Source organism: Rhizobium sp. R635 (assembly GCF_002211285.1).
In the GTDB taxonomy this organism is placed as follows: Bacteria; Pseudomonadota; Alphaproteobacteria; order Rhizobiales; family Rhizobiaceae; genus Rhizobium.
On the sequence record NZ_LOKX01000001.1, the window covers coordinates 455,725 to 565,218 of the forward strand.

Annotated in this window: 110 protein-coding genes, 2 tRNA genes and 2 pseudogenes (2 of these 114 cut by a window edge); 59 read left to right on the forward strand and 55 right to left on the reverse strand. The window is 61.9% G+C overall.

Annotated elements, in window-relative coordinates; genetic code table 11:
* Positions 1 to 606: the 5' portion of an ABC transporter ATP-binding protein gene (locus ATY78_RS02125; RefSeq protein ID WP_088680838.1), read on the reverse strand. It extends 69 nt beyond the left edge of the window; only the first 606 of its 675 coding nucleotides appear in the window; it begins with the start codon at positions 604 to 606; its stop codon lies beyond the left edge, outside the window.
* A gap of 296 nt (positions 607 to 902) precedes the next feature.
* Between ATY78_RS02125 and ATY78_RS02130 the strand changes: the two genes are divergently transcribed.
* Positions 903 to 2,093 carry a winged helix-turn-helix domain-containing protein gene (locus ATY78_RS02130; RefSeq protein ID WP_088680678.1) on the forward strand — a complete coding sequence of 397 codons (1,191 nt, stop codon included), beginning with the start codon at positions 903 to 905 and terminating at the stop codon, positions 2,091 to 2,093.
* Between the two features lie 187 nt (positions 2,094 to 2,280).
* Here ATY78_RS02130 and ribB read toward each other — a convergent pair whose 3' ends face one another.
* The 3 genes from ribB to ATY78_RS02145 form a co-directional block, all read right to left on the reverse strand.
* Positions 2,281 to 3,384, reverse strand: a complete 1,104-nt coding sequence (gene ribB, locus ATY78_RS02135) for a 3,4-dihydroxy-2-butanone-4-phosphate synthase (protein ID WP_088680679.1) — start codon at positions 3,382 to 3,384, stop codon at positions 2,281 to 2,283.
* 9 nt (positions 3,385 to 3,393) lie between these two features.
* Positions 3,394 to 4,491: a chorismate synthase gene (gene aroC, locus ATY78_RS02140; protein ID WP_088680680.1), complete on the reverse strand. Its 1,098-nt coding sequence runs from the start codon at positions 4,489 to 4,491 to the stop codon at positions 3,394 to 3,396.
* Between the two features lie 186 nt (positions 4,492 to 4,677).
* Positions 4,678 to 7,848 carry an EAL domain-containing protein gene (locus tag ATY78_RS02145; protein ID WP_088680681.1) on the reverse strand — a complete coding sequence of 1,057 codons (3,171 nt, stop codon included), beginning with the start codon at positions 7,846 to 7,848 and terminating at the stop codon, positions 4,678 to 4,680.
* Between the two features lie 244 nt (positions 7,849 to 8,092).
* Here ATY78_RS02145 and ATY78_RS02150 point away from each other — a divergent pair, with 244 nt between their 5' ends.
* Positions 8,093 to 8,353: a DUF1344 domain-containing protein gene (locus ATY78_RS02150; RefSeq protein ID WP_003569889.1), complete on the forward strand. Its 261-nt coding sequence runs from the start codon at positions 8,093 to 8,095 to the stop codon at positions 8,351 to 8,353.
* 95 nt (positions 8,354 to 8,448) lie between these two features.
* Here the strand turns inward: ATY78_RS02150 and ATY78_RS02155 are convergent, their stop codons facing one another.
* The 4 genes from ATY78_RS02155 to ATY78_RS02170 form a co-directional block, all read right to left on the reverse strand.
* The gene (locus ATY78_RS02155; protein ID WP_088680682.1) at positions 8,449 to 9,039 is read right to left on the reverse strand and encodes a histidine phosphatase family protein; all 591 of its coding nucleotides are present in this window, start codon (positions 9,037 to 9,039) and stop codon (positions 8,449 to 8,451) included.
* Positions 9,040 to 9,064: 25 nt separating this feature from the next.
* Positions 9,065 to 9,883 (reverse strand): enoyl-ACP reductase FabI, encoded by an 819-nt coding sequence (gene fabI / locus ATY78_RS02160; protein ID WP_088680683.1) that lies wholly within the window; start codon positions 9,881 to 9,883, stop codon positions 9,065 to 9,067.
* Between the two features lie 121 nt (positions 9,884 to 10,004).
* Positions 10,005 to 11,174, reverse strand: a complete 1,170-nt coding sequence (locus ATY78_RS02165; protein ID WP_088680839.1) for a DnaJ C-terminal domain-containing protein — start codon at positions 11,172 to 11,174, stop codon at positions 10,005 to 10,007.
* 330 nt (positions 11,175 to 11,504) lie between these two features.
* A complete protein-coding gene (locus ATY78_RS02170) occupies positions 11,505 to 11,951 on the reverse strand; it encodes an RT0821/Lpp0805 family surface protein (protein ID WP_088680684.1) in 447 nt (148 codons plus the stop codon).
* Between the two features lie 66 nt (positions 11,952 to 12,017).
* Here ATY78_RS02170 and pdxH point away from each other — a divergent pair, with 66 nt between their 5' ends.
* A complete protein-coding gene (pdxH, locus tag ATY78_RS02175; RefSeq protein WP_088680685.1) occupies positions 12,018 to 12,638 on the forward strand; it encodes a pyridoxamine 5'-phosphate oxidase in 621 nt (206 codons plus the stop codon).
* A gap of 5 nt (positions 12,639 to 12,643) precedes the next feature.
* Here pdxH and ATY78_RS02180 read toward each other — a convergent pair whose 3' ends face one another.
* Positions 12,644 to 13,681, reverse strand: coding sequence for a polysaccharide deacetylase family protein (locus ATY78_RS02180; protein WP_088680840.1), 1,038 nt, complete (start codon positions 13,679 to 13,681; stop codon positions 12,644 to 12,646).
* Positions 13,682 to 13,985: 304 nt separating this feature from the next.
* On the opposite strand from ATY78_RS02180, the gene ATY78_RS02185 reads away from it, so the two are divergent.
* Both ATY78_RS02185 and ATY78_RS02190 read left to right on the forward strand, forming a co-directional pair.
* Positions 13,986 to 15,284 carry a D-alanyl-D-alanine carboxypeptidase family protein gene (locus tag ATY78_RS02185; protein ID WP_088680686.1) on the forward strand — a complete coding sequence of 433 codons (1,299 nt, stop codon included), beginning with the start codon at positions 13,986 to 13,988 and terminating at the stop codon, positions 15,282 to 15,284.
* Positions 15,285 to 15,345: 61 nt separating this feature from the next.
* On the forward strand, positions 15,346 to 15,663 hold the full coding sequence (locus tag ATY78_RS02190; protein ID WP_088680687.1) for a MazG nucleotide pyrophosphohydrolase domain-containing protein: 318 nt from the start codon (positions 15,346 to 15,348) through the stop codon (positions 15,661 to 15,663).
* A 33-nt stretch (positions 15,664 to 15,696) separates the two neighbouring features.
* On the opposite strand, the gene ATY78_RS02195 is transcribed toward ATY78_RS02190, so the two are convergent.
* The 5 genes from ATY78_RS02195 to ATY78_RS02215 all read right to left on the reverse strand — a co-directional run bounded on the left by ATY78_RS02195 (position 15,697) and on the right by ATY78_RS02215 (position 20,150).
* On the reverse strand, positions 15,697 to 16,710 hold the full coding sequence (locus tag ATY78_RS02195) for an inorganic phosphate transporter (protein ID WP_088680688.1): 1,014 nt from the start codon (positions 16,708 to 16,710) through the stop codon (positions 15,697 to 15,699).
* Positions 16,710 to 17,351, reverse strand: a complete 642-nt coding sequence (locus ATY78_RS02200) for a DUF47 domain-containing protein (protein WP_088680689.1) — start codon at positions 17,349 to 17,351, stop codon at positions 16,710 to 16,712. The genes ATY78_RS02195 and ATY78_RS02200 overlap by 1 nt, the downstream gene beginning before the upstream one ends.
* A 141-nt stretch (positions 17,352 to 17,492) precedes the next feature.
* A complete protein-coding gene (locus ATY78_RS02205) occupies positions 17,493 to 17,984 on the reverse strand; it encodes a GNAT family N-acetyltransferase (protein ID WP_088680690.1) in 492 nt (163 codons plus the stop codon).
* 16 nt (positions 17,985 to 18,000) lie between these two features.
* Positions 18,001 to 19,416 carry a metalloprotease TldD gene (gene tldD / locus ATY78_RS02210; RefSeq protein WP_088680691.1) on the reverse strand — a complete coding sequence of 472 codons (1,416 nt, stop codon included), beginning with the start codon at positions 19,414 to 19,416 and terminating at the stop codon, positions 18,001 to 18,003.
* Positions 19,417 to 19,493: 77 nt separating this feature from the next.
* Positions 19,494 to 20,150 (reverse strand): invasion associated locus B family protein, encoded by a 657-nt coding sequence (locus ATY78_RS02215; protein ID WP_190237367.1) that lies wholly within the window; start codon positions 20,148 to 20,150, stop codon positions 19,494 to 19,496.
* A gap of 316 nt (positions 20,151 to 20,466) precedes the next feature.
* Between ATY78_RS02215 and coxB the strand changes: the two genes are divergently transcribed.
* The 6 genes from coxB to ATY78_RS02245 all read left to right on the forward strand — a co-directional run bounded on the left by coxB (position 20,467) and on the right by ATY78_RS02245 (position 25,770).
* Entirely contained in the window at positions 20,467 to 21,351 is an 885-nt protein-coding gene (gene coxB / locus ATY78_RS02220) for a cytochrome c oxidase subunit II (protein ID WP_088680693.1), read from the forward strand.
* 18 nt (positions 21,352 to 21,369) lie between these two features.
* A complete protein-coding gene (ctaD, locus tag ATY78_RS02225) occupies positions 21,370 to 23,067 on the forward strand; it encodes a cytochrome c oxidase subunit I (RefSeq protein ID WP_088680694.1) in 1,698 nt (565 codons plus the stop codon).
* 67 nt (positions 23,068 to 23,134) lie between these two features.
* Complete coding sequence (locus tag ATY78_RS02230) at positions 23,135 to 24,085, forward strand: heme o synthase (RefSeq protein WP_088680841.1); 951 nt, start codon at positions 23,135 to 23,137, stop codon at positions 24,083 to 24,085.
* Complete coding sequence (locus ATY78_RS28400) at positions 24,085 to 24,225, forward strand: hypothetical protein (RefSeq protein ID WP_088680695.1); 141 nt, start codon at positions 24,085 to 24,087, stop codon at positions 24,223 to 24,225. Before ATY78_RS02230 ends, ATY78_RS28400 begins: the two co-directional genes overlap by 1 nt.
* Positions 24,222 to 24,830 carry a cytochrome c oxidase assembly protein gene (locus ATY78_RS02240; RefSeq protein WP_088680696.1) on the forward strand — a complete coding sequence of 203 codons (609 nt, stop codon included), beginning with the start codon at positions 24,222 to 24,224 and terminating at the stop codon, positions 24,828 to 24,830. Before ATY78_RS28400 ends, ATY78_RS02240 begins: the two co-directional genes overlap by 4 nt.
* 61 nt (positions 24,831 to 24,891) lie before the next feature.
* Complete coding sequence (locus tag ATY78_RS02245; RefSeq protein ID WP_088680697.1) at positions 24,892 to 25,770, forward strand: cytochrome c oxidase subunit 3; 879 nt, start codon at positions 24,892 to 24,894, stop codon at positions 25,768 to 25,770.
* 194 nt (positions 25,771 to 25,964) lie between these two features.
* Here the strand turns inward: ATY78_RS02245 and ATY78_RS02250 are convergent, their stop codons facing one another.
* Complete coding sequence (locus tag ATY78_RS02250) at positions 25,965 to 26,606, reverse strand: chloramphenicol phosphotransferase (protein ID WP_088680698.1); 642 nt, start codon at positions 26,604 to 26,606, stop codon at positions 25,965 to 25,967.
* A 130-nt stretch (positions 26,607 to 26,736) separates the two neighbouring features.
* On the opposite strand from ATY78_RS02250, the gene ATY78_RS02255 reads away from it, so the two are divergent.
* The 5 genes from ATY78_RS02255 (at position 26,737) to rnhA (ending at position 30,614) form a co-directional block, all read left to right on the forward strand.
* Complete coding sequence (locus tag ATY78_RS02255; protein WP_088680699.1) at positions 26,737 to 27,117, forward strand: DUF983 domain-containing protein; 381 nt, start codon at positions 26,737 to 26,739, stop codon at positions 27,115 to 27,117.
* Entirely contained in the window at positions 27,110 to 27,865 is a 756-nt protein-coding gene (locus ATY78_RS02260; RefSeq protein ID WP_088680700.1) for an SURF1 family protein, read from the forward strand. The genes ATY78_RS02255 and ATY78_RS02260 overlap by 8 nt, the downstream gene beginning before the upstream one ends.
* A gap of 257 nt (positions 27,866 to 28,122) precedes the next feature.
* Positions 28,123 to 29,124: a 4-hydroxy-3-methylbut-2-enyl diphosphate reductase gene (gene ispH, locus ATY78_RS02265; protein WP_088680701.1), complete on the forward strand. Its 1,002-nt coding sequence runs from the start codon at positions 28,123 to 28,125 to the stop codon at positions 29,122 to 29,124.
* Between the two features lie 72 nt (positions 29,125 to 29,196).
* Positions 29,197 to 30,162: a homoserine kinase gene (locus tag ATY78_RS02270; protein ID WP_088680702.1), complete on the forward strand. Its 966-nt coding sequence runs from the start codon at positions 29,197 to 29,199 to the stop codon at positions 30,160 to 30,162.
* Positions 30,159 to 30,614: a ribonuclease HI gene (gene rnhA / locus ATY78_RS02275; protein ID WP_088680703.1), complete on the forward strand. Its 456-nt coding sequence runs from the start codon at positions 30,159 to 30,161 to the stop codon at positions 30,612 to 30,614. The genes ATY78_RS02270 and rnhA overlap by 4 nt, the downstream gene beginning before the upstream one ends.
* Here rnhA and ATY78_RS02280 read toward each other — a convergent pair.
* The 3 genes from ATY78_RS02280 to ATY78_RS02290 form a co-directional block, all read right to left on the reverse strand.
* Positions 30,611 to 31,693 (reverse strand): putative zinc-binding metallopeptidase, encoded by a 1,083-nt coding sequence (locus ATY78_RS02280; protein ID WP_088680704.1) that lies wholly within the window; start codon positions 31,691 to 31,693, stop codon positions 30,611 to 30,613. The genes rnhA and ATY78_RS02280 overlap by 4 nt on opposite strands.
* A gap of 93 nt (positions 31,694 to 31,786) precedes the next feature.
* Positions 31,787 to 31,978 carry a CsbD family protein gene (locus tag ATY78_RS02285; protein ID WP_088680705.1) on the reverse strand — a complete coding sequence of 64 codons (192 nt, stop codon included), beginning with the start codon at positions 31,976 to 31,978 and terminating at the stop codon, positions 31,787 to 31,789.
* 86 nt (positions 31,979 to 32,064) lie between these two features.
* Positions 32,065 to 32,670 carry a YqgE/AlgH family protein gene (locus ATY78_RS02290; protein WP_088680706.1) on the reverse strand — a complete coding sequence of 202 codons (606 nt, stop codon included), beginning with the start codon at positions 32,668 to 32,670 and terminating at the stop codon, positions 32,065 to 32,067.
* 140 nt (positions 32,671 to 32,810) lie between these two features.
* Here ATY78_RS02290 and ATY78_RS02295 point away from each other — a divergent pair, with 140 nt between their 5' ends.
* The 5 genes from ATY78_RS02295 (at position 32,811) to ATY78_RS02315 (ending at position 37,069) form a co-directional block, all read left to right on the forward strand.
* Positions 32,811 to 33,650 (forward strand): protein-disulfide reductase DsbD domain-containing protein, encoded by an 840-nt coding sequence (locus ATY78_RS02295; RefSeq protein ID WP_088680707.1) that lies wholly within the window; start codon positions 32,811 to 32,813, stop codon positions 33,648 to 33,650.
* Between the two features lie 119 nt (positions 33,651 to 33,769).
* The gene (locus ATY78_RS02300) at positions 33,770 to 34,255 is read left to right on the forward strand and encodes a peroxiredoxin (protein ID WP_088680708.1); all 486 of its coding nucleotides are present in this window, start codon (positions 33,770 to 33,772) and stop codon (positions 34,253 to 34,255) included.
* Positions 34,256 to 34,532: 277 nt separating this feature from the next.
* The gene (locus tag ATY78_RS02305) at positions 34,533 to 35,282 is read left to right on the forward strand and encodes a metal ABC transporter ATP-binding protein (RefSeq protein WP_088680709.1); all 750 of its coding nucleotides are present in this window, start codon (positions 34,533 to 34,535) and stop codon (positions 35,280 to 35,282) included.
* Complete coding sequence (locus ATY78_RS02310) at positions 35,279 to 36,151, forward strand: metal ABC transporter permease (protein WP_088680710.1); 873 nt, start codon at positions 35,279 to 35,281, stop codon at positions 36,149 to 36,151. Before ATY78_RS02305 ends, ATY78_RS02310 begins: the two co-directional genes overlap by 4 nt.
* Before the next feature lie 15 nt (positions 36,152 to 36,166).
* Positions 36,167 to 37,069 carry a zinc ABC transporter substrate-binding protein gene (locus ATY78_RS02315; RefSeq protein WP_088680711.1) on the forward strand — a complete coding sequence of 301 codons (903 nt, stop codon included), beginning with the start codon at positions 36,167 to 36,169 and terminating at the stop codon, positions 37,067 to 37,069.
* Between the two features lie 38 nt (positions 37,070 to 37,107).
* On the opposite strand, the gene ATY78_RS02320 is transcribed toward ATY78_RS02315, so the two are convergent.
* The 7 genes from ATY78_RS02320 to thrC all read right to left on the reverse strand — a co-directional run bounded on the left by ATY78_RS02320 (position 37,108) and on the right by thrC (position 45,093).
* Positions 37,108 to 37,800 (reverse strand): substrate-binding domain-containing protein, encoded by a 693-nt coding sequence (locus ATY78_RS02320; protein WP_088680712.1) that lies wholly within the window; start codon positions 37,798 to 37,800, stop codon positions 37,108 to 37,110.
* Between the two features lie 77 nt (positions 37,801 to 37,877).
* The gene (locus ATY78_RS02325; protein ID WP_088680713.1) at positions 37,878 to 38,186 is read right to left on the reverse strand and encodes a Dabb family protein; all 309 of its coding nucleotides are present in this window, start codon (positions 38,184 to 38,186) and stop codon (positions 37,878 to 37,880) included.
* An 84-nt stretch (positions 38,187 to 38,270) separates the two neighbouring features.
* Complete coding sequence (locus ATY78_RS02330; protein ID WP_088680714.1) at positions 38,271 to 38,696, reverse strand: hypothetical protein; 426 nt, start codon at positions 38,694 to 38,696, stop codon at positions 38,271 to 38,273.
* A gap of 117 nt (positions 38,697 to 38,813) precedes the next feature.
* On the reverse strand, positions 38,814 to 41,726 hold the full coding sequence (locus tag ATY78_RS02335; protein WP_088680715.1) for a sensor domain-containing phosphodiesterase: 2,913 nt from the start codon (positions 41,724 to 41,726) through the stop codon (positions 38,814 to 38,816).
* Positions 41,726 to 42,337 (reverse strand): GNAT family protein, encoded by a 612-nt coding sequence (locus ATY78_RS02340; RefSeq protein ID WP_088680716.1) that lies wholly within the window; start codon positions 42,335 to 42,337, stop codon positions 41,726 to 41,728. Before ATY78_RS02340 ends, ATY78_RS02335 begins: the two co-directional genes overlap by 1 nt.
* A 29-nt stretch (positions 42,338 to 42,366) precedes the next feature.
* Positions 42,367 to 43,665, reverse strand: coding sequence for a pitrilysin family protein (locus tag ATY78_RS02345; RefSeq protein ID WP_088680717.1), 1,299 nt, complete (start codon positions 43,663 to 43,665; stop codon positions 42,367 to 42,369).
* A gap of 3 nt (positions 43,666 to 43,668) precedes the next feature.
* The gene (gene thrC / locus ATY78_RS02350) at positions 43,669 to 45,093 is read right to left on the reverse strand and encodes a threonine synthase (protein ID WP_190237371.1); all 1,425 of its coding nucleotides are present in this window, start codon (positions 45,091 to 45,093) and stop codon (positions 43,669 to 43,671) included.
* A 261-nt stretch (positions 45,094 to 45,354) separates the two neighbouring features.
* Here thrC and ATY78_RS02355 point away from each other — a divergent pair, with 261 nt between their 5' ends.
* A complete protein-coding gene (locus ATY78_RS02355; RefSeq protein ID WP_190237372.1) occupies positions 45,355 to 46,002 on the forward strand; it encodes a hypothetical protein in 648 nt (215 codons plus the stop codon).
* Positions 46,003 to 46,061: 59 nt separating this feature from the next.
* Here the strand turns inward: ATY78_RS02355 and ATY78_RS02360 are convergent, their stop codons facing one another.
* From ATY78_RS02360 to ATY78_RS02370, 3 genes are all read right to left on the reverse strand, one after another.
* Positions 46,062 to 47,330 carry a type II toxin-antitoxin system HipA family toxin gene (locus ATY78_RS02360; protein WP_088680720.1) on the reverse strand — a complete coding sequence of 423 codons (1,269 nt, stop codon included), beginning with the start codon at positions 47,328 to 47,330 and terminating at the stop codon, positions 46,062 to 46,064.
* Complete coding sequence (locus ATY78_RS02365; protein ID WP_245313471.1) at positions 47,327 to 47,626, reverse strand: helix-turn-helix transcriptional regulator; 300 nt, start codon at positions 47,624 to 47,626, stop codon at positions 47,327 to 47,329. Before ATY78_RS02365 ends, ATY78_RS02360 begins: the two co-directional genes overlap by 4 nt.
* A gap of 234 nt (positions 47,627 to 47,860) precedes the next feature.
* Complete coding sequence (locus ATY78_RS02370; RefSeq protein WP_088680721.1) at positions 47,861 to 48,550, reverse strand: HAD family hydrolase; 690 nt, start codon at positions 48,548 to 48,550, stop codon at positions 47,861 to 47,863.
* A 188-nt stretch (positions 48,551 to 48,738) separates the two neighbouring features.
* Here ATY78_RS02370 and ATY78_RS02375 point away from each other — a divergent pair, with 188 nt between their 5' ends.
* The 3 genes from ATY78_RS02375 to ATY78_RS02385 all read left to right on the forward strand — a co-directional run bounded on the left by ATY78_RS02375 (position 48,739) and on the right by ATY78_RS02385 (position 50,631).
* Complete coding sequence (locus ATY78_RS02375; protein ID WP_088680722.1) at positions 48,739 to 49,407, forward strand: GntR family transcriptional regulator; 669 nt, start codon at positions 48,739 to 48,741, stop codon at positions 49,405 to 49,407.
* Between the two features lie 217 nt (positions 49,408 to 49,624).
* On the forward strand, positions 49,625 to 50,209 hold the full coding sequence (locus tag ATY78_RS02380) for a biotin transporter BioY (protein WP_088680843.1): 585 nt from the start codon (positions 49,625 to 49,627) through the stop codon (positions 50,207 to 50,209).
* Positions 50,206 to 50,631: a DUF1284 domain-containing protein gene (locus tag ATY78_RS02385; RefSeq protein ID WP_088680723.1), complete on the forward strand. Its 426-nt coding sequence runs from the start codon at positions 50,206 to 50,208 to the stop codon at positions 50,629 to 50,631. The genes ATY78_RS02380 and ATY78_RS02385 overlap by 4 nt, the downstream gene beginning before the upstream one ends.
* On the opposite strand, the gene ATY78_RS02390 is transcribed toward ATY78_RS02385, so the two are convergent.
* Positions 50,628 to 51,314 (reverse strand): metalloregulator ArsR/SmtB family transcription factor, encoded by a 687-nt coding sequence (locus tag ATY78_RS02390; RefSeq protein ID WP_088680724.1) that lies wholly within the window; start codon positions 51,312 to 51,314, stop codon positions 50,628 to 50,630. The genes ATY78_RS02385 and ATY78_RS02390 overlap by 4 nt on opposite strands.
* Positions 51,315 to 51,384: 70 nt before the next feature.
* Here ATY78_RS02390 and ATY78_RS02395 point away from each other — a divergent pair, with 70 nt between their 5' ends.
* The 3 genes from ATY78_RS02395 to ATY78_RS02405 all read left to right on the forward strand — a co-directional run bounded on the left by ATY78_RS02395 (position 51,385) and on the right by ATY78_RS02405 (position 53,311).
* Positions 51,385 to 51,714, forward strand: a complete 330-nt coding sequence (locus ATY78_RS02395) for an NIPSNAP family protein (protein WP_088680725.1) — start codon at positions 51,385 to 51,387, stop codon at positions 51,712 to 51,714.
* Positions 51,711 to 52,061, forward strand: coding sequence for an antibiotic biosynthesis monooxygenase (locus tag ATY78_RS02400; RefSeq protein ID WP_088680726.1), 351 nt, complete (start codon positions 51,711 to 51,713; stop codon positions 52,059 to 52,061). Before ATY78_RS02395 ends, ATY78_RS02400 begins: the two co-directional genes overlap by 4 nt.
* A gap of 119 nt (positions 52,062 to 52,180) precedes the next feature.
* The gene (locus tag ATY78_RS02405; RefSeq protein ID WP_088680727.1) at positions 52,181 to 53,311 is read left to right on the forward strand and encodes a site-specific DNA-methyltransferase; all 1,131 of its coding nucleotides are present in this window, start codon (positions 52,181 to 52,183) and stop codon (positions 53,309 to 53,311) included.
* 112 nt (positions 53,312 to 53,423) lie between these two features.
* Here ATY78_RS02405 and ATY78_RS02410 read toward each other — a convergent pair whose 3' ends face one another.
* The 3 genes from ATY78_RS02410 to mutY are packed head-to-tail and all read right to left on the reverse strand — an operon-like array spanning position 53,424 to position 55,503.
* The gene (locus ATY78_RS02410) at positions 53,424 to 53,789 is read right to left on the reverse strand and encodes a nuclear transport factor 2 family protein (RefSeq protein WP_088680728.1); all 366 of its coding nucleotides are present in this window, start codon (positions 53,787 to 53,789) and stop codon (positions 53,424 to 53,426) included.
* 5 nt (positions 53,790 to 53,794) lie between these two features.
* A complete protein-coding gene (locus tag ATY78_RS02415) occupies positions 53,795 to 54,409 on the reverse strand; it encodes an HAD family phosphatase (RefSeq protein WP_088680729.1) in 615 nt (204 codons plus the stop codon).
* A 2-nt stretch (positions 54,410 to 54,411) separates the two neighbouring features.
* Positions 54,412 to 55,503 (reverse strand): A/G-specific adenine glycosylase, encoded by a 1,092-nt coding sequence (gene mutY, locus ATY78_RS02420; protein WP_088680730.1) that lies wholly within the window; start codon positions 55,501 to 55,503, stop codon positions 54,412 to 54,414.
* Positions 55,504 to 55,599: 96 nt separating this feature from the next.
* On the opposite strand from mutY, the gene ATY78_RS02425 reads away from it, so the two are divergent.
* From ATY78_RS02425 to ppdK, 6 genes are all read left to right on the forward strand, one after another.
* Positions 55,600 to 56,094 (forward strand): DUF721 domain-containing protein, encoded by a 495-nt coding sequence (locus tag ATY78_RS02425; protein WP_088680731.1) that lies wholly within the window; start codon positions 55,600 to 55,602, stop codon positions 56,092 to 56,094.
* Positions 56,095 to 56,172: 78 nt separating this feature from the next.
* The gene (locus ATY78_RS02430; protein WP_088680732.1) at positions 56,173 to 56,397 is read left to right on the forward strand and encodes a DUF6290 family protein; all 225 of its coding nucleotides are present in this window, start codon (positions 56,173 to 56,175) and stop codon (positions 56,395 to 56,397) included.
* Positions 56,381 to 56,650 (forward strand): type II toxin-antitoxin system RelE/ParE family toxin, encoded by a 270-nt coding sequence (locus ATY78_RS02435; protein ID WP_088680733.1) that lies wholly within the window; start codon positions 56,381 to 56,383, stop codon positions 56,648 to 56,650. Before ATY78_RS02430 ends, ATY78_RS02435 begins: the two co-directional genes overlap by 17 nt.
* A gap of 150 nt (positions 56,651 to 56,800) precedes the next feature.
* Complete coding sequence (locus tag ATY78_RS02440; RefSeq protein WP_088680734.1) at positions 56,801 to 57,577, forward strand: DsbA family protein; 777 nt, start codon at positions 56,801 to 56,803, stop codon at positions 57,575 to 57,577.
* Between the two features lie 255 nt (positions 57,578 to 57,832).
* The gene (gene smc / locus ATY78_RS02445) at positions 57,833 to 61,294 is read left to right on the forward strand and encodes a chromosome segregation protein SMC (protein WP_088680735.1); all 3,462 of its coding nucleotides are present in this window, start codon (positions 57,833 to 57,835) and stop codon (positions 61,292 to 61,294) included.
* Between the two features lie 563 nt (positions 61,295 to 61,857).
* The gene (gene ppdK, locus ATY78_RS02450; protein WP_088680736.1) at positions 61,858 to 64,524 is read left to right on the forward strand and encodes a pyruvate, phosphate dikinase; all 2,667 of its coding nucleotides are present in this window, start codon (positions 61,858 to 61,860) and stop codon (positions 64,522 to 64,524) included.
* A 22-nt stretch (positions 64,525 to 64,546) separates the two neighbouring features.
* Here the strand turns inward: ppdK and ATY78_RS02455 are convergent, their stop codons facing one another.
* Complete coding sequence (locus tag ATY78_RS02455) at positions 64,547 to 64,822, reverse strand: hypothetical protein (RefSeq protein ID WP_088680737.1); 276 nt, start codon at positions 64,820 to 64,822, stop codon at positions 64,547 to 64,549.
* Between the two features lie 314 nt (positions 64,823 to 65,136).
* Between ATY78_RS02455 and ATY78_RS02460 the strand changes: the two genes are divergently transcribed.
* Positions 65,137 to 66,066 (forward strand): IS110 family transposase, encoded by a 930-nt coding sequence (locus ATY78_RS02460; RefSeq protein WP_088680616.1) that lies wholly within the window; start codon positions 65,137 to 65,139, stop codon positions 66,064 to 66,066.
* 155 nt (positions 66,067 to 66,221) lie between these two features.
* Here the strand turns inward: ATY78_RS02460 and ATY78_RS02465 are convergent, their stop codons facing one another.
* The gene (locus ATY78_RS02465) at positions 66,222 to 66,413 is read right to left on the reverse strand and encodes a hypothetical protein (protein ID WP_088680738.1); all 192 of its coding nucleotides are present in this window, start codon (positions 66,411 to 66,413) and stop codon (positions 66,222 to 66,224) included.
* A 122-nt stretch (positions 66,414 to 66,535) separates the two neighbouring features.
* Here ATY78_RS02465 and ATY78_RS02470 point away from each other — a divergent pair, with 122 nt between their 5' ends.
* Positions 66,536 to 66,781 (forward strand): hypothetical protein, encoded by a 246-nt coding sequence (locus ATY78_RS02470; RefSeq protein ID WP_088680739.1) that lies wholly within the window; start codon positions 66,536 to 66,538, stop codon positions 66,779 to 66,781.
* 15 nt (positions 66,782 to 66,796) lie between these two features.
* On the opposite strand, the gene ATY78_RS02475 is transcribed toward ATY78_RS02470, so the two are convergent.
* A complete protein-coding gene (locus ATY78_RS02475) occupies positions 66,797 to 67,186 on the reverse strand; it encodes a hypothetical protein (RefSeq protein WP_088680740.1) in 390 nt (129 codons plus the stop codon).
* A gap of 334 nt (positions 67,187 to 67,520) precedes the next feature.
* Between ATY78_RS02475 and ATY78_RS02480 the strand changes: the two genes are divergently transcribed.
* Entirely contained in the window at positions 67,521 to 68,435 is a 915-nt protein-coding gene (locus ATY78_RS02480) for a DUF1499 domain-containing protein (protein ID WP_088680741.1), read from the forward strand.
* A gap of 148 nt (positions 68,436 to 68,583) precedes the next feature.
* On the opposite strand, the pseudogene ATY78_RS28765 reads toward ATY78_RS02480, so the two are convergent.
* From ATY78_RS28765 to ATY78_RS02495, 4 genes and pseudogenes are all read right to left on the reverse strand, one after another.
* Positions 68,584 to 68,729 (reverse strand): annotated as a pseudogene (locus ATY78_RS28765) (tRNA lysidine(34) synthetase TilS); the annotation flags it as partial.
* Between the two features lie 69 nt (positions 68,730 to 68,798).
* The gene (locus ATY78_RS02485) at positions 68,799 to 70,520 is read right to left on the reverse strand and encodes a DUF4166 domain-containing protein (protein ID WP_088680742.1); all 1,722 of its coding nucleotides are present in this window, start codon (positions 70,518 to 70,520) and stop codon (positions 68,799 to 68,801) included.
* Entirely contained in the window at positions 70,517 to 70,966 is a 450-nt protein-coding gene (locus tag ATY78_RS02490) for a DCC1-like thiol-disulfide oxidoreductase family protein (RefSeq protein WP_088680844.1), read from the reverse strand. Before ATY78_RS02490 ends, ATY78_RS02485 begins: the two co-directional genes overlap by 4 nt.
* Before the next feature lie 13 nt (positions 70,967 to 70,979).
* Positions 70,980 to 71,897 carry an MBL fold metallo-hydrolase gene (locus ATY78_RS02495; protein WP_088680743.1) on the reverse strand — a complete coding sequence of 306 codons (918 nt, stop codon included), beginning with the start codon at positions 71,895 to 71,897 and terminating at the stop codon, positions 70,980 to 70,982.
* A gap of 166 nt (positions 71,898 to 72,063) precedes the next feature.
* Between ATY78_RS02495 and ATY78_RS02500 the strand changes: the two genes are divergently transcribed.
* The 3 genes from ATY78_RS02500 to ATY78_RS02515 all read left to right on the forward strand — a co-directional run bounded on the left by ATY78_RS02500 (position 72,064) and on the right by ATY78_RS02515 (position 75,307).
* Positions 72,064 to 72,137: transfer RNA gene (locus ATY78_RS02500), tRNA-Gln, on the forward strand.
* Between the two features lie 483 nt (positions 72,138 to 72,620).
* Entirely contained in the window at positions 72,621 to 74,489 is a 1,869-nt protein-coding gene (locus tag ATY78_RS02510) for an N-6 DNA methylase (RefSeq protein WP_088680745.1), read from the forward strand.
* Positions 74,486 to 75,307: a restriction endonuclease subunit S gene (locus tag ATY78_RS02515; RefSeq protein ID WP_190237368.1), complete on the forward strand. Its 822-nt coding sequence runs from the start codon at positions 74,486 to 74,488 to the stop codon at positions 75,305 to 75,307. Before ATY78_RS02510 ends, ATY78_RS02515 begins: the two co-directional genes overlap by 4 nt.
* Positions 75,308 to 75,586: 279 nt before the next feature.
* Here the strand turns inward: ATY78_RS02515 and ATY78_RS02520 are convergent, their stop codons facing one another.
* Positions 75,587 to 76,372 carry an SDR family NAD(P)-dependent oxidoreductase gene (locus ATY78_RS02520; protein ID WP_088680747.1) on the reverse strand — a complete coding sequence of 262 codons (786 nt, stop codon included), beginning with the start codon at positions 76,370 to 76,372 and terminating at the stop codon, positions 75,587 to 75,589.
* Positions 76,373 to 76,502: 130 nt separating this feature from the next.
* Positions 76,503 to 77,117 carry a TetR-like C-terminal domain-containing protein gene (locus ATY78_RS02525; RefSeq protein ID WP_088680748.1) on the reverse strand — a complete coding sequence of 205 codons (615 nt, stop codon included), beginning with the start codon at positions 77,115 to 77,117 and terminating at the stop codon, positions 76,503 to 76,505.
* A 111-nt stretch (positions 77,118 to 77,228) separates the two neighbouring features.
* Between ATY78_RS02525 and ATY78_RS02530 the strand changes: the two genes are divergently transcribed.
* The 4 genes from ATY78_RS02530 to ATY78_RS02545 all read left to right on the forward strand — a co-directional run bounded on the left by ATY78_RS02530 (position 77,229) and on the right by ATY78_RS02545 (position 82,204).
* A complete protein-coding gene (locus ATY78_RS02530) occupies positions 77,229 to 77,915 on the forward strand; it encodes a PspA/IM30 family protein (protein ID WP_088680749.1) in 687 nt (228 codons plus the stop codon).
* Between the two features lie 47 nt (positions 77,916 to 77,962).
* Positions 77,963 to 78,244, forward strand: a complete 282-nt coding sequence (locus ATY78_RS02535) for a YiaA/YiaB family inner membrane protein (protein WP_003569708.1) — start codon at positions 77,963 to 77,965, stop codon at positions 78,242 to 78,244.
* 92 nt (positions 78,245 to 78,336) lie between these two features.
* A complete protein-coding gene (locus ATY78_RS02540) occupies positions 78,337 to 81,732 on the forward strand; it encodes an acyl-[ACP]--phospholipid O-acyltransferase (RefSeq protein ID WP_088680750.1) in 3,396 nt (1,131 codons plus the stop codon).
* A gap of 127 nt (positions 81,733 to 81,859) precedes the next feature.
* Positions 81,860 to 82,204, forward strand: coding sequence for a hypothetical protein (locus ATY78_RS02545; protein ID WP_088680751.1), 345 nt, complete (start codon positions 81,860 to 81,862; stop codon positions 82,202 to 82,204).
* Positions 82,205 to 82,373: 169 nt separating this feature from the next.
* Here ATY78_RS02545 and ATY78_RS02550 read toward each other — a convergent pair whose 3' ends face one another.
* On the reverse strand, positions 82,374 to 83,375 hold the full coding sequence (locus ATY78_RS02550; RefSeq protein ID WP_088680752.1) for a glycine betaine ABC transporter substrate-binding protein: 1,002 nt from the start codon (positions 83,373 to 83,375) through the stop codon (positions 82,374 to 82,376).
* Between the two features lie 205 nt (positions 83,376 to 83,580).
* On the opposite strand from ATY78_RS02550, the gene ATY78_RS02555 reads away from it, so the two are divergent.
* The gene (locus tag ATY78_RS02555) at positions 83,581 to 84,519 is read left to right on the forward strand and encodes a LysR substrate-binding domain-containing protein (RefSeq protein WP_088680753.1); all 939 of its coding nucleotides are present in this window, start codon (positions 83,581 to 83,583) and stop codon (positions 84,517 to 84,519) included.
* 146 nt (positions 84,520 to 84,665) lie between these two features.
* Here the strand turns inward: ATY78_RS02555 and ATY78_RS02560 are convergent, their stop codons facing one another.
* Positions 84,666 to 85,073, reverse strand: coding sequence for a hypothetical protein (locus ATY78_RS02560; protein ID WP_088680754.1), 408 nt, complete (start codon positions 85,071 to 85,073; stop codon positions 84,666 to 84,668).
* Between the two features lie 263 nt (positions 85,074 to 85,336).
* On the opposite strand from ATY78_RS02560, the gene ATY78_RS02565 reads away from it, so the two are divergent.
* Positions 85,337 to 85,413: transfer RNA gene (locus ATY78_RS02565), tRNA-Pro, on the forward strand.
* 123 nt (positions 85,414 to 85,536) lie between these two features.
* Here ATY78_RS02565 and ATY78_RS02570 read toward each other — a convergent pair.
* Positions 85,537 to 86,673 carry a hypothetical protein gene (locus ATY78_RS02570; RefSeq protein WP_088680755.1) on the reverse strand — a complete coding sequence of 379 codons (1,137 nt, stop codon included), beginning with the start codon at positions 86,671 to 86,673 and terminating at the stop codon, positions 85,537 to 85,539.
* A 459-nt stretch (positions 86,674 to 87,132) separates the two neighbouring features.
* Here ATY78_RS02570 and ATY78_RS02575 point away from each other — a divergent pair, with 459 nt between their 5' ends.
* A complete protein-coding gene (locus tag ATY78_RS02575) occupies positions 87,133 to 87,318 on the forward strand; it encodes a hypothetical protein (protein ID WP_088680756.1) in 186 nt (61 codons plus the stop codon).
* Between the two features lie 25 nt (positions 87,319 to 87,343).
* Here ATY78_RS02575 and ATY78_RS02580 read toward each other — a convergent pair whose 3' ends face one another.
* Positions 87,344 to 87,544, reverse strand: coding sequence for a hypothetical protein (locus ATY78_RS02580; protein WP_088680757.1), 201 nt, complete (start codon positions 87,542 to 87,544; stop codon positions 87,344 to 87,346).
* A gap of 420 nt (positions 87,545 to 87,964) precedes the next feature.
* Positions 87,965 to 88,624, reverse strand: coding sequence for a GNAT family protein (locus ATY78_RS02585; RefSeq protein ID WP_088680845.1), 660 nt, complete (start codon positions 88,622 to 88,624; stop codon positions 87,965 to 87,967).
* A 101-nt stretch (positions 88,625 to 88,725) separates the two neighbouring features.
* On the opposite strand from ATY78_RS02585, the gene ATY78_RS02590 reads away from it, so the two are divergent.
* Positions 88,726 to 90,132: a PLP-dependent aminotransferase family protein gene (locus tag ATY78_RS02590; protein WP_088680758.1), complete on the forward strand. Its 1,407-nt coding sequence runs from the start codon at positions 88,726 to 88,728 to the stop codon at positions 90,130 to 90,132.
* A gap of 51 nt (positions 90,133 to 90,183) precedes the next feature.
* On the opposite strand, the gene ATY78_RS02595 is transcribed toward ATY78_RS02590, so the two are convergent.
* A complete protein-coding gene (locus ATY78_RS02595; protein WP_088680759.1) occupies positions 90,184 to 91,686 on the reverse strand; it encodes a DegQ family serine endoprotease in 1,503 nt (500 codons plus the stop codon).
* A gap of 511 nt (positions 91,687 to 92,197) precedes the next feature.
* On the opposite strand from ATY78_RS02595, the gene ATY78_RS02600 reads away from it, so the two are divergent.
* Positions 92,198 to 93,235, forward strand: a complete 1,038-nt coding sequence (locus ATY78_RS02600) for a LacI family DNA-binding transcriptional regulator (protein ID WP_088680760.1) — start codon at positions 92,198 to 92,200, stop codon at positions 93,233 to 93,235.
* A 40-nt stretch (positions 93,236 to 93,275) separates the two neighbouring features.
* Here the strand turns inward: ATY78_RS02600 and cysN are convergent, their stop codons facing one another.
* The 3 genes from cysN to ATY78_RS02615 are packed head-to-tail and all read right to left on the reverse strand — an operon-like array spanning position 93,276 to position 96,476.
* Positions 93,276 to 94,760, reverse strand: a complete 1,485-nt coding sequence (cysN, locus tag ATY78_RS02605; protein ID WP_088680761.1) for a sulfate adenylyltransferase subunit CysN — start codon at positions 94,758 to 94,760, stop codon at positions 93,276 to 93,278.
* Between the two features lies 1 nt (position 94,761).
* Positions 94,762 to 95,715 (reverse strand): sulfate adenylyltransferase subunit CysD, encoded by a 954-nt coding sequence (gene cysD / locus ATY78_RS02610; RefSeq protein WP_088680762.1) that lies wholly within the window; start codon positions 95,713 to 95,715, stop codon positions 94,762 to 94,764.
* Between the two features lie 17 nt (positions 95,716 to 95,732).
* On the reverse strand, positions 95,733 to 96,476 hold the full coding sequence (locus tag ATY78_RS02615; RefSeq protein WP_088680763.1) for a phosphoadenylyl-sulfate reductase: 744 nt from the start codon (positions 96,474 to 96,476) through the stop codon (positions 95,733 to 95,735).
* Between the two features lie 420 nt (positions 96,477 to 96,896).
* Here ATY78_RS02615 and ATY78_RS02620 point away from each other — a divergent pair, with 420 nt between their 5' ends.
* From ATY78_RS02620 to ATY78_RS02640, 5 genes are all read left to right on the forward strand, one after another.
* On the forward strand, positions 96,897 to 97,343 hold the full coding sequence (locus ATY78_RS02620; protein WP_088680764.1) for an Rrf2 family transcriptional regulator: 447 nt from the start codon (positions 96,897 to 96,899) through the stop codon (positions 97,341 to 97,343).
* A gap of 119 nt (positions 97,344 to 97,462) precedes the next feature.
* Positions 97,463 to 97,849 carry a DUF6152 family protein gene (locus ATY78_RS02625; RefSeq protein ID WP_088680765.1) on the forward strand — a complete coding sequence of 129 codons (387 nt, stop codon included), beginning with the start codon at positions 97,463 to 97,465 and terminating at the stop codon, positions 97,847 to 97,849.
* Positions 97,850 to 97,858: 9 nt separating this feature from the next.
* A complete protein-coding gene (locus ATY78_RS02630; protein ID WP_088680766.1) occupies positions 97,859 to 98,329 on the forward strand; it encodes a DUF6644 family protein in 471 nt (156 codons plus the stop codon).
* 95 nt (positions 98,330 to 98,424) lie between these two features.
* Positions 98,425 to 98,712 (forward strand): type II toxin-antitoxin system HigB family toxin, encoded by a 288-nt coding sequence (locus ATY78_RS02635; protein ID WP_088680767.1) that lies wholly within the window; start codon positions 98,425 to 98,427, stop codon positions 98,710 to 98,712.
* Between the two features lie 4 nt (positions 98,713 to 98,716).
* Positions 98,717 to 99,124, forward strand: coding sequence for a transcriptional regulator (locus ATY78_RS02640; protein WP_088680768.1), 408 nt, complete (start codon positions 98,717 to 98,719; stop codon positions 99,122 to 99,124).
* 71 nt (positions 99,125 to 99,195) lie between these two features.
* Here ATY78_RS02640 and betA read toward each other — a convergent pair whose 3' ends face one another.
* The 3 genes and pseudogenes from betA to betI form a co-directional block, all read right to left on the reverse strand.
* Positions 99,196 to 100,848: a choline dehydrogenase gene (gene betA, locus ATY78_RS02645; RefSeq protein ID WP_088680769.1), complete on the reverse strand. Its 1,653-nt coding sequence runs from the start codon at positions 100,846 to 100,848 to the stop codon at positions 99,196 to 99,198.
* Positions 100,849 to 101,018: 170 nt separating this feature from the next.
* Positions 101,019 to 102,482, reverse strand: coding sequence for a betaine-aldehyde dehydrogenase (gene betB / locus ATY78_RS02650; RefSeq protein WP_088680770.1), 1,464 nt, complete (start codon positions 102,480 to 102,482; stop codon positions 101,019 to 101,021).
* A gap of 151 nt (positions 102,483 to 102,633) precedes the next feature.
* Positions 102,634 to 103,218 (reverse strand): annotated as a pseudogene (gene betI / locus ATY78_RS02655) (transcriptional regulator BetI); the annotation flags it as partial.
* A gap of 157 nt (positions 103,219 to 103,375) precedes the next feature.
* Between betI and ATY78_RS02660 the strand changes: the two are divergent.
* The 3 genes from ATY78_RS02660 (at position 103,376) to ATY78_RS02670 (ending at position 105,560) form a co-directional block, all read left to right on the forward strand.
* A complete protein-coding gene (locus tag ATY78_RS02660; protein ID WP_088680772.1) occupies positions 103,376 to 103,924 on the forward strand; it encodes an HdeD family acid-resistance protein in 549 nt (182 codons plus the stop codon).
* 197 nt (positions 103,925 to 104,121) lie between these two features.
* Positions 104,122 to 104,364, forward strand: coding sequence for a type II toxin-antitoxin system ParD family antitoxin (locus ATY78_RS02665; protein ID WP_088680773.1), 243 nt, complete (start codon positions 104,122 to 104,124; stop codon positions 104,362 to 104,364).
* A gap of 197 nt (positions 104,365 to 104,561) precedes the next feature.
* Positions 104,562 to 105,560 carry an NAD(P)H-quinone oxidoreductase gene (locus ATY78_RS02670; protein WP_088680774.1) on the forward strand — a complete coding sequence of 333 codons (999 nt, stop codon included), beginning with the start codon at positions 104,562 to 104,564 and terminating at the stop codon, positions 105,558 to 105,560.
* On the opposite strand, the gene ATY78_RS28080 is transcribed toward ATY78_RS02670, so the two are convergent.
* Together ATY78_RS28080 and ATY78_RS02675 are read right to left on the reverse strand one after the other, a co-directional pair.
* Entirely contained in the window at positions 105,541 to 105,705 is a 165-nt protein-coding gene (locus ATY78_RS28080; protein ID WP_190237373.1) for a hypothetical protein, read from the reverse strand. The genes ATY78_RS02670 and ATY78_RS28080 overlap by 20 nt on opposite strands.
* Before the next feature lie 74 nt (positions 105,706 to 105,779).
* Positions 105,780 to 106,991, reverse strand: coding sequence for an MFS transporter (locus ATY78_RS02675; protein WP_088680775.1), 1,212 nt, complete (start codon positions 106,989 to 106,991; stop codon positions 105,780 to 105,782).
* Positions 106,992 to 107,535: 544 nt separating this feature from the next.
* Here ATY78_RS02675 and ATY78_RS02685 point away from each other — a divergent pair.
* Together ATY78_RS02685 and ATY78_RS02690 are read left to right on the forward strand one after the other, a co-directional pair.
* Complete coding sequence (locus ATY78_RS02685) at positions 107,536 to 108,543, forward strand: asparaginase (protein WP_088680777.1); 1,008 nt, start codon at positions 107,536 to 107,538, stop codon at positions 108,541 to 108,543.
* A 28-nt stretch (positions 108,544 to 108,571) separates the two neighbouring features.
* A protein-coding gene (locus ATY78_RS02690) for a hypothetical protein (RefSeq protein WP_088680778.1) crosses the window boundary here: on the forward strand, positions 108,572 to 109,494 show its 5' portion. It continues 67 nt past the right edge of the window; the window shows 923 of its 990 coding nt (coding positions 1–923); its start codon is at positions 108,572 to 108,574; the stop codon falls past the right edge of the window.

Below are 109,494 nucleotides of genomic sequence, written 5' to 3' on the forward strand. Positions count from 1 at the left end.
ATGAAACAGCAGCACCCGCTCGAAACCGGCGATCAATTCCAGATCATGGGTGATGACGATGGCGCTTTCCGGGAGCCCGGCGATGATCTTCTCGACCAGTGCTCGGTTCTTCAGGTCGAGCTGGTTGGTCGGCTCGTCGAGGATGAGAATGCTCGGCCCCGTCGCCAGCACGGAGCAGAGGGCTGCCATCTGCAGCTCTCCGCCGGAAAGCTCGTGCGCCCGGCGATCGGCCAGAGCCTCGGCGCCGAAGCGGGCGAGCACGCCCTCGACCTTCGCCTCGATTTCCGCCTTGGTGAAGCCGCGCCGCTTCAGCCCGAAGGCGATGTCGTCTCTGACGATCGGCAGGATGATCTGGTTCTGCGGCGACTGGAAGATGAAGCCGACATCGCTTGCGGCGGTCTTCTCGCCGCTCATGTCGCGGCCGTTAACGATCACCCGCCCGACCGAAGGCTTCGTCAATCCGTTGATCAACCGTGCGAAAGTCGTCTTGCCCGAGCCGTTGAGCCCGATGACGCCGATACGTTTGCCGCTGATTCCGAGCGTCAGCGGCTGCAGCGCCACCCGTGTCCCGAAACTGACCCCGGCGCCTTCGAAGCGAATATCCAAATCGTTCCTCGCATTTTTCATGGGAGGGGTGCCGAAGCCCCTCATCCGGCTGCCGCCACCTTCTCCCCGTAAACGGGGCGAAGGGGAGATGCCGCTACCTCTCCGTCCCCATCCATGTCTCACATGGCACGTCCCCTCTCCCCGCGTGCGGGGAGAGGGTTAGGGTGAGGGGCAGCCGCAGACGCAGCCATTGGCGCCAACCCGACAGCACTGCTTCTACAAAGCACAAATCTCGCTGTCGATATCCGATGGCGATATCGGGTGGCTAGGAAGATTTTCCGGATTATGATGCGCTGATGACGAATCTGCTTTCCAACTCCGATGCCCGCCGTGTCTTCCTCGCCAAGCAGGGCCTCAGCGCTCCACCGAACCGCGCCTTGAGCAAGGCGGGGCTGTTGCAGCTCATCCATGATCTCGGCTTCGTCCAGGTGGACAGCATCCAGACGGTGGAGCGCGCGCATCATCAGATCCTGTTTTCCCGCAACCAGACCTATAGGCGCGAGCATCTGACGGCGCTGCTCGAAAAGGACGGCACGCTGTTCGAGCACTGGACGCACGACGCCTCCATCCTGCCGAGTTCCTTCTTCGTCTACTGGAAACACAAGTTCCGCCATCAGGAGAAGGTCCTCGTCGAACGCTGGCGCAAATGGCGCGGCGAGGGCTTCGAAGCGGTTTTCGATGAGACCTATGAGCGCGTCCAGCGCGACGGCGCGATGCTGGCGCGCGACGTCAAGGCCGATGGCCATGTCTCCGGCGGCTGGTGGAACTGGCATCCGAACAAGACGGCGCTTGAATATTTCTGGCACACCGGAAAGTTCGCCATCGCCGGCCGCTCTAATTTCCAGAAGATCTATGATCTGACGGAGCGCGTCATCCCCGCCGAATTCCGCGAGCCGGAGGTGGGGCGCGAGGAATTCGTCGACTGGGCCTGCCGGAGTGCTCTTGCCCGTCTCGGTTTCGCCACCCACGGCGAAATCGCCGCCTTTTGGGCTCTTGTCTCGCCCGATGAGGCCAAGGCCTGGGTCGCGACCCATCGCGATGAGCTGACCGAAGTGCTGATCGAACCGGCGCCCGGCGGCAAGCCGCGCCCGTCCTGGGCCTTTGCCGACTTTCTCTCGACGCTCGACACCTATCCGGACGCTCCGCCACGCATCCGCGTGCTCAGCCCCTTCGACCCGATGATCCGCGACCGCAACCGCACCGAACGCCTCTTCGGCTTCTTCTACCGCATCGAGGTTTTCGTGCCCGAGCCGAAGCGCGAATATGGCTACTATGTCTTTCCGCTGCTCGAAGGCGATAGGCTGATCGGCCGTATCGACATGAAGGCGGACCGCAAGAAATCGACGCTCGATGTCAGGCGGCTCTGGCTGGAACCGGGCGTGAAACCTTCGGCCGGGCGGCTGGAGAGGCTGGAGGCAGAGCTGGATCGGGTGGCACGGTTTGCGGGCGTGGAGAAGGTCGTGCTTTTGGACGGGTGGCGAGGGTAGTCGAATTAATCTCCGCGGGTTATCGTGAACTCCCTCATCCCTGTGCTCGTCACAGGGATCCAGCACCCCCAAGTCCTTGGGGGTGAGAAACTCTTCTTCAAGCTCGCATTGAGTCATTCACCGCGCGGACGCGCGGTGGCTGGATTCCTGTGACGAGCACAGGAATGAGGGAGGAGAGGATCTCCCCTCAGCAAATCTCCGTCTTGCTGATCTTGATGCCGAAACCTTCCAGGCCGACATAGTGCCGCTCGCGGCTGGCGAGCAGCTTGATCGAGCTGACGCCGAGATCCTTGAGGATCTGCGCGCCGAGGCCGATTTCCAGCCATTCGCTCTCGCGTGTCTGCGCTTCGACATGGGCCTCGCGGCCCTGGCTGCGGGCCTTGCGGCCATTGTCGTAATGGCCGACGCCGACGGAGCCCTCGCGCAGATAGACGATGACGCCGCGGCCTTCCTCGGCGATCTTCTGCATGTAGAAATCGACGGGGCTGTTCTTGCCGAAGAGATCGTCGGCGACATTCTCCGGATGCAGGCGCACCGGGATGTCGACGCCGTCGCGAATGTCGCCGAAGACGACGGCGAGATGCTGCATCGGGTCCCAGGGCAGGGAATAGGTATGGGCCTTCGCCTTGCCGAACGGCGTGTCGATGTCGAAGCTCGTGCCGTGTTCGACCAGGGTTTCCTTGCGCTGGCGATAGGCGATGAGATCGGCGACGGAGAGAAGCTTCAGGCCGTGCTGCGCGGCGAAATCGACCACCTGCTGGCCGCGTGTGACGGTGCCGTCGTCGTTGACGAGCTCGGAGATGACGCCGATCGGCGGCAGGCCGGCGAGCTTGCAGAGGTCGACGGCGGCTTCGGTATGGCCCGAGCGCATCAGCACGCCGCCTTCGCGGGAAACCAGCGGGAAGATATGGCCGGGACGGACGAAATCGGCCGCACCCACATTCGGGTTGGCGAGGTTGCGCACCGTCAGCGTGCGGTCGTCGGCGGAAATGCCCGTCGTCGTGCCATGCTTGAAGTCGACCGAGACGGTGAAGGCCGTGGTATGGGCTGAATCGTTTTCCGCCACCATGGCGTTGAGGTTGAGGCGCTTGGCCTCCTCCTTCGGCATCGGCGCGCAGACGATGCCCGATGTATGGCGCACGATGAAGGCCATCTTCTCCGGCGTGGTATGGACGGCCGCGACGATCAGGTCGCCCTCGTTCTCACGGTCGTCGTCGTCCATGACGACGACGATTTCGCCGGCTTCGAAGGCCCGGATGGCGTCGACGACGCGCTTCTGATCGTAAGACATGGGGCGCTCCTATTTCAGGCGGCCGGTCTGGCCGCGGTCGCGAAGATAATGGTCGGCGATGGCGCAGGCGACCATCGCCTCGCCGATCGGCACGGCGCGGATGCCGACGCATGGGTCGTGCCGGCCCTTGGTGCGGATATCGACATTCTTGCCATCGGCATCGATCGACTGGCGGTCGGTCAGGATCGAGGACGTCGGCTTGACGGCGAAACGCGCCACGATCGGCTGGCCGGTGGAAATACCGCCGAGAATACCGCCGGCATTGTTGGAAAGGAAGATCGGCGTGCCGTCATTGCCCATGCGCATCTCGTCGGCATTGTCTTCGCCGGAGGTTTCGGCGGCGGCAAAACCATTGCCGATCTCCACGCCCTTGACGGCGTTGATCGACATCAGCAGCGAGGCGATGTCCTGGTCGAGCTTGGCATAGATCGGCGCGCCAAGGCCGGCGGGCACGCCTTCGGCAACGACTTCTATGACCGCGCCGATCGAGGAACCATTCTTGCGGATGCCGTCGAGATATTCTTCCCAGACTGGGACGATTGCGGCATCTGGGGAAAAGAACGGGTTCTGGCCCACTTGGTCCCAATCCCAGTTGCGGCGGTCGATCTTGTGCTTGCCGATCTGCACCAGCGCGCCTCGCACGGTCACGCCTGGCACGACGAGGCGGGCGATGCCGCCGGCCGCAACCCTTGCCGCGGTCTCGCGCGCCGAGGAGCGGCCGCCGCCGCGATAGTCGCGAATGCCGTATTTGAGGTCATAGGTATAATCGGCATGGCCGGGGCGGTATTGCCGGGCGATCTCGCCGTAATCCTTGGAACGCTGGTCGGTGTTTTCGATCAGCATGGAGATCGGCGTGCCGGTCGTCGTCATCGTCTCGCCATCGGCATCGAGCATGACGCCGGACAGCACCTTTACCAAATCGTCCTCGCGCCGCTGGGTGACGAAGCGGGACTGTCCCGGCTTGCGTTTGTCGAGCCAGACCTGCAGGTCCTCGAGCTTGAAGCGCAGCCCCGGAGGGCAGCCGTCGACGACACAGCCGAGCGCCGGGCCATGGCTTTCGCCCCAGGTGGTTACGCGGAAAAGGTGACCGAATGTATTGTGCGACATGTGTTCCCACGGTGGCGCCTCAGGGCCGGTCGCCGCCGGCCGCGCCATTGCTGAAAAAGGCGCGACACTCATAGGCCAAAAAACCGCTGCGGCAAAAGCCTTTCTTTGCGCGAAACCGGCCTGCGGGGGAAATGCTGTTTCCGTCTTTTGCGAACAACGGAAGCGAACTCGCCCGGCGGGCAGCGGTCATGACGCCAGACGCCAGCCGGTTCCGGCCGCTTCGGCGGCGAAGTCGTCGAAGGAGAGGGGCTGCGAGAAGGCATAGCCCTGCAGGATATCGCAGCCGAGATCGCGCAGCAGTTCGGCATGGGCTGCGGTTTCCACACCTTCGGCCACCGTCTCGACGCCGAGCGACCGGGCGATCTCGATGATCGAGCTGACCAGCGTGCGCTCCTGCGAGGAGCCGATGATCGGCTGCACCAACTGGCGATCGATCTTCAAGCGCTTGGGCTTCAGCTTCAACAGGCTGACGATCGAAGTATGGCCGGTGCCGAAATCGTCGATCTCGATATCGATGCCGAGCGCCTTGATGCGCTCGAGATTGTGCGAGACGACGTCCTCGCTCTCGTCGAGGAAGATCGATTCCACCAATTCGAAGGAAAGCTCGCCGGGGCGGATATTGAGGTCGGCCAGCGATTCCAGCAGGCTGCCGTCATGCAGCCGCCGCGCCGAGACGTTGACGGAGACCTGGGGAACGGTAATGCCGCGCGCCGCCCAGCGCATCCTGTCGCGCAGCGCCGTCTCCAGGACGATCCGGTCGAGCGTCTGCACGACGTTGATCTCGCCGGCGATGCGCAGGAACTTGTCGGGCGTCAGCAGCCCCTTGGACGGATGATTCCAGCGCACCAGCGCCTCGACCCCGGTCAGTTCCATCGTGCGGGCGCAGAATTGCGGCTGATACCAGGCGGTGAATTCGCCATCGTCGATGCCGGCGAGAATTTCGTCGGCAGTGCGCTTGGTGTTGACGATATCGGTCTGGAGATTGTGATTGAAGAATTCGAAGCGGTTCCGGCCCATGCTCTTTGCGCGGTAGAGCGCGATATCGGCATTGATCAGCATCTTTCGCGCGTCGACATGGATGCCGTTGGCGAGCGCCACGCCGATCGACACGCCGCAGCGGCAGGAAAATCCCTGGAAATCGATCGGCTGGCGCATCTCCTCGATGATCCGCGTCGATAGCTCGGCCATCTCCTCGTCGCCGACATTCAAGGCGAGGATGACGAATTCGTCGCCGCCGATACGCGCGACGATATCGCGGCCGCGGACGTTCTTGGCGAGCACCTTCGAGGCGTGCACCAGCATCGCGTCGCCGGCGGCATGGCCGAGCGTGTCGTTGATTTCCTTGAAGCGGTCGAGGTCGATGTGGAGGATCGCGAATTTCTGCCGCTGCCGGGCGCCGTCATTGGTCAGGTTTTCCAGCGCGATATCGAGTTTGCGGCGATTGGCGAGTGCGGTCAGCGGGTCGTGCAGCGAATTGTGCTCGATCCTGTTCTTGGCAAGCTCGAGCTCCATGTTCTTGGCGACCGCCTCGTCCTTGGCTGCCTTCAGCCGGATCGTCATCAGCACGTCTTCGGTGGCATCGAAGGCGATGCCCATGATTTTCATTTCGCCGCCTGCCGTCTGGTGGACCTTGCCGACCGAGCGTACATACCGCACCGAGCCGTCGCCTGATATCACGCGGCAGACGAGGGTGTGGGTATCGCCGGCCTGCTTGAAATGGCGCGCGCTTTCGAGCGCCAGCACCCGGTCTTCCGGGTGGATGCAATTGAGCCAGATGTCCTCGGTCATGAAGCCGTTGCGGGGTGCAAGCCCGTAGAGCTCGTGCATCCGCTCGTTCCAGATCGAGCCTCCCCGGCCGGGTCGAGCCTCCCATATGCCGCATTGATAGGAATTGAGCGCCAGGTCGAGCCGGCTCGAAAGCTCGGCGAGTTGCCCCTCGCGGGCTGAGAGCTCCTCGAGGGCCAGCTCCAGTTCCGCGTTCTTGACCTCGCTCGTATCCTTGGCCCTGCGCAGCGTGTCGGTGGTCTCCGCATCGGCTGTCACGTCCCAGACGATGCCGATCGTCTTTCCGGCGCCGCCGGCATCCGTATAGAAGGCGCCGACCGAGCGCAGGTGGCGGATGCCGCCATCGGCAAGCCTGACGCGGTATTGCCCCGTGCAGGCGGCGCCGGCGATGCTGCAGCTGAAGAAATGCACCTCGGCAATTTCATGGTCCTCGGGCAGGATCGCCGCCAGCCATTCGTCGAGCGGCCGGCTTCCTTCTTTCGCCGCCTTGCCGTGCAGGGCGGCGGCGCGAGCATCCCAGAGCAGGCTGCTCGAATGATCCTGCAATTCCCAGATGCCGATATTGGAGGATTCAAGCGCTAGATTGAGCCGCTGCGACAGTTCCAGCAGTTTTGCTTCGCGCGTCTCCAGCTCGGTGATGTTGCGGTTGCGTTCGCCGAGCAGGAGTGTGGCGAAGAAAATCGGAATGATGATGATGCAGCCGGCGGCAACGACGATCAGGCGCACCTCCGTCCGGTTCTCGGGGATCGCCTCCCAGCCGCCGGCCGGAATCGCCGAAAGCTCCCACTTGCCTCCGGCAAAAGCGATTTTCCGGCGCACCGGCTCCTGGCCGTCGATATCGGACGGGCCGAAGAACGGCGCTGCCGCCGTGCCTGCCGCGCCGATATCCCGGATGGCGACCGAGAGATGGTCGAGATGGGGATAACGTTCCTGGTTCTCGCGGTCGCGCGCCGGCATCAGGCCGGCCGCCTCGTAAAACATCTTCTGGTCGATGGTGACCTCGACCGCGCCCCAGATCCGCCGCTCGCCATTCTCCTTGACGAAGACCGGAAAGAAGATGGCGAAGGCCTCCCGGCCGGCGGCCCTGATCGGGCCATAAAAGCGCGCCGTCTGGTCGACGGCCGCCGGCGTCATCGCCCGGCGCGAGAAGAGGGCCTCTCTCACATCGCGGCCTACCCGCTCGGCGCCGGATTGCGGCGGGTGGACCGCGTTGACAATGAAATCAGGCGCGACGGCGATATGCATGAAAGACGGGTTCTGGATCAGCAGCCAGTTGATCTGGCGTTCCATCTCCTCGCCGTTCGTAGCGCTGCTGACGGAGATCAGATTGGAAAGGTCACGAACGATGCTGAGGTCCATGCTGATCTGCGCCATGACGCGGGCGCGGATGAGATTCGTCTCGTTTTCGGTGCGGATATGAAGTTCGCGCACATGGGATGCAGTATTGGCCCGGTCGAGGGCGAAGCCCACCATGATGACGACGAGGGCGACAAGCGACGAAACCAGAAACGAGACACGGGTATTCTTCAATATGTGCCGCAGCTGCTTGCTGTCGCCGAGCCTGGATAGCAAAATGAGACCCCCGTGTTTGCGAGCAACTGTAGGGCGCGAGGGTTAATTTACGCTTGCCCGTATGCAATGCCGAAAAGTTGCGGAGGAGGAGAAAGGCACGGTTAACGCGGCATCTTGATTATACTTAAAATCCTATTCATCAATTGGGCGGGAAAAGCCATTGTTACGGGCAATTTTCGCCATATTCAGGAGCTTATCTGTGGCCGGTCATGTTCTCGTGCAGCGTTTCAAAAGGATTGTCGCCATGCGTTTCGTCGTCGCCACGCTTTTGGCTACAGCAAGCTTCCTGTCGCCGATGAGCGGTTTTGCCGAGAGCGCCGATGTGGAGGCGACGATCAAGAAGGTCGATACGGCAAATCTCGTGCTGACGCTCGATGACGGCAAGACCTATCAGGCGCCCGAAGAATTCAATTTCGATGGCCTCGAAGCCGGTGTGAAGGTCATCGTCTTCTATACCGAGGTCGATGGGAAGCGCGTCATCAACGATCTCGACATCGTCAAGTAGGCAGGCCTGATGGAAGCGTGTTGCGTTGACAGGGGTCAGCGACGCGCTTTTCACTGTCTACACGTCCCAAAACAGCTGCAGATTTTCGGCTCTTCTTACAGCCAGACGATCGTCCGTTCGCTGGTGTCGATCCTGACGATTCGGTCCTGCGGGATACCGCCTTCGGCGGCGCTGCTTTTCGGCAGATCGGCGATCGTCTGGAACAGTGTGCGGATGACGCCGCCATGGGTCACGCAGACGGTCGGGCGATCGACGGAGCTCAACCACGAGCCAGTGCGCCAGGAGAGGATTTCGTAGCTTTCGGCATCGTCGCCGGGCGGGATGAAATCCCATTTCGAGGCGTTGCGTTCCGCCACCCGCTCGCGCTGCGTCGTCTTCAATTCCTTGAGGGTCGAGCCTTCCCAATCGCCGAAGGAAATCTCCACCAGCCTTGGATCGGTGCGGTAGGCAAGCGGCGGCAGGCCCATTGCCGTGCGGACGATTTCCATCGTCGCGCGCGTGCGTCCGAGCGGGCTTGCGACGAAATCGAATTCATCCACCGTGTCGCCGAGAATGCCGCGAAGCGCGAGGCCGTTCTGCCGGGCCTGTTCAAGCCCGACGGCATTCATCGGGACATCCTTCTGGCCCTGCAGGCGGCGCTCGGCATTCCAGTCGGTCTGGCCGTGTCTGATCACGTAGATAAGCACGGTCTCGGCTCCGCCTATGGAGAAATCAGTCCTTGACGACCGAAATGTCGGGAGCGTCGACCGCCTTCATGCCGATGACGTGATAACCGCTGTCGGCATGATGCACTTCGCCGGTGACGGAGCGCGACAGGTCCGACAGGAGATAGAGGCCGACATCGCCGACTTCCTCGATGGTGACGGTGCGGCGCAGCGGCGCGTTGTATTCGTTCCACTTCAGAATGTAGCGGAAATCGCCGATGCCCGAAGCGGCGAGCGTCTTGATCGGTCCGGCCGACACGGCGTTGACGCGGATGTTCTGCGGTCCGAGGTCGACGGCGAGATATTTGACGCTCGCTTCGAGCGCGGCCTTGGCGACACCCATGACGTTATAGTTCGGCATCACCTTTTCCGCACCGTAATAGGTGAGGGTGAGCATCGAACCGCCTTCCGTCATCAGCTTCTCGGCGCGGCGTGCGACGGAGGTGAAGGAATAGACCGAGATCTGCATCGTCTTGGCGAAGTTGTCGGGCGAGGTGTCGACGTAGCGGCCGGTCAGTTCGTCCTTGTCGGAGAAACCGATCGCATGCACGAGGAAGTCGATCTTGCCCCATAGCTTTTCGACATTCTCAAAAACTTCGTCGATGGTGGATTCGTCGGCGACGTCACAGTGGCCGACCAGCGTCGCGCCGATTTCGGCCGCGAGCGGTTCGACGCGCTTCTTCAGCGCATCGCCCTGGTAGGTGAGCGCGACTTCTCCGCCCTGTGCATGAATGGCCTTGGCAATACCCCACGCAATCGAACGATTGTTGGCGACACCCATGATGACGCCGCGTTTGCCTGCCATGAGGCCGGATGCTTGAGCCATATTTCGCTCCCTAGGAATCTGATCGATCCTGCCTATGGCATAGGCCGTTAATCGGTTCAAGCTTGGCCTGGATCATCAACTGTTAGGGATCGTAACAAAGGGTGCGATTGTCATAAAAATTTCACAGGAACAGGCCTTCGCGCATGCTTCTCATGAGATCGGTGACTTTGTCGTCGGGTTTTTCCCACAGCATGATGCGCAATTCGACGACGAGATCGCCCCTGCCACCCTCTTCGCGAGGCAATCCCTGGTCGGGAATCCGGATCGTCTTGTCAGAGCCGGACCATGCGGGAACAGTCACGGTGAGCGGCCCGCTCGGCCCATCGATGCGAGCCTCGGTGCCGAGCACGGCATTTTCGATGCTGAGCGGCAGGACGGCGCGCAGATCGAAACCGTCGACCGTGAAGCGCGGATCGGGCGCGATGCGGATGGCGATGACGGCATCGCCGCGCTGCATGCCGGGCAGCTTGAATCCCTGTCCCTTGAGCCGCACCTCATGACGATCCGTCGTGCCGGCCGGCAGGGCGAAGCCGATTTCGCGGCCTTCCGGCAGCGAGGCCGTAACCCAGCTGCCCTTCAGGACGTCGTCGATCGTGACAGTGGCAGTCGTCACCTCGTCGGGCGCTTTTTCCAGCCCCGTATCCTTGGCGCCGGTGAAGCGACGCACCAGCGACGTCAGGATGCTGAGCGGCAGTGACAGGTTGGCGGCGCCATTGGCCGCAGCCTCGCCGGTCTCGCCGTCGCCTTTGATGTCGCCCTCGGCGTCGTCGCCATCCATGCGCTTGCCGGCTTCGGCCTGTGTCTGGTTCTGTGGCTGCTGGTTGGGGGCCTGATGGGCGCGGCTCTGTGCCTGGCCGCCGGCCGCCGCCCGCGCACCGAAGATCCGCTCCACCATCTCCTCGGCCGCTTCGCCAGTGCCGGCCTGTTGCCTGGAACTGTCGGCCGCCGCCTTCTGGGCGGCTCGCGCCAGCTCTTCCATCACACGCTCGGCATTGGCCTGCGCCGCCTTGGCGCGGACGGCCGCTTCGCGTGCGGCCTGGCGCTGCTGCATGATTGTCTGTTCCTGCTTCTTGGCTTCCGCCATGCGCACGGCATTGTCGAACAGGCTGCGCTTGCGCGGATCCTTCAGCGTTTCGTAAGCGCGGCCGATCTCGGCGAACCGGGCGGCGGCGGTCGGATCGTCCCGATTGTGATCGGGATGGACGGCCTTGGCCATGTTGCGCCAGGCCGCCTTGATCTCGTCTGCCGCAGCGTCACGCTTGACGCCGAGAATCTTGTAAGGATCGCGCATGTAAACCGCCGGTGTTGCGATGCGGCGGGCGCTGTCCTTGCCCGGCATCCCGCCCAATATCAAAAGTCCAATATCAACTCGCCGGCCGCCACCCGCCGCAAAGGCAGGGAAAGCCACTCTCGACATCGATCGTGCGGCCGAGTTGCTAATCACTTCTTATTTCTGTCGGGAGATGGGAGGTGTTTTGCTGTAAATGGTTAGCTCTTTGCTAAGCATTTGGCAGAAAGTGCCTGGCCGTTAACTTCATAGCGCGTCAAGCGCACAATAGACGCGGGCAGGCTTTGGATTGTGCAGGGGCCGGCGTTCCCGGGAATCGATTGTTCGGCCGGATCAGCTTTCCGGCTGGAAGCTCAGGAGCTGCCAGTTGCCGCCGCCGACGAGGCACGTCTTGCCGTAGAATTTGGCGATGCCGACATAGGAATGGCGCGTCGTGCGGAACTGGCGGCAGACCTGGCCCGATTCATTGTTCTCGACGATCGTATCGATGACACCGGCGCTGCCTGTGGATGCATTCGCCCAGGGAAGCGGCTGGCCTTCGAGCCTATGCACGTCGGCGGACGTTACGGCGTTGCGCACGGTCATTTCGTCGGACAGCGTATCGGTGCTCGGCGGCGTCTGCGGTACGGTGCCGGTAGCCACCGACCGGTCGACCTTTGCTTCGCTCAGAAAGTCCATGCCGCTGCCGACGCAGCCCGAAAGCGACAGCATCGCAACGCCGGTGACGAAGAGTCGTCGCAGGCTCTTTGTATGGCGATATGACTTTGCTATGACTTCCACCCTGCGTCCTGTCCAGTCATTGAAAAGCTGGGCGCCTGTTGAATAATCCGGGGCATTTGAACCAATATGTCGGCAAACGAGTTAACAAGCGGTGACTTTACCGAAAGTGGCGAGCCCTTCAAGCTCTTTGCCGAATGGCTGAAGGAAGCCGAGGCCTCCGAACCCAATGACCCCAATGCCGTGGCTCTGGCGACGGTCGATGAGGATGGTCTTCCCAATGTCCGCATGGTTCTCCTGAAGGGATTCGACGAAGACGGATTCGTCTTCTACACCAATTTCGAGAGCCAGAAAGGTCGCGAAATCTTGGGGCAGAAAAAAGCCGCCATGTGTTTCCACTGGAAAAGCCTGCGGCGCCAGGTGCGGTTGCGCGGCCCGGTCGAGATCGTGCCCGATGCCGAAGCGGATGCCTATTTTAAAACGCGCGCGCGCGGCAGCCGCATCGGCGCCTGGGCTTCCAAACAATCCCGCCCGCTCGAAAGCCGATTCGCGCTGGAGAAAGCGGTGGCCGAATATACCGCGCGCTATGCCATCGGCGAGATTCCGCGTCCCGCCCACTGGTCCGGCTTCCGCATCCGGCCGACGTCGATCGAATTCTGGAAGGACCAGAAATTCCGCCTGCATGACCGTATCGAATTTCGCCGGCCGTCACCGGAAGGCGAATGGGAAAAGGTGCGGATGTATCCCTGAGGGATCTACCTGCCCATGAGCTTCAGCGGGATGCCGGAGGCGAGTGCGGAGACGTAGCGTCGCTTCTGGTAGAAGCCGTTGAGCGAAATGCGCGGCAGATAGGCGGTCCGGCCGGCTGCCGGCAGGCCCGGTTGGGTGGTGACGGCGACCGCAAAGCCGAGATTGGCTGATATTTGCGCCTCGCGGGCCGTCGCGGCCTCAGGCGTGCCGTAGGGATAGGCGATCGTCCTCGGGCGAATGCCGGTCACCGCCTCGACGTAATCCGCCGAAGCCTGCATCTCGATTCGCGCTTCGGCCTCGGGCAGGCGGGCAAGCGCGCGATGGCTGATCGTATGGGCGCCGAGCGCTGCGAGCGGACGCTTGGCGAGCCATTGCAATTCGCCAGGCCCCATCACCAGGTCGCGCGTGATGTCCGTCGGCTCTAAGCCGTTTTCCCGCGCCAGCAGGTCGATGGCGGCGACGGCGAAGGCCTCGTCGGAGCGGTGGATGTAAGCGGCGAAGCGATCGAAAGCGTTCCATTGCTGCTGCGGACTGTCGAGCGCAAGCCGCTCCCTGCCGCGGCCGAAGTCAAAACGCAGTTCCGGCGCCTGGCGCAGCAGAATGGCGAGCGTTTCCCACCAGATGCTGTGCGAGCCCTCGGCGAAGCCTTGGGCGACGAACACCGTGAACGGCGCCTGATGCCGCTCGAAGACGGGTAGCGCATGCTCCAGATTATTGCGGTATCCGTCGTCGAGCGTGAAGGCGGCGAACGGCCGCGCGCCCTCGGGCTCGGCCAGCAATGCCGGCACGGCATCGAGCGGTACGAAGCGGTAGCCCTCCCGTTTCAATTGCCGCAACGCCGCGTCGAGAAAGCCGGGGGTGATTTCGAGATGCGCGTTCGGCTCGAAAGCCTGAGGCGCGTGCGGGCGGACATGATGCAGCGTGAAGACGACGCCGCGCCCGCGCGCCGCGCGCATCCGGCCGGCCGAGGCGAGAAGCCAGGATGCCTCGAGCCCGGCGCCGATCGCCGCGCGTTTTGCCAGTCGCTTCAATTGTCCCGTCATGCGGCGCCCGCCCATTTGAGCAATTCCCGCAAGGCCTTGCGTCCGGAATGCGTGAAACGAAAAGAGAGCATTTTTGGCTTGGAGAAATCGGGAAATGCTCTAGCTTTGCCGAAACTAGCAGGTGCAACTTAAGCCTTGCTGAATCCCGAGACTGCACAGCTTTTTTCATTCTTGTTAACCAAGACGATGAAAAGACTAGAAAAACGGTAGGCGTTGCCGCAAAGTCGCGCCAAACTTGCGGCTTCTGTCACATTACGGCACAGGTGCCGGTCTTATCGAGACCCAGCGCATTGAGGGGAAGTGCATGAGAAAGCTTTTGGCGGCTGTTTTGACCGTAACGCTTGCCGTTTCGGCGCCTCTTGCTGCCCTGGCCGGCAGCGCTTCGCTCATCCTCGATGCCCGCACCGGCAAGGTTCTCGCTTCCGAGAACGCCGATACGCTGAACCATCCCGCCTCGCTGACGAAGATGATGACGCTCTACCTTACCTTCGAGGCTCTGAAACGCGGGAAGATCAGCTGGGACACGCCGATCAAGATGTCGAAATATGCCGCAGCAAGGCCGCCGACCAAGCTCGGCGTCAAGGCGGGCGGCACGATCACCGTGCGCGAGGCGGTCTATGGCATGATCGTCAAATCCGCCAACGATGCCGCCGCCGCCATGGCCGAGAAGCTCGGCGGCTCGGAAAGCGGCTTTGCCCGGATGATGACCGCGAAGGCGCGCCAGCTCGGCATGAGCCGCACCGTCTTCGTCAACGCGTCAGGCCTGCCGAACAGCAGCCAGGTCACGACGGCGCGCGACATGTCGACGCTCGCGGTGGCGCTGATGAAGAACTATCCGAACGAGTACCGGCTGTTTTCGGCGGCAAGCTTCAATTTCCGCGGCCGGACAGTCCGCGGCCACAACAATCTCATGTATCGCTACCAGGGCATGGACGGCATCAAGACGGGTTACACCAATGCCTCCGGCTTCAACCTCGTCAGCGCCGTGAAGGACGGTAACCGCCGTGTCGTCGGTGTCGTGCTCGGCGGCCGCACCGCCCGCAGCCGCGATGCCAAGATGGCTGGTTTGCTCGACCGTTATCTCGGCCGCGCCTCGTCTTCCGGCGGTGCCAGGCTGGTTGCAAGCGTCGGCGCCAAGGAATCCGTCGAAGTCGCTTCGGCCGCAGATGCTTCCGATGTTCCGGTGCCGCTGAGCGCGCCGCGCCCGGACGGCGAAGCCGCGCCGAAGAACCTGGCCGAGAACAGCCTGGCCTATGCCGACGATGCCGTCGTACCGCTCGAACGCCCGACCGCGATGGACGAAATCCTGAATGCCGGCAAGGCGCCGAAGACCGCGACGGAAAAGACCGGCGGAAACTGGCAGATCCAGATCTCGGCCGCGCCCAGCGCCGATGCCGCCCGTGCTCTTCTCGCCCAGGCGCAGTCGGAAGGCGGCGCCCCGCTCGTTTCCGCTTCACCCTATACCGAGGCCGTCGGGCAGGGGGCAAACAGGATCTACCGCGCCCGCTTCGTCGGCTTCGCCAGCAAGGACGCCGCCGTTTCTGCCTGCGATGCGCTGAAGCAGCGTTCCTATGACTGCATGCTGCTGCCGGAACACGGCTGACCGCCGCTCTGGACTTTCATCGGGAATCAGCGTCTCCTCCATAAACAAAAGGAGAACGTCTATGCTGCGCCGTCTCGCCGACCAGTTCGAAGCCTCTTCCGCTGCCTATGCCTCAGCCAATGGCATCGAGCGTGACGCCGATTGGTTTCTGTTGAAGCTGCAGGAGGAAGTGGGCGAACTCACCCAGGCGTGGAACCGGCTGACCGGCCGGGGCCGCCGCAGGGAACGGACGCAGGAAGAGCTCGACCGCGACCTTGCCGACGAAACCGCCGACCTGCTCGGCCATATCCTGCTCTTTGCCCGCCGCAACGACATCGACCTTGCCGCGGCGATCGAACGGAAGTGGCGGTTCCATCCGGTGCAGGCGTCAGACGCCTAAGCGCTTCGCCATCTCTCCCCGGCGGCATCGACGTTAAAAGATTTTGCTCAATCCGGTTACGAACCAAAACGAGAGCGCGGAAATGATCGCCGCCGCCGGCAGGGTGACGACCCATGCGACCACGATGTTACCCGCCAGCCCCCACCGGACGGCAGACACGCGCCTTGCCGCGCCGACGCCGATGATGGCGCCGGTGATGGTGTGCGTTGTCGAAACGGGTATGCCGAGCCATGTGGCGCCGAAGAGCGTCAAGGCGCCGCCCGTTTCGGCGCAGAAGCCTTGCATCGGGTTCAGCTTGGTGATCTTCGATCCCATCGTATGAACGATGCGCCAGCCGCCGAACAGCGTGCCGAGCGCCATCGCGGCCTGGCATGAAAGCACGACCCAGAAGGGCACGTGAAAGCTGCCGCCGAGGTAACCCTGTGAATAGAGAAGGACGGCGATAATGCCCATGGTCTTCTGGGCGTCGTTGCCGCCATGGCCGAGCGAATAAAGTGACGCCGATACGAATTGCAGGAAGCGAAACGACCGGTCGACTGCGAACGGGGTCTGCCGGATGAAGATCCAGGACACCGCCAGGATGAGGAACAAGGCGAGAAGAAAGCCGATCATCGGTGACATGACGATTGCCGCACCCGTCTTGAAAAGACCGCTCCAGACAATCGAGCTCATTCCCGTTTTGGCCAGGCCCGCTCCGACCAGGCCGCCGACCAGCGCATGGGAGGAGCTGGAGGGGATGCCGAATATCCAGGTCACGACATTCCAGACGATGGCGCCGATGAGCGCTGCGAAAATCACCTGCGGCGTGACGATTCCCGGATCGATGATTCCGGTGCCGAGGGTCTCGGCGACATGGAGCCCAAAGAACAGGAAGGCGATGAAATTGAAGAAGGCCGCCCAGAAGACGGCATACTGCGGCCTTAGAACCCGCGTCGATACGATTGTTGCAATCGAGTTGGCGGCATCATGCAAACCGTTGAGGAAATCGAACAGCAAGGCAATGCCGATGAGGCCGACGAGAAGGGGAAGAGCGAGGGCGGCATCCATCAGACATTCTCGATCACGATGCCGCTGATCTCATTGGCGACATCCTCGAAACGGTCGACCACCTTTTCCAGCTCACCATAGATCTGACTGCCGATCATATAGGCCATCGCATTGCCGGCACCGTGCCGGCGAAACAGATCCTTGAGCCCCTGGTCATGCAGTTCGTCGGATCGCCCTTCTACACTCGTAACCTGCTCGACGATCGCCAAAAGCCGCGGTGCATTGGCGCTGATGCGATCAAGCAACGGGATCGCTTCGGCAATAAGAACGGCCGCTTCGACGACGGTCTTGCCCATCTCCCGCATGCCGGGATCGAAGCTGCTCTGCTCGAAGAGGCGAATGGTCTTGACGGTCTTGTGCATCATATCGATCGCATCATCCATGGATTGGATGAGATCCTTGATGTCTCCGCGATCGAACGGCGTGATGAAGCTTCGCCGGACGGCCTGCATGACTTCGCGTGTGATATTGTCGGCCTGGTCTTCCAACCGTACGATCGTCTCGCATTGACGCTCGATCTCGACCCCTGACAGCAGCCTGTCGAGAGCCTGTGAGGCTTCTACGATCGTCCTGGAGTGTTGTTCGAAGAGTTCGAAGAAACGGTCTTCACGTGGCATCAACTTTCGAAACCAGCCAAGCATGATCACCTCGCGATTAGGTCTGCGCTATGGACGGCGAAAACAGGCCGTCCTTATGACAGCCCGTGTCCTAAACTCTATGTTGTTGATGCGATAGGGGCGAATTGTGATTTATGACAGATTTATGACAGTGCCGCCGCGAAGTCAGCCGAGCTTATATCGGTAGAATTTGCTGTCCACCGCCATCAGCGGAAACGATCGGGGCAGGTCCGCCTTCGCAAGCTCGCTAAAGCCGTTCTTCTCGTAGAAGCGGTGCGCGGCGACGAATTTGTCGGTCGTGCCGAGGAAGATATCGGTGAGGCCGGTCTCCCTGGCATGGGCGAACAACCGGTCGAGAAGCCGCGCCGCCACGCCATGCTCACGGCCGCGAACCTCCGCTGAGACGAACATCTTGCGCAGCGCCGCCTGGTTGTTGCCGATATCCTTGAGCCCGAGCGTTCCGACGATGGCGCCGTTCCAGACGGCGACCCAGAACTGCCCTTTGCCGGACTGGTAGTAATCCGGGATGACCCTGAGATCGGGCTGCGCATCCGCAGTGATATTGATGCCGAACTCCTCGCGCTGGATCGGCAGGATCACCGAAAGCACGTCGTCGGCGTCATCGACGGTGAAAGCTCTGATTTCCACGTCCGCCATCGATGAGCCTCCCGCCTCAGGCCTGCGTGCCGCCGACAGTGACCTGATCCATGCGCAGATGCGGCTGGCCGACGCCGACGGGAACCCATTGGCCGGCCTTGCCGCAATTGCCGATGCCGGTGTCGAGCTTCATGTCGTTGCCGATCATCGACACCCGCTTCATCGCATCCGGCCCGTTGCCGATCAGCATGGCGCCCTTGATCGGCGCGCCGATCTTGCCGTTCTCGATCAGATAGGCTTCGGTGCAGCCGAAGACGAACTTGCCGGAGGTGATGTCCACTTGGCCGCCGCCGAATGAGACGGCGTAGACGCCCTTCTTCACCGAGGCGATGATCTCCTCGGGCGTCTTGTCGCCGCCGAGCATGTAGGTGTTGGTCATGCGCGGCATCGGCACATGCGCATAACCCTGGCGGCGGCCGTTGCCGGTGGGCTGCATGCCCATCAACCGGGCGTTCTGCCGGTCCTGCATGTAGCCGACGAGCTTGCCGTTCTCGATCAGCACATTATAGGCGGACGGCGTGCCTTCGTCGTCGATGGTGATCGAGCCGCGGCGGCTGTCGATCGTGCCGTCGTCGACGACGGTGACTCCGGGGGCCGCGACCATCTGGCCGAGAAGCCCGGCAAAGGCCGACGTCTTCTTGCGGTTGAAATCACCTTCCAGCCCGTGGCCGACGGCCTCGTGCAGCATGACACCAGGCCATCCCGAGCCGAGAACGACGTCCATCGTTCCCGCCGGCGCATCGATCGCTTCGAGGTTCACGAGCGCCTGGCGCAATGCCTCGTCGGCACCGTATTGCCAGCTTCCGGTCGCGATGAAATCACCGAAGCCGATGCGGCCGCCCTGGCCGTAGGAGCCGCTTTCCTGCCGCTCGCCTTCGCCGACCACGACCGAGATGTTGATGCGCGTCATCGGTCTTATGTCGTGGACGCGGTGCCCATCGGCGCGCAGGATGTCGACCACCTGCCAGCTTGCCGCCACCGAAGCCGTGACTTGCCTCACCTTGTCGTTCTTGTTCCTGAGATAGGCGTCGATATCGGTCAGCACCTTCACCTTCTCCTCGAAGGTCGGCGAGCCGATCGGATTTTCGTCGGTATAGAGCTTGCGGTTCGTGCCCTGGGGCGCTGCCGCGTAAGAGCCGGAATAACCGCGCGTCACGGCGCCGACCGCATCGGCCGCCCGCTTCAGCGCCGAGACGGAAAGATCGCCGGCATGGGCGTAACCCACTGCTTCGCCGGCAACCGCACGCAGGCCGAACCCTTGCTCGGTATTGAAGCTGCCACCCTTCAGCCGGCCATTGTCGAAGGTCAGCGCTTCCGCCTGCGCGTGTTCGATGAAGAGCTCGCCGTCATCGGCGCCGGACAAGGCTTCGGCGACGAGACCGCGCATGGCGGCTTCGTCGGCATCGAAAAGCGTCAGGAGATCGGTGGTCATGTCTTATGCTCCGCTGAAGAGCAGGAGTGCTCATAGCCGATGTAGGTCTGATGGATTGTCCGAGCAAGCCCTGCGCCTCAGGGAAGGGCGTCGAAGCCTTCGGCGAAGCCCTTGAGATCGACGGGGATGCCGATGCCTTCTTCCGGCGTCTGGAAGACGATGAAGGTTGCCTGCGCGCCGCTGCGGAAGGTCTTGAGCAACTCGTCTTCGAGCACGACCTCGGCATAGCAGCCGTCGGCGAAGCAGCGCACGAAATAGGCGCGGCCGATATCCTTGCCGTCGACATTGAGCCCGAGGCCGTTCGGCAGGAGAACGCCGAGAGGTGCCAGCACCCGCAGAATCTTCGACTTGCGGTCGGCCGTCTTCAAGACGACGACGGAAAGCCCGACCTCCGGCCGGTCCTCGGCGATGACGTTCTGCATCAGCGCGCATTGTTCGGTCGCAGCACCCGCCGGCTTGTCGCAGACGACCGACCATGCGCCATGATTGGATTTCACCGTGCCGGGCGCCTGCGGTTGGGTTTGGCCGGGCGTCACCTGGATATTCGGATTGGCGGCTGAGGGCTGCTGCGCCGGAGCAGGGGCCGGCGCAGCAGCGGGCGGCTTTGCCTGCGACGGAGCGGCGGGCTGCTGTGCGAAAACGGGCGTCGTCGCCGCGGCCGCGATGCTGGCGGTCAGGAGAAGCGACCGCGCGAGGGAACGGAAACCCATGAAAACCTCTGGATATCGAATCATTGCCGCTATTGTTGAAGCTGCCCACTGAAAATGAAAAGCCCTACCCCGTGAAAACCGGGGGACTGCGGCAGAAATTGGACCTTTCAGCAAGAATGTTCGGGTATCGGATTGGCCGGAAAGGCGATTTTTCGTATGCTGATGAAAAACTTGGAATGTTTTGCCGTTCCGGCCTGCCTGCGCTTTAAGCAAAAATGCCGCATAGACAATTGCTCTGGCCTGTTGCGGCAAATGCCAAACTGTGGTTTGAAGCGCTGAAGATGGCAAGGATTCTGCGTTCGATTTTGCAGGTCAAGCGCTCGAGGGAGATAATAAGGTGATGAAGAAGGCTTATGCAGCTCTGACCGCGCTGGTCTGTCTGCTTTTTGCTTCCGGCACATATGCCGACCAGCCGATGCCGTGGCAGGCGACGCTGCAGCCGGCGGCGACGCCGATCATGCGGGAAATTCATTGGTTCGAACAATATACCCTGTGGTTTATCGTTCCGATCACGCTCTTCGTTCTGATCCTGCTCATTCTCGTCTGCTTCAAGTTCCGCGCCAGCGCGAACCCGGTGCCGTCGAAGACGAGCCACAACACGCTGATCGAAGTGGTCTGGACCGTGGGGCCGGTCTTGGTGCTGCTCTTTCTCGCCATTCCTTCGTTCAATCTTCTGACAGCGCAGCTGACGCTGCCCGAAAACCCGGACGTCACGATCAAGGCGACCGCCACCCAATGGCAGTGGAATTATGAATATGAAGGTGCCGGCGAAAGCCCGCTCGCCTTCGATTCCTATCTCCTGAAGGATCAGGACCGCGCGGCCGCCGGCAAGGAAGACAAGTCGGTCTATCCAAGGCTTCTCGCCGTGGACAACGAGCTGGTCCTGCCGGTCAACAAGACTGTTCGCGTTCTCGTGACAGCGGCGCCCACCGACGTCATTCACGCCTTCGCCATGCCGTCCTTCGGCGTCAAGATCGATGCCGTGCCGGGCCGCCTGAACGAAACCTGGTTCAGGGCCGAGCGCGAAGGCCTGTTCTACGGCCAGTGTTCCGAGCTCTGCGGCAAGGACCATGCGTTCATGCCGATCGCCATCCGCGTCGTCTCCGAGGACAAGTACAAGCAGTGGCTGACCACGGCCGCCAGCGACCTGCCCGGCGCCTACAAGACACTCATGGCTGCAACCGATGGTCCCGCAAAGACCGTCGACGTTGCCGAAGCACAGTAATTAAAGGGGATCGGGACAATGGCTGGACCTTCCGCTCACGATCATTCTCATGATCACGCCCATCACGACCATGCGCATGACGATCATCACGATCACTCGCATAAGCCGAGCTTCGCCAATCGCTGGCTGTTCTCGACGAACCATAAAGACATCGGCACGCTCTACCTGATCTTCGCGATCATTGCCGGCATCATCGGCGGCGCGCTTTCCGTCGCCATGCGCATGGAGCTGCAGGAGCCGGGCATCCAGATCTTCCACGGCCTCGCCTCGATGGTCTACGGCTATGAGGGCGATGCCGCGATCGACGGCGCCAAGCAGATGTTCAACATGTTCACGACGGCGCACGCGCTGATCATGATCTTCTTCATGGTCATGCCGGCGATGATCGGCGGCTTCGCCAACTGGATGGTGCCGATCATGATCGGTGCTCCCGACATGGCCTTCCCGCGCCTGAACAACATCTCCTTCTGGCTGATCGTTCCCGCCTTTGCTCTCCTGCTGCTGTCGATGTTCGTCGAAGGCCCTGCAGGCGCCTACGGCACGGGCGGCGGCTGGACGATGTATCCGCCGCTGGCGACGAGCGGCACGCCCGGACCGGCGGTCGACCTTGCGATCTTCGCGCTCCACATTGCCGGCGCCTCGTCCATCCTCGGTGCGATCAACTTCATCACCACGATCCTGAACATGCGCGCCCCCGGCATGACGCTGCACAAGATGCCGCTGTTTGCCTGGTCCGTGCTGATCACCGCCTTCCTGCTGCTGCTGTCGCTGCCGGTCCTGGCAGGCGGCATCACCATGCTGCTGACCGACCGTAACTTCGGCACCTCCTTCTTCTCTCCGGAAGGCGGCGGCGACCCGATCCTCTACCAGCACCTGTTCTGGTTCTTCGGTCATCCCGAGGTCTACATCCTCATCCTGCCGGGCTTCGGCATGATCAGCCACATCATCTCGACCTTCTCGAAGAAGCCGGTCTTCGGTTATCTCGGCATGGCCTACGCCATGGTCGCGATCGGCGCTGTCGGCTTCGTCGTCTGGGCTCACCACATGTACACGGTCGGCCTGTCGCTCGACGCGCAGCGCTACTTCGTCTTCGCCACGATGGTCATCGCCGTGCCGACGGGCGTGAAGATCTTCTCCTGGATTGCGACGATGTGGGGCGGTTCCATCTCGTTCCGCACGCCGATGATCTGGGCGATCGGCTTCATCTTCCTGTTCACGGTCGGCGGCGTCACGGGCGTCCAGCTCGCCAATGCCGGTCTCGACCGCTCGCTGCATGACACCTATTACGTCGTGGCTCACTTCCACTACGTTCTGTCGCTCGGCGCCGTCTTCGCGATCTTCGCGGGCTGGTACTACTGGTTCCCGAAGATGACCGGCTACCTGTACAGCGAGTTCCTCGGCAAGCTGCATTTCTGGATCATGTTCATCGGCGTCAACCTGGTGTTCTTCCCGCAGCACTTCCTCGGGCTCGCCGGCATGCCGCGCCGCTACATCGATTATCCGGATGCCTTCGCAGGCTGGAACTACGTATCGTCCATCGGCTCTTATATCTCGGCCTTCGGCGTATTGGTCTTCCTCTTCTGCGTCTTCGAAGCCTTCGCCAAGAAGCGCGTCGCCGGCGACAATCCGTGGGGCGAGGGTGCGACGACGCTCGAATGGCAGCTGCCTTCGCCGCCGCCCTATCACCAGTGGGAACAGCTTCCGCGCATCAAGTAATCTGCGCGGATATCAGGACGCCGTATCCGATATGGCGTCCTGATTTTGAGAAATTCAGGACTGAATGATGACGGTTATCGACAATCACGAGGCGCTTGCAGAGGACGGCGAAATGTCGGAAGCAAGTGCGCGCGATTATTTCGAACTCCTGAAGCCGCGGGTCATGTCGCTCGTGGTCTTCACCGCCTTTGCCGGCTTGGTGCTGGCGCCGGGCCACATCAATCCCGTCCTCGGCCTGATCGCCATCCTCTGCATCGCGGTCGGCGCCGGTGCCTCCGGTGCGCTCAACATGTGGTACGATGCCGATATCGACGCCGTCATGAGCCGCACGGCCAACCGTCCGATCCCGGCCGGCCGCGTCGCGCCGTCCGAGGCGCTCGCCTTCGGCCTGGTGCTGTCAGGCTTTTCGGTTGTGATCCTCGGCCTGGCCGTCAACTGGCTCTCGGCCGGCATCCTCGCCTTCACCATCTTCTTCTACGCCGTCGTCTATACCATGTGGCTGAAGCGCTCGACGCCGCAGAACATCGTTATCGGCGGCGCCGCCGGCGCCTTCCCGCCGATGATCGGCTGGGCCTGCGTGACGAATTCGGTGACGATCGAGAGCACCGTTCTCTTCCTCATCATCTTCCTGTGGACGCCGGCGCATTTCTGGGCGCTCGCGCTCTTCAAGATGCGCGACTACGAAGCCGTCGGCGTGCCGATGCTGCCGAACGTCGCCGGCGAGCGCACGACCAAGCATCAGATCGTCGCCTATGCGGTGCTGACCGCCGTCTGTGCGGTCCTGCCGTCCTTCCTTGGTTTCGCGAGCTTCGGCTATGGTCTCGTCGCCGCCATCCTCGGCGCCATCTTTGTATACTGTTCCATCGCCGTCTGGCGCATGCCCGACGGCGATCTGAAGATGATCCCGGCGAAGAAGCTCTTCGCCTTCTCGATCTTCTATCTCTTCGCGGTGTTCTCCGCCTTGATGTTCGACCGGCTGGCTTCGTTCTTCGTCTCGCATGCCGGAGGATGGTTCTGATGGATCTCGTCAAGCTCACCGAAAAACAGATGAAATCGCGCCGCAACCGCAACATCGCTCTCGGACTGGTGCTTGCCGGTCTTGTCGTCCTTTTCTACGCGATCACGATCGTGAAGATGGGCGGGGGAATGGCCGGATGAGCGGAAACACGGGCGCGCCGAAGAAGCAGGGCCGGAACAACGGCGCCGTCGTCATGATGTGCCTGAGCTTCGTCTTCGGCATGGGCGCGATGAGCTACGCCGCCGTGCCGCTCTACCGCATCTTCTGCCAGGTGACCGGCTACAACGGCACGACGCAGCGCGTCGACCAGATGTCGAGCGTCGTCCTCGACCGCAAGATGCGCGTCACCTTCGATGCCAATGTCGCGCCCGGCCTGCAGTGGAATTTCAAGCCGGTCGAGCGCGAGGTCAATCCGAAGATCGGCGAGACCATCCAGGTCAATTTCGTCGCGGAGAACCGTTCGAACGAGACCCAGCGCGGCCAGGCGGTGTTCAATGTCACGCCGGGCGAAGCGGGTGCCTATTTCAACAAGGTGCAATGTTTCTGCTTTACGGAAACGGACCTGAAACCGGGCGAGAAGCTCGAAATGCCGGTGGTGTTCTACATCGATCCGGAAATCGTCAAGGCCGTGGAATCGAAGGATATCCATACGGTCACGCTGTCATATACGTTCTACCCGAAAGAGGGACCGAAGCCGCTGGCTTCGAATGAGGGCGGAACGCAGAAGATTGAAAAGAAACTTTGATCAAGGCTTGTTTCCGGCTATGCCGGGAGCGGAGTGAAGGAAGACATCCGGGGATAGCTACATGGCCGATGCTCACCAGAAACATCACGACTACCACATCATCGATCCGAGCCCGTGGCCGATTCTCGCCTCGCTCGGCGCCTTCATCATGGCGCTCGGCGGCGTCTGCTACATGCGCTATCTGAGCGCAGGCTCTTTCAAATTTGCCGGAGTGGAGCTCGCCAATCCCTGGCTCTTCTACATCGGCCTCGTGCTGGTTCTCTACGTCATGTACGGCTGGTGGGCCGATACGGTGAAGGAAGCCCACGAAGGGTCCCACACTCGCGTCGTGTCGCTGCACCTGCGTTACGGCATGATCATGTTCATCGCTTCGGAAGTGATGTTCTTCGTCGCCTGGTTCTGGGCCTATTTCGACGCCAGCCTCTATCCGAACGAGGCCATCCAGGCTTCGCGGCTTGCCTATACCGGCGGCGTCTGGCCGCCGAAGGGCATCGAAGTGCTCGACCCCTGGCACCTGCCGATCTACAACACCGTCATCCTGCTGCTCTCGGGCACGACGGTCACCTGGGCGCACCATGCCCTGCTGCACAACGATCGCAAGGGCCTGGTCCAGGGCCTGACGCTGACGGTGCTGCTTGGTATTTTCTTCTCCTGCGTCCAGGCCTACGAATATGCCCACGCGCCCTTCGCCTTCAAGAGCTCGATCTACGGCGCGACCTTCTTCATGGCGACCGGCTTCCATGGCTTCCACGTCCTGGTCGGCACGATCTTCCTGCTGGTCTGCCTGCTTCGCGCGCTGCGCGGCGACTTCACCCCGAAGCAGCATTTCGGCTTCGAGGCGGCTGCCTGGTACTGGCACTTCGTCGACGTCGTCTGGCTGTTCCTGTTCTTCTGCATCTACGTCTGGGGCGGCTGGGGCGCTCCGGTAGCCGCGGGCTGATTGGGTTGATATGCAAGCAAAAAGGCGGGCCTTGTGCCCGCCTTTTTTGTGTGTGGCTCTCCACGCTCTGTTCTCGTCATGGGGGAATGGAGCGGTTGCCGCAAATCTCTTCTCCTCCGCGGGGGCGAAGGCCGATATGCTGCGGCCTGTCTTCGTCCATTTGCAGGGAACTGGGTCAAGACTCGTGCCCCTTCTCACCGCCCCTTGGCGATCCGTTCGAACGCCGATGGCTCGGGAATGCCGAGATCGAGCCGCTGCCGGATCGCCTCGGCACATTCGAGAGCGGTCAGCACTGACGTATCGACTTCCAGGTCATAGATGCCGGGCCGGTGCACTTCATCCTGCCAGCGCTGCACCGGTTCGGGGATCGGTGCATCCTCCGTGGCTCTGAGGTAGAGGGTCTCGCGCCCTTCCTGTGCGACCTCTCGCCGCTTCATGATCGTCTCGATCGGACAGCGAACGCCTGTGAATAGCACGGAGAAGCCTTCCAAACGCCGGGCGCAGTCGCCGAGAATGCCGAGCGGCTGCGAATAACTGTCATGATGGCCGAGATCGGCCACCACGTTGAGCCCCAATCCGGCGTGAATGGCGATCGATTCATAGAGCGCCGCGTAGAGGAACGGTACCAGCTCCTCCAGATCAGGCCGCTCGCCGCCCGGCCTCAGGCCGATGCCGGGCAGGTAACGCTTCGGCGTCATGGCATTGCAGATGTCGACGCCGAGGTTGATCCACGGCCCCTCGAATTCTTCCTGGATTGCGCGTGCAATGCTGGATTTGCCGCTTCGCGGCGCCCCGTTCAGGATAATGATCTGTCCGGCATGGCTGTCATTGGTCATCAGTCTTCTTCTTCTGTTTGGCGCGAATCATTACCGCGCAGGCATTTCCATTCGGGATGCGAATACTTTATGGGAGAGTTAAGGCAGCATCGAAATGCAGCGGCCGTCAGACGCCGCTCGAAGGAACAGCATGAGCGAGGACAACGCGCATTTTCCCCCCGTCGATCCGGTGAAAACAGGCATCAAGGGCTGCTGCCCGCGCTGCGGTCACGGCAAGCTCTTCGATGGCCTGCTCGGCCTGAAGCCGCGCTGCGCTGCCTGCGGCCTCGATTATTCCTTCGCCGATTCCGGTGACGGACCCGCCGTCTTTGTCATTCTCATCGTCGGCTTCATCATCATCGGCATGGTGCTGTGGCTGCAGGTAAATTACGGCCCGCCGATCTGGGTGCACATCCTGCTCTTCGGCCCGCTGACGATCATCCTGTCACTGCTGACGCTGCGCTGGTTCAAGGGCATCCTGATCGCCATGCAGTACCGCCATAACGCCCGCGAAGGACGCCTGAGTGACTGACATCGAACATGCCGCGCCGCGCCGGCGTTTGCCTGTCGTCACGGGCATCCTGGTGCTGATCGCGCTCGCCATCCTGATTTCGCTCGGCACCTGGCAAGTGCAGCGCCTCTACTGGAAGGAAGGCCTGCTCGCCGATATCGCGACGCGCCAGGCCGCAGCCCCGGTGCCGCTTGCCGATATCGAGGCAATGACGGCTTCGGGCGGCGATATCGAATACCGCAAGGTCACGGCCACCGGCCGCTACATCAACAACAAGGAGCGGCACTTCTTCGCCACATGGCGCGGCCAGACGGGTTTCTACATCTATACCCCGCTGGAACTTGCCGACGGGCGCTATCTCTTCGTCAACCGTGGCTTCGTTCCCTATGAGAACAAGGAGCCGGAAATGCGCATGCAGGGCCAGTTGACGGACCAGCAGACCGTCACCGGCCTGGCGCGCGCGCGGCTCCCCGGCAAGCCTTCCTCACTGGTGCCCGACAACGATGTCGCCAAGAACATCTTCTACTGGAAGGACCTCGACGTCATGGCCGCAAGCGTCGGGCTGGACGAGGCGCAGGTCATTCCGTTTTTCGTCGATGCCGATTCGACGCCCAATCCGGCGGGTTTGCCGATCGGCGGCGTGACGCAGGTGGACCTGCCGAACGACCATCTGCAATATGCTTTCACCTGGTACGGGCTTGCCGCCGTTCTGGTCGTCGTGGTGGCGATCTCCTGGTTCCGCAAACCTGGCAAGGCGCCTCCGCAATAGTATCGCTTCAATTCTCGCCTATATTGGGCTAGAGGTCCCTTATTCCCAACGCGGGGCGTTGCTGTTGAAGCTGGACGTTGCCAAGTTCTCCCTCATTCCTGTGCTCGTCACAGGAATCCGGTGCGCCCAAGTCCTTGGGTGCGGAAGATGGATTTGGATGTTGACGGTTATTCACGGCGCAGACGCGCCGTGGCTGGATTCCTGTGACGTCCTCGGGTTAAACCCGAGGGCAGGAATGAGGAAATGTTGGAAAAGACATGAATATTGCGGCGAAACCTCCCTTGACGATCAGGCTCTGCGGCCCGCGCGGCTTCTGCGCCGGCGTCGACCGCGCCATCCAGATCGTCGTGCTGGCGCTGAAATCCTACGGCGCGCCGGTCTATGTGCGCCATGAGATCGTCCACAATCGTTATGTCGTCGAAGGGCTGGAGGCCAAGGGCGCCGTCTTCGTCGAGGAACTCGACGAGATCCCGGCCGAACATCGCGCCCAGCCGGTCGTCTTCTCCGCCCACGGCGTACCGAAATCCGTGCCGGAGGATGCGGCGAGCCGCAACCTCTTCTATCTCGACGCGACCTGCCCTCTGGTTTCCAAGGTCCACAAACAGGCGATGCGCCACAATCGCCTCGGCCGCCATGTCGTCCTCATCGGCCATGCCGGTCATCCGGAAGTCATCGGCACGATGGGGCAACTGCCGGAGGGTTCCGTTTCGCTGATCGAGACGATCGAGGATGCCGAGGCCTATCAGCCCGTCGATCCCGACAATCTCGGCTATGTCACGCAAACGACGCTTTCGGTCGACGATACCGCCGGCGTCATCACCCGCCTGCATGAGCGCTTTCCGAATCTGACCGCGCCGGCGGCGGACTCGATCTGTTATGCGACGACCAATCGCCAGGAAGTGGTGAAGCAGGCGGCCCCGGGCTGTGATCTCTTCGTCATCGTCGGTGCTCCGAATTCGTCGAATTCCAAGCGCCTCGTCGAGGTGGCGCTGAGGGCAGGGGCGAAGAAATCCATCCTCGTGCAGCGCGCCGCCGAACTCGACTGGGACGATATCGGCGCGATTTCGACGCTGGGCCTTTCCGCCGGCGCCTCAGCGCCTGAGGTCATCGTCAACGAGATCATCGAGGCGTTCCGTGCCCGCTTCGACGCCCGCGTCGAACTGGCCGAAACGGTGCAGGAAACCGAGAACTTCCTGGTCAACCGCGAATTGCGCAACATCGAACTGACGGCGGCCGACATGGCCTTCGTCAACGGGTAGGTCGAGCCGCATCGCAGCCCGGCCGTTCGGTTCGGGCGCCCCAGTATCAACAATGCAGAGACGAGACCTCCCTTGGCAGTCTATACCGATATCGCCGAAGACGACCTGAAATGGTTCCTGACCGAATATGACGCGGGAAGCCTGCTTTCCTACAAGGGGATCGCCGAGGGCGTCGAAAATTCCAATTTCCTGCTTCATACCTCGAAGGCGCCGCTGATCCTGACGCTCTATGAGAAGCGTGTGGAGAAAAGCGACCTGCCGTTCTTCCTCGGCCTGATGCAGCATCTTTCCGCCCGCGGCCTGTCCTGCCCGCTGCCGCTGCCGCGCCGCGACGGCGCGCTGCTCGGCTCGCTCTCCGGCCGTCCGGCCGCCTTGATTTCCTTTCTCGAAGGCATGTGGCTCAGAAAGCCGGAGGCCAAGCATTGCCGTGAAGTCGGCAGGGCGCTCGCCGCGATGCACGTGGCCGGCGAAGGCTTCGCGCTGAAGCGCCCGAACGCGCTTTCGATCGACGGCTGGCGGGCACTCTGGGAAAAGTCCGAGGAGCGCGCCGGCGAGGTCGAAGCCGGTTTGCAGAGTGAGATCCAGAACGAACTGGATTTCCTCTCCGCCGCCTGGCCGGGCGAGTTGCCCGCCGGCGTCATCCACGCCGATCTCTTCCCCGACAATGTCTTCTTCCTCGGCGACGAACTCTCCGGCCTGATCGATTTTTATTTCGCCTGCAACGACCTGCTCGCCTATGACGTCTCGATCTGCCTGAATGCCTGGTGCTTCGAGAAGGACGGCGCCTACAATATCACCAAGGGCATGGCGATGCTCGAGGGTTACCAGAGTGTCAGGCCGTTGAGCGAGGCCGAAATAGCAGCCCTGCCGGTGCTGTCGCGCGGCTCGGCGCTGCGCTTCTTCCTCACGCGGCTCTATGATTGGCTGACGACGCCGGAAGGCGCGATGGTCACCAAGAAGGACCCGCTCGAATATCTCCGCAAGCTGCGGTTCCACCGCCAGATCAGCTCACCGGCCGAATACGGGTTGAGCCTATGAAGCACGTCGATATCTTTACCGACGGCGCATGCTCCGGCAATCCCGGCCCCGGCGGCTGGGGCGCGGTGCTGCGTTATGGCGATGTCGAAAAGGAGCTTTGCGGCGGCGAGGCGGACACGACCAACAACCGCATGGAGCTCATGGCGGCGATCTCCGCGCTATCGGCCTTGAAGAGCCCTTGCGAGGTCGATCTCTATACCGACAGCGCCTATGTCAAGGATGGCATCTCCAAGTGGATCTTCGGCTGGAAGAAAAACGGCTGGAAGACATCAGATAAGAAGCCGGTGAAGAATGCCGAGCTCTGGCAGGCGCTTGAGGAAGCCCGCAACCGCCACAAGGTAACGCTGCACTGGGTCAAGGGCCACGCCGGCCACCCGGAAAACGAACGCGCCGATGAGCTCGCCCGAAGGGGCATGGAGCCTTTCAAGAAGGGCAAGGCGGTTTCGTTTTAAGGCCTGCTCAGGCCATCTATTGCCGCTCCCTGTATCAGCCGGTGCAGATATTCGAGTTTTGCCACGACGGGCGAGGAGAGCACGAAAGGATAGGAATCCGGCTGGCCCATGCTGCGCTGGATGGCGTTGATCGCCAGGCTGAGCGGCACCCAGGCGCTGACCAGCTGTTCGGCGCTCTGCGCCCTGTAGGGAAGGAAATCCACCTCGCCCGATATCTCCTCATGGCCGCGCGGGTCGATGGCGATGCCGAAGGCGCGAGCCGTCTCAAGCGTATCGACGATGTGGAGGTAATGGGCGAAGCATTCGGCGAAATCCTCCCAGGGATGCGATGCCGCATAGGCGCTGATGAAACTGTCCTGCCATCCCACGGGCGCGCCGCCGGCATAATGTTTTTCCAGCGCCGCCGCGTAATCCTGTCGTTCGTCGCCGAACACGGCACGGAAATCCGCCAGGGCATTGCGATCGCGCACCAGCTTGTTCCAGATGAAATGCCCCGTCTCGTGACGGAAATGGCCGAGCAATGTGCGATAGGGTTCGTTCATCGATGCGCGCGCCTGTTCACGTGTCGCATCGTCAGCTTCTGCGGCGCGGATGGTAATCAGGCCTTCTTCGTGGCCGGTCATGGCCGGCACGACATAGCCGTTGCCCTCGATCGAATCCTCAAGGAAATCGAAGACGAGGCCGCCCCGTGGGTCTTCGGTCCGGTCGGGATGCGGCAGTCTCCAGCGCAGCAGCGAATAGAATAGATGACGCTGCGCTTGGCTGATCCGCCTCCAGCGGTCGACGCCGTTCTGGGTGCCGGTGTTCGGAACCAGCCGGTTATGGCGGCAGGCAAGGCAGAATTCGCTGTCGCTGTCGCCGTCCACCAGCCAGTTGCAGATGTCGAGGCCGGCATTGGCGCAGAAGCGCACCTTGCGGTCCGGATTGGAAACGAGTTGCCAGACAGTCTCCTCGCAAGGCTCCAGCGCATGCATGGCAAGGTCGCCCGGCAGGAAACCGAGGCGATGGTTGCAGCGCACGCAATGCCGGTTGTCGAAGTGGACGACCTGATCGCAATTGTCGCAGGCGAAAAGCTTCATCGTCTTATCTCTGCAGAAAGCATGGGTGGCGGATTAAAAATGCCCGCCGCGCGGGGCGCGCGCAGCAGGCATCGTGAAGAATGAGCATTTGGCTCACAGCCGGTCGATGGCGCCCTTGAGCTTGTCCTTGATCTTGCCGGTTGCGACTTGTCCCTTGCCCTTGGCTTCCTGAACGGCGCCCCTGGCCTGCATGTCTCGATCATCGGCGGCCTTGCCGACGGCCTGCTTGGTCTTGCCGGCAATTTCGTTTGCCTTGCCCGATATCTTGTCGCTGGTGCTACCCATGGCTGATGTCTCCTTCGTCGGCGGACGGACTCTTGTCCCCGTTCGCCGGATGAAAACGTCAGTCCCCGCTATTCGTTCCAGCTGCTTCAGGCATGGCCGGCTTCGGCCGAAAGCATGGCAGCCGTCACGCCCATGCCGGCGAGCGCCCGTTCGTATTTGTCCTCGAGGCTGCGGTCGAAGATCATTTCCTCGTTGGCGGGGCAGGTGAGCCAGCCATTGTTGGCGACCTCGTTTTCGAGCTGGCCGGCCGCCCAGGAGGAATAGCCGAGCAGCATCGTCGCCCGCTTCGGGCCGTCGCCCTTGGAGATGGCGCGCACGATGTCGAGCGTCGCCGTCAGGCAGATGTCGTCGCTGACCGGGATCGAGGAATCGCTGGCATAATCGTCCGAATGCAGCACGAAACCGCGGCCGCTTTCCACCGGGCCGCCGGTCTGGATCGGGAAATCGCGCGCCCGCTTCGGCAGCACGATCGAATCTTCCTGCTTGATCATGTCGAGATGCAAGAGCACGTCGGTGAAGGTGAGGCTCTGCGGCCGGTTGATGACGAAGCCCATGGCGCCGGCATCCGAATGAGCGCAGATGTAGATCACCGTGCGCGCGAAGTTGCGGTCTTCCATGCCTGGCATGGCGATGAGGAACTGGCCATCGAAGAAGCCACGTTCCCGTCTGTTCTTCAGCGTCGATAAGGACATCGTTCCTCCTGCTGCCAGACCGCATAAGGCCTCGACAGAAGAAACATGGGCCAATGTCACAAATCAATCAACCGAAAATGAAGATTTAAATCGCCGCGACTTCTGGCGGCCAAACGCCAGTTTCGGTAAACCATTGTTCCATGATGATTATTTTCGTGAACCCGCGAAGCCTTTTCATTGCGGTCGTTTCGGCGGCCTCAGCACTTCTTCCCTTTTGCTCCGCTCGGGCGGAAATGAGCTCCTGGGCGGAGAACGAGGGCGGCCGTATGCGCCTCGTGGCGCTGCCGGCCGATGCCGGCGGCAAGATCCGTGCCGCTCTGCAGATCGAGCCGAACCCAGGCTGGATCACCTATTGGCGCGAACCTGGCAATAGCGGCATTCCGCCTCAGGTGACGCTCGCGCCGGGCAGCGGCGTGACGCTCGATGCGATGGCCTATCCCGTTCCGAAGCATTTTTTCAACGGCGCAATCGAGGACATCGCCTATGACGCGCCGGTGACGCTGCCGCTTTCGCTGGCGGCGGCAGGCAAGGGTCCGGTCGAGATCGACGCCGCCGCCTTCATCGGCATCTGCAAGGATATCTGCATTCCCTTCCAGGCGAATTTCTCGCTGAAGCTTGGCGCCGCCATCCAGTCGCATCCGCAGGAGGAGGCGATCCTTCAGGCGGCGCATGCGGCCCTGCCGAAGCCGCCGTCGGCGGAATTCGGCGTGACGGCGCATTCAATGTCGCCTGACATGAAGACGCTGTCGCTGACCCTCGCTCTGCCGGGCGAGGGGACGAGTGCGCCCGATATCATCGTCACCGGCCCGAGCGGTCATGTCTTCACCAAGCAGGTCGCCGGCAAACGAGACGGCGCCGTCTTCAAGGTCGATATCGCTATCGGCAAGCTGCCGAAAAATTATGACATGTCAGGCAAGCGCTGGGGCGTGCTGGTCGTCGACGGCAAGACGGCGATGGAGACGACCCTTGCTTTCGAATGACCGGCCTTGCCTTTGATCGACCGGGTCTTATAGTCACCCCGATCCCCTGCGGCGTCCGCCGCCACCAGGTCAGGCGCCCGCACGGCGTCCGCTGTAAGCTACAAGCCAAGGAGAACATCATGACCATCGCGATCGGCGACAAGCTTCCTGCCGCCACCTTCAAGGAAAAGACGGCGGACGGCCCCGTCGAAATCACCACCGATCAGATCTTTGCCGGAAAGCGCGTCGTGCTCTTTGCCGTGCCGGGCGCATTCACGCCCACTTGCACGCTGAACCACCTGCCGGGCTATCTCGAAAACCGCGACACCATCCTCGGCAAGGGTGTGGACGACATCGCCGTTCTCGCCGTCAACGACTGGCACGTCATGGGCGCCTGGGCGCAATCCTCCGGCGGCCTCGGCAAGATCCATTTTCTCGCCGATTGGGACGCCGGTTTCACCAAGGCCATCGGCCTTGACGCCGACCTCTCCGCCGGCGGCCTCGGCCTGCGCTCCAAGCGCTATTCGATGCTGGTGGAAGACGGCGTCGTGAAATCCCTCAACGTCGAGGAAAACCCCGGACAGGCAACGGTGTCGGGCGCAGCGGCGATGCTGGAACAGCTCTGATCTTTTCGAAATAGACAATGAAGGGCGGCCCACTCGGCCGCCCTTTCTCATTGTGCGCCCTTTCTCATTTAGCGAACAACTCGATCCCCCGCCTCAATCTCGCCGCAATCGTTATAACATAACCGTAATGTTATTACATTATAGGATGAGCCATGCCCCCGAGCCCCGACCGCCCCTTCATCAGCCTTCTGGGGCAATCGGCTTTATCAAGGGGGCTCGGCATCGCACTCATCCTTGCTGTTCTCTGGCTTGCAATTCATTGGGCGGTTCTTCTGCCATGACGCCGCTGATCCGTCTCGACAACCTGACCGTCGCCTATGACCGCCACCCGGCCGTCCATCACGTTTCCGGCTCGTTTGCATCCGGCAGCCTGACGGCGATTGCCGGGCCGAACGGCGCCGGCAAGTCGACGCTGCTGAAGGCGATCATGGGCGAGCTTCGTCCCGCTGAAGGCAGGGTCGAGCACCGGCTGGGGCGGAGGGAGTTCGGTTATCTCCCACAGGCCGCCGAGATCGACCGCCGCTTTCCGATCTCGGTCATCGACACTGTCATGCTCGGCGCCTGGAAGACATCCGGCGCCTTCGGCCGTATTGTCCCGGCGGATGCGAGAAGGGCAGGCGAGGCACTTTCGACCGTCGGGCTCGAAGGTTTCGGCGGGCGCCATATCGGTTCGCTCTCGGCCGGCCAGTTTCAGCGTGTGCTCTTTGCCCGCCTGTTGCTGCAGGACGCCGGCATCATCCTGCTCGACGAGCCTTTTACGGCGATCGATGCCCGCACGACGAAAGACCTGCTCGATATCGTCGTCCGCTGGCATGGCGAAGGGCGCACGGTCATCGCCGTGCTGCACGATTTCGAACTCGTTCGCGCACATTTTCCGCAAACCCTGCTGCTCGCCCGCGAACTCGTCGGTTGGGGTCCGACAGCCGAGGTCATGTCGCCGGCCAATTTGCTGAAGGCCCGCGCGATGGCCGAGCGCTGGGAGGAGGATGCCGAGACTTGCGGGCCTGAAGAGGCGCCGGCGGCATGACGGTCTACGATATCTTCTTCGCGCCCTTCGCCGATTTCGGGTTCATGCGCCGCGCGTTTATCGCCTGCCTTTGCCTCGGGCTCGGTTCAGGTCCGATCGGCGTCTTCCTGATGCTGCGGCGCATGAGCCTGATGGGCGACGCCATGAGCCACGCCGTTCTGCCCGGTGCGGCGATCGGCTACCTCGTCGCCGGCTCCTTGTCGCTGACGGCCATGGGCCTCGGCGGCCTTGTCGCCGGCCTGTCGGTGGCGCTGCTTTCGGGCGCCGTCAGCCGGATGACCGTGCTGCAGGAGGATGCGAGCTTTGCGAGCTTCTATCTCGCTTCGCTGGCGCTCGGCGTGCTGATCGTCTCGCTGCGCGGCTCGAATATCGACCTGCTGCATGTGCTCTTCGGCACCATTCTGGCAATCGACGCCTCAGCGCTCTACCAGATCGGTGCGATCACCTCGCTGACGCTCGTCATCCTCGCCTTCATCTATCGGCCGCTGGTCGTGGAATGCTTCGATCCTGGCTTCTTGCGCGCCGTCGGCGGCCGCGGGCCGGTCTATCACGTGCTCTTCCTGCTGCTCGTGGTGCTGAACCTCGTCGCCAGCTTCCAGGCGCTCGGTACGCTGATGGCGGTCGGCCTGATGATGCTGCCGGCGGCGATCGCCCAGCTCTGGTCACGCAGCCTGCCGGCGATGATTGCCATCGCGACCGTGAGTGCGGCCGCCTCCGGTTATCTCGGCCTGATCGCCTCCTATCATCTCGAACTCGCTTCCGGCCCGACGATCATCATGACGGCGGCGCTGCTTTATGCCTTTTCGATATTTTTTGCGCCTTCCGGCCTGGCCCGGCGCTTCTTTCCCCGCCCGCATCTGAAGGGCTGACCCAAGGAGACTTCGATGATACCGCGCAGACTGCTTCTCTCCGCCGCCGCACTTCCCACGCTGATGGCGCTCTCCGCCGCGCCCGCCTCCGCCGAAACGCTGAAAGTGGTCGCGTCCTTCACCGTGCTTGCCGATGTCGTCAGAGAGGTCGGCGGCGACCATGTCAAGGTGACGAGCCTCGTCGGCCCCAACGGCGATCCCCATGAATTCGAGCCGTCGCCGGCCGATGCGAAGAACTTGAACGCGGCGCAGCTTACCTTCGTCAGCGGCGAAGGGTTGGAGGGCTGGATGGACCGGCTGATCACCGCCTCGGGCTACAAGGGAAAACCGGTCACGGTCTCCGAAGGTATCAACACCCGCACCATGGAGGAAGACGGCGAGACGATCACCGATCCGCATGTCTGGAACAGCCCTGTCAACGTCAAGGTCTGGGTCGCCAATATCGAAAAGGCGCTTTCAGCGGCCGACCCGGCAGATGCCGCCGCCTTCAAGGCCAACGCCGAGAAGTACACGAAGACGCTCGATGGATTGAATGCCTACGCCCATTCGAAATTCGACAAGATCGCCGAAGACCGCCGCAAGGTGCTGACGAGCCACGATGCCTTCGGCTATTTCGGCCGCGAATATAATGTCAGCTTCCTCGCGCCGCTCGGTCTCTCCACCGAAAGCGAGGCCTCGGCCGCCGACGTCGCCAAGCTGATCGAGCAGATCAAGGGCGAGCACGTAAAGGCCTATTTCTTCGAGAATTCCAACGATCCGCGCTTGGTCAAGCAGGTCGCCAAGGCAACCGGCGCCGAGCCCGGCGGCGAGCTCTACGTCGAATCCCTTTCCGACGCCAAGGGACCGGCGCCGACCTATGAGAAGATGTTCAAATACAATGTCGATCAGCTCGCCGCCGCCATGGCAAAATCGAGCTGACGGTCGAGGACTGTGGGTCGTGCGCTGACGATACGTCTCTAGATGCGCTCGACCCCCTTTGCCGCCAGAGTGTCATCGACGGCAGCCGATGTCAGATACGCCGACAGCTGTGTGGCAGCTTCTGTGTTCCGCGCATGGGCGCTGATGCCGATGGCGAAGTCGATATAGCTTTGGAATTCTGCCGGAAACCGGCCGACGAGTATGACCTCAGGCGCGGCGGCGAGAATCGAAGTTACGGGAACGACTCCCAACTCGGCGTCCCCGCGGGCGACGGCCAGCGGTGTTTGTCCTCCCGGTGCGGCCACGAGTTTGGGCTTCACCTCATCGGCTATTCCCATGCGATCCAGCAGACCGGAAAAGTAGCCGCCGCTGGTTCCGTCACTGGCATAGGCGATCGATCCCGCGCTCTTCAATACATGTGCGAATGCTGCGACGGAGCCGATGTCGAGCGGCTTGCTGCCCGCTTTGGCCGCAACCCCCATGCCTATTCGCCCAAAGGCGGCGTGGCTTCCTGTCTTCACCTTTCCCGAGGCGACCAGGTCCTCAACCATATGCGGATTGATGATGACGAGGTCAAAGGGTTCACCGGCTTCGATCTCGGTCTTGACAGTAGGATTGACCGCCCACTTGGCCGCAACTGAAAATCCCGTGAGCGTTTCGAACTGGGGGATGAGCGCAAGAATGGCGGGCCGGACCGCGATAGCGCCAAATAGTCGGATGTCCTCGGTCATGGCCCAACCCGAAATCGGTCGAAACGATCTTCCTTACGATACGCATCCGGCCCGTATTCTACAACGGCCGACTATTTTCAAAGATTGAGGTCGAAGACCAGGATGCCGGCGAGGCCGCCGTCCGTCGAGGAGACGAGGCGTTCGCCCACGGCGACATGCTCGGGGTGGATGAGATAGTTGTCCCGCGCTTCCGCACTTTCGAAGGTCACGGCAAAACCATCGACGAAGCCTGCGTGCAGCCCTTCGGGCGAAACGTTCGGGCCGTATTTGATATCGAGAATGCCAGGGATGACCTGTTTCAGCGCGACGATCGCGTCGAACAGCGATTGCTTGTCCTCACTCGTCACCGCTGTCTTCAGCCGCAGGAATACGCAGTGCAGGATCATCCGTGGTCCTCCCGATTTTTGCCAGCAGAATAGCGGCGAAAGCTGGGAGGGCAATGAGATTATTTTTCGCGGGAAACCGGAGAGTTACATCTGGTCGGTCGTGGCTGCCGCGCGCTTGTAGATCTTGCGGACGAGGTCGCCGGAAAGCGCGCGGGCTTGGTCTTTCTGGACAGGCGTCATCGGCCGGCAGGTGTTGCGCAGGTTGGAAGCGTCGAGCACGGTAGCGGCGCCGGAATTGGCGATGACGAGATGCCAGCTGCAGGACGCAACTCTGTCGATGGTCACGGCACCATGGCAGCCGGAAGAAAAGCATAAGGCCACGATCACCTGCGCCCCGTGGTCGCCCTTTTGCGCGCGCTCCAGGGCCGTCCTGAAATCCTTGGTCCACCTCTCGCAGTGGGCCTGCATCGGCCCCGGCTGGCAGCTTTTCGCGACAGGATCAATGTCCTCCGCCTGGAGTGGCGAGACGCAAAGAACGCTCATGGAAAGGGCGAGCAGAAGCTTGAGCATGGAATCTTCCTGTTGGGACGAATGAAAAGCGCAGATCACCGTCTGGCGGTCAATGGCCATTAATGGGGAGGAGGGCGCGCCGGGCCGCGCCGAAACCAAGTGAAGCCGCCGCTCCGGTCAGGCCCGCTTCGTCAGCGGAAATCGCTCCCGGAGCAGCCGCAGGACCGCTTCCGAATTCGCCGGCTGCCCCAAATGATAGCTCTGCCCGTAATTGCAGCCCATCTTGGCGAGTTCGATCGCGTCCTCGTCGGATTCGATCCCCTCCGCCACCACCTTCATCTCAAGCTCGCGCGCCATTGATATGACCGATCTGAGCACGGTCGCCTTCTTATCGTTGCTGCCGCGCACGAGCGCCTTGTCGAGCTTGATCGTGTCGAAGGGAAAGCGCGTGAGATAGGCGAGTGACGAATAGCCGGTGCCGAAATCGTCGAGCGCCAGGCCGATGCCGGCTTCCTTCAGCTTCTGCAGCACGAGCCGCGCCTGCTCCGGATTTTCCATCACCATGGATTCCGTCAGTTCGAGCTTGAGACGCGAGGGTTCGCAATGTGTCTTGGCGAGAACCGAGCGCACGTCGTCATAGAGCTCGTTGTTCAGCAACTGTACGCTCGACAGATTGATCGAGACGAAGATCGGCAGCTCGCCGGTCTGCTGTTGCCAGCTCATCAGATCGTTGGTCGCCTGCTCCAGCGCGAATATGCCGAGCGCCCCGATGATGTCGGAAGCCTCGGCGATCGGAATGAATTCGGACGGCAGGATATTACCGCGCTTGGGATGTTCCCAGCGCATCAGCGCTTCGAAACCGGCGAGCTCGGCATCCTCCAGCCGCGCGATCGGCTGGTAGACCATCGACAATTCCTTGCGCTCGATGGCGCGGCGCAGGTCCGTTTCGAGCTGCAGGCGGTCGGTGCCGAAATCGCGGAAGGCAGGCTGGAACGGCTCGACGCGGTTGCCGCCGGCCCGTTTTGCCCGGTACATGGCAAGCTCGGCATCGCTGAGCAGGCCGCTGGCGCTCTCCTGCCGGTCCACCCAGGAGGCCAACCCGATCGAGGCCGTCAGGATGATCTCACGATTGGAGAAATTGATCGGCACCATGATCGCCTTGCTGATCGCGTCGGCGAAATCGGCGACCTTGGTCGGATTGTGCTCGGAAACGAGAATGAGGCCGAACTGGTCGCCGGCAAGCCGCGCCAGCGTGTCCTGCGGCTTCAAGAGCCGGCGCAGGCGCCGCGTCAGCGCGATGAGGATATTGTCGCCGGCGGCGACGCCGAGCGAATCGTTGACCAGCTTGTAGCGGTCGATATCGATCACCATCACCGTCGGCCGCAGCGTTTCCCCGCCCGGCGCGAGCGCCAGCACCGATTGCAGGCGATCGAGGAAAACCTGCCGGTTCGGCAGGCCGGTGAGATTGTCGTGCAGCGCATCGTGCAGCAGCCGCTCGACGGAGTTCTTCTGCTCGGTCACATCGACGATCGTGCCGACGCAGCGGATGATTTCGCCGTTCGAGCCGAGCACCGGCCGGGCGCGGATCAGCAGCCAGTGGAAATGGCCATCCTCGGCACGGATGCGGAACTCGTGGTTCAGCCGCCCGCGCCGGTGTTCGAGCAGTACGTCGAGTGTCGCGCGGAAGCGGTCGCGGTCGTCGGGGTGCAGCCGCGGCAGCCAGTTGCGCGCCGCCCCATGCATGGTGCCGGGGGAAAGACCGAGCTTGATCGAGACGTCGGGAATGGTGACGACGCGGTCGCGCGCCACATCCCAATCCCACACCATGTCGCCGGAGCCGGTGAGTGCCAGCGACTGCCGTTCGAGATCGGAAAACAGCCCCTGCTGGAAGGCGCCGCCGGCAAAAGCGTGCTGCATGACGGTGAAGCCGATCAAAAGCACGATGAGGACGAGGCCGCCGCCGAGCGCCGGCTGGATGATGTCGTTGTCAAGCCGGCCGGTCACCGTCAGCCACGCGCCGAACAGCCAGACGAGCGTCAGCGCCCATGCGGGCACGAGCAGAATGGCGCGGTCATAGCGGTTGAAGCCGAGATAGATGATCAGCAGCAGGCCGGTCGCCGCCGTCAGCGCGAAGGAAAGCCTGGCGATACCGGCTGCGATCGACGGATCGTAGATCGCCACGCCGAAGAGCAGGGCAAGACCGAGCACCCAGGCAAGTGTGGCGTAACCCAGATGCGCATGCCAGCGGTTGAGGTTCAGATAGGTGAACAGGAAGATGACGAAACTCGAAGCCAGCGCCACCTCCGCGCAGGCGCGCCATATTCGCTGGTCGGCCGAAGCGACGCTGATCAGCTTGCCGAGAAAGCCGAAGTCGACGCAGATATAGCCGAGCACCGCCCAGGCAAGTGCTGCCGTTGCCGGCAGCATCGAGGTGCCCTTGACGACGAAGAGGATGGTCAGGAACACGGCGAGCAGGCCGGCAATGCCGAGCACGATGCCGCGATAGAGCGTAAAGGCGTTGATCGTATCCTTGTAGGCGTTCGGCTCCCAGAGATAGATCTGCGGCAGTTCCGGCGTCGACAGCTCGGCGACGAAGGTGATGACGGCGCCGGGGTTGAGCGTGATGCGGAAGACGTCGGCCTCGTCGCTCGGCTGCCGGTCGAGCGCGAAACCTTCGCTCGGCGTGATCGCCATGATGCGCTGCGAACCGAGATCCGGCCAGAAGAGCTTGGAATTGACGAGACGGAAGTGCGGCGCGACGATCACGCGCTCGAGCTGTTCCTCCGAGACATTGGCAAGCGCGAAGACCGCCCAGTCGCCCTGATGGTTCTCCGAGCTTGCCCGGACCTCGATGCGCCGGCGGATGCCGTCGGCGCCGGCAGCCGTCGAAACCTGAAAGGCCTCGCCCTGATTGGCATAGATCTCGGTCGTCGCAGTCAGGTCGAGTGCGGTATCGTCACGGGAAATCTTTACCGGTTCGGCCGCCTGGGCAACGCCCGCCGCAAAGGCGAAGGCCGCCACGAAAAGGGCTGCGATCACCGCGATCACTCGTCCGGACGGTGACTTGGGCAGCATGCGGTCTCTGGTCATCAGCTGTCGGTTTTCCTGCCTTTATCCGTATCGGTGGCGAGACGTGAAAACATCACATGGTCGTGCCACTGACCGTTGATCTTCAAATATCCGCGCAGATAGCCTTCCTGCTGAAACCCGGCTTTTTCAAGCAGGCGGATACTGCGCGCGTTATCTGGAATACAGGCTGCTTCGATACGGTGCAACTCAAGCCCGGTGAAGATGTAAGGAATAACCATTTGAAGGGCTGCGAACATGTGCCCCTGGCCGGCATGTCGCTCGCCCATCCAGTAGCCGATCATGCAGCTTTGGGCCGCACCACGCCTGATGTAGCCGATGGTGATGCCGCCGACGAGCGTCATATTGTCCTTGAGGAAGATGAACAGCGGGATCGCCTGGCCGGAGGCATATTCCTGCTTTCCGCGGATGACGCGGGCGCGGTAGGCGCCTTCCGTCAACTCGTCGCGTCGCCATGTCGGCTCCCAGGGTTCCAGGAACTTGCGGCTCTCGGCGCGCAGCCGGTGCCACTGATTGAAATCCTGGTAGCGCGGCAGGCGCAGCAGATACCGGTCGTTCTCCAGCTCCACCGCTTCCGGCTGCCGCGACAGGAACCGAAAAACCGATTTTGGCATCGATCACTCCCGGCAGAACGGACGGCGGCTCAGAGGCTTGCCTGCATCGTCTTCGGCGCCGGGACCGAAAGCGATGCTTTGATGTCTTCCATCGGCGCGAGCTGTTCCAGCGGCCCGATCGCCGAGAGCGTCGGCACCGTGTCGTAGAACAGGCGGCCGGCGAGATCGGTCAGCCGCTCGATGGTGATGCCTTCCAGCCGTTCCATCATCTCCGGATTGGAGATCGGCCGGCCGTAGAGCATCATCTGCCGGGCGATCTGGCCGGCGCGGGCGGCCGGGCTTTCCTGGCCCATCAGCAGCTGGGCGCGAATCTGGGCGCGGGCGCGCTCGATTTCCTTCTGATGGATCTGATCGGCTGACTTGTGCAGCTCATCGATGATGACGGGCACCAGCTCCGGCAGGTTTTCGCCGCCGGTCGCGGCATGGATGCCGAAGATGCCGGTGTCGGAAAAGCCCCAGTGGAACGCATAGACGGAATAACAGAGGCCGCGGAACTCACGCACCTCCTGGAAGAGCCTGGAAGACATGCCGCCGCCGAGGATGTTGGCGAGGATCTGAGAGCAGTAGAAATCGCGGGCGTGATAAGGCTTGCCCTCGAAGCCGAGCAGGATCTGCGCGTCCATCAGGTCGCGCGGCTCGCGCACGCTGCCGCCGATATAACGCGCCGCTTCCATGACGGGCGGAGCTAACGGCTCGGTCGGCAGGCTGGCGAACCGGTCTTCGACGAGGCGGAGGAATTCCTCATGCTCGACGGCGCCGGTCGCGACCACGAACATGCGGTCGGTCGTATAGTTGCGGCCGAGATAGGTGCGGATCTGCTGCGGCGTGAAGGAGACGACGGTCTCCGGCGTGCCGAGAATCGGCCGGCCGAGCGTCTGGTCGCGGTAGGCGACCTCGGAGAAGCGATCGAACACCACGTCGTCGGGCGTGTCGTTGGCGGCGTTGATCTCCTGCAGGATCACCTGCTTCTCGCGCTCCAGTTCTTCCTCCTCGAAAGCCGATTCCGTCAGGATGTCGGCGAGGATGTCGACGGCGAGCGGCACGTGGTCCTTGAGGACGCGCGCGTAATAGGAAGTCGTTTCGGTCGATGTCGCGGCATTGACTTCGCCACCCACGTCCTCGATTTCCTCGGCGATCTGGCGGGCCGTGCGCCGCGCCGTACCTTTGAAGGCCATATGTTCGAGCAGGTGGGCGATGCCGTGCTCGTCATGCGTCTCGTTACGCGATCCTGATTTGATCCAGACTCCGAGCGCGACGCTTTCAAGGTGCGGCATGGTCTCGGTGACTACTGTCAGCCCGGATTTCAGCCGGGTGCACTCAACTGTCATTGGCTATCTTTCTGCGCCTGCCTTCGTCTCGCCGCGGGCGTGCTGGCCGATAAAGGTTTCTACGGCTTTCAGCTCCGGCTTGATGATCTGGAAACGCTCCTCCCTATGCATCAGACCAGCAAGCCACGTCGGAAGCGCCGGGTCAATACCGGAGGCGGATTTTACGGCGACGGGGAATTTCGCCGGATGCGCGGTCGAAAGCGTCACCATCGGCGTATTCGGCTTTTCTTTCTTGGCCGCGACGAAAACGCCGATGGCCGAATGCGGATCGAGGAGATAGCCGGTCTCGGCATGGGTCTTGCGGATCGTTTCGGCCACCTGCTTTTCGCTGGCGCGCCCGGCGCGGAAGTCGCGGCGGATGGCTTTCAGCGCCTCGGGGGCGATCTCGAAGCCGCCCGATTGCTTGAGGCTCTCCATCGCCGCGCGCACCTTCGAGGCGTCGCGGTCATAGGCTTCGAAAAGCAGCCGTTCGAAGTTGGACGAAATCTGGATGTCCATCGAGGGCGACGTCGTCGCCTTGACCGCCTTCATGTCGTAGCGGCCGGTCTTCAGCGTCCGCGTCAGGATGTCGTTCTCGTTGGTGGCGATGACGAGCCGGTCGATCGGCAGGCCCATGCGCTTGGCGCAGTAACCGGCGAAGATGTCGCCGAAGTTGCCTGTGGGCACCGTGAACGAGATCTTCCGGTCCGGTCCGCCGAGCGCTACCGCCGTTGTGAAATAATAGACGATCTGGGCCATGATGCGCGCCCAGTTGATCGAGTTGACGCCGGAGAGACGGACCTTGTCGCGGAAGGTCGCGTCGTTGAACATCGCCTTCACCAGGTTCTGGCAATCGTCGAAATTGCCCTCGACGGCAAGCGCATGCACATTCGAGGACGTCGAGGTCGTCATCTGCCGCTGCTGCACCGGCGAGACCTTGCCGTGCGGGAAGAGGATGAAGATGTCGGTGCGCTCGCGTCCGGCGAATGCGTCGATGGCCGCGCCCCCGGTGTCGCCCGAGGTTGCGCCGACGATCGTCGCCCGCTCGCCGCGCTTTTCCAAAGCATAATCCATCAGCCGCGCGAGCAGCTGCATCGCCACGTCCTTGAAGGCGAGCGTCGTGCCGTGGAAGAGTTCCATGACGAAGCTGTTCGGCCCGGTCTGGACGAGCGGCGCGATCGCCGGATGGCGGAAGGTGCCGTAGGCCTCGTCGATCATTGCCCGGAAGGTTTCATCGGGGATTTCGCCATTGGTGAAGGGCGAAAGGATGGTGAAGGCGATCTCCTGATAGGTCTTCCCCCGCAGGACGCGGATTTCCTTCTTGGAGAAGCTCGGCCATTTGCGTGGAACATAGAGCCCGCCGTCGCGCGCCAGCCCTGTCAGCAGGGCGTCGCAAAAGCCGAGGGAAGGGGCCTCGCCGCGGGTCGAGATATAGTCCACGTTTGTTATCCTTGATCTATCGCTGGAAGAAATTCGGCCGGGAGCGACCATGGCCGGGGTCTACAGGAAATCGGGAAGGGGCCGCCTTCGAGACGCACGTCGCAGGTATGTTGTTGAAGTTGCCCGCGGCCGGCGTCGAAAAGTGCATCAAAACGGTGCTTACCCAATCGATTTTTCTTTGCGCCGCTGATATAGACCATCGCAAACTGTCATGAAAGGCCCTGCGAAAAAGACATGGGGCCTCCAAGAAACCAGTGCAAAGGGTGGAATATCGTGCTTGGCAAGGTCTCGCGTCTCATCGTCTCCGCTTCTTTTCTTGCCCTGCTCGCTGGTTGCAACTCGCTCGGCATAGGCGGGGACAGCAAGCCGGAACCGGCGCCGGCCCAGCCGAACGGCAACGCCCAGATCATGCCGTTGGCGCCGGCCAACCCGTCGTCGAACAATCCTTCGATCGGTACGGCCACCACGGCGCAAGGCGCGACTGCCCCGGTCGTCCAGGGCGCCTGCCCGCAGATCTTCATGCGTGACCAGGATGCCATCTTCCGCACCTATGCCAAGGGCAAGAAGGATGATCCGCAGCAGATCGTCTTCCAGGCCTCCTTCGGCGATTACACGCGCCAATGCATGCTGAACGACACGAACCTGACGATGACTGTCGTCGCTCAGCTTCGCCTCATCACCGGCCCGGCCGGCGCGCCTGGCCCGGTGACGCTGCCGGTCCGCATCTCCGTCGTCGACGGCGACACGGTGCTCTATTCCGAAGTCACCAAGTTCCCGACCGAGATCCCGCAGGGCTCGCCGGGCACGCAGGTCATCTTCCGCAAGGACGGCATCAAGCTGCCGGTCGGCTCCGGCGCGCTGGTGCGCGTCAACATCGGCTTCGACACGCAGCCGGCCAAGAGCAAGAAGAGCAGCTAAACCTCCAGCAAGCTTCGCTGTTGGATAGTGCCGGCCACCTGCGCTTTGACGCGGGAGGTTCACTGTGATGCAGTGCCTGGGCGCCCCTGGTTCAGCCTCCGGTCGAGTTCGTTTGTGCGGGATTTGGACAGCCCTGCTTTCTCAGCAAAGAGTGGCCACTGCTCGATCGATGTCCGAACCTCATCGATGATATCCTTAGCGTCCGGATCAGGGATCGACGCCTCCCTGGAGATGGTCAGCAGGTGCTGCATGCCGGGCTCTCTTCCTTCGCCTGCCACATCTGCGCTGTGTTCCCCTCCCGGCCCGGAAGAGAAGGTAAGGTCGTAAGCGGGAGAAAGCGTCCATCGCCCATCTCCCGTCATGAGGAAGGCGTGGTTCTTCGCATGGTCGTCTCGGTTGCGAGAATAGACGTTGAAGACCATGCGCCGAAACATCCTGAGAACTTCGGAACTGTCACGGGTCATCATGAGCGTCAGCTTGTGGAGCTGTCCGTAGTTCAACGACGCCTCGCGATGGCTGGCATTGAGGATGCCGCTGGCAGTATGCATATGCAGCCGGCCGGCCGGCGTTCGGTCAAATCGCTTGGTGGCGAAGAGACGGTTTCCCTTCTTTGTGTCGAATAGCCGTGTCTCGGCCATATCCAATCCTGCGGCGCGCGCCATCAGGGCATAGGCCTGCTCCTCGGCCCCTATGTCGACGGGGTCGCCAAGTCCGCGCGCCTTTATCATCCACTGCTCGAAACCAGGCTCCATGGCCTGGCCATAGTCCAGAACGAATGTATTTTGGGCCTTGCTGAAGCCGATCATGATTTTGGGACGCGCGCCCGCAGAGCCGCCCTGTGCGCCTTGCAGGGTGTCGATGTCGGCGATATCCATCTCGGATTTGACCAGATCGACCTGCTCGACGAACCAATCCAAATCGATGTCGCCGGCAAGCTTCGTTTCATCGTTGGTGAGTTCCGGAATATAGGCCAGCGCGCCCATTCCCGTCTTCCCGATCGCAGAAAGGCGATCCAGCGGAGTGAGGAGATTGTGGTCTATGCCCGCCCGTTGAAGACGGCGGTCAAGCAGGAGCCGCCCCCATCCGTCGGGCAGGCTGTCGTTGAACAAACCATGGAGCCCATCGAACGGATCGCGCGGCGCTGCAATCAGGCCAGGATTTGTTTTGACGTTGAAGGGGGACATCGGCAGGGGCGCGACGATGAATTCCGCCGAGTACTCGAAATAGGCCCGACGTTCGTCGCTGCTCCATGCAAGGGTTCCCAGATTTCTCGGCTTTCCCTCGAGATCGAGAACGACGCTCATTTTTCGGACCGGCTTGAATTTCATTTCTTGCGCACCCTCTGCCGGACGGGTCGGCCAACGACATCGTCGATCGTCTTGGGTGGACGAGGCGGAAACAAGTGTCCGAACTCGGCTTCCGCTTCCAGAACGAATGCAATCTTCACAAGAGCTTCCAGGGAAATCTTTCCCGTCTCTTCGAACAATCGTAGAGATCCATAGGAAACGCCAGCCTTTGCGGCCAGATCTCTTTGAGTGAGGCCGGCATCGATGCGGCGTCGCTTCATTTTTTCCGACAGGTCGCTGATCACCTCGGCGGGAGATGTCATACTAAATGCGAACATGGTAGCATTTATCTCGATGTTTGAGCTTAATTGCTAATATAATGGCAATTATACGAGATTTCAATGAGGGAATCAGGTGGCTCGAAACCGAGCAGCGGCTCCGGACGGGAATGCGCCAAATCAATTCATAGGAATTGCGTGAAATCAAACAGATGACGTATTTTGCCGACGTCAGGAGACCGGAAGTACGTCACGCATGGCCCGCGACGGCGGGGGCTCAGGCTGTAAGGCGCGTCAGAGCACGCCTTCCCAGGCCGCGAGGGCGGCAACGACGCCCGGCAGGTCGTTCATGCGGGAAATCACCGTCTCGGCGCCGGCATCGGTCAATTTGTCGGCATGGGCGGGATAGCTGTGCGAGGCGCCGGTGAAGCCGATGACGCGCATGCCGGCGGCGCGCGCCGCATGTACGCCGTGCACGGAATCTTCGACCACGACGGTCTTGTCGGGCGAAACTCCCATATGGCTTGCGCCATGCAGGAAGATGTCGGGTTTCGGCTTGACGCGATCGGGGCCGAGATCCTTGGCGGAGAAAATATTGGGCGCAAACAGCGCCTTGAGGCCCACCTTGGTCAGCATCATATCGAGCCGTTTCGTGCTCGAATTCGAGCAGATGCAGCGCTTCATCGGCAGCCGAGAGATGGCGAATTCGACGCCGGGTATGGCCTTGACGTCATGCGCCAGCCTGGCATCCAGCAGTTTTTCCGACTTGTCCAGCAGCGAGGCCGAAAGCGGGATGCTTGCCTCGCGCTCGATCTGGAGCAGGATGTTGTGCCATGTCATGCCGGCGAAGCGCTCGCCCATTTCTTCGGCGCCGATCGGATAGCCGGCCTCCGTCAGAAGTTCGGATTCGACTTCCGCCGCGATGATTTCCGAATCGACCAGAACGCCGTCACAGTCGAAGATGATGAGGTCGAAACCGTTCATATGTTCACGCCTTGCTGGAAGTCTGGGCCTTGTCCGGGAATGCTGCGGCTTTACACGATGGCCGCCCAAAGCTCAACCTGATCTCCGGCATGGCTGGGATGCGGCAGGCGATCGGCTCCGTCGCCGCTGCAGAATTGGACCGCCATTCCGGCCTCGACAAGCAGCGACCCGCTCGCTACTGAACGTGCATGGCTAGGGAACCGGAAGATACAATCGCAAGCCGCATCAGCCGGGTGCTCGCGGAGCGCATCGTGCGCGGCGAGCTGCCGCCGGGCGCACGTCTGCGGCAGGATCATATCGCCGAGGAGTTCCAGACCAGTCACGTGCCGGTACGGGAAGCCTTCCGCCGGCTGGAGGCGCAGGGGCTGGCGATCAGCGAGCCGCGTCGCGGCGTGCGCGTTGCCTCCTTCGATCTCGCCGAAGTGCGCGAAGTCGCCGAAATGCGCGCCGCTCTCGAAGTGCTGGCGTTGAAGCACGCCGCCCGGCACATGACCCCCGCCATCCTCGATGCCGCAGAAGCGGCGACGCGCGACGGCGATGCCGCCGCCGACGTCCATGCCTGGGAAGAAGCCAACCGCCGCTTCCATCGGCTGATCCTTTCCCCTTGCGCCATGCCGCGCCTGCTCGCCGCCATCGACGACCTGCATGCGGCGAGCGCCCGTTTCCTCTTTTCCGCCTGGCGTTCAGGCTGGGAGAGGCGGACGGACCACGACCATCGTGCCATCCTCGCCGCCCTTCGCCAGGGCAAGGCGGAAGAGGCTGCCGCCATCCTGCAGAAACACGTGCAATGGATCGGCCAGGCTCCGCGTGCCGCTCAAAAGGGCGGTGACGGAGAAGCCTTCGCTATCGTCGGCTGAATTTCAAAAATTATAGATAATTTTTGAAGATAAAAATATAGAATGTAAAACAATGCTTTAAAGGCAAGTTATGCCCACGGACTCAGGCTGGTTGATGTCGATTTGGTGTCAAAATTGCTGAGGGCCTGCCTCTCTGGCTTGCGCCTGCGAAGAATCTTTCCCATAAAATAGATGATATGAAAAATTATCTATAATTTGAGAGGAAAGCCTCATGTCCATGTCTGAACCTTCCCACAGCCTCATCTTCGACCCTCTCCGTCTTTCCAGTCGGTCGCTGCCGATGAAGGCGGCTTTCGTCCTTTCAGGCACGTTCGTGCTGGCGCTCGCCTCGCAGATCGCCGTGCCGATGGTACCGGTTCCCATCACCATGCAGACCTTCGCCGTCACCATGATCGGCGCGCTTTACGGCTGGCGTTTGGGCGCGCTGACCGTGCTCGCCTGGCTCGGCGAAGCCATGTTCGGTTTGCCCGTTCTCGCCAACGGCAGCGGCGGCCTGGCGCCCTTCGCCGGTCCGACTGCGGGCTACCTTGCCTCCTTCCCGGTCATCGCCGCTCTCGTCGGCTGGCTTTCCGAGCGCGGCTGGACAGGAGACCGGGTGGTGGCGAGCTTCCTGGCGCATTTTTCAGCCAATCTTCTTTGCCTTGCCATGGGCGGCCTCTACCTTGCCTCTCTGCTCGGCACGGAAAAGGCATGGGCTCTCGGCGTCGCTCCCTTCATCCTCGGCGCCGTGCTGAAATCCGCTCTCGCCGCCGCAGTGCTGAAGGGCATACGCATCTATGGCGGCCGGACGCGGCTCGATTGACCGTCCGGCTTCGCGCCCACCATCTGCTCTGCATGCTGACCTTTGTCGGTGAAGGCTATACACCTGCCTTCATCGCCAATTACCATCGCATCGCCGCGCGTCTTTCGGCCGGAGAGGAGATCGAAATCGTCTCCGGCCCCGACGATATCTGCGCGCCGCTTCTGGAAGATCCGTCGGCCCATTGTCGCAGTCCCGGTCCCGCACGCCGGGATGAGGCTGCGGCCGAAGCCATCGGCCGCCTGCTTCGCATCGTCATAGGGCAGGGGACGCGGATTTCGCCTGACGGAAAACTTCTGCGCCGCCTTCGCCTGCGCTTCGCCATGGAAGACATCCGCGGCGCCTGCGAAGGCTGTGAATGGAGCGAGTTTTGCAGCGACGTCGCCGGAAGCGGCTTCCGAGACGTGCTCGTTGCGCCTTGTTAGCTTTCCAGCGGAAATAGCCTCAAAAACTGCCTGTCGCCTTCCGGGGAGAAGATGATGGAGCGGCTTTCGGCCGTCCGCCGCGCCCAGCCTTTGTCGAGGAAGCTTGAAAGCAAGGCCTTGCCGAGGCTGCCGGCAAGATGTGCCCGCCTTTCGCTCCAGTCGAGGCAGGAGCGGCAGAGCGGCCGCCGCGACGATTTGAGCGCGCCGACGTCAAAGCCGATGCATTTGAGGTCGCTTTCGCCCTTTTCCGTCAGCGCGAGGCCCTCTCCGATAGCGTCGATCGATCCGGAGGAAATGAGGCTGTCGAGCATGCGCACGCCGTAATCGCCGGCAAGATGATCGTAGCAGATGCGCGCCTTGCGCAGCACCGGCTCCTTCGGTCCCGGCCGGTGACGCAGATGGCCGCGTCCGGCCGCAAAGCCCATCATGCTTTCGATCAGCCGCGCGGCCGCCTCGTCGGCAAGCGTGAAATACCGATGCCGCCCTTGTTTGCGCTGGGAAAGCAGCCCGCCGGCTTCGAGCTTGGCAAGATGCGTGCTCGCCGTCTGCACGGTGATGCCGCCGACGCCGGCAAGCTCGGTCGCCGTCAGCGCCCGGCCGCCGGTCAGCGCCGCCAGCATGTTGGCGCGGGCGGGATCGCCGATGAGCGCGCCGATCTGCGCAATGTCAGGTCCTTCTTTCATACTTCGATCGTAACCGAAGCATCGCCGTCAGGCAATGTGCGAAAACGGATGGAGCGCAAAGGAGAAACCGATGATCACCTGCTTCATCCGATATGAGATCGATCCCTTCAAGAAGGAGGCCTTCGCTGAATATGCCCGCAACTGGGGCCAGGCGATCCCTCGCAACGGCGCCGACCTGATCGGCTATTTCGGCCCGCATGAGGGATCGGCAACGACGGCCTACGGCGTCTACAACATCGAAAGCCTCGCAGCCTACGAAGCCTATCGCGCCAGGCTGGCCGCCGACCCTCTCGGCCGCGAGAATTACGAATTTTCCAGACGCGAGCGCTTCATCCTGAAGGAGGACCGCATCTTCCTGAAGAACGTCTCCGCTCCTCACGCCAAGCTGGTGCTGCCATGATCGCCGTCATCTTCGAAGTCGTGCCCTATATGGGCGAACGCCACAAATATCTGGATCTGGCGGGCGAACTGCGCGCCGAGCTCGAAAAGATCGACGGCTTCATCTCGATCGAGCGTTTCGAGAGCCTGACGAACCGCGGCAAGCTGCTGTCGCTCTCCTTCTTCCGCGACGAGGAGGCGGTCAAGGAATGGCGCAACCGTGAAGCCCATCGGGCCGCCCAGCAGGCCGGCCGCGGCGGCATCTTCGCCGATTACCGGCTGCGGATTGCCAATGTCATGCGCGATTACGGCATGTTCGAACGCGACGAGGCGCCGGCCGACAGCCGCAAGGTTCACGATGCGGCGTGAGGATGGGAGGGTGGCCACCACAATAAAATCCCGAAATCGGCCACTGCTTCAGGCTTTGGTAACTAAGTTGCGTAACCATAATGGAGAGTTAAGCGTAGAGCGTATGAGTGAGTATCAGAATGGCATCAGTTTTTCCGCTTGCCGACCTCAAGGCTTCCGTCAAGGCGGACTCCTGGGTTGACACGATCATCAAGGGCGACTGCGTCAGCGCCCTTGAAGCCTTGCCCAACCACTCCGTCGACGTGATCTTCGCCGATCCGCCTTATAATCTCCAGCTCGGGGGAACGCTGCGTCGTCCCGACCAGTCGCTGGTCGATGCGGTCGATGACGAATGGGATCAGTTCGCCTCCTTCGAAGCCTATGACGCCTTCACCCGCGCCTGGCTGCTGGCCTGCCGCCGCGTTCTGAAGCCGACTGGCTCGATCTGGGTGATCGGCTCCTATCATAATATCTTCCGTGTCGGCGCCACGCTGCAGGATCTGAATTTCTGGATCTTGAACGACATCATCTGGCGCAAGACCAACCCGATGCCGAATTTCAAGGGCCGCCGTTTCCAGAACGCCCACGAGACGATGATCTGGGCAAGCCCGAATGCCAAGGCCAAGGGCTATACCTTCAACTACGATGCGATGAAGGCTGCCAATGACGATGTGCAGATGCGCTCCGACTGGCTCTTCCCGATCTGCAACGGTACGGAGCGTCTGAAGGGCGAGGACGGCAAGAAGGTGCATCCGACGCAGAAGCCGGAAGCGCTGCTTGCCCGCGTCATCATGGCCTCGACCAAGCCGGGCGATATCGTGCTCGATCCCTTCTTCGGCTCGGGAACGACGGGCGCCGTCGCCAAACGCCTCGGCCGCCACTTCGTCGGCATCGAGCGCGAGCAGGATTATATCGATGCGGCCTCCGCCCGCATCGCCGCCGTCGAGCCGCTCGGCAAGGCGGAACTGACCGTCATGACCGGCAAGAAGGCCGAGGTCCGCGTTGCCTTCAACGTGCTTGTCGAAAGCGGGCTGATCAAGCCCGGCCAGGTGCTGACCGATGCGAAGCGCCGCTACAGCGCCATCGTCCGCGCCGACGGCACCGTGGCCTCCGGCGGCGAGGCCGGCTCCATTCATCGTCTCGGCGCCAAGGTGCAGGGTCTCGATGCTTGCAACGGATGGACCTTCTGGCATTTCGAAGACGGGCAGTCCCTGCGCCCGATCGACGATCTCAGGTCCGTCATCCGCAGTGATCTGGCAAAGGTGGATTGAGCAGCGCCTTCGCGGGATCGAGATACCTTCTTCCGGTTTCCTCCAGTTGCGGGAGAAGGCCAAGGCGCCCGGGGCTTGAACCCCGGGCGTCTTCTATTTCTGAAGTGCTGTTTCAGAAATCCTTGTAATCGGTGACTTCGACGCGCCTGATGCGACCGTCCTCATCGAAGGTGATGGTCTCCTCGCCCTCGCGCACCAGCGGCTTGCCCGTCTGGCTGTGGGTGGCGCGGAGCGACCAGACGGCGCGGCCGGAAAGCGGCGTCAGCCGCTCCACCAGCGAATTATCCGCCGTCTGATCGGGATAGTCGTCGAAATAGCGCCGGAAGGCGGCCATGATCTCCGCCCGCCCGGCAAGGCTGCCGACGCCGTTCGAGACATAGGTCGCATCCTCGGCGAAGTAGCCCTCGATAAGGGGAAAATCGAGGGCGTTGATCGCGGCATGGAAGCGTTCGATTTCTTCTGCCGGGTCGAAGGCCATAGGTCTCAGACCGTCAGGCCGTAAGCGGCGAGATCGCTGCGCAGTTTCTCCGCGCCTGAAAACAGCACCGCATTCCAGCCGAAGGCCTTGGCGCCTTCGACATTGGCCGGCGCGTCGTCGATGAAGATCGTCGCGGCGGGATCGAGGCCGAACGTTTTCGTATGGGTCTCGTAGATCGCGATATCGGGTTTGATCAGGCCGACATCGCCGGAAACGGTGACGCCGCGCGGCAGGTTGAGGAAGGGAAAGCGCACTTGCGCTTCGCGGAAGGTGTCGGAGGCGAAATTGGTGAGCATCGTCACGTCACGTCCTTCGGCGATCAGACCTTCCATGATCGCGACGCTGTCGTCATAGGCATGCGGCACCATCTCGTGCCAATATTTGCGGAAGGCGCGAATATGCTCCTCGCGGGCAGGGTGCTGCGCGATCAGCAGCGCTTCGGCATCCGCCCAGGTGCGGCCGCGGTCTTGCTCGACGTTCCAATCGTGGGTGCAGATATTGGCGAAAAACCAGTTGCGCTCGGTCTCATCAGGAATGAGGCGGCTGAAGGGAAGATGCGGATCGTAATGAATAAGGACTTTGCCGATATCGAAAACGATATGCTTTATGTCGGTGGTCATGGTCATCCTTTGGATGTTTTGAACGCGAGAGGAATAGCCGCTGCGATCGCTTTTTTCATGACGGTCGGCAAGGCCTGGGCTTCAAGATTTGTAACCGGCTCCCACCATCCGTCATTCGTGCCGACCCTGGCCACAACCGCCGTGCGGTAGATCGAAAGCCTGAGCTCGAAATGGGTGAAGACGTGGATGACGGTACCGCAGGCCTGCCAGGCGGCATCGAAAGGAGCGGCTGAGGCCGAGGTCTCGCCGTCGATGCGCGCCGTCCAAGCCGTCGTCGGCACCTCGGTCATGCCGCCGAGCAGGCCGCTTTCGCCGCGCCGCCGCAATAGGATCTCACCCTCATCAGTCACCGCGATGAAGGCCGCCCCGTTTCGTACCGGCTTCTCCTTCTTCGCCGCCTTGACGGGAAAGAATTCGGGATCGGAAAGCCTGAGCGCTTCGCACGATCCCCTGAAGGGACAGAGCGAGCAGGCCGGCCGCTTCGGAGTGCAGATCGTGGCGCCGAGATCCATCATCGCCTGCGCAAAATCGCCGGGCCGATCGGCTGGCGTCATCATCGCCACCTTCTCCTTCATCAGCGGCTTGGCGGCTGGAAGCGCCGTCGTGATCGCATAAAGCCTGGAGATCACCCGCTCTACGTTGCCGTCCATGACAGCCGCCTGCCGGTTGAAGGCGATGGCGGCGACGGCTGCTGCCGTATAATCGCCGATGCCGGGCAGCGATTTGAGGCCCTCTTCGGTGTCGGGAAAGACGCCGCCATGCTGACGGGCTACGGCCTCGGCGCATTTCTTCAGGTTGCGGGCGCGCGCGTAATAGCCGAGCCCGGCCCAAGCGGCCATCACCTCGTCGTTTTCGGCCTCGGCAAGATCGGTAACCCCAGGCCAGCGCTGGAGAAAACGCGCGAAATAGGGTTTCACCGCCTGCACGGTCGTCTGTTGCAGCATCACCTCCGAAAGCCAGACGTGATAGGGATCGGCCTTGACGCCGCGGGTCGCCATGCCGGGCGAGATGCGCCAGGGCAGGTCGCGGTGGTGCCGGTCGTACCATTCGAGGAGGGGCTTTGCCGAGGGCGTGTCGAGTGTCTTGGTCGTCATGATTTGCCGCAATGGGGGGAAGGCTCTATACTTGGCGAAGCAACGCCGCGGGATCAAGCCGGTCGTGCGAATTGGCGGCGGCGCCTGAAGGTTTCGATGAGTTATCCACGCAAAGATGTGAAGCAGATTTCCGAGCTGGCGAACGGGCTGATCGATCCCGTCCTTGCGCGCCGCGCCGGCATCAACACGGCGCTGCTCGGCTCGTGGAGCGAAATCGCCGGCGAGGATTTCGCCGATTGTACCCGGCCGGAAAAGATCGCCTGGGCGCGCGGCGGCGATGAGGGCAGCTTCCGCCCCGGCGTTCTGACGATCGCCTGCGAAGGCGCGCGCGCTCTCTTCCTCACCCATGCCCAGGGCGAGCTCATCCAGCGCATCAACAGCTTCTTCGGCTTCGCCGCCGTCCACCAAATCCGCATCGTCCAAAAGCCGGTCTCCCAGGCCGTGCGCCGCTCCCGCGCCCCCGCGCCGCTGAAAGGCGAGGCCGCCCGCAAGCTTGAGGGTATGATGGAGGGCATCGAAGGCGACAAGCTGCGGCAGGCGATCCAGCGTTTGGGGACTGCGGTGATGGGGAAGCGGGGAAATCAACGCTAGCGTTTCATTTGCCTGCGGCGGGCCACTGGTGATCGAAGCTTCTGAGTGCTATATTTGTATAGCAAATAGGAGAAGATCATGCTGGCCTTGCGGTTGCCGCCAGAAATCGAAGCACGGCTCGATGAGCTTGCCAAGCGCACAGGTCGTAGTAAGAGCTTTTATGCGCGTCAAGCCATTCTCGAACATCTCGATGATCTCGAAGATATCTATCTCGCCGAAAAGAGGCTCGAAGAGCTTCGTCGGGGTGAGAGTGACACTGTCTCGCTGGCCGAACTGATGGCGCGTCATGGCATGGAAAATTGAGTTTCACCGAGCCGCCGAACGTGAGCTTGAGAAACTTGGACATGAGGCGGTTCGCCGGATACTCCGATTTCTCAACGATCGTGTTGCAAAGCTGGACGACCCCAGGTCCATCGGAGAGGCGCTTAAGGGGTCTGAACTCGGTGATTTCTGGAAATATCGCGTCGGGGACTATCGGGTAATCGCCAGTATCGACGATGGAGCTGTGCGAATCTTCATCGTGAGGATTGGTAACCGCCGCGATGTCTACCGATGAAATCCGCAAGCGGATCGATCGTGATTTTGTCTGGTTGTCTTCCCAAGGTCACAATTCTTTGAAGGAAGTTGGCGAACCGTGGCTTGTGAGCGGCCGCCAGCCGTTATATCGCACAGTCATGCCGCCACTCTCATTACTTATGGGGAACCCATGCAGATGTCCGAAATGCAACTGACGAAACGCCGCCTCCTGGGTGGGATCGCCATCGCCGCAGCTGCCGCAGCGCTTGCCGCCTGCAATGACAGCAAGGACGCTGCCGATGCTTCGTCCTCCGGCAAGACCATGGCCGACGGCACCAATGTCGACACCATCCAGACGGCTGCCACTTCGGGCACCGAAATCCCGCAGCCGGATGGCGATGTCGATATGGCTGAGGTGCTGAAGCCGGGTGCGCTGCCGGAAATGGCGCTGGGTAAGGCCGACGCCCCGGTCAAGATCGTCGAATACATGTCGATGACCTGCCCGCATTGCGCTCACTTCCACAACACCACTTTCGACACGATCAAGCAGAAATATGTCGACAGCGGCAAGGTGCAGTTCATCATTCGTGAATTCCCATTCGACCCGCGTGCGGCCGCCGCCTTCATGCTCGCCCGCTGCAGCGCTTCCAATCCCGAGCAGTTGAGCACGCCGGAGCAGTATTTCCCGATGGTTTCGATGCTGTTCAAGCAGCAGCAGGTATGGGCCGCCGCCGATGATGGCCGCGCCGCACTGCTGCAGATGTCGAAGCTTGCCGGATTTACTGAGGATAGCTTCACGAAATGCTTGACGAACCAGAAGCTTCTGGATGAAGTGAACGCCACGCGGGAAAGAGGTTCCAAGGATTTCGGCGTCAACGCCACGCCGACTTTCCTCATCAATGGCAAGCGCTACTCTGGAGACATGCCGGTTGACACCATGTCGGCGCTCATCGACAGCCTCATCTGAAGCGGACCGTTTCGACATGACGGGCGACGGCGAAAGCCGTGCGCCCGTTTTTGGTTTTCAGCGCAGTTTGCGGGTGTGGCCCCCTCATCCGCCCTACGGGCACCTTCTCCCCGCTGGGGAGAAGAGGGAGTCGAGAGGTCGCGGCACATCCCCTTCGCCTCAGCGGGGGTTCGAAGGACGGGTCGAGACCCGTGGCTCGACCCCGGTAGGTGCCGGCAGGCGGATGAGGGGGTTTCCTGCCGTGGATATTTCCGCATGAAGTTCAACAAGCTGCGCCTGGTCGGCTTCAAATCTTTCGTCGAGCCGACGGAATTCATCATCGAGCGCGGGCTGACCGGCGTCGTCGGCCCGAACGGCTGCGGCAAGTCCAATCTCGTCGAAGCCCTGCGCTGGGTGATGGGCGAGAATTCCTATAAGAACATGCGCGCCTCCGGCATGGACGACGTGATCTTTTCCGGTTCGGGCAACCGTCCGGCGCGCAACACCGCCGAAGTGGCGCTCTATCTCGACAATTCGACGCGGACCGCACCCGCCGCCTTCAATGACAGCGACGAGATCCAGGTCACCCGCCGCATCGAGCGCGAACAGGGCTCGCTCTATCGCATCAACGGCAAGGAAAGCCGCGCCAAGGATGTGCAACTGCTCTTTGCCGATGCCTCCACCGGTGCGCGCTCGCCCTCGATGGTCGGGCAGGGCCGTATCGGCGAGCTGATCGCCGCAAAGCCGCAGGCCCGCCGCCAGCTGCTGGAAGAGGCGGCCGGCATATCGGGCCTACATTCCCGCCGCCACGAGGCCGAGCTTCGCCTGCGCGCCGCCGAAAGCAATCTGGAGCGTCTCGACGATGTCACCTCGCAGCTCGAAAGCCAGATCGAAAGCCTGAAACGCCAGGCCCGCCAGGCCAACCGCTTCAAGACGCTGTCGGCCGATATTCGCGCTCGCGAGGCGATGCTCCTGCATATCCGCTGGGTGCAGGCGAAAGAGGCCGAAGCCGAGGCCGACAGCGCGCTGAACCAGGCGACATCAGTCGTCGCCGAGAAGGCGCAGATCCAGATGGAGGCGGCGAAGCAACAGGGCATCGCCAGCCTCAAGCTGCCGGAACTGCGCGAGGGCGAGGCTCGCGCTGCTGCCGCCCTGCAGCGCCTGCAGATCGCCAGAAGCCAGCTGGAGGAGGATGCCGGCCGCATCCTGCGCCGCCGCGACGAACTGACCCGCCGTCTCGCCCAGCTTGCCGAGGATATCCGCCGTGAGGAACGGCTGGTGGCCGACAATGCCGTCATCCTCGCCAGGCTCGATGCCGAAGAGGCTGAGATCGTGGAGATCCTCGCCGATTCCGGTCGTTATGCCGAGGAAACCCGCGAGGCATTCGAGGGGGCGGCCGCAAAACTCGCGGACAGCGAGCGCATCTTCACTGCGCTGACCGCCGAGCGTGCCGAAGCCGCTGCCGGCCGCAACCAGCTGGAGCGCGCCATCCGCGATCTCGCCGACCGCCGGATGCGCCTCGAACGCCAGATGGACGAGGCGAACCAGGAATTATCGGCCATCAGCGAGAAGATATCAGGCCTGCCCGATCCCGAGGAGAAGCGTGCAATGGTCGAGGCCGGCGAAATCGCCGTTGCCGACGCCGAGGCTGCGGCCCAGGCGGTCGAACAGACGCTGGCCGCTGCCCGCCAGGCCGAGGCGCTATCGCGCACGCCGGTCGAGCAGGCCCGTTCCGGTTTGAATGCGCTGGAAACCGAAGCGAAGACCATCACCCGCATGCTCGCTGCCGGTGCGGCGGCCGGGAAATTTCCGCCCGTCGCCGAAGAGCTGAAGGTCGACCGCGGCTTCGAAACCGCGCTTGGCGCAGCACTCGGCGACGATCTGGAATCGCCGCTCGATGCCGAGGCACCCGCCCATTGGTCCGAGAACGGCGATGGCGCCGCCGATCCCTCCCTTCCATCAGGCGTCACGCCGCTGCTCGACCATGTTCGCGCCCCCGCGGCGCTGACCCGCCGCCTGCGCCAGATCGGCCTCGTCACCCCAGGCGATGCGCAGCCGCTGATGGCGGCGCTGAAGCCCGGCCAGCGGCTGGTGACGAAAGAGGGCGCTGTCTATCGCTGGGACGGCCATGTGACGGGAGCGGATGCCCCGAGCGCTGCGGCATTGCGCTTGGCCCAGAAGAACCGCCTGGCCGAACTCGAAGGCGAGGTGGCGCTTGCCCGGGACGTGCTTTTCGAAGCCGAGGAGCGGCAGGCTGCCGCCGCCGAGGCGATCCGCGAACAGGAGCGGAAGCTTGCCGAAGCGCGCGACATGAGCCGTCTTTCGGCGCGCCATCTCGGCGAAGCGCGCGAAGCGTTGGCCGCGGCCGAGCGCGCCTCCGGGGATCTCATCCGCCGCCGTGACGTCGTTAGCGAGGCGGCCAGCCAGCTGCGGTCGCAGTTGGAGGAGATCGCCGTTCAGGAGGAAAATGCCCGCATCGAGTTGGAAGACGCGCCTGATCTCACGATGATCGACGAGCGGCTGCGCTTCCAGCAGGCGGAAGTCGCGACCGATCGCGGCGCGCTGGCCGAGGCGCGCGCCCGCCATGAAAGTCTTGCCAGGGAAAATGAGGCCAGGCAGCGCCGTATCGTCGCGATCGGGCAGGAGCGCGAGACCTGGCGCCAGCGGGCGGCAAGCGGCGAAGATCATGTCGCGACACTGCGCGAGCGTGAGGAAGAGGCGCGCGAAGAGGCGGCCGAGCTCGAAATGGCGCCTGATGAATTCGACGACAAGCGCCGTGCCTTGCTCACCGAATTGCAAAAGGCCGAGGAGGCGCGCCGCAACGCCGGCGATCTTCTGGCCGAAGCCGAACGTATTCAGCGCGAGGCCGACCACAAGGCTGCGACCGCGTTGTCCGAGCTTGCCGAATGCCGGGAACGGCGCGGCCGCGCCGAGGAGCGCCTCGTTTCCGCCCGTGAGAAGCGGCAGGAAAGCGAAAGCCGCATCCGCGAAGTCCTGAACGTGCCCCCGCATGAAGCGCTGCGTCTGACCGGCCGGCCGGCCATGCAGGCTCTTCCCGATTCACACGAAGTCGAGCGCGAGCTCGAACGCCTGAGGATCGAGCGTGAACGCCTCGGCGCCGTCAACCTGCGCGCCGACGAGGAGCAGAAGGAGCTGAGCGAGAAGCTCGAAGCCCTGATCAAGGAGCGTGACGACGTCATCGATGCAATCCGCAAGCTGCGCGGCGCCATCCAGAGCCTCAACCGCGAGGGCCGCGAGCGCCTGATCGCCGCCTTCGACGTCGTCAACGCTCAGTTCCAGCGGCTGTTCACCCATCTTTTCGGCGGCGGCACGGCCGAACTGCAATTGATCGAATCCGATGATCCGCTTGAAGCCGGCCTCGAAATCCTGGCACGGCCGCCCGGCAAGAAGCCCCAGACCATGACCCTGCTGTCAGGCGGCGAGCAGGCGCTGACGGCGATGGCGCTGATCTTCGCCGTCTTCCTCACCAATCCGGCGCCGATCTGCGTGCTCGACGAGGTGGACGCGCCGCTGGACGACCACAATGTCGAGCGCTATTGCAACCTGATGGACGAAATGGCGGCCTCCACCGAAACCCGCTTCGTCATCATCACGCACAATCCCATTACCATGGCTCGCATGAATCGTCTTTTCGGCGTCACCATGGCCGAGCAGGGCGTCTCCCAACTCGTCTCCGTCGATCTGCAGACGGCCGAGCGCTTGCGTGAGATCGCCTGAGCAGGGCAGGCAAGCAAGTCGCGTCTTCCGCCGGAAATGGGCGAGCGACGGACGCAATTTCAGCAAACATCCGAGCGGTTTTGCGCCCGGAAATTGCGCAAAATCAAATGCCAAGCAATAAACACCAAAAAAGGTCGGCTCTCTTGCCCTCTGTACCCCATTTGGGTGATGCTCTTTTCGCTGACTTGCATTAGAAGTTGTTTCAACGCAACCTAATTACTTTGCTGGAAAGCAGGCAATCAAACGTTGCGCACTGTCGAATTTGCATGCGGTTTTCAGGGCGAGGGCAAGGCCGAAAACCGAAAGATAAGGTCAGAGCGGTTTCCATGAACCGCTTATGGGTTGAGGGACCCCCCGTCCGGTTTTCCTGGCCGGACGGAAACAAGGCTTTGCGGGACATGTTGCAGTCCCGCAAAGCTTTTTTTATGCCTTGCGATGTTTCAATCGTTTCGACCGTTCGCTGCACCCACATTTATTGTGCGTCGCAACATTTTGCCGCATTTGTCGATTTTCATTTCAACACCAAGGGATTAAGTTAACCCCGGTTTGGTGTTGGGGGGAAGATGACCAAGTGGGTCTATACGTTCGGCGACGGGCAGGCTGAGGGCCGGGCGCGCGACCAGGAGATTCTGGGCGGCAAGGGCGCCAATCTCGCGGAGATGTGCAGCCTCGGGCTTCCGGTGCCGCCAGGACTGACGATCGTCAGCGATGCCTGTCACACCTACTACAAGAATGGCCGGCATATCGATGACGGCCTGAAGCAGCAGGTGCGTGCCGGCATATCGGGCATCGAGGCGATCACCGGCCGCCATTTCGGCTCCACCAGCCAACCGCTCTTGCTTTCGGTGCGCTCCGGCGCTCGCGTTTCGATGCCCGGCATGATGGACACCGTGCTCAATCTCGGCCTCAATGACGAGACGGTGCAGGCGCTCGGCCACGATGCCGGCGACGCCCGCTTCGCTTGGGACAGCTATCGTCGCTTCATCCAGATGTATGCCGATGTCGTCATGGGCCTCGGCAACGACGCCTTCGAGGAGATCTTGGAAGACGAGAAGGCCAAGCTCGGCTACGAATTCGATACCGAACTCAGCGCCTCCGAATGGCAGCATATCGTTTCGCTCTACAAGAGGCTGATCGAGGAGGAACTGGAGCAGGAATTCCCGCAGGATCCCGAGGTCCAGCTCTGGGGCGCCGTCGGCGCCGTCTTTTCCAGCTGGATGAGCGCGCGCGCCGTCACCTACCGCCACCTGCACAATATTCCGGAAGGCTGGGGCACGGCCGTCAATATCCAGGCGATGGTCTTTGGCAATCTCGGCAATGCTTCGGCCACAGGCGTGGCCTTCACCCGCAATCCATCGACCGGGGAGAGGGCGCTTTACGGCGAATTCCTCGTCAATGCCCAGGGTGAGGATGTCGTGGCTGGCATCCGCACGCCGCACAGCATCACCGAGGAGGGGCGGCTGTCGTCCGGCTCCGACAAGCCCTCGATGGAAAAGCTGATGCCGGAGGCGTTCCGCGAACTTGGCCGCATCTGCACCGAACTCGAGATCCATTACCGCGACATGCAGGATATCGAATTCACCATCGAGCGCGGCAGGCTGTGGATGCTGCAGACCCGCGCTGGCAAGCGCTCGACCCGCGCGGCGATGAAGATCGCCGTCGATATGGTCGATGAGAAAGTGATCACCGAGGAGGAGGCGGTGCTGCGCATCGAGCCTTCGAGCCTCGACCAGCTCCTGCATCCGACGATCGATCCGCGCGTCAACCGCCAGGTGATCGGCACCGGGCTGCCGGCTTCGCCGGGTGCCGCGACCGGCGCTATCGTCTTCACCGCCGAAGAGGCGGTGGAGGCGGAAGCCGAGGGCCGCAAGGTCATTCTGCTCAGGGTCGAGACCAGCCCCGAGGATATTCACGGCATGCATGCCGCCGAAGGCATCCTGACGACGCGCGGCGGCATGACCAGCCATGCCGCGGTCGTCGCCCGCGGCATGGGCATCCCCTGCGTCGTCGGCGCCGGCACCATGCGCATCGATCAGCGCAACGAGCGGCTGCTCGGCATCGGCGTGACGCTGAAAAAGGGCGATGTCATCACCATCGATGGCTCGGCCGGCCAGGTGCTGAAGGGTGAGGTGCCGATGATCCAGCCGGAACTGTCAGGCGATTTCGGCCGCATCATGGGCTGGGCCGACCGCGCCCGGCGCATGACCGTGCGCACCAATGCCGATACGCCGGCCGATGCGCGCGCCGCCCGCTCCTTTGGCGCCGAGGGCATCGGCCTTTGCCGCACCGAGCACATGTTCTTCGAGGGCGAGCGCATCCATGTCATGCGCGAGATGATCCTTGCCGAGGACGAGAAGGGAAGGCGGCTTGCGCTCGACAAGCTCTTGCCGATGCAGCGCTCCGATTTCACCGGCCTCTTCACCGTCATGCACGGCCTGCCGGTGACGATCCGCCTGCTCGATCCGCCGCTGCACGAATTCCTGCCGAAGACCGACGACGAGGTGGCCGAGGTCGCCTTCGCCATGGGCATGGAGGCCTTGGCGCTGCGCCAGCGTGTCGATGCGCTGCACGAGTTCAACCCGATGCTCGGCCATCGCGGCTGCCGGCTGGCGATCTCCTATCCCGAGATCGTCGAGATGCAGGCCCGCGCCATTTTCGAGGCGGCGGTGGCTGCCGCGCACGAGACTGGGGCGGCCGTCGTGCCGGAGATCATGGTGCCGCTCGTCGGCCTGCGCTCCGAGCTCGATTACGTCAAGGCGCGCATCGATGCCGTCGCCGGCGATGTCATGCGCGAGGCCGGCATGAAGATCGATTATCTCGTCGGCACTATGATCGAGCTGCCGCGCGCAGCACTCCGCGCCCATATCATCGCCGAGGCCGCCGAATTCTTCTCCTTCGGCACCAACGACCTGACGCAGACGACATTCGGCATCTCGCGCGACGACGCCTCCGCCTTCATCCCCACCTATCAGCGCAAGGGCATCATCGAGCACGATCCCTTCATCTCGCTCGATTTCGACGGTGTCGGCGAATTGATCAGCATCGCCGCCGAACGCGGCAGGCGCACCCGCAACGACATGAAGCTCGGCATCTGCGGCGAACATGGCGGCGATCCGGCCTCGATCCGCTTCTGCGAAACGATCGGGCTGGACTACGTCTCCTGCTCGCCCTTCCGCGTGCCGATCGCAAGATTGGCGGCGGCGCAGGCGGTGATCTCGGAAAGCAAGTGAGAGACGGCGGGCGCTCGGCCCGTCAATGATGATGCCGCCAGCGATCACGGTAGATATAAGGCCCGTTCAGATCCCAGGCCATGCTCTGCATCAGCTCGGCACTCTGAGCCCGTGATTCCGCCCGCCGGTCGAGATCGATGCGCTGCAGGCAGGTGGCAAAACTATCCGTGCCGCGGCGGAAGCCATAACTCAGACACTGCCGCTCATCCGCCGCCCGCCGCTCCTCCGGCGTCATCGTCTGGCAGGCGGCGAGGCCGGCCGTCACGGCGAGGAGGGTGATGAGAAGGGGGATGCGCATTGGGTTGGTCCTTGCTTTTCCCTGAGGAAATGCCATTCGGGCGAGGGCGTCAAGCGATGGGTGAGATAAGGTTGATGACGCGACTGTTGTGCCGTGCGGCCCCCTCATCCGACCCTTCGGGCCACCTTTGTAACTTCCCTTTATCCGCTGTTGGCGCTGTAATGCCTATTGCGGTGGCGGATGGAAGACCGATGCATCTTTGGGCGTCCGAGCCCGTGGGAGAGCGTGGGTCTCCATCCGCTGTTCCATTGAACCCGAACAGTCGCCGGGGCCGCTTGCGAAGGCAAAGCCCGATTAGGCAAGGATGGGATCAGATGGAGATTGTCGTAGGGATCGACGTTTCGAAAGAGCGCCTGGATGTTGCGGTGCTGCCGCAAGGGGAGGTCTTTGCCGTCAGCAACGACCATGCCGGCATCGAGGAGCTGGTCGCGCGGCTCAAAGCCATCGGTGTCGATGCGATTGGGCTGGAGGCGACCGGCGGCTACGAAATGCTGGCGGTGGCAGGGCTATGGGCGGCGGGATTGACGGTCCTCGTCGTCAATCCGGCACAAGTGCGCGCCTATGCGCATGCGATCGGCCGCAGGGCCAAGACCGATCCGATCGATGCCGCCGTCATCGCCGCCTTCGTTCTGGCGACGAAGCCCGAGATCCGGCCGTTGCGCGATGCCGAGACGCAAGCGCTGTCGGAGCTCGTGGCCCGTCGGCGCCAGATCGTGCAGATGACCGTTGCCGAGGAGAACCGGTTGCGCATGGCGTTGGCCAAGCAGGCGCAGAAGAGCATCAAGCGCCTGCTCGTCGCCCTGCGCCGCGAGCTCGAAAGCCTCGATGCCGATCTCGACAGCCATATCCGTAAGTCGCCGGTCTGGCGGGTGCGCGAGGAGCTGCTGACCTCGGTGCCGGGCGTCGGAGCGACGACGGCGCGCACGCTGCTGGCCGAGTTGCCGGAGCTCGGCAGCCTCGACCGCCGCCAGATCGCCTCGCTGGCTGGTCTTGCTCCATGGACGCGGCAGTCGGGGAAATGGAAGGGCAAGAGCTTCATCGGCGGCGGCAGGGGCAAGGTGCGGGCCGTCCTGTTCATGGCCGCCCTCGCCGCCGCCCGCTACAACCCTGCTCTCAAAGCCTTCCGCGACCGCCTGGTCGCGGCCGGCAAGCCAAAGATCGTCGCAACCGTCGCAACCATGCGAAAATTGCTCACCATCCTCAACGCCATGATAAGGGACGGACGACCATGGCAAAACGCTTGACAAACAAGACAGTCGCTCTCCCCGCTGGGGAGAAGGGGTTATGCCGCGACCTCTCGATTCCCTCTTCTCCCCAGCGGGGAGAAGGTGCCCGTAGGGCGGATGAGGGGGCCGCTGGCGCCGAGCTTAACCTCAAAAAGTGAGGTGGGGAGAAGGGCTCAAGCCGCCCCAGCCGGATCACCAATCGGCAGCAGCGCTGGATCGAGTGGCGGGTCTTGCGGGTTCTTGGTATCGGCCGGGTCCTGCGCCGGCGTCAGCGGCGGTTTTTCCTGGATGCGGTCGGGAATGCCGGGCGACGGCGTCGGCCCGCGCGGGGTGTCGGCATTCGGTATCGGATCTCTGTTGGGCATGATCGCCTCCTTTTCAAGAAAAGGAACGGCACGCCCGGCTGATGGTTCCACTTTCGCCGCCCACCTTCCTATGCACAAGGGGCATTCCTCTGTATGAGGGGACTTCAAACATTGGAACGAGCATGGCCATCCGCGATCGATTTTCGAAGAAACTGAACTGCCCGCAATGTGGCAATGCAGGCTTTGCCGAAGCCTCGGAGATCGACGATCCCAAGCGCAAGCACCCGGATTTCAAGGTCGATCAGCTGCCGCGCGGTTTTGGCGTGCAGCGCCCGTCCAATCACCAGGAAAGCTTCATGATCAAATGCGAGTGCGGGCGCAAGTTTCCCTTCCGCAGCCTGTCGGAAGCCGCGGCGGAACGGGGCTGAAACTCAGGACCACACTCAGATCCGCTCCAGCACTTCGATGAAGGCATCGGCGAAGCGCATGAGATGGGCTGTCTCCTCATCGGGCGCCTGCATGCGGATTTCGGTGCCGTTGTGATCGAGCAACGCCAGCACGACGCGCATCTCGTTGCCGTCATCGGGAATGCGCAGCACGGCGATGCGGCGGCAATCCTCGATCAGCCCGCCGGCCGGCAGATCGAACAGCAGCTCGCCGCCGGAACGGCCGGCCGCCTGGCGCACCGCCTCGCAGAAGCCGGCATCGCCGCCGGCATAACCTTCGAGTGAAAGTTCGAGCTCGAGCAGCTCCATCGGCAGCATCGGCTCGGTATGATCGATCCCGCCAAGCGCAGACGCCTGCGGTCTTGCTGCCATCTCGGGTGAAATCATCCCGTCTCTCCTGTCCACGACTTTGGAGATAAAACCGCGGCAGAATGGCCTTTTTTTGACATATCAGCAAGGGCTTATGTAGTGGCGCTCCACCTCCACCGTAGATTCCAGCGGATATGCTTGCGACAACAGTTTCAATTCAGCCGAATCTTGCCCCAGATCCGGATGATTTTAGGCCGGGCCGGCCTAAAATCTGAATCCGGATCTAAATCAAAGAAATAGAGCATGATGTCGTCCGAAAACCGCTTCACACTTTTCGGCATCATGCTCTAAACAGGGGTGTGGCGATTTGCGTGGTCCATGGCGCGGCGCTCACGAGCAACCGGTAAGTTTGATGGCCATCCGTTTCGACCGTCCCGTTTCCAGCGCCGCCCGCTTTTCGCGGCTGCTCGGGGCATTTTCGCTGGTTCTGGCGCTGGCGGTGCTGATCGCCCATCGCTTCGGCGGGCTGGCCACTCCTTATCTTGTGCTGCTGCTGATCGCCGCCGCCGGCTGCGCGCTGCTTGCCGCAATGCTCGCCGCGCTCGGCTTGCGCAGCCTCTGGGTATCAGGCGCCGAAGGCGGGCTCGCCGCGCTGGCGGCGCTGATCTATGCCGCTTTTCCGCTCTCGATCGGCGCGATGGCCGCCGAGCGTTATCTCAGCCTGCCTGATATCTACGACGTCTCCACCGATCCCGTCTCCGCCCCGGACTGGTTGTCGCCCCCGAAATCCGATCAGATCTGGCTGAAGCGCAATCCTGAAGTGACGCCGGAGGATCGCGAAAAGCAGATGGCCGCCTATCCCGAGTTGACCGGCCGGCGCTATGAGGGCGCGCTCGACCGCGTGCTGGAAGCGGTGCGCAAGGTCGCCAAGCAGAGCGGCTTTGTGATCGTCAGGAGCAGCGGCACGACCGAGCCGGACCGCGACCCCGAGGACAGGCCGGCAAAGCCTGCGCCCGGCGGCGACGAGGACGCTGTGGCCGACGCGCCCGGCATCGTCCCCGTGCCGACGCCGCGTCCCTATGACGACGATGTCGCCAAGCTGATCCGCGGCGCCAACGGCGTGACGCTGCAGGCGACCAACCGCACGCTGATCCTCGGCCTGCGCTTCGATATCCTCATTCGGCTCCGCGAAGAGGCCGAAACCACCTTCGTCGACATCCGCGTCGCCTCCCGCTACGGCCAACATGACCTCGGCTTCAGCGCCGCAATCGCCGGCGATTATCTGAAGGCGCTGGACGCCGAATTGCTTGGGATTGCGGGTGGGTGAGCCGCGGTGCCGCCAAAGGCGGCAGCAATCGATCCGGCGAATCGATTGCAGCGGCGAACGCCCTGAGCCCAAAGCGAAGGGCCGGGATAGGGCGCGGCAGACTCAAACTCTTACGCCGCCGCAAACCCGACGGTCCGGCGAGGCTTCCACCCCAACCTCCGTCATTCCTGTGCTCGTCACAGGAATCCAGTGCGCCCAGGTCCCTGGGCGCGGGAGACACCTTGCTTGGTAAGAATCATTCACCGCGCCGACGCGCGGTGGCTGGATTCCTGTGACAGGCACAGGAATGAGGGAGGAGAGGTGAATGCCCGTCAACAATTATCAGTGGAGGGCTCCAAGGCAAAGCGGGCAAACGCCACCCCTTCACTCCACCACCAACCACCCCGTATACCGCACCACCAGCCCTGTCAGCCGCCCGCCGATCTCCACATGGAAATGGAACCGCCCGTCGCGCTCCTCCTCATAGGTATCGCCGCCCGGCGCCAGGAACAACGGCAGGGGAATGCCGCAAAACCGCCAGCCGCGCACCACGAGCCGCAGCTTCTGCCCCTCCGGCACCAGCGCCAGCAGCACCCGGAACGGGCCGAAGACCTCGGCGAGCAGGCGGCGGTCGCGGCCGGTGCCCTCGGCCTGCCAGCTTTGGAAGCTTCTGTTCCCGAAGGTACGCGTCCAGACCTCCCGGTCGCCATCGGTGGCGAAGTGCACCGTGACCGGCACATCCTCTCCGGCTGGGGGAAAGCCGATGGTGAGAGCGATCAGCCGGGCAAGCAGCCCGCCGCCGCGCTCGATCCGCGCCCGGCCGGAGGCGAGGCGGGTGCCGCCCCCGTGGATCGCGGCAAGGGCCGGCGGCAGGCGCTCCCAGGCGCTGCCGAGGACTCGCCGATAGAGCGGCTGGGCCCCTTCCTCGCGGTCCAGCCGGATGCCTGATGTGATCGAAAAACGCCGGAAGGCCGCTTCGAAATCCGCAAGCCGCAATTCCCCCGCCGCCGGCCGCGCGCCACTCTGCGGCCGCTGGCCTTCGAGCAACCGGCGCACCAGCGCCTCCACGCCGATGACCGGAATGAACGGACCGTCATCGCCTTCGGCAATCAGATGCCAGCCGGCGGTCAGCCGCCGCCCCTCGCGATCGAGCCCGCCGGCGCGGACGAACATGCCGCCGCGATGGGCGCCGAGGGCGAAGCGATGGCTGGCGACCTGCAGCGCCCGCGAAAAAGGCTTCAGCGAGGGCAGCAGCCGAAGGTTCACCAGCCGGGCGGCAAAGCTCAGCAGCCGCTGCAGCGCCTGCGGCTCGGTGCCGACGCCGGTGAAGGTGGATTGCAGGCCGGCAATGTGCTGCGGCAGCAGCGCAAGGTCCGGCGCATCGACCAGCAGGAAAGTCCGGCTGGCGAGCGGCGCCACGTCAGGCGGCGCGATCGTCACCCGCATCTCATCGATCAGCCCGCGCCCCTCGGCCGGCCGCCCCTCGCGCAGCACCGCCACCGGCTTGCCGGCATAGCTCGCGATGGCTCTCACGACATTGAGGCCGATCTTCACATGCGCCGACGGGGCAATGCCCGCCGCCACGCTTTCGATGCGGGAGAAATGCGGCGCCATCGCCTGCAGCGCCGCGAAGGAGAGGGCCGGCAGGCTGCTGAGCCCAGAGAGAGCGAAGGTGCCCTTTGCCTTCGCCTGCGCATCGAGCCCGCCGATGCCGGCGACGAAACCGGTGCTGTCGGCGAGATCGGCATAATCGATGCCGAGGTCGATGCAGGCCTGCACCACCTTATAGGCATCCCCAGTGAAGCTCTGGAACGGCCCCGAGGCATCGACGACGAGATCGGGCTTGAGCCGCGTCAGCTGTTCGGCGAGATCACCGTCGCGATCGAAAGCGACCGCGTGCAGCGTCGCCCCGAGATCGTTGCCGCCCAGCCGTCCCGCTCCGCCTTTCGGCGATCGCAGATCGGCGACGAAATCATCGGCCTTTTCAAGCGAGCGCCCGGCGATCAAGAGCCGGATCCGGGGTTCCTCGCCAAGCAGCCGGGCCAGCCGGCCGCCGAAGGTGCCGTAGCCGCCGATGATCAGCAGGGAAAATCTCTGGCCGCTCATGCGATGAAACGGCTGCGCTGCTCCGGCGTCGGCACCATGCAGCTTTGGCGGCCGGCAATCTTCAGCCGGTTGCGGGCGATGAATTCATAAAGCACATCGGCCGCGCGCCGCGGCAGCAGCCGGAACAGCTTGACCAGCGAATAGGGAAAGCCGAGCCCCGCCACCATGCGGATCGAGCCGTCGGACTTGAAGAAGGCGCGGCCCCCTTCGATGAGGATATTGGTTTCGTAATCGCGGGAATCGAGCCCGTAATGCCGGTAGAGCGCTTCGCCGAGTGGCGTCTGCGCCGCCAGGAAGCGGTATCGCTGCCGCTTGTCGTGCTTCAGTGCGAACTTCACCCAGCCGGAGCAGAACACGCATTCGCCATCGAAGACGATGAGCGGCCGGTCGTCGGCAAAGGCGGGGACCGCGGGATCGTTGCGATAGCTGTAATCGGCGCGCACCATGCTCATTTCCCCATCATTTTCCTGTCGCCGGCCGGTAGCTGGCGGCAAGGGAAGGCGGCCCATCCGCGGTAATCTCGCCGCGCTCCAGGAGATGCTCGATATGGGCGAGCACGGAAAGCGCGGCCGCCCCATGCAGCTTCGGATCGGTATCGCGATAGATCGCCTTCACCATTTCCGATATCTCGCGATCGCCGGCCGCGATCCGCGCCAGCACCGCCCGCTCACGCCCCAGCCGATGCGCCTTCAGCGCCGGCAGGAAGCTCTTCGGCTCCCTGACCGGCCCGCCATGGCCAGGAAGCAACAGCCCGTCCTCACGCCCGATCAGCTTGTCGAGCGCAGCCATATAATCCGCCATCGAACCATCCGGCGGCGCGACGATCGAGGTCGACCAGGCCATGACATGATCGCCTGAAAACAGGATCTCGCGGCCTTCGAGCGCGAAGGCGGCATGATTGGCCGTATGCCCCGGCGTCAGCACCGATGTCAGTGCCCAGCCATCGCCCGCAATCGTCTCGCCGTCGCCGAGCGCGATATCGGGCACGAAATCCATATCCGAGCTTTCGGCAAAGGGATTGACCTCGCCCTCCCTCAGCCGCCGCGCCGGCCGGTGCGGCCCTTGCCCCACCGTCACCGCCCCGGTTTCCGCCTGCAGCCGGCGGGCAAGCGGCGAGTGATCGCGATGGGTATGGCTGAGGAAGATATGCGTCACCTCCCGCCCGCCGATCGCAGCCATCAACGCGGCAAAATGCGCCTCATCCTCCGGCCCGGGATCGATGACGCCAAGCGAGGAAGAGCCGACGAGATAGCTGTTGGTACCGAAAAAGGTAAACGGCCCGGGATTTTCCGCCGTGATCCGCGCGATACCGGAAACAACCGGCACAGCCCGCCCATAGGCCGGCTCGAAAGCAAGGTCGAATGCGGGACTTTCCATGCGGGGCGATGATCTCGACGGCGACAATAACACCTCATGCTAGCACGCCGCCCGCCACTTCGCGCGCATAAATCTGCCTGAGGCTTAAACTTAGTCATTGTGACGGGCAAAGAGCTTTGCTAATCAGGCGCGATCCGAGCAAGCGGTTCGCCGCTCAAGGCTCTGGTGGGGCGTCGCCAAGCGGTAAGGCAACGGTTTTTGGTACCGTCATCCCTGGTTCGAATCCAGGCGCCCCAGCCAATATTCTTTCGATTCTTCTATTGGTTAGTGGCGCTGACTTCGATGTCCGTTGGAGTATACTTCTGCGGACAACTGCCCATACCCGCCTTATACCCTTTATGCTATCGCGGAGGCTTGCGCTGGAAGATCGTATACACCACCGGCGGAAAGTTTGGATGTGCCAAATCGACAGCGCTGTATGGTGGAAAAGGCTGCACGAAAGAACTCGAATCCCCTCGGTAAAACTTCCCAATATGATGAAGTCGTCGCGACGCTGTTGGCGGGCGCCCAACTTATAAGCAACGGCGAGACGCAGCTGTCGCACGTCTCAATGGAAGCGGGCCAAGTTCGTTACACCGCGCAATCGGCAAAGTGCAGACAGCGTTGGAAGCTGTGTTAAATGGTCAGCTGTCAAGCCGGTGAGTACTGAGCCTAGCCGGGTTGTGTGCGGGCCGCGAATATGGTCTCACAAAACGAGCGTCTATATACATCTAGGATTTCGTAGTGGCACTTATTGGCGACTTTTACATTATTCCACCGGACCAGTGGTTGTTTCCCACACATGGCGACGTAATGGACGCCAAACGCCGTGCAAATGCTAGTTTTGAAGCAACTGGGTCCTACGAGACAGCAGCCTCGCAGATAGAAGAGTTTGTCCGGCAATGGGCGCTCGCCCGCATTATCGATGTGTACAAATATCCAAAGGAGTGGCTCGGCGAACGTCTGATAATTGAAGAGCCTGTGAAAATGGGCTCCACAGAGAAAGAGGCCGATATATCAATCAAAAATATCAATCGCCGGACCTTTCTGTACGTAGAAGCGAAAAGATTAAGTGGCAGCGATGATGAATTTGTCGAGGCCGAGAGGCAGCTTGAGACGTATCTCGCGTCAACACATACCGCAACTATTGGATTGGTAACCAATGGAATGCGAACCAAGGTGATCCGCAAAAAGATCGATCCCAATGATTTCGAATACATAGTTGATCTCCCGTCATACGGGGCAGACGTGGCATCCCGCGTTCAGCTTGTGCGCGAAGCTCCCGATGTTGGGAAAAAGCGCTCGACCGGTTTGCGCCCTATATCGGAAGACTACGAGCGCGTACTATTTGATTGCCATAGTACCGCACGAGACGTTGACGGTCTCCATGCAGATGAGGCGTTGGACGAAATATGCAAAGTTCTCTACGCAAAAATATTCGATGAACGGCAAGTAACGAAGCAAGCCGTTGGCACACCCTTCAAATTCCAGACTTTTGGTGCGAGCAACGCGTCTGAAGTAGCGTCGAACATACGAACGCTATATGAAGAAGCGAAAAATACAGATGTCGAAATATATTCGAAACGTATTCCCGGTTACGAGCGTTCGCGCGGGGTATTTAAACAGCAAGTTCGCCTCAGCGACATTGCTTTATATCGAGTTGTAGAACGGTTGCAGGAATTTTCACTGATCGACAGCTCTGAAGATATAAAAGGGAGAGCGTTCCAGAAGATACTAGGTAGTGCAATCCGTGCGGGAATGGGCCAATACTTCACGCCAGATCCAATTGTTGAATTAGCAATTGAGGTGATTGACCCCCAAGCCGACCACTTGATACTGGACCCATTCTGCGGCTCAGGCCATTTTCTTACAAAGGCTTTGCAGCATGTTGTGCGGGAGCAAGGTGAGATCATGCCGCCACATGCATTGCACGAGTTCAAATTTTTCCATCTTCATGGCATCGAGAAATCTGATCGAATGGTCCGTATTGCTATGACGGACATGATGCTTCATGACGACGGCCATACCAACATCCGCAATCAGGATGCTCTACTGAGTTTTGAGAACTACCCTGATATTACCGCACTCAACGAAGTGAATGAGGAGAATGCGGCGCAGCAGAATTTGAACCCCGCGGTGTTCGACGTAGTCCTGACAAACCCTCCCTTCGGCAGCATAATGCGGCAAGAAGTGATGGAGATGATTGGGCGCTTTCATCTTGGCCATAAGAAAAAGTCCCTTCCACTCGAAATTATAGGTTTGGAGCGCAGCCTGCAGTTTTTGAAGCCAGGAGGACGACTTGCGATCGTGCTCCCTGAGCATTTGATGAAGGGCAAAAATGCAGCCTTTGTTCGTGAATGGCTACGCAACGTTGCACACGTTAAGGCTATATTCTTCTTCCCCGAGGAAGCTTTTACGCCATTTGGGGCCATGGTGAAAACGTGCCTTCTAATCCTACAAAAATTCAAAGCTGGCGAGGTAATGCAACCCGATGCGCCAACATTCCTGTGTGAGGTGGAGAACTTAGGATACGAGGCGACCGGAAAACCTAAAGCTGGTACGGAAGTTCCGTCGGCCATCGAAGCATTCAAGCAAAACGTGAGGTGGAATTGAAAACTTTGATTCGCACGCAAAACCATTTTAAAGCCGCCGGGCGTTGGGACATCGATTTTCACCTCCCGCCTGTTGAGATTGAGCGGTTTCACAAAAAGCTGATCAAGAAAGTTGAGGATGTCGCGTTTGTCGCAACAGAGAAACGCGATCCGACTGCGACGCCAGAGGATGTGTTCAAATACGTTGATATCGCTAGTATTGACGTGCAAACCGGGGAGGTCATAAATCCCCAAGACCTTTCTGGTGAAGAAGCACCTTCGCGGGCCCGTAAGGTCATTCGCGCTTTCGACGTGCTGATTTCGACCTGCCGTCCTACCCGTGGTGCTATAAGCGTGGTACCTGTAGAGCTACACAACCAGATTGCTTCCACCGCTTTTACAGTGTTGCGTGCTAAGCCGGGAATCAATCCATATTACCTTCACTACGCAATCAGGTTAACGAGTACACTCGAACAATTTCGCAAATGGAGCACCGGTTCTAGTTATCCAGCGATCCTTGATGGGGACGTGTTGAAGACTCGTATCCCGGTGCCGGATCTAAAAGAACAAGAGGAAATTGCAGCTCAGATCATGCGTGCTTTTGTCGTGCGCGATCAAGCTATCAAGGATGCAAACGCAAACTGGCTTAGCAAGCTCGATGGCATTACAGGCGCGCTTGGTAAAGGTGGTGCCAAGACAGTTGTGGGCGATACGTCACTAGAAACAATCGAAGCCACGTTGAACGATCTTCCTCCACTGAAGTTCGATCCACCGGGCAGACGTGGTCGCAACCGCTCCGATGATGAACCGCTTCTCGACCTCATTGCTGAAGCCGCGTAGTCAGATTATCGGCATACACAAAGGTGGACATTGTGTCCCCTTAGCCACCCGAGAACGTCCGGTTTCCAAGAGTCTTGAGCAACGGTGGGCGCTCCCTCCTGCGCCACCGATTGTATTCACGGCGGATGCGGGGCAAGGGTCGAGGGTGTGGTGATCCTTGCGGGCGCGAAACATTCCCCGTTCAAATGGGCTCGAATAGCGCCTACGCAAATAGATGACCGGGGACAGTCCATCTAGCGTCTCTTGGAGGAGTGCGGCGATCTCGATAATCGGCGGGTATTACCCCTTGCCGGCTGCTTCAAACAACCGCACACCCGTCAACCCCGCCAGCTTCTCTACCAGCGCCTCCTGAAACCCAACATCATTCGCCTCCGCCGCCGCCTCCAGCTGCTGGCGGTGATACCAATACCCACCGCTCACCTTTGCCGCGCCATCAGCGCTCGTTGCCAGCCAAGTTTGCGTGAGATGCCCCATCTCCAGATCATCCGGCGCGCCGGCGCCGCCCATTTTTGTCGGCACCCAGCCGGGGTCGACGGCGTTGCTCAGCACATCGGGCCAGCGGCGGGCGATGGCGGCGGCGAGGGTGGCGATGTAGAGTTTGCTTTCCGAATAGGCCTGGCTGGCGCTCCATGGCCGCTTCTTCCAGTCGATATCGTCGAGCGTGCTGCCGCCGCTGCGGTGCATGCCGCTCGTGAGATAGATCAGGCGGTGGGGCCTCGTGATCCAGGCAGTGAGGAGATAGGGCGCGAGCGTATTGACGGCGAGCGTCTTGGCATGACCTTCCGGGGTTTCGCCGCGGCTGCGCTCGAGGTAGATGCCGGCATTGTGGATGACGGCGTCCATGCGGCCGATAGCGTTGAGCTGTTCGGCGATGGAGCGGGTTTGTTCGGCGCTGGCGAGATCGCCGATGACGAGGCCGAAGGCGGCGGAGGAGGTCCCTGATATGGCGGCGGCGCGCTCGCGGGAGCGGGCGTGCAGCACGACCTCGTGGCCTTCGCGGATGAGGGTGCGGGCGGCGGCGAAGCCGAGGCCATCGGTGGAACCGGTGATGAAGATGCGGCTCATGGTGTCTCCGTTGACCGTGAGTGGGTTAGGGAGAGTCAAGCAGGTTTTGGTTGGTGGCTCAACGCGGGAGTTGGGGTGGGGCCGCAGGGTGGTGGTTGCCCCGCGCCTCGCCACTCCACCCACCACCGCCTCACATCCCCTGCCGCCGCTGCTCCGCCCCCACCGCAATCGTCTGCACCAACTCATCCACCTCCCGCGCCAGCCGCTCCAGCGGCAAGCCCACGAAGCGGCCCTCCAGGCTGATGCTCACCACCCCATGCACCGCGCCGAACAGCGTTCGCGCGCGGATGGCCCTGTCCTCCGCCGGCATGTCGGGCTGCAGTTCGGCGAGCGGTTCGGCGATCACGTCCATCAGGAAGAGGTGTTCGTCGAGGTGCCATTGCGGCGTCGGGCTGGTGTCCGGGGGGGAGTGCTCGAACAGCGCCTTCCAGAGATTGCGGTGTTCGACGGCGAAGGCGAGGTAGCCCTGGGCGAGGTTGCGGAGCCGATCGGTCGGGCTTTTTTCCTTGGCCTCGGCAAGTGTCAGGCGCGCCTCCAGCGCCTTCAGCGTCGCGGAATTGACGTGGATGACGAGTTCGGCGAGGTCTGAGAAGACGGTGTAAAGGCCGCCGAGCGCGCAGCCGGCATCCTGGGTAATGTCGCGGGCTCTGAGGCTGGAGAGGCCGTCGCGGGCAATGCGCTCGCGCGCCGCCTCGATCAGCCGGGCCTTTAAATCCTCGCGTTTTTCTTCCCGTCGACCGGCCATTAACCATTCCCTTTCGAATTTTTGAACGTCGTTCAAAATTATTCTTGAACAGCGTTCATGATTCTGCCATAACTCATCTCGTGAACAACGTTCATAAACCGGAGGAAGGAAATGTTCAAATTGATTTCCATTTTGGTGCGGGGCAGGGCGCATGATGCCGAGCAGGCCTTTGCCGATCGCAACGCCGTGCCGCTGCTTTCCCAGCAGATCCGCGATGCGGCCCAGGCGATCCAGCAGGCGCGCCGCAGCGTCGCCGTCGCCATCGCCCAGAACGAGCAGGAGAAGGGCCAGCACGCGACGATCCTCGCCCGCATCGCCGATCTCGAAAGCCGCGCCACCGCAGCGCTTTCCAAGGGCAATGAGCCGCTCGCCCGCGAAGCCGCCGAGGCGATCGCCTTTCTCGAAGCCGAGCGCGATGCGTCTGAGAAGGCGCAGAGCCACTTCGTCAGCGCGATCGACAAGCTGAAGGCGATCGTGCGCGCCTCCGAAGCCAGGCTGCAGGAGTTGCAGCGCGGCGAGCGGCTGGCCCGCGCCACCGAGCAGGCGCAGAAGCTCGATGTATCGGTCGCCGGCCCCGGCTTCGCCACGCTCGACGATGCCGAGGAGACGCTCGCCCGCCTTCGCCTGCGCCAGAGCCAGAACGAGCTGACATCAGCAGCGCTGAAGGACATGGAAGGCGCGACAAGGCCCGCCGGCATCATCGAGAAGCTTGCCAATGCCGGCTTCGGCCCGCCGCTGCGCACATCAGCCGATGACGTGCTTGCCCGCCTGAAGAGCCGGGTCAGCCCGGCCGCCTGAGCCTTATCCAGTGCCAATCCCATTCATCGAACACAAGGATTACGACAATGAACGACAGTTTCCAGAAACACTCCGCAAGCTGGGTCAGCTTCTCCTACATCTCTTTCGGCTCGGCCGCCTTCATGCTGGCGCTCGGTCTTTACATGATGCCGCTCGATCTCTGGGGCAAGGGCTATCTCGCCATGGGCATCCTGATGCTGGTGCAGACGACGGTGAATATCACCAAGACGCTGCGCGACAACGCCGAATCCGAGAAGCTGATTCGCAAGGTCGAGGATGCCCGCACCGAAAAGCTGCTGGTCAAATTCAATCGTAGCGATGAAGATTGATCTTCCTTAACCACATCGCAGAGTTGTTAACGCACTCAACTTTTGCGTAACAACTCTGTGGCCTTCTCTGCCGATCGAAAGAGGGTCCCGCCGTGCAAACCAATCTGATGACATCGAGGAAATTCGCGCCACTGTTCTGGACGCAGTTTCTGACCGCCTTCAACGACAATTTCCTCAAGAATACCCTGGTCTTCCTCATCCTCTACAAAATGTCGGCGAGCGAGGGCGCGGCACTGGTGACGCTGGCCGGCGTCATCCTCATCGTGCCCTTCCTGCTGCTCTCCGCACTCGGCGGCGAAATCGCCGACAAGCACGACAAGGCTGAGGTGGCCGAGCTCTTGAAACGCTGCGAGATCGGCATTGCCGCCCTTGCCGTTGTCGGCCTCGGCTTCTCCTCGATTTTTGTGTTGATGGCCGCACTCTTCGGCTTTGGCGTCATCTCGGCGCTGTTCGGGCCGATCAAATACGGCATCCTGCCCGATCATCTCGAACGCCGCGACCTGCCGAAGGCCAATGCCTGGATCGAGGGCGGCACCTTCATCGCCATCCTCGGCGGCACGATCATCGCAGCTCTTGCCTTTTCCAGCGGCGACAACGTCGTCCTCTTCGGCTCGATGATGATGGGGCTGTCGGTGCTCTGCTGGCTGTCAGCCCGCATGATCCCGGCGACCGGCTCCAAGGCGCCCGATCTTCAGATCGACCGCAACGTCATCCGCTCCAGCTTCACGCTGGTCATGGAAATCCGTCAGGACAAGCGGCTGTGGCGCTCGGCGCTGATGAATTGCTGGTTCTGGCTGGTCGGCGCCTTCATTCTCTCCATCCTGCCGACCATGGTGACCGAGCTGCTCGGCGGCTCCGAGCTCGTCGTGCCGGCCTATCTCACGGTCTTTGCCATCGCTGTCGCCGTCGGTTCGGGCATTGCCGCCTGGATGTCGTCGGGCCGCATCGTGCTCTTGCCGGCGCCTGTCGGCACCGCGCTGCTCGGCCTCTTCAGCCTCGATCTCGCCTGGAACCTCTGGGGCCTCACGTCGACGTCGCACGCGACGACGATCCTCGATTTCTTCGCCGGCCCAAATACCATCCGCGTCGCCATCGATCTCGCCGGCATGGCGATATCAGGCGCCTTCATCGCCGTGCCGACTTTCGCCGGCCTGCAGACTTGGGCGCATGAGGATCGCCGCGCCCGCGTCATCGGTGCCGCCAACGTGCTCTCGGCGCTGTTCATCACCGTCGGCCTCGGCCTCGTCGCCGTCATCCAGGCACTCGGCGCCTCTATCCCTCAGATCTTGATCGGCCTTGGCGTCATCAATTTCGCCGTCGCCTGGCTGATGCTGAAGACCCTGCCGACCAATGCCTTCCGCGATTTCATCTCGATCCTGTTCCGCGCCTTCATGCGGCTCGAGGTCGAGGGGCTGGAGAATATCAAGAAGGCCGGCCCGGCGCCGATCATTGCGCTCAACCATGTCAGCCTGCTCGATGGGGCCTTGGCGCTCGCCATCACCGAGGAAGAGCCGGTCTTCGCCGTCGATTACAAGATCGCCCAGGCCTGGTGGGTGCGGCCCTTCCTGAAAATGTGCAAATTCCTGCCGCTCGACCCGACCAAGCCGATGGCGACGCGCTCGCTGATCAAGGTTGCGCAGGAAGGCAACCCGATCGGCATCTTCCCCGAAGGCCGCCTGACGGTGACCGGCACGCTGATGAAGGTCTATGACGGCGCGGCCATGGTCGCCGACAAGACCGACTCGATGGTGGTGCCGGTGAAGATCGACGGGCTGGAGAAGACCTATTTCTCCTATCTCGACGACGGCAAGATCCGCCGCCGGCTGTTTCCCAAGGTCAAAGTCACCATTCTCGAACCGGTGAAACTGGAAGTGCCGCCGGAGCTGAAAGGCCGCAAACGCCGCACGGCGGCAGGTGCTGCGCTCTACCAGGTGATGTCGAACCTGCTCTTCCGCACCGCCGATACCTCGTCGACCGTGCTCGATCGCGTCATCGAGGCCGGCCACGAATTCGGCATGAAAAAGCTTGCGGTCGAAGATCCGGTCACCGGCCGGCTGACCTATGGCAAGCTCTTGACCGGGGCTGCCGTGCTCGGCGCGAAATTCCGCGCCCGCTTTCCGGAACAGAACGTCGGCGTCATGCTGCCGAATGCCAATGGCGCCGCCGCCACCATTCTCGGCGTCATGAGTGCGGGCAAGGTGCCGGCCATGCTGAATTTTACCGCCGGTGCCGCCAACATCCTCTCGGCCTGCAAGGCGGCCGAGGTCAAACACGTGCTGACCTCGCGCGCCTTCGTCACCCAGGCCAAGCTCGGCCCTGTCATCGAGGAGCTGGAAAAGCAGCTGACCATCGTCTGGCTCGATGATCTCAGGGCCGAAATCGGCTTCAAGGACAAGATCATCGGGCTTCTCCGCAAGGCGCGGCCGCTGGTCAAGCGCCAGGCCGATGATCCCGCCGTCATTCTCTTCACCTCAGGTTCGGAAGGCACGCCGAAGGGCGTGGTGCTCACCCACCGCAACGTGCTGTCGAACGCCGCCCAGGCCGCTGCCCGCATCGATTTCCACAGCGGCGACAAGGTGTTCAACATCCTGCCGGTCTTCCATTCCTTCGGGCTGACGGCCGGCACCGTGCTGCCGCTGATCTCCGGCGTGCCGGTCTATTTCTATCCTTCGCCGCTGCATTACCGCATCGTGCCGGAGCTGATCTATGTCTCCAATGCCACGATCATCTTCGGCACCGATACCTTCCTCAACGGTTATGCGAGAACGGCGCATCCCTACGACTTCCGCTCGATCCGCTATATCTTCGCCGGCGCCGAGCCGGTGAAGGCCGCAACCCGCCACACCTATATGGAAAAATTCGGCCTGCGCATCCTCGAAGGCTACGGCGTCACCGAGACGGCGCCTGTGATTTCGATCAACACGCCGATGTACAACCGCTCCGGCACGGTCGGCAAAATCCTGCCGGGCATGGAATGGAAGCTCGAACCGGTGCCCGGCATCGACGAGGGCGGAAGGCTGCATGTGCGCGGCGCCAATGTCATGGCCGGCTACCTCCGCGCCGAAAAGCCCGGCGTGCTCGAACCGCTCGCCGATGGCTGGCACGACACCGGCGACATCGTCACCATCGATGAAGACGGCTTCGTCAAGATCCGCGGCCGCGCCAAGCGCTTCGCCAAGATCGGCGGCGAAATGGTGTCGCTGGCGGCGATCGAAGCGCTCGCCGCCGAACTCTGGCCCGGCGCTCTCTCGGTCGTCTCCTCGCTCCCCGACCCCAAGAAAGGCGAGCGCCTGGTGCTGCTCACCGACGCCGAAACCGCCACCCGCACCGAATTCCTCGCCTTCGCCAAATCGAAGGGCGCCATGGACATGATGGTCCCGGCCGAAGTCACGATCGGCAAGGTGCCGGTGCTGGGCTCCGGCAAGGTCGATTTCGTCGCGGCGCGCAAGCTGGCGGAGGGTGCGGCTGAGAAAGAGGAGGCCGCGTAGGCGGGCGTCTCGTTCGGGTGGCACCTGATGACTATACAGGCAATCTACCGCCATGCCACCGAGCAAACGTTGATCCGTTTCGTCATACCGGGTTGTCGAGTTTCGAAGCATCTAGGAGAGAATTCCTATGGCATTTGGCCGTGATACAGCGAAGGAGGGCTGGAGATGGGCGCTGATCCTGCTCCACGTCTTGCTATGGGGAGCGTTCGCTTTGCAGGCATACCGGACGGCCAGTACCGACAAATATGCTAGCTGCTGGGGGCTCATTCTACTGTATTTCCCGCCGCTGAACATGCTGTTCTGGGCGATTGCGACCCCCAGTCTCGCCGTGGTGCTGGCAGCGATTTTTCGTCCGTCAATATGTCGACATTCGTTCTTTCAGGCAGCCTGCCATGGCATGATCCTCATTATCGGATTGCTGTTTTGCAATTATTCCGCTTATGCGGCAGCCGGTCAGGTTAAATGCCTGTAGCGCGGACTAACCTCGCTTTCGCGAAATCAAAGGGCCGAGCCACTCGTCTTGTCTTTCGGAACTCGTCTGACGGGGAGAAGCGACGCACCTTACGAGCAGAGGGATCGCGGCATATCTCTTCTCCCCGCAGGCGGGAAGAAGGCGGCGGCAGCCACCTTCTCCTCGTTCACTAAAGGGCGGCTTTGATTTTCTCGGCGACATCAGCCGGAACCCATTGCGACCAGATGGCCTCGTCTTGTTCGAGGAAGCGCTTGGCGCCGTCTTCACCGGTGCCCTGGTTTTCCGTTTCCCACGCCATGATCTTGCCGACTGTATCGTTGCTCCAGCCGCGCTTGTTGAAATAGGCCATGACTTCGGGGCTGGTGCGGTCGGCAAACTTCTTGGTAAGGACGGTCATCACCTTGTCGACCGGCCAGTCGGCGACCTTCGGATCGGGGCAGGCGAGGTTGGTGATGCAGCGCTTCCATTCGACGGGATCAGCCGGAGCATTCTGTTTGAGCATCACCAGTTGATATTTCCCGAGCAGCGCCGTCGGCGCCCAGTAATAGGTGACGAAGCCTTCCTTGCGTTCATAGGCCTTGGCGATTGCACCGTCGAGTCCGGCTGCCGAGCCCGGGTTCATCAGATTGAAGCCCTTGTCGGCGGCTTTGTACGCCTTGAACAGCTGCGTCGTGACGACAGTCGCTCCCCAGCCTTCGGCGCCGTTGAAGATCACGCCCTTGTTCGGGTCTTCCTGATCGGGAAAGAGTTCGGGATGGGCAAGAGCATCCTCGACGGTCTTGATGTCGGGATGGGCGTCGGCCAGATATTTCGGGATCCACCAGCCCTGAATGCCGCCATCGGGAAGGGCCGGGGCGCCGAAGACGATTTTGCCTTCCTGAACACCGCGCGGAACGATCTCGGGCAGCAGGTCGATCCAGGTTTCGGATGAGACGTCGGGTTCGCTCTTCTCCACCATCGATGTCGTGGTCGGCACCGTGTCGCCGGGAACGGTTTCGACGTTGCAGCCGTAACCATTCTCAAGAATGAATTTGTCGACGAAAGTCAGGAGTTCGGCGCTCTGCGCATTGTGGACGGCCAAGACCACGTCTCCGCATTCGGCCGCATGAGAAAGCGATGCGCCGCCGGCAAGGCCGGCCAGCAGACATGTGGATGCAAGCAATTTTTTCATTTTTTGTTCCCTCTGTTCTGCGGCCTCAAGAAGTCAGAGTGCCGCGACGATCGCTATGAAAGCGGCAGGCAGGCCTTGAGGACAAGGCACATAAAAATCCGGCATGTGTTGAGTTAAACTCAAGACAGGGCGGAATAGCCGGGTTATTATGCGGCAATATCAACGCTGCTATCGGCATGCAGCCAGGGATGGATGGGAGAAATCGATGGTTCGCCGTTTCTATGGTCTGCCGTCCCTGACCGCTCTTGCCACCTTCGAGGCCTCCGCCCGCCACGGCAATTTCACCTTGGCGGCGGCCGAGCTCAACGTCACCACCGGGGCGGTCAGCCGGCAGATCAAGTCGATGGAGCAGGAAATCGGCGCCGCTCTTTTCGTGCGCACCGGCAAGGGGGTGATGCTGACCGCACCCGCCGAGGAATTATACCGGGCCTTGGCAAGCGGCTTCTCCAAGGCTTCCGATGTCGTCAATTCGATCAAGCAGGGAAACAGCGCGCGCAACGTGACCATTGCTTGCAGCGACGTGTTCGGGACGATGTGGCTGATCCCCAGGATGCCGGATTTCTGGCGGCGTTTCCCCGATATATCGGTCGATCACCTGATCGGTGACAGCTTCAAGATCTTCCACCGCTCCCAGCTGGAGCTTCGCATCCGCTACGGATCGGGCAAATGGATCGACGAGACGGCGGAATTTCTCTTTGAAGACTGTCTCTATCCGGTCTGCAGTCCGGGTTTTGCGGAGAGGCACGCCGGCGCCTCGGCCGCCGATCTTGCCGATCTGCCGCTGTTGAATGTCGAGTGGGTCGAGCCCGGCTGGACCGGTTGGGAAGAGGTGCTGGCGCGCGGCGGCGTGCCCTATCACGCCTCCAGCGGAAGACGTTTCGGCAAGTTCAGCGTGGCGCTCCAGGCTGCCATGGCCGACCAGGGGCTGGTCGTCGGATGGCACCGTATGGTCGCCCCCCTCATCGAAAAGGGGGATCTGTTGCGCTTCACTGATCTAGTCGTTCCCGATCCCGGGGCCTATTACCTCACCTGGAACAGCACCCGCGCGCTGCCTCCCGCTGCCGCGTCGCTGCGCGACTGGATCAGGGCAATCGCCGAGGAGGAAAGACGCGTGCCGATGCCCTGCGGTAAAGCACCTTCCTGAGACCGTCAGAAAGTGCTGCACGCCGCCTCCGGCTTCTTCAGCCTGAGGTCGAGAACGGGCGGCGCGGCGAGCGGATAGACGGCGACGACAAACGAAAACAGGCGGCAATTGCGGCCGCCTGTGAGGTGTCTCGAATAAAGCGCCCGTTACTTCTGTTCGGGCGCCAGGAACTCGGCGCAATAGGACGGGCCGTTGACGCCGGGGATGTCGGCGACGGTGCGGATGTCGCGGATCGTGTAGTCGGAGCTGGTGGTGATTTCGGCCTGGCAGCGCAGATAGGCGGTGCGGGCGGCGGAAATCTGCTTGCCGCGCTTGCCGTCGGCGCCTTCGGCGTATTTCGCCGGAATGCGCACGGTCTTGTAGCCGCCGCGCCATGTATAGATGGTGGAGGCGCCTTCCTCGCGGTCGCTGATCGGCGGGCCGAAGGCGGCAAAGAAGATGCCGGCCGACTTGCCGACCCAGCGGGCCTCGATCGGATTGCCGGCGGAAGGAATGGTCGTGCATCCGGCGAGCGCAATCGCAAGCCCGGCCGCGGTCATAGTGCGGAGTTTCATCGTGTCGTCCCTGATCTCTAGCGCGTTGGCTGCGAAGCCGCCGTCACGGCGGTTTCGCCTGTCCCGCCGAGCCCTTTAGCGCGGAACCCGGCAAAAGAAAATTGGCGCTTTCACACTTCCGTTCGATTTGCTTCGGGTGTGTCTTTTTGCAGCAGCCGCTACCGTTCGAGGCCTGTCACGCCCCCGTCAAAAATTCCATCGACTTTTTGGAATTTGGTGCTTGTGCAACCAGATAGGCTGTTCTATAGAAGCGCCGCTGGTCACGGAGTGTAGCGCAGTCTGGTAGCGCACCACGTTCGGGACGTGGGGGTCGAGTGTTCGAATCACTCCACTCCGACCAGCTAGAAACCCCGCTCCGGCGGGGTTTTTCATTCTTGGGCATTGCTGTATAAAAGCATGGGAACGCGCGTGTCGTCCTGTAGTTCGGAGCGGCGACGTTGCCGCAAAAGTGAGCCTTAGATGCTCACTTGGTCTGAGCCAACTTGGCGGGCTCAGGCAGTTCGACTTCAGCAACCGTCCGAAGGCGAGCCGCGTAATCTCCGGATGAGTCGAACTCGGCAGGGATTTTGGTCAGATACACCTCAATCTCGGCCAGCGTGCGAGGCCGATGATTGGGAATACGCTTCCACCAATCCACGAGATCGTCCAGATCCTGCGATGTCCATTGGCGCCATGTGTCCTCGCGCTTGCTGCGGATCTCATTGATATAGCTCGCGGTCAAGGGAGTGCCATACAAGCCCTTCTCACCGGGATCGACGTACCTGAAGTAAACGGGCAACGCCTTTACGCTGGCGACCCGCGAGAAGTTGTCCTGATCAACCTGGTTGCTGGCGAGAAGTGTTTCAAAAAAGCCGCGTCCCTGCGTGTGTTCTCTCGCGATCAGAACGTTGAAATTTGCGTCCAGCATATATGCGGTATCTTCTTCCGGATCGTAGACGTCAGCAAAGACGTGACCCGGCAGTGATGGCGTGTTGGCAGAAATCAGGGCGGCTTTCAGCCCTAGTGCTTCGGCAACCATCATGACCCGGATCGTGAAATCGCTACAATTTCCGCTGGTGCCCAAAAGCATGCTCTTGAAATCGTTCGGGACTGTGTCCCTGACCTCATAAGTCGGCATCGACCCATTCACTCGCAGCATGGCAAACGTGATGAGCGCCCTCCGCTTCGTTTCTGCCAGGGTCAAGTTTCTCGGATCGCGCTCGAATTCTGCCAGCAAGCTAGAGTGAAGAAGCTTTTTGATATCGCGGGGGGATGTCGTTTCGAAGTTCGTCTTCAGATCGAGGAGAGGTCCTCTGAAGCGTTTGACGAAATCAAGGTCGTCCTTTGTCACACCATGTTCGGCGGGAACGAGTTTCAAGCCTTCCGGCGTCTCGGCATAAGCCAGGGGCAAATTGCCTAGTTGTTTCAGATTCTCCGCCACCGCGGTCAGCTGCTTCAGATTTTCCGACATGGCGGCGAGCTGCCTGTTGATCTGCTTATTCTCGGCTCTCAGCTTTGTTGTGGCCTTGTAGTTCTGAACGGCGACGCCCACAATGAACGCCGCCCCAAGACAGATTGCAACTGCAAGAACTCGCTTCCCGCCCAAACGCGACACGATCATTCATTGATCTCCCATTCATCCAAGGGGTGTATATATAGCGGAGACCATTTCTGGGCTATCTTATATTTTGCCTTTTCCCGATTGATACGGCGCCGCACTGCACAGCAGTGCTCCTACCCGATCGACCCCGATACTCGCGGCCATCTGAGGCGATGCCGCGTCATTTGCATGGACACCAGGAAAACTGCCAGCCGAATTTCCGACAAACGGCCCCGATAGCCAACGCGTTGCCGTCCGCAATCTCGCCAAAGGCGGCTCTGATGGGTGCTCGGCAGCTTTCGATCGGGATCGCCAGGTTCGCGTTCGTCCGGATCAGTATGATTACCGATGCGGCAATCCCGATTCGCAGCTCGCAGATTCTGTTGAAGCGCCTCGTGTTTGCCCCGAAGGATATAATTTTAGGGATTGCTAACGAACAAATCGACGGCGTGATGGTTCTCCCTCCAGGAGGAAGTAGCCATGAAGACCATGAACAATCGCCAAGTTCGTATCCCCGGTCCTCGCGAACACGATATTGCCGAGCATTGCCGCAAGTTCGGGATCGGCCCGGCGGAGGAGAAGAAGCTGAAGAAACTCCTCGGCCATCGGGCGCCGCTTCATGAAATCCAGGCCAATGCTCCACCGCGGCAGCCAAGGTGGCGTTAGGTTGAGAAGGCATCCGGAATACGCATCAGTGCCGTGGTTGCCGCGACAGCATGAGAATGTAGTCGTCAGCGATATCGGCAACCACCATGGCTGCTTCAGCGGGCGAATATCCCTTGCTGACAGCGTCGCTGACGATCTTCATCACGGCCGATTCAAGTGCCCCCCGGCAATCGGAAAGAGTGTCGGCATGTGAGCATTTTGCCCGAAATTCCAATACGTTGTTCATGGCATACCCTCCGTCTGACATTGCTGAGCCATGCGCAGAAGCCCGCCTTCCACGAAGGGTCGAGCCGTGATCCCCATGGCGTGTCGCTCTTGGAGACCAAATGATTATCGCAAGGCTACGATGGCACAGGGGCTGCGGTATTCAAGCGGATGCTGATATTAAGGTAAGCCAGTAGGGTTAATTCACCCAGAGATTGTGCATCGACGTTCAGGCGAGGCTGTCAGGCTACGGTGCAACCGTTGTTTGTCTGTCATTTTCCTGGACAGAAGCGCGGTCTTTCTGCACCGAGGCTGGACATTCCACGCTCCGGCCTCGGCGCCGGCATTAACGCTTGCCCCGATCGGCCAAAAGCCCGCTTGTAGGCTCACGGCCGGCTCTGCCGGCTTTCGCGGCCACGGCTTCGATGTCGCTCGCGCTCGTTCAGAAGTTGAGCTTGCTCTTCTGCCGGCCGTCGGCATCGAAATTGCCTGGCGAAAGCCATGCTTCGTATCCTGCTTTCAGCTTCGGCCAATCCGCATCCGTCATGGCAAACCAGGCGGTGTCGCGATTGCGGCCCTTCTGCACCATATGCTGGCGGAAGATGCCTTCGAAGGAGAAGCCGAAGCGCTCGGCGGCGCGTTTCGACGGTTCGTTGAGATTGTTGCACTTCCATTCGAAACGGCGATAACCGAGCGTGTCGAAGACGTAAGCGGCGCAGAGATAAAGCGCTTCCGTTGCTACGCGCGTGCGGGCAATCGCCGGTCCCCAGAGGATGTTGCCGATCTCGATGACACCGTTGGCGGTATCGATGCGCATCAGTCCCTGCCGGCCTTCGGCGCGTCCCGTCGCCTTGTCGATGACGGCGAGGAATAGCGGATCTTCGCTGGCCGCAGCCTTCGTCAGCCAGGGGGTGAGGGCTGCCATGTCGGTAGGTGCGTCTTCAAAGAGATAGCGGAAGCGGTCATCGGCGCCGGGCTGCTGCGCCGAGCGAAGAAGATCGGCGCCATGCTTTGCGGCCTCGAGCGGTTCCAGGCGGGTATAGCGGCCGTCAATCGGGGCGCGGGCGGGGCGGGCCACAGCGTTCCAGTCGGAGAGATCCATCGTCGTCATGTCCATTGTTGCATCGAACCTTGCTGGTCTTGCCTCGCAAATGGACTGGAGTAAAAGTCCAGTTATGATCTTTTGAGCAGACCAGTGATAAAATGACGTCAGCACCCGCATGGCTCGAGCTCGATCGCGGCGCAGGCGATCTTGCGGGCCAGATCTATCGAAGCCTCCGAGACCGCATCCTGCTCGGCCAGCTCCCGGCCGGCCACAAGCTGCCCTCGACGCGCGCTTTTGCGGCCTCGCTGGGTGTCGCGCGCTCCACCGCAGTCGAGGCTTATGACCGCTTGAAATCCGAGGGCTATCTCGAAGCCGCCGCCGGTGCGGCGACACGCATTGCCGCCCTTGCGCGGATGCAGGTCGAACGGCGGGTGGATGACCGTTCTCTCATCGAGGAGATGCGGCCGGACAAGCCGCCCTATCACGCCCTGTTCAGGCCGGCCGTGCCCGACGTATCGAACTTTCCACACGCCGTCTGGAGCCGTTGTCTTGCTGCCCGCAGCCGCTCCTTCCGCATCCAGCATCTCGGTTATGAGAATGCGACCGGCATTTTCGAGCTGCGCCAGGCCATTCTCGAACATATTTCGACGACGCGCGGCGTGGTGGCCGTTCCCGAGCAGATCCTGATCGTGCCTTCCACGCGTGCAGCGATCGATATGCTGGCGAGAACGATGTTGAGACGGAGCGCCAGCACCGTCGCTTGGATGGAAGACCCCGGTTATCCCACCGCCCGCGCGTTGCTCGGCGATGCCGGCGCTGAAATTGTGCCGGTCCCGTGCGATGAGCAGGGTATCGACGTTTCCAGGGCGCAAGGCCCGCAACCGGTGCTGATCTATGTCACCCCGTCCCATCAATACCCGACGGGAGTTACCCTCAGCCTGCCGCGCCGGCTGGCGCTGCTGGAGACGGCTCGACGGTATGGAAGCCTCATCGTCGAAGATGATTACGACAGCGACTTTCAATACGGCTCGCGCCAGATCGCTGCCTTGCAGGGAATAGACCGGGCAGACGTCGTGGCCTATGTCGGCACCGTCTCAAAGATTCTGGCGCCCGGCCTGCGTGTCGCCTATGCGGTCGTGCCGCGCTGGCTCGTGGCCGAAGCGTCGGAAGCGCTGCAGCGCAAGGGCGTTGCCGTCTCCAGCCACATTCAGGCCGCCCTTGCCGATTTCATCAACGAGGGCAGGCTGCGCGCCTATGTCAGGCGCATGAACCTGCAATATGCCGATCGTATGGCCCGCACGATCGAGATGCTGAATGCGCATTTTTCAGACCATCTTGCCGTATCGGGTGGCGATGGCGGCTTGCAGCTTGCGGCTTGGTTTCGCGACGGGGCGACCGATGACCGGGCAATCGTCACGAGGATGAATTCTTCAGGATATGGGCTGATGCCGATTTCGGATTTCTTTGTCGGCAAATCCGCCAGCGGCGTTCTCTTCGGCATCTCGCAGGCCGAACCTGCTGCCGTTCAAAAGCTGGCGACTGACCTCAAAACGGTACTCGGCTGAAAATGACTGAGCCCGGGGAGAAGCCCGGGCGCAGTGGCTTATCGATGCGGTTCAGGCAGCGGCGAAAGGCACGGCCACGAAGGTCTTGTTGCCGTCGCGCTCGATGAGCAGCAGCACCGACTTGCGGCCGGCCTTGCCGGCTTCCGCAACCGCAGCCTTGACGTCACGGGCGTTGTGGACCGGCTTGTCGTTCACCGAGACGATGACGTCGCCCGACTGGATGCCGGCGGCGGCGGCCGCCTTGTCGGGGTTGACGCTGGCGACGACTGCGCCGCTGACGGAGCGCGGCAGGTCGAGCTGCTGACGCACGTCCGGCGTCAGGTCGGTGAGCCCGATGCCGAGGCTCGGCTGGCCGGTGTTCTGGCCCTGGCTGTCGGAGTTCTCGGCTGCTGCCTGTTTCTGGCTGTTTTCATTGCCGCCGACGGTGACGCCGAGATCGATCGTCTTGCCGTCGCGCCAGACGCTGACGGATTCTTTCGCACCCGGCGAAAGATCGGCGACGAGGCGAGACAGGTCTTTCGGGGTCTTCACCGTTTCGCTGCCGACAGCGGTAATGATATCACCCGGCTTCAGGCCGGCGCGCGCTGCCGCCGTATCGGCAGTGACGGCGGCAACCAGCGCGCCGCCGGTCTTGGCGAGGCCGACGGCATCGGCAACGTCCTTCGTCACAGGCTGGATTTGCACGCCGAGATAGCCGTGATCGATCGAGCCGTCCTTCTGCAGCTTGGCGACGATCGCCTTGGCCTCGTCGGAGGGGATGGCGAAGCCGACGCCGACGCTGCCGCCGTTCGGCGAATAAATGGCGGTATTGATGCCGACGACATTGCCGTCACGATCGACCAGCGGCCCGCCGGAATTGCCATGGTTGATCGGCGCGTCGATCTGGATGAAATCGTCATAGGGCCCGCTGTGCAGGTCGCGGCCGCGCGCCGAGACGATGCCAGCCGTCACCGTGGTGCCGATGCCGAAAGGATTGCCGATCGCAAGGATCTGGTCGCCGAGTTTCAGCTTGTCGGAATCGCCCCAGGCGATGGTTTGAAGCGGCTTCGGCGCCTGGATCTTCAAAACGGCGATATCGGATTTCGGGTCGGTGCCAATGAGCTTGGCCGGAAGCTCCGTGCCGTCGTCGAGCGTCACCTTGATGTCGACGGCATTGTCGATGACATGATTGTTGGTCACGATCACGCCGTCAGAATTGATGATGAAGCCGGAGCCGAGGGCCATCGCGTGCTGGGACCCCCGATGTTGCGGCGCCGGGCGCGGCAGCGGGATGCCCTGGTCCTCGAAGAACTGACGGAACTGCTCGTCCATCGGCGATTCTTGGTCGGCGCTGACGTCGGTCGCCTTCATCGTCGTGGTGATGGTGACGACGGCAGGCTTGTCCGCGTCGACGACGGAGGCGAAGGAGCCGCTGGCGGCAAGAACACCACCGGTATCCGAAGGTGCGGCAAAGGCGCTGGACGAGTTGACGGCGAAGGGCAGGCATGCAGCGCCGGCGATGATGGCGGCCCCGACAAGCGCTGCGGCGCGATGTTTGCTGAGAATATGTGACATGGGGATGGTCCCTTGCGAGAGCGTTGGCTTTGATGGCGTCGTGGTTCCATGTCATGGACCTGGCGTCGGATGGCGTTTGGCGCCAATTCCTCTGTTCGGAAGCGGTTGTGCGACGACGGGAATAGAAGAATTCGCGTTGAGGATTCATATGACCTCGCGCGGCAGCTTTACAAATTAAATATTGATCATGTTTATATTGCCGATTTGTAAGATATTTCCGGAATTTAATCTTTGTCCCGACGCTGCCGGCGCGCGTCAGCAATTTCGGCCCGCCTCGCGTTCCCGGCAACGGTTTCATCCTGAAATAATGAACTTATTCCCCGCTGAGAGTAATCCGATCGCTCCCGTCGCCCGTAATCCGGATAGCCGGTGCCGCTGCCCTTTCTTCGCATTTCAATCCGGGATTCCGTTGCGAATATAAAATGTTAGTAGACTCTAAATTATTTCTTCTTCAGAAAGTGAAGACTGCGAATCGAGGGCAGGCGAGTCTCGCGGCGGCTTACGAGGGGTAATGAGAAAGTCAGTGGAGCCGGGGCAAAAGCCTATGCGCGGGGCGCATGTGAAGCTGAGCGATGTGGCGAAGAAGGTGGGCGTCAGTCCCATCACGATTTCGCGTGCGCTTCGCAATCCTGAAATCGTCTCTGAGGATCTGCGTGAGACCATCCTGCGCGTGGTGGAGGAGATGGGTTATATCCCCAATCTCGCGGCGCGCGCGCTGGCCGGCCGCCACAACGGCATCGTCGGCGTCCTCACGCCCGCTCTGCACCAGTACGGTTTCACCGGCCTGATGACCGGTATCGAGGACCGCTTTCGCAGCACCGAGTTCACCGTGCAATATTCCAGCACGCTGCATCATGTCGAAGGGGAGGCCGGTCTGCTGAAATCCTTCCTGACGCAAAAGCCGGCCGGCGTCATCATCGCCGGCGCCGAATCCTATCGTAATCTCCTGCCGCTTATCGAGGGCGCCCCCTGTCCGATCGCCCATATCACCGATCTCAGCCAGGAGCCGCAAAAGCTGGTTGTCGGTCTCGATCATTATGCAGCAGGCGTCGAACCCACCCGCTTTCTGTTGTCGCGGGGCTATGGCAGGATCGGCTTCGTCGGCCGCGGTGGCGACGTCCGCTCGCGCCGTCGCCTGGAGGGTTATCAGGCTGCGATGCGGGAGGCCGGGCGTTTCGACGAGGATCTCGTCATCGGCGGGGACGCGGCAAGCCGGATCGGCCTCGGCAGGGAGCTGTTTTCCCGCTTGTTGCAGCGCGTGCCCGATGTCGATGCCGTCTATGCCCAGAGCGACGAACTGGCGCTCGGCGTCCTCATCGAATGCAAAGAGCGCGGCATCCGCGTGCCGGAGGATTTCGGCATTTGCGGTTTCAACAATCTGGAATTTTCGGCCTTCACCCAGCCGACGCTGACGACGGTGTATATCCCGCGCCACGATATCGGTTATCGCGTGGCCGACATGCTGCTGCGCGCCATCCGCGACGAACCGCTTGATGAAGACAAGGTCAATATTGGCTTCTCCATCATTCCACGCGGCTCGACGCGATAATTCGCCATGAAAAAAGGGGCCGCTTGGCCCCTTTTCAATCTCAGATATCGCTTGCCGCGCTCGACCAGAGCTCGGCCGCTTCCGACGCCGTCATCCGGCGGACCTCTGCCTCATGACTGCGGTTGGCGAACAGTTCGCTTGCCATGATCTGCTCGGCAAGATCGGCCGGGAGCGACAGGATCACGCGCGCGTCGCTGCCGTGCAGGCCGCTGACATCGGCACGCTTGCCGGTCACCATGCCGCCGGCGATGGTGTTGTTGGTTTCCGGGTCGATCAGGATGAAGGAGCCGGTGGCGCGGTTCTGCTCATAGGGATCGAAGATCGCGGCTTCGTCGAACACGAGGCGCACCTTGCCGATGGCGTTCATGTAAAGCCGCTGGGCGGCGTTCCACGTGCCGGTCTTCAACTCGAGCTGGCTGACCGGTTCCACCTGAACACGCTGGCGGCGCGAACCGCTCTTCAGCCAGTAACGCTTGCCGGCTTCGATGCCTTCCGGCTGCAGGGCAACGACCTGCGCGTCGAAGGCGAGGCCGGTCTGCGGCTGGCTGTCGATCGAAACGATCATATCGCCGCGCGCCACGTCCACCTGGCGGTCGAGCACGAGCGTGATCGCATCGCCTGTAACCGCGGCATTGCGCACCAAATCGAAGGTGACGATCTTGGTGACGTTGGCGACCATGCCGGACGGCAGGATCATGACGCTGTCGCCCGGCTTCACCGAGCCGCCCGCAACCGTGCCCTGATAGCCGCGGAAGCTTTCGCCGGGGCGCGAGACGCGCTGTACTGAGAGGCGGAAACCGGTGGTCTGGCCGGATCGCACGGTGGCATGCTCCAGCGTCTCGACCAGCGTCGGGCCGTTATACCAGGGCATGGCAGCCTGGCCGGAATAAACGACGTTTTCTCCCTTCAGTGCCGACATCGGGATCGCGGTGATCTGCTTGACGCCAAGCGACAGCGCGAATTCCTTGAACTCATGGGTGATCTTGTCGAAACCGGCGCGGTCGTAGTTCGTCAGGTCGATCTTGTTGACGGCAAGCACGAACTGCTTGATGCCGAGCAGAGAAGCGATCGTCGCGTGACGGCGTGTCTGTTCGAGGATGCCGGCACGGGCATCGACCAGCAGCACGGCGAGATCGGCTGTGGATGCGCCGGTCGCCATGTTGCGGGTGTACTGCTCGTGTCCGGGCGTGTCGGCGACGATGAAGGAGCGCTTGTCGGTCGAGAAGTAGCGATAGGCGACATCGATGGTGATGCCCTGTTCGCGCTCGGCCTGCAGGCCATCGAGAAGCAGCGCGAAATCGGGCAGGCCGAGATCGTTCTGCTTGCCGGTGGAATCGCGGCGAAGCGTTGCCGCCTGGTCTTCCTTGACGGCCTTGGTATCCCAAAGCAGGCGGCCGATCAGGGTGGACTTGCCGTCATCGACGCTGCCGCAGGTGATGAGGCGCAACGGGCGCGAGTCGCGCACGGCCTTGAGAGGCTCGGCGGCGGGCACGGCGACGACGTTTGCGGGAATTGCTGCGGTCATCTCAGAAATATCCTTCACGCTTTTTCTTTTCCATGGAACCGGACTGGTCGCGGTCGATGGCGCGGCCCTGGCGCTCGGAAACCGTAGCGATCTCAAGCTCCGCGATGATGTCTTCGAGGGTGGTGGCCGTCGAGCGGATCGCGCCCGTCAGCGGGAAGCAGCCGAGCGTGCGGAAGCGGATGAAGTCTTCCTGCTTCGTTTCGCCGGGCAGCAGTTCGAGGCGCGGATCGGATGCCGCGATCATCATGCCGTCGCGCTCGACATAGGGGCGCTTGGCGGCGAAATAGAGCGGCACGATCGGGATCTCTTCGGCCTGGATGTAGCGCCAGATATCGACCTCGGTCCAGTTCGACAGCGGGAAGACGCGAACGCTCTCGCCCTTGCGGATCTGGCCGTTATAGACGTTCCACAGCTCAGGGCGCTGGTTGCGCGGATCCCAGCGATGGTCGGGCGTGCGGAAGGAGTAGATGCGCTCCTTGGCACGCGAGGCTTCCTCGTCACGCCGCGCGCCGCCGAAGGCCGCGTCGTACTGGCCGGCGTCAAGCGCATTGCGCAGCGCTTCCGTCTTCATGACGTCGGTGTAGCGGGCCGAGCCGTAGGTGAACGGCGTGATGTTTTCGGCCGCACCGCGCGGATTGATGTGCTCGATCAGGTCGAGATCGTATTTCTTCACGATCTCGTCGCGGAAGGTGATCATCTCCGCGAACTTCCAGCCCGTGTTGACGTGCAGCAGCGGGAAGGGCACGCGGCCGGGATAGAAGGCCTTGCGGGCAAGGTGCAGCAGCACGGAGGAATCCTTGCCGATCGAATAGAGCATCACGGGACGCTCGAATTCGGCGGCAACTTCGCGGAAGATGTGGATCGCTTCGTTTTCCAGCGCTTTCAGATGCGGGTCGAGCGGCGGCTTGGCACTTTGCGGATTGGTCAGTTCAGTATCCTGACGGGTATCGGGCATTTCGTACTCCAGACTTCTTATTGCTGCACGGCGATCGGAGTCGCCTCTTCGGCGACATGCAGGCCGCATTCGCGCTTCTCATCCTGTTCCCACCACCAGCGGCCGGCGCGTTCCGGCTCGCCCGGCTTGATGGCGCGGGTGCAGGGCTCGCAGCCGATCGAGGGATAGCCGCGGGCATGCATCGGATTGATAGGCACGCCATTGTCGGTGACGAAGGCCTTGATCTTGTCGATGTCCCAATCGGCGAGCGGGTTGACCTTCAAAAGGTGGCGTTCGGCGTCATATTCGGCAAAGGGCGTTTCGGCGCGGTTGGCCGACTGGCCGCGGCGCAGGCCGGTGATCCAGATCGCAGCACCTTCGAGTGCGCGCGCAAGCGGCTTCAGCTTGCGCACGCCGCAACAGGCATGCCTGGCTTCGACGCTTTCGTAGAAACCGTTCATGCCGTACTTCGCCGCGTAGGCGTCGATATCGGCCTGTTCGGGTTCGTAGCGATGGATATGGATGTCGTACTGGCTCTCGGTCTCGTCGATCAGCGAGAGCGTTTCGGGAAACAGCCGGCCGGTCTGTAGCGTCGCGACATCGATCGGCAGGCGGTGCGTGCCGATCTCGGCTGATATGACCTGGTCCTCGATGCCGAGCGAGGTGGTGAACACCACACGCCCGCCGAGGCCGGAGACCAGCGACAGACGTCCGGCGAGGTCGAGGCCTGCCAGCTTGTCGTTCAGCGCCTCGGCTTCTGCAATAGGATTGGTAGCAGTCATGAGAATCCTGTCCGTTGTTACCGGGAGTATCGCAGTTCGATCGTGGATCGGACAGAAAAAGGGATTTCGAAAGCTGCGGCCGGAGGAGCAAATATCTCTCCGAAGCTGCCGCAATGCAGAAAAGCAGCCGCCCGCGGATAGAAATCCACGTCGGCGGCTTGAATGTCTATAAAAATAGTAGAGTTACACGCAGCCTGTCAATCGGAAATCTGAATTGATGCCGAAAAAGGTGCAGGACCCGCTGTTTTGGCATAGATTGTTTGGGCTTGGCCAAGAATGAAAAACAAGGCCGAAGTGCTTGTCTCTCAAGTCTTTCTCCGGCGCGTTCAAATTCCGTTCATGCTGACTGTGCAATAGAGGCAAAAGTAATCTTGAAGCAGTGCGAAGATTCGCGCTGCCTGTGTGTGTCGATGGTCTGAGATGATTACGCAAAAGGCGAAATATGCGCTGCGGGCGCTCACGGTCTTGGCTGATGCCGATGCCGACGAACCGGTGATGATTTCCGATATCGCAGCGCAGCAGAAGATCCCGAAGAAGTTTCTCGAACAGATCCTGCTCGACCTGAAGCATCACGGCATCGTCGTCAGCCGTCGCGGCAAGCAGGGCGGTTATCTCTTGCTCAAGCCGGCCCACGCCATCACCTTCGGCGAGATCCTGCGCATCATCGACGGCCCGATCGCCCCGCTTCCCTGCCTGTCGATCACCGCCTACCGGAAGTGCGACGATTGCGACGGCGAACAGAGCTGCCAGATCCGCCATGTCTTCGCCAAGGTGGCCGATGCCACCCGCAAGGTGCTGTTCTCGACGACCATCGCCGATGCCGCCCAGCCCGCCCATAGCGCCGAGGTCACCCGGCTTCTTGCCTAAGCCATCCGGCTTGAGGAAAACGCGTAACTGCGCCCGTCTTTCTTCAAGATTTGGTGAAACGCCTTTTCTTAGCGTCGCGATGCTCCACCTGCCTGTCCATTCGGGTAGGGAGAACATCAATGTCTGCACGTTCATGGAAGCGTATGCTCGCTGCTGTCGGGCTGACGGCCGCGTTTGCAACGGGTGCGGCCGCTCATCATGGCTGGTCCTGGGCCGAGGCGGACCAGATCGAGCTGCGCGGCACCATCCAGACGATAACCATGGGTGGGCCGCATCCGACGCTCGACGTCGCGACCGCCGATGACGGCGTGTGGCGGGTCGAACTCGGCAATCCGCGCCAGACGGAACGCTCCGGTTTCGTGGAGGGCGTTGCAAAGCCCGGCGACCAGGTCGTGGCCCTCGGAAACCGTTCGCAGGACCCGAAGGAGAAGCGGATGAAGGCCGTGCGCATCACGATCGGCGAGAAGCGCTACGATATTTATCCCGATCGCATCCGGACGAACTGACCTGCCGTCATGGACGTTCTCGAATGGCTGGCGGCGACGGCGCCCGCAGTCGCGCTCCGGCGCTCTGCGACACTCTATATGTTCGTCAATGCCGCGCATATTCTGGCGATCGGCCTGCTGGTCGGCGCCATTCTGCCGCTCGATCTGAGACTCGCCGGCTTCTTCCGCAAGGTGCCCGTCGAGGCCGTCGCTCCGTTCCTGTCGCGCTCCGCCGGTGTCGGCCTCATCCTGGCGATCGCGACCGGCTTCTGCCTCTTCAGCGTCCGCCCGCTCGAATATGCCGCAAATCCCGCCTTCCTCGCCAAGCTCTGCCTGATCGGCCTCGGCCTTCTCAACCTCCTGGCGGTTCATGTCGGGCGGGGGTGGAAAGGGCTCCTCGCCACCGGCCTCATCCATCCTGGCCTGCGCTTCTCTGCAGCCCTGTCGGCCGCAATTTGGATCGCTGCCGTATTGGCCGGGCGGTGGATCGGATTTCTCTGAAACATCACCAATCACAGACGGTCTATAGCAACTTGCTATGAGGAGGCAGTTGCGTTAAATTTCACATAGCAAAATGCGATGAACGCTTCCGGATTATGCACATCATCACGCAGAAAAAGATTTGGGAAGCGAAAGACCGATGGCCTCAAACGGCCAATGCTCTGGATACCTGGTATCGGTTGATGAAGTCGGCGGAGCCGACGGATTTCGCTGACATGAAATCACTGTTTCCAGCGACAGATAAGGTCGGGCGGCACCACGTATTCGACATTGGCGGCAATAAGCTCCGCTTGGTCGCGGTGGTGCATTACAGATTCAGAAAGGTCTATATTCAGCGGATCATGGACCACGCGGAATATGACAAGGGAGCATGGAAGGGTTAAGCCGATGAGCGCACTTGTAAGACTGGTAAGCGAGCACTGGACGCACGTTGCCCCTCTTCTTGCCATGCCGGCCAATGAGGCTGAGTATGATCGTCTCGTGGAGCAGCTTGACGAGATCCTCGCTGAAGTGGGTGACGATGAGGATCATCCCTTGGCGTTGCTTGCATCGCGCATGGCGGATCTTGTCGAGGCCTATGACGAGAAAACCCGGCCAATGCCTCCCGCGACCGGAGCCGATGCGTTGCGTTATATCATGGCAGAGCGGGGGCTTGGCCAGTCCGAGATGCCGGAACTCGGCGCTCAGTCCGTCGTATCCGAAATTCTGAGTGGAAAACGGCAAATCAATCTTCGGCAAGCGCGCGCGCTGAGCGAGCGATTTCTCATTCCGGCATCAGTATTTCTCTCGCTTTGACGACGGGGTTCACAGCAGAAGAGGCGGCATGACGACAGCGGCTGATGAGGAAAGGCTCCAACGCTCAGCCATCAGCGATCACTGACCGCCGCCCTTGGATTGCGCCACGGCTCCTGGTTCGAGCGTGCCAGCGGCTGTTTGCCGAGAATGTGATCCGCCGCCTTCTCGCCGGTCATGATCGACGGGCCGTTCAGGTTGCCATAGGTGACGTGCGGGAAGATCGAGCTGTCGGCGACGCGTAAGCCGTCGACGCCGATCACACGCGTCTGCGGATCGACTACCGCCATCGGATCGTCCTTGGCCCCCATCTTGCAGGTGCCGCAGGGATGATAGGCGCTTTCCAGATGTTCGCGCAGGAAGGTATCGATCTCATCGTCGCTCCGGACGCCTTCGCCCGGCTGGATTTCCGGCCCGCGATAGTGATCGAAGGCTGACTGCCCGAAGATCTCGCGGGTCAGCCGCACGCAATGGCGGAATTTTTCCCAATCTTCCGGATGGCTCATATAATTGAAGCGCAGCACCGGGTCGGCCTTGGGGTCGGGCGAGCGCAGCGTCACGCTGCCGCGCGATTTCGACAGGTTGTAGCCGACGTGAACCTGGAAGCCGTGGCTTTTCGCCGCCGCCTTGCCGTCATAGCTGATCGCAACGGGAAGGAAATGATACTGGATGTCGGGCTGCTTCAGTCCTGGCGCCGAGCGCAGGAAGGCGCAGGCTTCGAACTGGTTGGAAGCGCCGAGCCCGCCCTTGGAGAGCAGCCATTGGGCGCCTGCCACACCCTGCCAGAACCACGGCAGCCAGGAATAGAGCGACACCGGCTTGGTGCTGACCTGCTGGAAGTAGAACTCCATATGGTCCTGCAGGTTGGCGCCGACGCCCGGCCGGTCCGCCTTCACCTCGATGCCCATCTCCTTGAGATGCTCGGCCGGTCCGATGCCCGACAGCATCAAGAGCTTCGGCGAGTTGAAGGAGGAGGCAGAGACGATCACCTCGCGGTTCGCCTTCACCACTTCGACGCGGCCGTTGCGTTCGATCTCGACGCCTGTCGCCCGTCCGTCCTCGATCACGATCTTGCGCGCGAGCCCATAGACGATCTCGACATTTTGCCGCTTCAGCGCCGGTTTCAGATAGGCATTGGCGGCAGACCAGCGGCGGCCGCGGAAGATGGTCTGCTCCATCAGTCCGAAACCTTCCTGCTTGCTGCCGTTATAGTCCTCCGTCGTTTCGAAACCCGCCTGTTTGCCGGCCTCGACGAAGGCGCGGAACAGCGGATTGGTGAAGCCGCCGCGCTGGACGTGCAGCGGCCCGTCCGTGCCGCGCCAGCCATCCTCGCCGCCATGCGAATGTTCCATCCGCTTGAAATAAGGGAGGACGTCGGCATAGGCCCAGCCGCTGGCTCCGAGCTCTTCCCAGCGGTTGAAGTCCTCGGCATGGCCGCGCACATAGACCATGCCGTTGATCGAGGAGGAGCCGCCGATCACCTTGCCGCGCGGCGCGGTGATGCGCCGATTGTTGAGGTTCGGCTCCGGCTCGGAAAGATAGCCCCAGTTATAGCGCTTCATGCTCATCGGCCAGGCAAGCGCCGCCGGCATCTGGATGAACGGCCCGAAATCGCTGCCGCCCGCCTCGATGACGAGCACACTGTTCTTGCCGTCTTCGGACAAGCGGTAGGCGAGGGCCGAACCGGCGGAGCCGGAGCCGATGATGATGAAATCTGCTTGTTGCATCTTCTTTTTTCCTAGAGGCTGCCCCTCATCCGGCTGCCGCCACCTTCTCCCCGCATGCGGGGAGAAGGGACATGCCGCACCGTTTCGGTATTCCTAAGCGTCCCGTTTGCCACGTCCCCTCGCCCCGTTTACGGGGAGAGGGTTAGGGTGAGGGGCGGGTCTCGCTCCGTTCAATAGGGCGCCGCCACCGGCCCCATACCCACGTAAACCGTCTTCAACTCGGAATAGTGCTCCAGCGCTGCCAGCGAATTCTCCCGACCGAAGCCCGATTGTTTCGAACCGCCGAAGGGGATTTCCACCGGGCAGAGATTGTAGGTGTTGATCCAGAGCGTGCCGGCCTCCAGCCGGTCGACGATGCGGTGGGCGCGGGTGAGGTCGGCGGTGAAGACGCCGCCGGAGAGGCCGAATTCGCTGGCGTTGGCGCGCGCGATCACCTCGTCCTCGGCTTCGAAATCGAGCACCGACATGACGGGGCCGAAGATTTCCTCGCGGGCGATGGTCATGTCGTCGGTCACATCGGCAAAGACGGTCGGCTGCACGTAATAACCTTCACCGGAGACATTGTTCGGAATGCCGCCGCCGGCAATCAGCGTCGCGCCCTCGGCCTTGCCCTTCTCGATGTAGGAGATCACCTTCTCGCGTTGCGCCCAGGAAACCATCGGGCCGATCTGCGTCGCCTCATCCATCGGGTCGCCGATCAGCATCGCCTCGGTGCGCGTCTTCAACCGCTTCAGGAATTCGTCCTTGATGGTCCTCTGCACGAAGACGCGCGTGCCGTTCGAGCAGACCTGGCCGGTCGAATAGAAATTGCCGAGCATTGCCCCGCCGACGGCCGAATCGAGATCGGCATCATCAAAGACGATGATCGGCGACTTGCCGCCGAGTTCCATCGTCACGTGCTTCAGGTTCCCGGCCGCTGCTGCCGCGACCCTGCGCCCCGTCGGCACAGAACCGGTCAGCGACACCTTGGCGACATCGGGATGGTTGACGAGCAGCGGTCCGGTGTCGCGGTCGCCCTGGATCACATTGAAGAGCCCCTTCGGCAGCCCGGCCTCGATGAGGATTTCGGCGATCTTCAATGCGCCGAGCGGCGTGTTCTCGGACGGCTTGAATACCATGGCATTGCCGCAAACGAGGGCAGGGGCCGCTTTCCAGCAGGTGATCTGCTGCGGATAGTTCCAGGCGCCGATGCCGACGCAGACGCCGAGGGGCACGCGCTTGGTATAGGCAAAATCCTGCCCGAGCGGGATATGGGCGCCGTTGAGGCCGGCCGGTGCTACACCCCCGAAGAATTCGAGGGCGTCGGCGCCTGATGTCGGATCGGCGACGATCGTTTCCTGGATCGGCTTGCCGGTATCGAGCGTTTCGAGTTCGGAGAGAGCCCGGTTTCTCTCGCGCATGATGTCGGCCGCCCGTTTGAGGATGCGCCCGCGTGCCATGGGGCTCATCGCCGCCCATTCCGGCTGTGCGCGCTTGGCCGCGGCGATCGCCTTTTCGACGATCGCAGGCGTTGCGGCATGGAGCCGGGCGATCACCTCGCCGGTCGCGGGATAGATGCTCTCGATGACGGTGCCATCGGTATCCTCGACATATTCGCCGTCGATGAAGTGCGAGGCTTTCGGCTGGGCTTTCATGTCATTTGTCCTTGGAAGGTTCGATGTGGTCGTCCCTTCTCCCCTGGGGGAGAAGGTGGCCCGCAGGGCCGGATGAGGGGGCGGCAATCTCGGCCTTACGGCCGCTCGCTCCTGCGTCGCTCACCCCCTCATCTGTCCTTTGGACATCTTCTCCCCGCTGGGGAGAAGGGGAGCTGCTAGCCAGAAGCGCGTTCACATAATCCTCCGTCAGCGCGATCGAGGCTTCGATGCCGATCGGCGCCGATTTCAGACTTTGCCTGATATAGAGCCCGTCGATCATCGCCGCAGCGCCTTCGGCGATGCGTTCTGCGGCGTTGGCGGGCAGGAGCGCCTTGAGATCGGCAAGCAGGTTGGAACGCAGCCGCCTGGCATAGATCACCAGGAAGCGGCGCGTCTCTTCCGAGCGCTGCGCTTCGGCATAGAAGGCAAGCCAGGCGGCGATAGTTTCCGGTGCGAACTGGTCGGCGTGGAAATTGACGCGGATGACGGCCGAAAGCCGTTCGCGCGGCGTCGTCGCTGCCTTGAGTGCAGCTACGGTATCGTCGCGCAACTGTCTGAGCAGGGAGCGGATCGTCTCGATCAGCAATTGTTCCTTGCTGCCGAAATAATGATGCGCAAGGGCAGGAGACACACCGGCCTGGCGCGCGATGTCGGACATGGTGACGGCAAGCGAGCCGTGATCGCCGATCACCCGCAGCGCTGCATCGACCAGCGCCTTGCGGCGCACCGGCTCCATTCCGACCTTCGGCAAACGGACAACTCCCTTGAACTTCCCACTAGAATATTTTTGATTGACTGATCAATCAATAAAAATCTTTCTCGGGCTCATCCCTCTTCGGATCTTTCCCCGGTCAATTGCTGCAACATATTCAAATCCTACCGGGAGGTGCGTTATGGCCGATGTCTTCAACGGGATGCCCACATCCTCTCTGCAGTCGAAATGGATCTGGTTCGTCGGCCTCGGTGTGCTGCTGCTCGTCTGCGGCTTGATCGCGCTCGGCAATCTGATGCTCGCCACCGTCGTCTCGGTCTATTATGTCGGCATGCTCATGCTGTTCGGCGGCGTGATCTATCTCGTTCATGCATTTCAGGTGCGCGGCTGGGATCACGTGTTGTTCTGGGCGCTGAGCGGCCTGCTTTACGTGCTCGCCGGCATCTGCGCCTTCATCAATCCCATCCTGACGTCGGCGGCGCTGACGCTGTTTCTCGCGATCGCCCTTCTCATCGCCGGCGTTTTCCGCACTTGGGTCGGCAGGCGCATGAAGCCCGCCAAGGGCTGGGGCTGGATCGTCGCAAGCGGGGTCACTACGGCGCTGGCCGGCTTTGTCATCGCGCTTGGCTGGCCGGTAAACAGCCTCTGGATCCTCGGCCTTTTCCTGGCCGCCGATCTCATCCTCCAGGGGTGGACGATGATCGCCTTCGGCTTCGGTATCCGCAGATGAAACAGTGGAACGGTTTCTTTTTTGACAAGGCCACGACAGGGGATTAAACTTTAAGGGTTACGGCCTTTCGACTTGCGGGATCGCCTCCGCGTGCGAATGCGTCAGGGCATCGGCGAAATATCGTCGAAGATGCCGAAAATGGTCATACGTCCCCCATGAGGCAGGATTCTGCCTGATCGAAAGTAGGGAGGAAGTCCATGCCGATGGTCACCGTTTCCATCTCTCCGCAGCAAGCGGCGGGCATCCGTGCCGCCGTCGACAATGGCGGTTATGCCTCGAGCAGCGAGGTCGTCCGCGAGGCGCTTCGCCTCTGGGACACCGCCCGCAAGATGGGAGAGTTTCGCGGCGATGTTCTCGATGACGAGGGCGTCCAGTCCGGCGGCAGATGCGTCGCCGACATGTTTGCCGATCACGAGGCGGAACGCCGCCGCTCCGCCTGAGCAAGCTTTTGATTGCATTGGAAAATTTAATGAACGTGAAACGCGTGGGAGGCTCGAGCGCGTTTCACAAAACTTTCATATTGGCGAAAGAGTTTATACTTCCTGGGCGAGGCGAATTGACGCCCTTGCCACTTCCCGCCTTCCCAAGGCTCTGGGGCTGATCTATTCCGAACAATCGGGATCAGGAGGGTCGCGCCATGTCACTGCCTCAGGAAATGCGTTTCGTCGATCTGCCGTCCTTCGGCGGGCCGGAGGTGATGGCGATCGGCAAGCGTCCGCTGCCGGTGCCGGGCGAAGGTGAGGTTCTCCTGCGTGCCGAAGCGATCGGCGTCAACCGTCCCGATATCGCCCAGCGCCAGGGCAGCTACCCGCCGCCCAAGGATGCAAGCCCGATCCTCGGCCTGGAACTCTCGGGTGAAATCGTCGCCGTCGGGCCTGGCGTCAGCGGCTATGGCGTCGGCGACAAGGTCTGCGGCCTCGCCAATGGCGGCGCCTACGCCGAATATTGCATCCTGCCGGCCGGGCAGATCCTGCCTTTCCCCAAAGGATATGACGCGGTGAAGGCCGCGGCCCTTCCCGAAACCTTCTTCACCGTCTGGGCCAATCTCTTCCAGATGGCGGGTTTGACGGAAGGCGAGACGGTGCTGATCCATGGCGGCTCCAGCGGCATCGGCACGACGGCGATCCAGCTTGCCCGCGCTTTCGGCGCCGAGGTCTATGCGACCGCGGGCTCGAAGGAAAAATGCGAGGCCTGCGAAAAACTCGGCGCCAAACGGGCGATCAACTACCGGACCGAGGATTTCGCCGAGGTGATCAAGGCCGAAACCGGCCAGGGCGTCGATATCATCCTCGATATGATCGGCGCGGCCTATTTCGAGCGCAACCTCGCCTCGCTGGCCAGGGATGGCTGCCTGTCGATCATCGCCTTCCTTGGCGGGGCCGTCGCCGAAAAGGTCAATCTCGCGCCGATCATGGTCAAGCGCCTGACGGTCACCGGTTCCACCATGCGCCCGCGCACGGCCGAGGAAAAACGCGCCATCCGCGACGATCTTCTCTCCGAGGTCTGGCCGCTGCTGGAGGCGGGCACCATCGCGCCCGTCATCCACAAGGTTCTCGCCTTCGAGGAGGTGGTCGAGGCGCACCGGCTGCTGGAAGAGGGCAGCCATGTCGGCAAGGTCATGCTGCGCGTCGGCTGAGTGTCAGCGAGACACCGACGGCCAGAATGCCGGGTAAAGCCATCATGAGATAAAGCCAGTGCGCGGCCGAAAGCGCACCCGCGATGCCGCCCGGCTCGACGAGACCGGCGCCGTTGGCGATGCCGAAGTCGAGCGCAGCGAACATATCCTGGTCGGGGCGCGGCGCTGCGCTGCGCCTATCGCATCAGGCCGCATTGACCCTTAAAAGCACGCGGCACTTCAGGCCGGCTGCTGCGCCTGTCGCTTGTTGCTTTCGAGATAGAGCAACGCGCCGATCGCCGCCAAACCCGCCGCCGCGCCGACGAAGGCGGTTCCGGAATAATCGGTGATTTCAGTGCCGAAGGCGAAGAGCCCGGCGCTGATGCCGGCTCCGATGAAGCTGTTGAGCGAGATCAGCGAGCTTCCGAGCCCCGGCCGGTCGGCGATCAGGTCCTGCAGATAGGTGATCGGCACGCTGAGGATTGCTGCCACGCCGCAGGCATTGACGAGGAGCAGCGCGTAGACCTGCCAGCGCGCCGAAACAAATCCGAGCAGCAGCAGATAGGCGCAGTAGATCAGCGAGCCGAAGGCAAGCACATGCACCGTCCGGAAGCGGCGCTGCGCCATGCCCCACATCATCATGAAGGGCATTTCGAGAAAGGCCGTCAGCCCGGCCATGAAGCCCACGTCGACCACCGTGCCGCCTGCCGCATGGATAATGATTAGTGGCGAGAGCATGCCGTTCAGCCGCTGCAGCCCGACGAGCATCGACATGACGAGGACGCGCGCCAGCACATAGGGTACGAAGATCCGCTTCAGTGACGCGATGAAGCCGACTTGACTGGAAGCAGGGCCCGCCGAGCCATTTCCGGGCGCGAAGAAGAAATACAGGCAGAAGCAGGTGCAACTGGCGAAGGCCGCAATCCCATAGGCCGGCGTCATCGACGGCGAATTGACGAGATAGAGGCCGATCAACCCCGGCGCCAGCGCCCACGAACCGGAATAGAGCGCCCGCACCATGGCCGTGATCGCCGCCGCCCGGCCGCGGTCCATCTGGTTGGTCCGGGCGCGCAGGCTGGCGAAGAGCAGCGAATAGGTGGAATTGCTCATCGGCACCAGCAGAAGCGTCGAGAGAATGAAGACCGCAGGGCTGTGGGTGAGCGCGATCGAGCCGAAACCGAGAATGCCGGCGACGGAAAGAGCCAGAACCAGCGGCCGCCGCTCCTTCAGCCTGTCCGACCAGATGCCAAGCGTCAGGCTCGTCGTGACGTTGACGATCGCCGAGACGAAGACCAAGGCCGAATAGGCGCCGTTGCTCATGCCCAGTTCATTGATCCCGATGATCGACTGGTAGGGCACCGTCGAGGCATAGGTGAAGGCGAGCGCGACAAGCGTTGCTGCTGGAATGCGCAGCCTGTTGTCGCCAAGGATCAAAGAGAGGGTGGATGACATGAGGGCGGTTCCTGATCCACCACTCTTAGCCGCATCCGACACATCAGAGAAACGATAGTTTTCGATCGTTTCAGTCAATTCCTGTGATGAGTATTTACGTTAGATTTTCGCTGTCAAACCGGAGAGCCAGAAGTCGATTTGCCCGAACGGAAGAACGTTCCGGAGGAAACCGACCAGAGCTGCCGCAATGGACATCAAGGCCAGCCCCACAAGCGCTCCAAGGATGATTCCGACGCTTGTCTTTTTCGGCCGGCGCGCCAACCAACACGCCAGGCCGAGAGAAACGGCCGTGAAAAATATTCCCAATATGGACTCTGAAATGGATAGGCCTGATTGCAAAACAATTCCTCGAAACGTGAGCTGGGTTGCAGGATAGCGTCTCGATGCTTCCAAACTCAAGGCCTGTGATAGCGGAGGTGGCGCGCTTGGCAGGAGGCGCTATTCCGCTGCGGACGCCCGAGCCCCGGCAAAGCGCTAACCCCGTTGGCTTTCGCGCGCCGACGCGGTATGCCTGCCTCTCCCCGCAGCACCTGGATGAGAGCCCATGACCAATCCCGTCACCGTTGAAGTCACCCGAGGCTTGCTCGTCGAAAGCCGCCATCGCGGCGCGGTGGCCGTCGTCGATGGCGATGGCAAGCTGGTCTTCTCTGTTGGAGATATCGACGCCGTCGTCTTCCCGCGCTCGTCCTGCAAGGCGATGCAGGCCCTGCCGCTGGTCGAAAGCGGTGCAGCCGACGCCTATGGCTTCGGCGACAAGGAACTGGCGCTTGCCTGTGCCTCGCATAATGGTGAGGACGAGCACGTGGCGCTTGCCGCCTCCATGCTGTCGCGGGCCGGCCGCGATGCCGGAGCGCTGGAATGCGGCGCCCATTGGTCGATGAGCCAGAAGGTCTTGATCCATCAGGCCCGCACGCTCAATGCGCCGACTGCGCTTCACAACAATTGTTCGGGAAAACATGCCGGCTTCATCTGCGCCTGCTGCCATCAGGACATCGATCCGAAGGGTTATGTCGGCTACGACCATCCTTTGCAGGCCGAGATCCGTGCGGCGATGGAAAGCCTGACGGGCGCCGTGCTCGGCGCGGAGAGCTGCGGCACGGATGGCTGCTCCATTCCGACCTATGCCGTGCCTTTGCGCGGCCTTGCGCATGGATTTGCCAAGATGGCGACCGGCAACGGCCTGGAGCCCTTGCGCGCCAAAGCCTCCCGCCGCCTGATCGAAGCCTGCATGGCCGAGCCCTTCCACGTCGCCGGCTCCGGCCGCGCCTGCACGACGCTGATGCAGATCGCCCCCGGCCGCATCTTCGTCAAGACGGGCGCCGAGGGCGTCTTCTGCGCCGCGATCCCGGAAAAGGGCATTGCCATTGCGCTGAAATGCGAGGACGGCACGACCCGCGCCGCCGAAGCCATGGTGGCAGCCACACTGGCCCGCTTCTTCGAGACGGAGGAAAAGGTCCACGCAGCCCTGACGGCCTTTGCCACAACCTCGATGCGCAATTGGAACGGCATCCATGTCGGCGATGTCAGGGCTACCTCAGCTTTGACTGAGTGAGCGCGGATTCAACGAGGAAAATATTTGGATGGCAAGATTCGGGTCGTTCGGCGTCGCTGCCGTCGTGGCATTCGGTGCAGGGGTTGGGGGCGCGCAGGCGGCGGAATCCTCAAGTGGTTCGACTAACCCGCTCCTCGGCGGTTTGACGGCTGAGTCCAAGTGCCAAATCCTGGTCGACGCGATGCGCGACAACAACCAGACAGTTATCAATGAGGGTGCCAATGCCGTCGTTGTATCGCTGATGGAGCATTTCGATGTCATAAGGGAGAAATTCGGCGAGAGGGAAGCTCAGCAGCTTCTTGAGCGATCGTTCAAGGGATGTCTCAGCCATCCCGATGAAACAATCTTCAGCCAGGCGCGCGCCTCGTTTCAATCGATTCTTCAAGAGATCAGCCAGCCTGGGTACGGCGACGAACCTGGGCTGGATGATGTCGCTGTCCCCGCAGATGTACAGGCAACGGCCGCAAAACTGCAGGCGATATTGCCCAACGGACCTGTCGCACTAGAGGCCAGCATTACGAGGACGAGCAGCACAAGACCCGGTCACCCTGTCACCTTCGTCGTCAAACCAAGTAAAAGCGGCACGACCCGAGTTCAGGAAGTCTATAGTCCAAGCTTCGTCATGGACCGTGAAGAGCTCGGTCCGGTGCAGCTGAAGTCCAAAAACAACCAGCGGGGCTTTTATGGACCTCAAGAGAACGAGAGGATAACGATCACGACAGCATTGGCGTTGACCGCCTCAACTTGGGTTGCTGGTGCCTCCTTTTCCTTCGATACGGAGATGTCGGGAGGAGCTGGGCACCGGAAAACCTCCTGCACAATTGGCCAGTCGGTCGAAGCGAAGACTGTCCACCCCACTCTTGAAGGCCACGCCTGGCCGCTGCAGTGCGAAGATGCAAGCTGGAAGGAAAGCGGATATTATATCGAGGAGCTTCGCTACTTCTTAGTCAT

What these genes read in the sequence shown, in the direction of transcription:
- ATY78_RS02130 (WP_088680678.1), top strand. Translation starts at nt 903, where the DNA reads ATGACGAATCTGCTTTCCAACTCCGATGCCCGCCGTGTCTTCCTCGCC.
- ribB (WP_088680679.1), bottom strand. Translation starts at nt 3,384, where the DNA reads ATGTCTTACGATCAGAAGCGCGTCGTCGACGCCATCCGGGCCTTCGAA.
- aroC (WP_088680680.1), bottom strand. Translation starts at nt 4,491, where the DNA reads ATGTCGCACAATACATTCGGTCACCTTTTCCGCGTAACCACCTGGGGC.
- ATY78_RS02150 (WP_003569889.1), top strand. Translation starts at nt 8,093, where the DNA reads ATGCGTTTCGTCGTCGCCACGCTTTTGGCTACAGCAAGCTTCCTGTCG.
- fabI (WP_088680683.1), bottom strand. Translation starts at nt 9,883, where the DNA reads ATGGCTCAAGCATCCGGCCTCATGGCAGGCAAACGCGGCGTCATCATG.
- ATY78_RS02165 (WP_088680839.1), bottom strand. Translation starts at nt 11,174, where the DNA reads ATGCGCGATCCTTACAAGATTCTCGGCGTCAAGCGTGACGCTGCGGCA.
- pdxH (WP_088680685.1), top strand. Translation starts at nt 12,018, where the DNA reads ATGTCGGCAAACGAGTTAACAAGCGGTGACTTTACCGAAAGTGGCGAG.
- ATY78_RS02180 (WP_088680840.1), bottom strand. Translation starts at nt 13,681, where the DNA reads ATGACGGGACAATTGAAGCGACTGGCAAAACGCGCGGCGATCGGCGCC.
- ATY78_RS02185 (WP_088680686.1), top strand. Translation starts at nt 13,986, where the DNA reads ATGAGAAAGCTTTTGGCGGCTGTTTTGACCGTAACGCTTGCCGTTTCG.
- ATY78_RS02190 (WP_088680687.1), top strand. Translation starts at nt 15,346, where the DNA reads ATGCTGCGCCGTCTCGCCGACCAGTTCGAAGCCTCTTCCGCTGCCTAT.
- ATY78_RS02195 (WP_088680688.1), bottom strand. Translation starts at nt 16,710, where the DNA reads ATGGATGCCGCCCTCGCTCTTCCCCTTCTCGTCGGCCTCATCGGCATT.
- ATY78_RS02200 (WP_088680689.1), bottom strand. Translation starts at nt 17,351, where the DNA reads ATGCTTGGCTGGTTTCGAAAGTTGATGCCACGTGAAGACCGTTTCTTC.
- ATY78_RS02205 (WP_088680690.1), bottom strand. Translation starts at nt 17,984, where the DNA reads ATGGCGGACGTGGAAATCAGAGCTTTCACCGTCGATGACGCCGACGAC.
- tldD (WP_088680691.1), bottom strand. Translation starts at nt 19,416, where the DNA reads ATGACCACCGATCTCCTGACGCTTTTCGATGCCGACGAAGCCGCCATG.
- ATY78_RS02215 (WP_190237367.1), bottom strand. Translation starts at nt 20,150, where the DNA reads ATGATTCGATATCCAGAGGTTTTCATGGGTTTCCGTTCCCTCGCGCGG.
- coxB (WP_088680693.1), top strand. Translation starts at nt 20,467, where the DNA reads ATGAAGAAGGCTTATGCAGCTCTGACCGCGCTGGTCTGTCTGCTTTTT.
- ctaD (WP_088680694.1), top strand. Translation starts at nt 21,370, where the DNA reads ATGGCTGGACCTTCCGCTCACGATCATTCTCATGATCACGCCCATCAC.
- ATY78_RS02230 (WP_088680841.1), top strand. Translation starts at nt 23,135, where the DNA reads ATGACGGTTATCGACAATCACGAGGCGCTTGCAGAGGACGGCGAAATG.
- ATY78_RS28400 (WP_088680695.1), top strand. Translation starts at nt 24,085, where the DNA reads ATGGATCTCGTCAAGCTCACCGAAAAACAGATGAAATCGCGCCGCAAC.
- ATY78_RS02240 (WP_088680696.1), top strand. Translation starts at nt 24,222, where the DNA reads ATGAGCGGAAACACGGGCGCGCCGAAGAAGCAGGGCCGGAACAACGGC.
- ATY78_RS02245 (WP_088680697.1), top strand. Translation starts at nt 24,892, where the DNA reads ATGGCCGATGCTCACCAGAAACATCACGACTACCACATCATCGATCCG.
- ATY78_RS02250 (WP_088680698.1), bottom strand. Translation starts at nt 26,606, where the DNA reads ATGACCAATGACAGCCATGCCGGACAGATCATTATCCTGAACGGGGCG.
- ATY78_RS02255 (WP_088680699.1), top strand. Translation starts at nt 26,737, where the DNA reads ATGAGCGAGGACAACGCGCATTTTCCCCCCGTCGATCCGGTGAAAACA.
- ispH (WP_088680701.1), top strand. Translation starts at nt 28,123, where the DNA reads ATGAATATTGCGGCGAAACCTCCCTTGACGATCAGGCTCTGCGGCCCG.
- rnhA (WP_088680703.1), top strand. Translation starts at nt 30,159, where the DNA reads ATGAAGCACGTCGATATCTTTACCGACGGCGCATGCTCCGGCAATCCC.
- ATY78_RS02280 (WP_088680704.1), bottom strand. Translation starts at nt 31,693, where the DNA reads ATGAAGCTTTTCGCCTGCGACAATTGCGATCAGGTCGTCCACTTCGAC.
- ATY78_RS02285 (WP_088680705.1), bottom strand. Translation starts at nt 31,978, where the DNA reads ATGGGTAGCACCAGCGACAAGATATCGGGCAAGGCAAACGAAATTGCC.
- ATY78_RS02290 (WP_088680706.1), bottom strand. Translation starts at nt 32,670, where the DNA reads ATGTCCTTATCGACGCTGAAGAACAGACGGGAACGTGGCTTCTTCGAT.
- ATY78_RS02295 (WP_088680707.1), top strand. Translation starts at nt 32,811, where the DNA reads ATGATGATTATTTTCGTGAACCCGCGAAGCCTTTTCATTGCGGTCGTT.
- ATY78_RS02300 (WP_088680708.1), top strand. Translation starts at nt 33,770, where the DNA reads ATGACCATCGCGATCGGCGACAAGCTTCCTGCCGCCACCTTCAAGGAA.
- ATY78_RS02305 (WP_088680709.1), top strand. Translation starts at nt 34,533, where the DNA reads ATGACGCCGCTGATCCGTCTCGACAACCTGACCGTCGCCTATGACCGC.
- ATY78_RS02310 (WP_088680710.1), top strand. Translation starts at nt 35,279, where the DNA reads ATGACGGTCTACGATATCTTCTTCGCGCCCTTCGCCGATTTCGGGTTC.
- ATY78_RS02315 (WP_088680711.1), top strand. Translation starts at nt 36,167, where the DNA reads ATGATACCGCGCAGACTGCTTCTCTCCGCCGCCGCACTTCCCACGCTG.
- ATY78_RS02320 (WP_088680712.1), bottom strand. Translation starts at nt 37,800, where the DNA reads ATGACCGAGGACATCCGACTATTTGGCGCTATCGCGGTCCGGCCCGCC.
- ATY78_RS02325 (WP_088680713.1), bottom strand. Translation starts at nt 38,186, where the DNA reads ATGATCCTGCACTGCGTATTCCTGCGGCTGAAGACAGCGGTGACGAGT.
- ATY78_RS02330 (WP_088680714.1), bottom strand. Translation starts at nt 38,696, where the DNA reads ATGCTCAAGCTTCTGCTCGCCCTTTCCATGAGCGTTCTTTGCGTCTCG.
- ATY78_RS02335 (WP_088680715.1), bottom strand. Translation starts at nt 41,726, where the DNA reads ATGACCAGAGACCGCATGCTGCCCAAGTCACCGTCCGGACGAGTGATC.
- ATY78_RS02340 (WP_088680716.1), bottom strand. Translation starts at nt 42,337, where the DNA reads ATGCCAAAATCGGTTTTTCGGTTCCTGTCGCGGCAGCCGGAAGCGGTG.
- ATY78_RS02345 (WP_088680717.1), bottom strand. Translation starts at nt 43,665, where the DNA reads ATGACAGTTGAGTGCACCCGGCTGAAATCCGGGCTGACAGTAGTCACC.
- ATY78_RS02360 (WP_088680720.1), bottom strand. Translation starts at nt 47,330, where the DNA reads ATGAAATTCAAGCCGGTCCGAAAAATGAGCGTCGTTCTCGATCTCGAG.
- ATY78_RS02365 (WP_245313471.1), bottom strand. Translation starts at nt 47,626, where the DNA reads ATGTTCGCATTTAGTATGACATCTCCCGCCGAGGTGATCAGCGACCTG.
- ATY78_RS02370 (WP_088680721.1), bottom strand. Translation starts at nt 48,550, where the DNA reads ATGAACGGTTTCGACCTCATCATCTTCGACTGTGACGGCGTTCTGGTC.
- ATY78_RS02375 (WP_088680722.1), top strand. Translation starts at nt 48,739, where the DNA reads ATGGCTAGGGAACCGGAAGATACAATCGCAAGCCGCATCAGCCGGGTG.
- ATY78_RS02380 (WP_088680843.1), top strand. Translation starts at nt 49,625, where the DNA reads ATGTCTGAACCTTCCCACAGCCTCATCTTCGACCCTCTCCGTCTTTCC.
- ATY78_RS02390 (WP_088680724.1), bottom strand. Translation starts at nt 51,314, where the DNA reads ATGAAAGAAGGACCTGACATTGCGCAGATCGGCGCGCTCATCGGCGAT.
- ATY78_RS02395 (WP_088680725.1), top strand. Translation starts at nt 51,385, where the DNA reads ATGATCACCTGCTTCATCCGATATGAGATCGATCCCTTCAAGAAGGAG.
- ATY78_RS02400 (WP_088680726.1), top strand. Translation starts at nt 51,711, where the DNA reads ATGATCGCCGTCATCTTCGAAGTCGTGCCCTATATGGGCGAACGCCAC.
- ATY78_RS02405 (WP_088680727.1), top strand. Translation starts at nt 52,181, where the DNA reads ATGGCATCAGTTTTTCCGCTTGCCGACCTCAAGGCTTCCGTCAAGGCG.
- ATY78_RS02410 (WP_088680728.1), bottom strand. Translation starts at nt 53,789, where the DNA reads ATGGCCTTCGACCCGGCAGAAGAAATCGAACGCTTCCATGCCGCGATC.
- ATY78_RS02415 (WP_088680729.1), bottom strand. Translation starts at nt 54,409, where the DNA reads ATGACCACCGACATAAAGCATATCGTTTTCGATATCGGCAAAGTCCTT.
- mutY (WP_088680730.1), bottom strand. Translation starts at nt 55,503, where the DNA reads ATGACGACCAAGACACTCGACACGCCCTCGGCAAAGCCCCTCCTCGAA.
- ATY78_RS02425 (WP_088680731.1), top strand. Translation starts at nt 55,600, where the DNA reads ATGAGTTATCCACGCAAAGATGTGAAGCAGATTTCCGAGCTGGCGAAC.
- ATY78_RS02430 (WP_088680732.1), top strand. Translation starts at nt 56,173, where the DNA reads ATGCTGGCCTTGCGGTTGCCGCCAGAAATCGAAGCACGGCTCGATGAG.
- ATY78_RS02435 (WP_088680733.1), top strand. Translation starts at nt 56,381, where the DNA reads ATGGCATGGAAAATTGAGTTTCACCGAGCCGCCGAACGTGAGCTTGAG.
- ATY78_RS02440 (WP_088680734.1), top strand. Translation starts at nt 56,801, where the DNA reads ATGCAGATGTCCGAAATGCAACTGACGAAACGCCGCCTCCTGGGTGGG.
- smc (WP_088680735.1), top strand. Translation starts at nt 57,833, where the DNA reads ATGAAGTTCAACAAGCTGCGCCTGGTCGGCTTCAAATCTTTCGTCGAG.
- ppdK (WP_088680736.1), top strand. Translation starts at nt 61,858, where the DNA reads ATGACCAAGTGGGTCTATACGTTCGGCGACGGGCAGGCTGAGGGCCGG.
- ATY78_RS02455 (WP_088680737.1), bottom strand. Translation starts at nt 64,822, where the DNA reads ATGCGCATCCCCCTTCTCATCACCCTCCTCGCCGTGACGGCCGGCCTC.
- ATY78_RS02460 (WP_088680616.1), top strand. Translation starts at nt 65,137, where the DNA reads ATGGAGATTGTCGTAGGGATCGACGTTTCGAAAGAGCGCCTGGATGTT.
- ATY78_RS02465 (WP_088680738.1), bottom strand. Translation starts at nt 66,413, where the DNA reads ATGCCCAACAGAGATCCGATACCGAATGCCGACACCCCGCGCGGGCCG.
- ATY78_RS02470 (WP_088680739.1), top strand. Translation starts at nt 66,536, where the DNA reads ATGGCCATCCGCGATCGATTTTCGAAGAAACTGAACTGCCCGCAATGT.
- ATY78_RS02475 (WP_088680740.1), bottom strand. Translation starts at nt 67,186, where the DNA reads ATGATTTCACCCGAGATGGCAGCAAGACCGCAGGCGTCTGCGCTTGGC.
- ATY78_RS02480 (WP_088680741.1), top strand. Translation starts at nt 67,521, where the DNA reads ATGGCCATCCGTTTCGACCGTCCCGTTTCCAGCGCCGCCCGCTTTTCG.
- ATY78_RS02485 (WP_088680742.1), bottom strand. Translation starts at nt 70,520, where the DNA reads ATGAGCGGCCAGAGATTTTCCCTGCTGATCATCGGCGGCTACGGCACC.
- ATY78_RS02490 (WP_088680844.1), bottom strand. Translation starts at nt 70,966, where the DNA reads ATGGTGCGCGCCGATTACAGCTATCGCAACGATCCCGCGGTCCCCGCC.
- ATY78_RS02495 (WP_088680743.1), bottom strand. Translation starts at nt 71,897, where the DNA reads ATGGAAAGTCCCGCATTCGACCTTGCTTTCGAGCCGGCCTATGGGCGG.
- ATY78_RS02520 (WP_088680747.1), bottom strand. Translation starts at nt 76,372, where the DNA reads ATGAGCCGCATCTTCATCACCGGTTCCACCGATGGCCTCGGCTTCGCC.
- ATY78_RS02525 (WP_088680748.1), bottom strand. Translation starts at nt 77,117, where the DNA reads ATGGCCGGTCGACGGGAAGAAAAACGCGAGGATTTAAAGGCCCGGCTG.
- ATY78_RS02530 (WP_088680749.1), top strand. Translation starts at nt 77,229, where the DNA reads ATGTTCAAATTGATTTCCATTTTGGTGCGGGGCAGGGCGCATGATGCC.
- ATY78_RS02535 (WP_003569708.1), top strand. Translation starts at nt 77,963, where the DNA reads ATGAACGACAGTTTCCAGAAACACTCCGCAAGCTGGGTCAGCTTCTCC.
- ATY78_RS02545 (WP_088680751.1), top strand. Translation starts at nt 81,860, where the DNA reads ATGGCATTTGGCCGTGATACAGCGAAGGAGGGCTGGAGATGGGCGCTG.
- ATY78_RS02550 (WP_088680752.1), bottom strand. Translation starts at nt 83,375, where the DNA reads ATGAAAAAATTGCTTGCATCCACATGTCTGCTGGCCGGCCTTGCCGGC.
- ATY78_RS02555 (WP_088680753.1), top strand. Translation starts at nt 83,581, where the DNA reads ATGGTTCGCCGTTTCTATGGTCTGCCGTCCCTGACCGCTCTTGCCACC.
- ATY78_RS02560 (WP_088680754.1), bottom strand. Translation starts at nt 85,073, where the DNA reads ATGAAACTCCGCACTATGACCGCGGCCGGGCTTGCGATTGCGCTCGCC.
- ATY78_RS02570 (WP_088680755.1), bottom strand. Translation starts at nt 86,673, where the DNA reads ATGATCGTGTCGCGTTTGGGCGGGAAGCGAGTTCTTGCAGTTGCAATC.
- ATY78_RS02575 (WP_088680756.1), top strand. Translation starts at nt 87,133, where the DNA reads ATGAAGACCATGAACAATCGCCAAGTTCGTATCCCCGGTCCTCGCGAA.
- ATY78_RS02580 (WP_088680757.1), bottom strand. Translation starts at nt 87,544, where the DNA reads ATGAACAACGTATTGGAATTTCGGGCAAAATGCTCACATGCCGACACT.
- ATY78_RS02585 (WP_088680845.1), bottom strand. Translation starts at nt 88,624, where the DNA reads ATGGATCTCTCCGACTGGAACGCTGTGGCCCGCCCCGCCCGCGCCCCG.
- ATY78_RS02590 (WP_088680758.1), top strand. Translation starts at nt 88,726, where the DNA reads ATGACGTCAGCACCCGCATGGCTCGAGCTCGATCGCGGCGCAGGCGAT.
- ATY78_RS02595 (WP_088680759.1), bottom strand. Translation starts at nt 91,686, where the DNA reads ATGTCACATATTCTCAGCAAACATCGCGCCGCAGCGCTTGTCGGGGCC.
- ATY78_RS02600 (WP_088680760.1), top strand. Translation starts at nt 92,198, where the DNA reads ATGAGAAAGTCAGTGGAGCCGGGGCAAAAGCCTATGCGCGGGGCGCAT.
- cysN (WP_088680761.1), bottom strand. Translation starts at nt 94,760, where the DNA reads ATGACCGCAGCAATTCCCGCAAACGTCGTCGCCGTGCCCGCCGCCGAG.
- cysD (WP_088680762.1), bottom strand. Translation starts at nt 95,715, where the DNA reads ATGCCCGATACCCGTCAGGATACTGAACTGACCAATCCGCAAAGTGCC.
- ATY78_RS02615 (WP_088680763.1), bottom strand. Translation starts at nt 96,476, where the DNA reads ATGACTGCTACCAATCCTATTGCAGAAGCCGAGGCGCTGAACGACAAG.
- ATY78_RS02620 (WP_088680764.1), top strand. Translation starts at nt 96,897, where the DNA reads ATGATTACGCAAAAGGCGAAATATGCGCTGCGGGCGCTCACGGTCTTG.
- ATY78_RS02625 (WP_088680765.1), top strand. Translation starts at nt 97,463, where the DNA reads ATGTCTGCACGTTCATGGAAGCGTATGCTCGCTGCTGTCGGGCTGACG.
- ATY78_RS02630 (WP_088680766.1), top strand. Translation starts at nt 97,859, where the DNA reads ATGGACGTTCTCGAATGGCTGGCGGCGACGGCGCCCGCAGTCGCGCTC.
- ATY78_RS02635 (WP_088680767.1), top strand. Translation starts at nt 98,425, where the DNA reads ATGCACATCATCACGCAGAAAAAGATTTGGGAAGCGAAAGACCGATGG.
- ATY78_RS02640 (WP_088680768.1), top strand. Translation starts at nt 98,717, where the DNA reads ATGAGCGCACTTGTAAGACTGGTAAGCGAGCACTGGACGCACGTTGCC.
- betA (WP_088680769.1), bottom strand. Translation starts at nt 100,848, where the DNA reads ATGCAACAAGCAGATTTCATCATCATCGGCTCCGGCTCCGCCGGTTCG.
- betB (WP_088680770.1), bottom strand. Translation starts at nt 102,482, where the DNA reads ATGAAAGCCCAGCCGAAAGCCTCGCACTTCATCGACGGCGAATATGTC.
- ATY78_RS02660 (WP_088680772.1), top strand. Translation starts at nt 103,376, where the DNA reads ATGGCCGATGTCTTCAACGGGATGCCCACATCCTCTCTGCAGTCGAAA.
- ATY78_RS02665 (WP_088680773.1), top strand. Translation starts at nt 104,122, where the DNA reads ATGCCGATGGTCACCGTTTCCATCTCTCCGCAGCAAGCGGCGGGCATC.
- ATY78_RS02670 (WP_088680774.1), top strand. Translation starts at nt 104,562, where the DNA reads ATGTCACTGCCTCAGGAAATGCGTTTCGTCGATCTGCCGTCCTTCGGC.
- ATY78_RS28080 (WP_190237373.1), bottom strand. Translation starts at nt 105,705, where the DNA reads ATGTTCGCTGCGCTCGACTTCGGCATCGCCAACGGCGCCGGTCTCGTC.
- ATY78_RS02675 (WP_088680775.1), bottom strand. Translation starts at nt 106,991, where the DNA reads ATGTCATCCACCCTCTCTTTGATCCTTGGCGACAACAGGCTGCGCATT.
- ATY78_RS02685 (WP_088680777.1), top strand. Translation starts at nt 107,536, where the DNA reads ATGACCAATCCCGTCACCGTTGAAGTCACCCGAGGCTTGCTCGTCGAA.